Source organism: Spirosoma luteum DSM 19990, from assembly GCF_000374065.1.
GTDB classification, from domain to species: Bacteria; Bacteroidota; Bacteroidia; order Cytophagales; family Spirosomataceae; genus Spirosoma; species Spirosoma luteum.
Map to the genome: position 1 here is coordinate 1 of NZ_KB893245.1, position 115343 is coordinate 115343.

Below are 115343 nucleotides of genomic sequence, written 5' to 3' on the forward strand. Positions count from 1 at the left end.
GGTTCGGCTGTTCGCCGATTAAAGTGGCACGCGAGCTGGGTTCAGAACGTCGTGAGACAGTTCGGTCCCTATCTGTGGTGGGCGTGGGAATACTGACGGGATCTGTCCTTAGTACGAGAGGACCGGGATGGACTCACCGCTGGCGTACCGGTTGTTTGGCCGCAGGCACGGCCGGGTAGCTACGTGGGGATCAGATAAGCGCTGAAAGCATCTAAGTGCGAAACTGGCCTGAAGATGAGTGTTCCGGTATAAAGGGGTGTTGTAGACGACGACGTTGATAGGCGGCAGGTGGAAGCATAGAGATGTGTTGAGCCGAGCCGTACTAATGACCCCGGAAGCGTAAAGAATTTGCTTTTATGACCGCGTTGTGTTTGTGATATTAATTGGTTTATTGATTGGTCGAATCTCTCTCTGCGGGGCAAGAAACAACGACATTGACGGGTCAGGCAGCTAAGCCGGGCAGGTCAGAAGAGTCAATTGGTTGGTGCTTTGAAGGCGGGTGAACACCTCTCCCTTATCGAACAGAGCCGTTAAGCCCCGTACTGCCGATGGTACTGCTGTCACAGGTGGGAGAGTAGGAAGGTGCCACCTGACTGAAATTAAAAAGGCCAGTTCTTTCACAAGAACTGGCCTTTTTTCGTTTATAATTCCATGTAAAAGTGGGGTTGGCTAATCAGTAACCTGTTTACTTTGGGAGGAATTGGTCAAATTGCTTCCCAAAAATCGCTTATCATCTGTAACATCTCATCTACTGAATCCGCAATTAGTAGTAAAGCACGGTTTTCAATTTTTAAAAAGCCATCCGCTACCATACGGTCAAGTTGCTGAATCATGAGGTCATAATACCCGTTGGTATTAATGATACCTATTGGGCCATCATACAGTTTGAGTTGACGCCATGCCAGAATCTCAAATAGCTCGTCCAGTGTTCCATAGCCACCTGGTAATGCAATTACCCCTTTTGAAAGTTGAACCATTTTGAATTTCCGTTCATGCATGGTCTCAACAAAATGTAATTCTGTCAGTGTTTTATGAGCGACCTCAAGGTCAGCAAGAAAATTTGGAATAACGCCCGTCACCTCACCACCATTATTTAAAACGGCATTAGCCACGTTACCCATTAATCCAAAACCTCCACCTCCGTAGATAAGACGAATGTTATGGATAGCCATTTTTTTTCCAAGTTCAATAGCAACTTCGTTGTAAATCGGGTTTTTACCTACACTTGATCCGCAGTAAACTACAAGGCTATTCATGAATTGGTGAAAAGAGTATTGGGGATAATTGACTGGTGAAAATGTTGTTGTCAGGCTAATTGATGTGCTAACCCTTCAACATCAATACCACCAAATGAACTTGAACTCATGAGCAAAAACACTTGAAACGAATTTCGTTGCTGAAGTAAGTAATCCTGAAAAGCGGATGCATTGGTGAAAACAAGCATATCAGGCCGATTGAACGCTTTTGCAACATCAGTTAAATCGATTGAGTTGTTATTGCTTGAAGACTGTGCAGCCATGAGTACAACGGCTGTGTCAGCGGCATCCATTGTGTCTCTATACTGCGACAGAAATGAATTGTTCAAATTATCAGAAGAGTGCAATTCAAAAGCCGCTAACATTTTTTTATCCGGATACTTTTGTTTCGTAGCTTCCGTAGTTGCTTCAACTTTAGCGGGTGAATGGGCAAAATCTCGGTAAACAACCCTGTTATTATTTTCAGCAATTTTTTCCAGCCGTTTACTAACGTTCGTAAAGGTTGGGATAGCCTGGTAAAATTGTTCCTCTGTAATTCCTATGCGGTCGCATACAGTTAAGGCACCAGCAATGTTTTTTAGGTTGTGTTGACCAAATAGGTCTATGGGGATACGATTTTTTTGCTTTGTGACCAGATGGGTTTTACCATTGATCGTTTCACTCGGGTGTGGAAAGTAAGGAAGCTTAGTTATGTCAGCCCGTTCCTTCTGTCCAATTACATCGAGCATATCGTCGGACTCATCAAAAATAAGGATGCCCGCCTTTGGCATAGCTTCTGCCAATGATTCAAACTGATCGACGTAGTCTTCCCAGGTTGGATACAAATTAATATGGTCCCAGGCGATACCACTGATGAGCGCAATATGAGGCTGATAGTGCAGAAACTTAGGGCGTGAGTCGATGGGGGAGGATGCATACTCGTCACCCTCGATGATGATGAGTGGCGCCTGAGATGATAACCTAACAGTGGTATCGAAACCATGAACAGGTTCTCCAATCCAGTAGTCAAAAACCCGATTATGGTGCTTTAACACATGAAGGATTATGGCTGCAATCGTCGTTTTTCCATGACTACCAGCTATGACTACGCGCTGTTTTTGCTGACTTTGCTGGTAAATGTACTCAGGATAAGAATAGACTGGTAGCCCCAATTCTAACGATTTTATTAATTCAGGATTATCGCTTCGGGCGTGCATTCCTACGATAACAATATCGATACCTGTGGTAATTTTATCAGGAAACCAACCTGTTTGAGGAGGTAACAAACCGTATTGTTGTAGACGTGTCTTTGACGGTTCGTAGATTGTTTCATCGGAGCCGGTAACAGTATGACCTTGTTGTTGGAGCGCTAGTGCCAGATTGTGCATAGCACTGCCGCCGATAGAAATGAAGTGGATGGACTTTGGCATTCGATAACTAATCAGTGTAAAGAGACAAAAGTACGGCTTCTTTTTGGTTTGCCTGGTTAATCAGATAGGCCCATTAGCTCAAGATGTTTCGGAAGTGTTAATTTTCGTAACTCACCGAATCAAACCCTCCGTAATTTGGTTTATTAACGTGCGAATATACTTCACTTGGAAAGCCCGGCTTTCGGGATCAAATTCGCATCTGTCTTATTAAAATGGCACTTGTTCTGCTGGTATAGAACTACCTCACTTTACGCGTTTAACGAAGGGATGAAGACATACTATGACTTGATTGACCAGACTTTTGAGTTTCCAACTCGGGAGTTTAATGTTGAGAACAATGAATTAATGTTTAATAATGTTCCATTGATGGATATTGTTAAAGAGTACGGTACTCCGCTGAAACTGACTTATTTGCCGAAGATTACAGAGCATATAGAGCATGCTAAACTGCTGTTCAGAAATGCAATGAAGCGGTATAATTATAAGGGTAACTATACATACTGTTATTGTACGAAGTCATCTCACTTCAAGTTTGTGCTTGATGAAGTGCTCAGAAATAATGTGCATCTGGAAACTTCATCAGCCTATGATATTCAAATTCTGAGGGAACTTTACAAATCTGAAAAGATCAATAAAGGGACTTATATAATCTGTAATGGCTACAAACGACCTCTGTATACCCAATACATTAGTGAACTGATTAATGAAGGATTTACGAACTGCATACCGGTACTTGATAATCTGAAGGAAATTGAAGCGTACGAAAATTCAATAACTGCGGACACCGTCAATTTCGGTTTTCGTATTGCTACCGACGAAGAGCCAAACTTTGCCTTCTACACCTCGCGTCTGGGTATTCGATACAGCGATGTAAATGAGTTGTATCGGAGCAAAATTCAGCCGAATGAAAAGTTCAAGCTGAAAATGCTTCACTTTTTCATTAATACGGGTATCAAAGACAGTGCTTATTACTGGAGTGAGCTTAGCCGGTTCATGTATAAGTACTGCGAACTAGCTAAAATTTGCCCAGATCTGGACTCAATTGATATTGGTGGAGGAATGCCAATTCAAACGTCTTTCCAGTTTACGTATGATTACCAAGCCATGATTGATCAAATTGTGGAAAGTATTCAATGGATTTGTAATAAGAATAATGTTCCGGTACCTCATATTTTCACCGAATTTGGCTCCTTTACGGTTGGCGAAAGTGGGGCGGTGATTTATAAAGTAATCGACCAGAAATTACAGAATGACAAAGAGTTGTGGTATATGATTGATGGTTCATTCATCACACAACTTCCCGATTCATGGGGATTGGGCCAGAAATATATAATGCTCTCGGTAAATAATTGGGAGAATCCCTATCAGAAAGTCAACCTCGGAGGCTTAACCTGCGATTCGCACGATTTTTATAATACTGAAGCCCATAGTGCAGATTTGTATCTACCAATTTTTGATCAGGACGCTGAAGACCAATATATTGGTTTGTTTCATACGGGGGCTTATCAGGAATCGTTGGGTGGTTACGGTGGTATACAGCATTGCCTGATTCCTGCCCCACAGCACGTGATTGTCGATAAAGATGAAGAGGGGAACCTGCGCTCCCGACTATTTGCACCAGAGCAAAATAGCGAAGTGATGCTAAAAATTCTGGGATACGGTGGAGCCGAACCCGGTATGACAGAACTTGAAGCTACAGAAGCTGCTGAAGAACGCGAAGAGGAAGTTGAGTTGGTGCGGGAGGAAAATTAACACCTACCACTATGTTTTACGTATAGCTTTTGGCACTATTTTCGTTTAATAGTCTGACTACTAACGGTACAAATGGAAAATAGCTATATGAAAAAAATAATGGTTTTAGGTGTCGTATTAGCGACAATGTCTCTTGGATCCTGCGCCCGCAAGGCAAACTGTCCGGCCTATGGCAGCGTACAAAAACCTGTTTCTACTCAAGTCCGCGTGTAAACGGTAATAGCTGATTTGCAAATCACGGCTCGGTTTTAAAAACTGAGCCGTGATTTTTTATGAAGTGGCTAATACATACCGTGAGGCTTCCAATAGATTGGTTGCACAGCTATCGTACTCTGATGACTGTTCTTTATCGGGTGCAATAAGCACCGTCTGGACCCCTACCCTTTTCCCTGCCTGCATATCACGCAAAGCGTCACCAATCATCCAGGAAGCGTCTGGATTGATGTTATACTTCGCCATTGCCTTTTCCAGCAATAAGGAGCCTGGTTTGCGGGTGAGTGATTCCGAGTTGTATTTTGGGTGATGAGGGCTAAAATAAATATCATCGATAAGGCGGCCGCATTGATCCTGCAAATAATGATAGCAGATCATCACATCGTTTCGGGTGTAAAGTCCCTTTGCAATTCCTGCCTGATTCGTGATAACAATGAGCAGATAACCCGCATCCTTCAACATGCGTAAGGCTTCAGGTACGCCCTCAGGAATGATAAAATCATCGACCCGATAAACATAATCGGTTCGATCTTCATTTAACACACCATCCCGGTCAAGAAAGATGCACTTGTTCATACTCATGTGGCCAATGTATGGAAAGCAATAATGCAATTATTTGGCCAAATAATTGCATTATTGAGTCAAAAAATAGAAAACAAATTTCAAGCCGCTGCTGGTATTTTGAAAGTCAATCAGGACGTAAATCCACACTGTACACCACCTAAGCACCTAAATCCGTAAGACGTTGCTTCAATGATTGAATTTTAGCTTCTGCATCAGCCAGTTTCTGGCGTTCCCGCTCAATAACGTCAGGCTTTGCATTGGCTACAAACTTCTCATTCGATAGTTTTTTTAGTACTGAATCACGGAAACCATCATTGTAGTCCAAATCTTTACGGGTGTTGGTAATTTCCTGTTCTGTATCAATCTGACCGGCAATATTCACGAAAAATTCATCGCTCTTTATCAGGAAAGAGATGCTGGCTGAAGATTCTGTATCGGGCAAGTCGCTTACGTAGGCGATAGTTGAAACGTTAACCATCTTACGTATTAGTGACTCAAACGGCTGAAATCGGTCGGGCAATGTCGTTTTGATAGTGAGTGGTAAAGCCGTTTTTGGTGAAATCTGTTTAGTATTGCGAACATTTCGCACGTTGGAAATTATTTCAAAAAATTCCTCGAAAGAAGCTAGTATTTGCTGGTCAACTACTTCTGGCTTTGGGAATGGGGCAATGCAAATACTGGCACTGGATTCTCTCTCGCGAATATCCTGCCATATTTCTTCCGTAATGAACGGCATGAACGGATGCGCCAGACTCATGAGTTTCTCAAAGAAATTGATGGTAGCCTCAAACGTGGTTTGATCAATTGGCTGCTCGAAAGCTGGCTTAATTAGTTCAAGATACTGCGAACAGAAGTCGTCCCAAATAAGCTTGTAAATGGCTTGCAGGGCCTCCGAAATACGAAACTTGCTAAACAGGTCTTCGACATCGGTAAGCGTCTGGTTGAGTTTAGCATCAAACCAGCCGATGGACAACTCATTTTGAGTAACTCGTGGTAACGAAGAATCAACCGTCCAGCCCTTTACCAATCGGAATGCATTCCATACTTTATTACTAAAATTCCGACCCTGCTCCACCAGTTTCTCATCGAACATCAGGTCATTACCAGCTGCTGAACTGAACAACATGCCCGTTCGCACACCGTCGGCACCGTATTTTTCAATCAGGTCGAGTGGGTCGGGAGAATTACCGAGCGATTTCGACATTTTCCGACCTAGTTTATCCCGCACAATACCGGTCAGGTATACATTTTTGAACGGGGCTTCACCACGGTATTCGTAACCGGCGATAATCATTCGGGCTACCCAAAAAAACAGAATTTCGGGAGCTGTAACCAAATCATTAGTCGGATAATAATAATTGATATCGCCACTGTCGGGCTCTTTCAGCCCATTAAAAACCGACATGGGCCAGAGCCAGGCGGAGAACCAGGTATCCAGTACATCCTCATCCTGCGTCAGGTCGGCTTCGGTCATGGCAAACAGCAATTTTTCATGCTGTACTTTCTCCAAAGCCTCATGTTTATTTTTTGCCACGATGATTGTCCCATCCTGCATGTAAAACGCCGGAATGCGCTGTCCCCACCACAGCTGACGGCTAATGCACCAGTCGTGCGGATTTTCCATCCAGGAACGGTACATGTTCTTGAACTTAGCCGGGTGCAGCTGAACAGTGTCGTTCATGACGTTTTTGAACGCGGGCTTTGATAGTTCATCCATTTTCAGGAACCACTGCAACGATAGTTTCGGCTCGATTACCGCTCCTGTGCGTTCAGATGTGCCAACGTTTGATTTATACTCTTCCGTTTTAACCAGATTGCCCGACTCCTCCAACAGCTTAATGATTGTTTTACGGGCCACAAAACGATCCTGCCCAACCAGAATCTGCGCTTTTTCATTCAGGGTGCCGTCATCGTTTAGAATGTCCAGAACGGGCAAATTATGCGTAATACCCAACGCATAGTCATTCGGGTCGTGGGCTGGGGTAACCTTCAAACCACCCGTACCAAAATCCATTGTGACGTACTCATCCGTGATGATCGGAATTTCGCGGTTGATGAGCGGAATAATGGCTTTTCTGCCATGCAGGTGTTTGTATCGTTCATCGTTCGGATTCACGGCAATGGCTGCGTCGGCCATAATCGTCTCCGGTCGAACGGTGGCAATGGTAATATAGTCCGCTTCCTGCCCTTGGGCCCCAGCTATTTTGTAGTTGATATAAACCAGTTTTTGCTGAAGTTCTTTTGTAATGACCTCTTCATCCGAAACCGCCGTTCCACCCTGCGGGTCCCAATTAACCATACGAACGCCCCTGTAAATCTGCCCCTTATTATAGAGGTCAACAAATACGTCGATAACGGAGTCGTGCAGATCGGGTTCCATCGTGAAGCGGGTCCGGTCCCAATCGCAGGATGCACCCAGTTTACGAAGCTGCTGGAGAATGATACCGCCGTATTTGTGGGTCCATTCCCAGGCATACTCCAGAAATTCGTCGCGGGTCAAATCATGCTTATTGATGCCCCGTTCTTTCAGCATAGCAACCACTTTTGCTTCGGTGGCAATGCTGGCGTGGTCGGTGCCCGGTACCCAGCAGGCATTTTTGCCTTCCATACGCGCTTTCCGAACCAGTACATCCTGAATGGTATTGTTCAGCATGTGGCCCATGTGCAGCACGCCCGTCACGTTAGGGGGCGGGATAACAACTGTGTACGGTTCCCGATCGTCGGGAGTTGATTTAAAGAATTGGTTATCAAGCCAATACTGATACCATTTTTCTTCTATTTCCTGGGGGGCGTATGTCTTCGAAATCATATAGCTATTGATGCTCAACCAGACTGGACTTAAAAGGAAGGTTATCCCGTAAAATCCAGCGTTTGGGCTGCGAATAATGAGCAAAATTAACTAAATTGGGTAGGGTGAAAAAACGAAAGCCAGCGTTTGCCCGTTTTACTGCTACTCTTCGTCAATACTGCTATGGAATTTGGGAAAATACACAACCCTGACACCGTGAATTTTGCGTTGCCGCCCGGTTCACCGTTTAATGCTAAAATCTGGAATGCTGTTGAACACACGAGCGGCAATGTGAATGCAAGGCCGATGGTTTACATCGGCGGGCCGATATGGGCTAATAAAGACTATGTGGGTAAAGTGTATCCGTCGAATGCCAAGGAGCGTGATTTCCTGCATTACTACACCCGGCAATTCAATACAATCGAACTCAATCTGACGCACTATCAAATCCCCACTGCGGGGATGATTGAAAAGTGGAAAACGGAAGCCACCGAAAATTTCACGTACTGTCCTAAATTTCCGCAGATAATCAGCCATGAACGTCAATTAGTCGCTACGGAAGGGTTAACCGAAGATTTTGTCAATGCGGTGTTAAATCTGGAAGAGTTCCTTGGAATGACTTTCCTTCAGTTACCCCCAACATTCGGTCCCGATAAATGGCCGGTACTCGAAACCTATCTCAAAAGCTTACCGGACGAACTGGACGTGGCTGTCGAGTTTCGGCATGAGGATTGGTTTAGCAAAGAGAACCGCACCGGCGGACCGGTCTGGCAGCAAACGCTCGAACGGCTGTATCAAATGCGTCGGCATGTAGTTATCACCGACGTATCGAGCAGACGCGACGTGCTGCACATGGGCCTCAGTAGCCCGGTACTTACGTTGCGGTTCAATGCCAACGCCGGCCACCCAACCGATCATACCCGTACGGATGCCTGGATACAACGGCTCAAAATATGGTTTGACAAAGGCTTACAAACGGCTTATCTGTTCATTCACGGCGGTGGCGACAATGATACAGCACCCGAACTTATCCTGTACTGGGTTCGTGAATTGAATAAGCATTGCGGCCTAAATCTGCGCGAACCAGTCCTGCAGCCCAAAGTGGTGCAGGGGAGTTTGTTTTGAATTACAGATAGCACCCTTTACATTTGCCCCATGATTTTGCAACTCATTACATATCGGCATCACCATTCTGAGCGGTAACGCAGCAGAACGAGATGCATTTGTTTGTGAGTCCGGATAGACAATTCTGATTTCCACAATATACAAAGCCCGGTTCTGCTCAAGAGCCGGGCTTTTACTTTATGAAAACGGTCATTATAAAATACAACGCCGGCAATGTTCAGTCGGTTATGTACGCCCTGGAACGGTTGGGTGCCAGCTACCTGCTGACGGATGACGAAGCCGAAATACGTTCGGCTGACAAGGTTATCTTTCCGGGTGTGGGCGAAGCCAGCACGGCCATGGCTTACCTGCGGGAACGCGGACTGGATAAACTAATACCATCCCTGAAACAGCCTGTGCTGGGTACCTGCGTGGGTATGCAGCTCATGTGCCGGTATTCGGAAGAGAACAATACAACGTGTATGGGTATTTTTGATATTGATGTTCGGCGGTTTCCTGCTACGCCTGGCTTTAAAGTACCCCACACGGGCTGGAACAATATTCATTCGTTGCAGGGGCCGCTGACGGCAGGAATAACCGCAAATGCCTACGTTTACTTCGTCCATAGTTACGCGGCTGATGTTTGCCCGCAAACAACGGCTATTTGCGATTATATTCGTCCGTTTAGTGCAATGCTGCACCGCGATAATTTTTACGCAGCCCAGTTTCACACGGAAATAAGTGGAGATACCGGGCAACGCATTCTGGATAATTTCCTTAACCTACAACACGGACAAGCAAAATAACAGTCGCACAAGACGTCTACATCACTATGTACATTATTCCCGCAATTGACCTTATTGATGGCAAAGCCGTTCGACTGACTCAGGGTGATTACAACCAAAAGAAAGAATACAATGCCCGGCCGCTCGAAGTGGCCAAACAATTTGAAGGGGCTGGGTTGAAGCGACTTCACCTCGTTGACCTCGATGGCGCTAAAGAAAAACGGGTTATCAACTGGAAAGTGCTGGAACTGATAGCCTCCCAGACGAGCCTCAACGTCGACTTCGGAGGAGGAGTACAGTCCGATGAGGATTTACGCATTGTGTTCGAGTGCGGGGCCAAACAAGTTACAGGCGGCAGTATTGCCGTGAAGCAACCCGATGAGCTGGAGCGCTGGCTTTCGAAACATGGCCCGGAAAAAATAATTCTGGGAGCCGATGCAAAAAACGAGAAAATCGCGGTAAGTGGTTGGGAAGAAGGGACCGATGTCTGGATCTACGACTTTCTGGAGCAATGGGTCGATAAGGGAATCAAGTACGTTATCAGCACTGATGTAGCCAAAGATGGGTTACTACAGGGACCTTCGTTTGACCTGTACCGAAATATGCAAGACCGCTTTCCCGACTTGCAGATTATCGCTAGTGGTGGCGTAAGCAACATGGACGATATTGAAATCCTGGCTGATATGGGGGTTTTCGGTGTTATTGTGGGTAAGGCGATTTATGAAGGGCGTGTGACGTTGAGCGAATTACAGAAGATTAGTGGGATATAAAATGAACGCTAACGAAAACGTGACCAGAGTAGTCAGTCAACTGTAAGAAATTCCGGGTTGAAATAGTCTACATACCCATTTGCTATTTCCTTTTTCCATCAGCGGGCGAATTAATTCGCCCGCTGATGGAAAGGTCAATACCACTGTTTTAAAGAGACCTAAACGCATTTTTAACATCAATAACAATAATGCTCACAAAACGCATCATTCCCTGCCTTGATATTAAAGACGGCCGTACCGTAAAAGGCACTAATTTTGTCAACCTGCGCGACGCTGGCGATCCCGTTGCTCTGGCTGCTATCTATGCCGAGCAGGGTGCTGATGAACTGGTTTTTCTGGATATTACGGCTACCGTCGACGAACGAAAGACCTTGATTGAACTCGTGCGCAATGTGGCGCATACCATCAATATACCGTTCACGGTTGGGGGCGGCATTTCATCCGTTGCCGATGTATCGGCGTTGCTCAATGCGGGAGCCGACAAGATTTCAATTAACTCCTCCGCCGTTCGAAATCCCCAACTGGTAAACGAACTGGCACTGGAATTTGGTAGCCAATGCATTGTAGTGGCCATTGATACCCGGTACGTGAACGGTGAACACATTGTTCATACGTATGGTGGTCGTCGACCCACAGCGTTACGAACAATTGCCTGGGCTAAAGAAGTTGAGGACCGGGGGGCTGGTGAGATTCTGTTAACCTCCATGGATACAGATGGTACTAAAGCCGGTTTTGCCATTAAATTGACTGCTCAAATTTCAGGCTCGGCCAATATTCCCGTCATTGCATCGGGTGGAGCCGGGTTAATGGAACATTTTGTCGATGTGTTTACTACGGGTAAGGCTGATGCAGGGTTGGCTGCCAGTATTTTTCACTTCAAGGAAATCGACATTCCTGTTCTAAAGCGCTATTTGCAAGAGAATGGGGTCGAAATGCGGTTGTGACAGATAACTGGAGTAGACATTAAAACCGGAATCCTAACTCCATTGAAACAATACGGTTTTTGGATATCAACTCGCTGCTGCGAGATACGTTTATCAATCCTCGCTGGTAACTCATGCCGATGTTGACGGCATTGTTCTGATTGATTTTGTACTGAATACCCGTACCGAGTAACAGTTCAATATCAACAAATCCATATTGCCTGCTGGTTCCGTTCTCCGCAGTATAAAGGCCATTTCGAGCCTGGTCCAGTGCTTTCTCTGCCAACTTCACACTAAACAAACCACCCGTCTGTACGTACAGACGCAGATTGGGCGCGATGTTGTTGGCAAACAGTTTCACCGTAGCCGGAATTTGCAGGTACTGTAAATTGTACACCGATTCTTTTCCGGGCGTGCCCGGATTCCAGCGGGCCTGACCAAACGTGCCGGGCATCTGAAAACCTGAACGCTTTATGGTATACCAAAGGCCACTGCTAAAAGCATAGCGGTTTTTGAAGAAAAAGTAGTCCAGTGATGGACCCACACTCATTCGAACCCCTGGTCCATTGTTCTGGAAACCGGCATAAGCACCCTTTCCTTCGGCGGTGTTCAGATTGAGGGAGGGAGCAAACCGGATGCTCATTTCAATGAGGTGCGTTGGCCAGGCATAGTCAGGTCCGGAACCATAGCCATTATTCTCGGCCTCATCATTAGCTTGCCGGTCCTTTTTTCGTTTACGGCCTTTTCTATCATCGTCGTAGTCCCGCTTATTCTGGTCCTGACCGTCGTAGTTATCACCCAGAATTTTGCGAAATCGCTTTTCTGTTACGCTGGATTCTTTTGTCCGTAACCGGTATAATGCGTTCGAAGCCGTTTGTGCCCAACCGAGGCTACCTGCCCAGAGAACCAAAATCAACCCTAACCCTGCAACTTTTTTCATAATTTTGCACGTTTTCTATATTGAAAACTATCCCATTTCATGCACCTACGCGCAGCCCTGACGGGGATTTTTTGTCTGTTTATAGTAGCTTCGTGTCAGAAGAACGAAGATATAGCGTTTGTCCGGCTCGATAAGCAACTCTTTTCCAGCAAGTCGCCCGACAGTGTCCGGGCTTTATTGAATAAATATCCGGCCGTTGCTCAATTGTACTTTAACGCGAACGATGCCGGAAATGATACAGCCCTGGTTCATGAATTGACCAACCGGACTTCCAATCCAGCACTTATTGCCTTTAACCAGCAGATTCAGGACCAGTTTGGCGACATGGCCGACCTGCGTATGCAGCTAGCCGATGCTTTTGCCAACATCAGAAAAGACTTTCCTGACTTTAACTCTCCCAACGTCGTTACCGTTTCAACAGGCTTTATGGGGCCTGATCTGGTCGTTACGGATAGCCTTATTGTGATTGGGCTTGATTACTTCGCCGGTCCTAAAGCAAAATACCGCCCACCAGGTCAGGAATTTCCTGAATACATATTACGCCGTTATGCTAAGGAATACATCGTCCCGGCCATTGTTTTTGCTATTTCAGATAAATACAATGCCACTAACCGTACCGATCAAACAATGCTGGCCGATATGATTTACTACGGTAAAGGGTATGTGTTCACTAAAAGCATGTTGCCCGAGGTGCCAGATAGTTTAATCATTGGTTACTCAGATAAGCAATTGACCCAAACGTTTAATGCCCAAGACGTTGTTTGGGCACATTTTATTGATAATCAATTGTTGTATCAAACGAATCCGGCCGTAAAACAGCGATATTTGAACGAAAGACCGTTTACCGCCGAAATTGGTCAGGCTGCTCCCGGTGCTATTGGTCGCTGGCTGGGATGGCGAATTGTCGGGAAATATCATGATGAACACGCCGGTGTTAGCATGGCCGAGCTGATGCGAAACGCCGATGCCCGACAGATCTTTGAACAATCGGGCTACAAAGGACAAAAAGAATAATCGGCTTGTAACGGAGCAGGAGCGGCTAAAAGCATACATGCAACGAATGCTCTGACAAAAGACCGTTTATCAACTACCAGTAACTATGGCAAAACGAGGACGAAGTTTTGGTGAAGAAGCCAATCCGGAAGATAAAAAGAAACTAAGCAGCGAGGGAGTAAAAAAAGCCCTGAGTATATTCCGGTTCGTGAAACCGTACCGGACTCAATACATTATTGGGTTTTTGTTTCTGATTCTGTCGACGGGTACAACCATGAGTTTTGGCTTGCTCATTGGTCAGATTACGAGTGTTATTCAGGGTAATTCGGCTTTTACGCTTAATCAGGTGACGCTGTTTTTTGTCGGCGTCCTGATAGCTCAGGCCATCTTTTCGTTTTTCCGTATTTACTTTTTTTCTCAGGTAAGTGAGCGGGCCATGGCCGATGTACGCCGGGCAACCTACAGTAAAATTATCACCCTGCCCATTCCCTTTTTTGAACAACGGCGGGTTGGTGAATTGACCAGTCGTATCTCGTCCGATATTTCGCAGTTACAGGATGTACTGACGCTAACAGTAGCCGAACTGTTTCGGCAGGTAGGCACGCTCACGATTGGTACAGCTATCATTTTTTATGTATCCTGGAAGCTGACGCTGTTTATGCTGGCTACCTTTCCGATCATTATTGTGGCCGCTATGGTATTTGGTCGGTTTATTCGCAGCTTATCGAAAAAGGCGCAGGATTTACTGGCTCAGGCGAACATCATCGTTGAAGAAACACTCCAATCGGTCAATGTGGTGAAAGCATTCACCAACGAGAAACTGGAAATAAACCGCTATGGCTCGGCGCTGCAACTGGTTGTCGATACGGCGTTGCATGCCGCCAAATTCCGGGGAGTGTTCGTTTCGTTCATCATCTTCGCGCTCTTCGGTGGTATCATTGGCGTTGTCTGGTACGGCGGTTCACTGGTACTGTCTAATGAAATGCCTTTTGCCGATTTACTGACGTTTATTGTATACACCACATTCATTGGTGGCTCCGTGGCTGGAATGGGCGATTTGTACGCTCAGTTGCAGAAAACGATTGGCTCGTCGGAGCGGATTCTGGAAATTCTAGAAGAGCCTTCGGAAGTGAACGCTGCTGAGGAATTGCCACTCTTTGTACCCGTACAGGGAAATGTAGAATTTACGGATGTCCGATTCGCTTACCCATCCCGTCCGGATATAACCGTGCTAAAAGGCATTTCACTATCCGTAGCTGCCGGGCGTAAAATTGCGCTGGTCGGGCAGAGTGGAGCCGGTAAATCAACGATTGTTCAACTGCTAATGCGGTATTATCCGGTAGGTAGCGGAAACGTTACCGTTGATGGTCGTGATTTGGCCGGTTTTAATGTCACTGAGTTACGTAAGAATATTGCCGTTGTACCACAGGAGGTTATGCTTTTCGGCGGTACCATTATGGAAAATATCCAGTACGGTAAGGCCGGAGCTTCGGAAACCGAGATTCGGGAAGCAGCCCGCAAAGCAAATGCGCTCCAGTTTATCGACTCGTTTCCCGAAGGCCTGCAAACCATTGTGGGCGAACGGGGGGTTAAATTATCGGGCGGGCAACGGCAGCGAATTGCCATTGCCCGGGCCATCCTGAAAGACCCGGCTATTCTTATTCTTGATGAAGCAACGAGTTCGCTTGATGCCGAGTCGGAACGGTTGGTGCAGGAAGCACTGGATAAACTGATGCAAAACCGTACGACCATTATCATTGCCCACCGCCTGGCAACCATCCGCAAAGTAGACCGAATTTATGTCATAAACGAAGGGCAGATTGCCGAATCCGGCACCCACGACGAGCTTGCCTTGCAGGAAGACGGTATCTACGCCAATCTGGTAAAGCTACAATTCGAAACGACCGAAAACACATTGTAATTCGTTGTTAGAGAACAACCAATAAATAGGTATGGCTTCTGCATCTAAAACATTGAAAGAATTTAACCTGCGCCATACAAACGGGCGCGAGGAAGTACTTGATTTGTTTCTGAACGCGGGTCGGGCCCTGGCGCATAACGATGTTGAGAATGGTCTTGGCCCCGACCACGACCGGGTAACCATTTACCGCACACTACGAACATTTCTGGACAAAGGCTTACTGCACAAAGTCCTGGATGATGAAGGGGGGACAAAATATGCCCTTTGCCGGGAAACCTGTGCGGATGGCCACCATCACCACGACCATATCCATTTCAAGTGTGAAGCCTGTGGTCAAACCACCTGCCTGGACGAGGTAGGCATTCCACCCATTACCCTACCCAAAGGGTACGACCGTAAAGAAACGAATCTGCTGATTCAAGGCGTTTGCCAGGGGTGTAATCAATAATGGGTGAAAACCTTGTCATTCATAGATTATAATTTCCGGTTACTACTCTGGTAAACCGGTTGTATTATTATATGCCCGAAACAATTTTCCTCCAGCGTCAACAGCAATTTAGCTATGCTGAACAAATTGCTCAGCAAAAACATAACCGACTGGCCTTCTGGCGGCTTGTGTGGTTTATCGGTAGTGTACTGGGGGTTTGGCTGCTTATCCGGCTCGACCAGCAACTGGCCGCAGTTGTTGCTCTGTTAGCTGGCATAGTGGGCTTCCTGATTCTGTTAAAAAAACACCAGCAGGTAAAGCGGGAGCGGGATCTGAATCATTATCTGGCGTTTATTAATCAGGATGAAGCATCACGACTGAAACGGCAGTACCTGCGCCCCGACACGGGGGAACAATTCTCCAGTCCGACGCACAGCTACACGGGTGATCTGGACGTGTTTGGGAAACACTCGCTTTTTCGACTTTTGAATAGAACCCACACGTATCTGGGGCAGAATCGACTAGCTACGTGGCTCAAAGCACCTGCCAATCCAGATGCTATTCGTCTTCGCCAGGAAGCGGTGGCCGAGCTTGAGCCGGAGCTTAACTGGCGGCAGGAGTTTGAAGCACAGGCTTATCTGGAAGAAACGGTTAATCGCTCGCCAGATGCATTGGTCAAGTGGGCAACGGCCGAATCTGTGCCACTGCCCGGCTACTTAAATGTTATCCGATTTCTTTTTCCTGCCATTACACTGGGCCTATTCGTTTCCTGGCTACTGGGTTATTTGCCCGGTTCAGGCGTATTATTCGGGCTGGCCATTCATGGGTTGGTGCTCAGTCGATTATCGGCGCGGGCTGTTGAGGTTAGCGAGCAAACGGTAGACATCTCAACTGCGTTGAAAGCCTTTCGGGAATTGTTCCAGCAGGCAGAGAAAGTTGCGGGTACTAGTGCTCGGATAGCGGCTATTCGGCAGTCATTGACAGCTGATTCTCACGCTGCGTCAACTGCGATTGGGCAGCTTTTCCGGTTGACCGAAGGCTTGAATTATCGCCGAAACCCGTATTTCTATTTATTATTTGGCGTTGCTACTCTATGGGATGTTCACTACTTGTTGAGACTCGAAGCCTGGCGCAAGCACTACGGCGCTGACCTCAGCGTTTGGTTCGACGCATTGGGCGAACTGGAAGCACTCAATAGCCTGGCCGGGTTTTCCTACGCCCACCCAGCCTACACTACGCCCGATATTGTCGATGATACACTGACGCTGGATTTTAGTCAGGCCGCTCACCCGTTGCTGGCACCAGACCGCTCCATCGGAAATTCGCTGACGTTTGCTGGTAACGGGCAAACGATTTTGATAACCGGCTCTAATATGTCGGGAAAGAGCACTTTTTTGCGGACCGTTGGGGCCAATGTGGTGCTGGCACTGGCGGGAGCGGTTGTAAGTGCCGAACGGTTCTGGTGTTCACCCGTTCGTGTATTCACCAGTATGCGCACACAGGATTCGCTGGAAGAGAGCACCTCATCATTCTATGCCGAACTTAAACGGTTGCAAACCTTGATTGGGTTAACCAAGCAACAAAAGGCAATCCCGGTACTGTATTTTCTGGATGAAATTCTAAAAGGAACCAACTCCGCCGACCGGCATCGGGGAGCCGAAGCCCTCATTCGACAAATGCACCAGACCACCGCTTCCGGCTTTGTATCAACCCATGATTTAGAATTAGGTCAACTCACCGATGCTGATAGTTTCGTGCGGAATTTTCATTTCCAGTCCGACCTCAACAATGGAGAACTTGTATTCGATTACAAACTCCGCACGGGTATTTGCGAGAGTTTTAATGCCAGCCAACTGATGCAGGCCATCGGTATTGAAATGGGTGAAGTACAAAAATAAAACCTGCCTCCGGGCAAAATCCAGTTAGGATATACCCCAAAACGGGCTGGACCACCCACGTAACCTTCCGAAACAAATCCCTTCGGCCCTTTTGTTCTATCTTTGTATTCTTACATGAGCTGAAGGATTTTGCTCTTTCGCTCTTTCATTTTTCATCAAGTACGACAAGTTCATGACAACCGACCAGTTGACCGACTTGAGAGCCAGAGTAGAGGCCCTGAGGAGGTATCTTTGACTACGATACTAAAAAAGAACAGTTAGCTGAACTGGAACAACAAACATTCCAGCCCGAATTCTGGACCGATGCCGCCCGTGCCGAAGGTGTGATGAAGCAGGTCCGCAACCTGAAAGGCTGGACGTCCGGTTACGAAAAACTCAACGGTCAATTCGGAGACCTGGAAACGCTATTCGAGTTTTACGAAGGGGGAGAGGTAACCGAAGAAGAGGTTGATGAGGAGGGTGTAAAAGTCTCGGAAACACTCGACGATCTCGAACTCAAGAAAATGCTCGGTAATGAGGAAGATCAACTCAGCGCCGTGCTGGAAATAAACGCCGGTGCCGGTGGTACGGAAAGCCAGGACTGGGCCGATATGCTCTACCGCATGTATATGCGCTGGGCCGAAAAACACGGCTACAAGCTAAAGCAGGTCGACTATCAGGAGGGGGATACCGCTGGTATCAAATCAGCTACAATCGAAGTAGATGGCGCACTGGCCTACGGATTTCTGAAATCGGAGAATGGCGTCCATCGTCTGGTTCGTATCTCGCCCTTCGATTCCAACGCCCGTCGGCATACCTCTTTCGCTTCCGTGTTTGCGTACCCACTTGTTGATGATACCATTGAAATCGATGTCAATCCTGCCGATATTCGCTGGGATACGTTCCGGTCGGGTGGAGCGGGTGGCCAGAACGTAAACAAGGTAGAAACGGCCGTCCGGTTGCACCACGCGCCATCGGGATTGGTTATTGAGTGTCAGCAGGAGCGGAGTCAGTTGATGAACAAGGAAGTAGCCATGCGGCTGCTGAAATCAAAACTCTACGAAATCGAGGTGCAGAAACGTAATGCTGCCCGCGATGAGGTAGAAGCGGGTAAGCAAAAAATAGAATGGGGTTCCCAGATTCGTTCCTATGTTCTGGATGACCGACGGGTGAAGGACCACCGCACCGGCTACCAGACATCTAACACTGATGCCGTGCTGGACGGCGACATTGACCCATTTATCAAAGCGTTTTTGCTGGAGCAGGAATAAAGTCCGGTTTGAGTAGTTGTAAAGGTAAAAGCAATCCAGGGAAAAAAACCGGACGTACATAACAGCACAGCTACTCAAACTATTATGAAACTTATTTTTTTCATCATTCCGTTTCTATTTTCCTGTACGAAGTCCACAACCGAACAGAATATGGTTGTTAATCCTAACGCCAGCGCGTCGATGTATTCCTTCCTGTCGCTGGGAGACTCATACACCATTGGTGAAAGCGTATCGGCTGCCGACCGCTGGAGCGTTCAATTGGCCGGTATGCTTCGTAATCAGGGGCTGGACGTGGCAGACCCGGATATCATTGCCCGTACAGGGTGGACCACCGCCGAACTACAGGACGCTATAACTAGTAGTGGTAATCAAAAAAAATATGCCCTGGTTTCGTTGATGATTGGGGTCAACAATCAATACCGGGGCCAGAGTCAGGACCGCTACCGTACCGAGTTTAAATCGTTGCTCCAAACGGCCGTCAACTTCGCCAATGGTAAAGCCGACCATGTTTTTGTGCTGTCTACCCCCGATTGGGGACGTTCACCCTACGCATCGTCACAGAACAAAACGCAGATTGGTGAGCAGATTGACCAATTCAACGCCATCGCGAAGGATGAGTGCCAGAAAGCCGGTATCGCTTTTGTTGATATTACTCCGGCAACCCGGGCAGCCGCTGGCGACGATTCTCAGTTTGCCAGCGATGGTCTGCATTATTCGGGCAAGCAGATGCGAAAGTGGGCCGAAGCGGCCATCCCGACCGTAAAGGAAATCCTGAAAAAATAATATCCTACACTATAGATGCCCTGCGTCCGCTAAACTTTTGGCGGTAGAACTTCACCGTCCGGCTAATGATAGCTCCGCCAATTATAGAAGGCAAAATCCAGCTCATTGTATACGTCCATTCTGGAGCAGTAGCGGGCAGGACCCGCCCAACATTAGTTACCAGAGCGGCCGTAAACGTAGCAATGTATGAGCCGCCCATGCGGGTAAAGTGCTGAAAGAACCAATGCATCTTTTCCGTTGGCTTAGCCATCAGTTGAACATCCCGACCGGCAAATACAAGGGTTAGTACGCCGAAAAAAGTAAACACAATTGGCAGAAACGATGTGCCGTTTGTGGTTAATAGGTAAAGGCCAAACCCAATCATTGCCAAACTAACAAACAGCGTTACGAGTGTCAATGCCTTATCCGCTGTCGTTGGGCCGGATTTCTTTTGCTTCGTGGCCCGCCAGCCGGTTATGCACAGGTAAAAACTAAACACGGCAATGCCCGCCAGAAACAGGCGCATCATCTTGAAGGGTTGTAATGTGCATAATAGTAGTGCCGTCAGGGCAACGATAATCATGCAGTACACGTAAATCAGGCCGGTCCGTTTATGAAGCTGATTTCCTTTCTCAAAAAACATGGGAATCAGACCAGCTATCAGGGCTGTAAACCCAGCCGCAATGTGTGTAATCAGAAGGGATAAGATAAGCGTTTTCATGACCGTTTTGCGTTTGTCGTTCGTTGAAACAAACCTACGACAAGCACCTTACCAGGTCCAAAAAAGAGGGATAAACAGCAAGCTTAGGGACGTTTGGCAATGGAAAAAGAGGACAGGGACGAACGGTGGGCTGTTTTACAAGGCTTTCAACTCCACCACCAAACTTTCATTATATTGCCGCGAAACGGGCACCTGTACCAAACCATTGGCCAAATGTAATCGGTAACCCTGCGCATTACCCGTAACCCGCTCAACCCGATCGAGGTTGACCACATACGACCGGTGGCAGCGCACAATGCGCGGCCGATTAATCTGTCCTTCCAACCGGCTCAGGCTACTACGCAGAAGCGGTTTTACCAGCTGGTTATCTTTCTGATAAACGACCGTGCAGTAGTTATCGCTCGATTCAATATAGAGCAATTGAGCCGCGTCTAACGTTATAATATCCTTTTCATTATCCGAAACCAGCGTCAACGGAGTTTCTTCCCGTCTGGGAGTAGGTATAGAGATGGTTTCTGTACAATTCGCTGGCTCTGCCGGCGTTGGTGGATATACGGGAAAACCAGCCGCCGACTGACTGTACTTTCTCAGCTTACGTATATAATTGAACACAACGGCCCCCGTTGTGGGGAACAGCCCGAGAAGAAAGGTGACCAGTATCATTCCAAGCCAACTGGTGTAGTCTTTGTAGCCTTCCTGACTGAGCATCCACTCCAGATAAAGTCGGTTGCCAATCGCAATCAGCAAAATATTGCCCGTTATGAGCATAATTTGCCGACCTACGTTCCAGCGTTCATCAGCAAATTGCCGGGGGAATAATTGGGGCCAAACCGTAAAGTTGAATGCCGTAATGACAAACGTGACCAGGCCAAAACCGAGTATCTTCAGCGGCTTATCAGGTGTTTGCCAAAAACTCAGACCGAAGGGCTGAAAAACCAATAAGAATAAGCCAACGAACAGCCCAATTATAGCCGCCTGACGCATTTCCCGAGTGGGCGATTCAGTTGAGGGATAGGGCTGCCTGAATAACTCGGGTATACGCATAATACCTAAAATAACCGCCAGCTTGAAATTTGCTCAAAGAAGTTAGGCAGAATTGAGGGGTACGCCAAAACCATAAACAGAACGCCAAACAGCGCTCCGTAAAAGTGGGCATCGTGGTTAATATTACCTGCTCCCCGTCGGGACTCGTAGTAGGAGTAGCCCAAATACAATACGCCGAAAATAAAGCCGGGTATACAAAACGCGAAGTAAAGACAGATATCTGTCAATGGACGGAACAATATACCAGCAAAAATAATGGCTGATACACCCCCCGATGCGCCCAGTGAGTTGTAGCCGGGGTTGTTACGGTGTTTTAGAAAGGTCGGGATATCAGAAACCAGAATGGCTGCCAGATAGAAGCCAATTACATACAGAGGTGCCATTGGTCCAAATAACAAGCCGAATACCTGCTCAATGAATCCCCCGAAGAAGTACAGACTAATCATATTGAAAATCAAATGACCCCAGTCGGCGTGTAGAAAGCCTGAGGTTATCAGTCGGTAATACTGCCCCCGGTTTGCCACCTGATAGGGGTTCATGATCCAGCGGTTCATCAGGCTGTAATTATTCCAGGCCATAATACTGATGATGGCGGTGATAACAATAATGATAAGGGTAACGCTCATGTGATGTATACTATAGGATGAAGTTATATGATGTATGATCGATAAAATGGTTAACTGTGCGGTCTACATCATACTTCTTTAATCAGCTTTCCCGCTCAACTAATTGATGGGCAAATTGAATCAATAACTTTTTCCGGTCAGGGTCTGCATCAACCTGGTCGAAATTGGCAAAGCCCCGGTCAAAGTAACCCGTAATGCGGGATTCGGTAAGCTGACGAATACCCAGTTGGTCGTAAATAGCCGTAACGGCCTGCACCTTCTCGGCTTTATCGAATGTCGTTTTGGTTAACCAGTCAGTCAGTTCTTCTCTTACTGAACCCTGAGCCTGTTGAAGGGCCTCAATGAGGAGAAACGTTTTCTTGTTCGCAATAATATCGCCCCCCACCTGCTTGCCAAATTTGGCTGGGTCACCATACACATCCAATAAATCGTCTTTCAGCTGAAAACCAACCCCAATGTTCATTCCGCCTTCGTACAGATGTTGCCGGGTGGTTTCACCTGCACCCGCAATTAAGCCGCCCAGTTCAAGCGCGTAGCCCAGCAGAACCGACGTTTTAAGGCGAATCATATCGATGTATTCGCCTTCGGTAACGTCCCAGCGGGTCTCGAAATTCATATCCATCTGCTGGCCTTCGCACACCTCGGCAGCTGTCCGGCTGAACCGCTCCAGCGCCGGCTTTAATTTGTCGCCTTCAACAGATAACAACAGTTGGTAGGCATTAACCAGCATCACATCACCGGACAGAATAGCCACATTACCATTCCATTTTTCGTGAACTGTTGGCTGATTACGACGTAGTGGAGCCTGGTCCATGATATCGTCGTGCATGAGCGTGAAGTTATGAAATACCTCAACCGCCAGCGCCGGACGAACTGCTTTTTGCCAGTCATCCGTAAACAGGTAGGTAGCCATAAGCGTCATCAGGGGACGCATACGCTTACCGCCAAGACTCATAATATACCGAATAGGGTCGTAGAGTTCGGCAGGGGAGTGCCCATATTGAATAGACTGAAGTTCGTTTTGGAGGGCATCAACAAAAATAGCTGGACTCATTCGGCTAAGCATTACTGCCTGTTTTGGACCAAAAATACGGGAAAAGCCCCCAAAAGCCTAACGGCCAATCTGACGGCGATAACTGCGTTGACCGGGGGTAATCAGGATAAAAACCAGCCGACCGGCCAGGATAAAGTACCCATCATTTTTACCCGTATTGCCGCGCTGCTCCCCCGGTTGATTGGCAACAGTACCGAGTTCGGCCCGCCGGTCAGACAAAGACGTAGCCAGCGAATTAAAGTTGCTGCGGTCTGGGTATACCGAACTAACATCGTCCAGATAATCGCTCAATACGTGCGTATAGGTTCCTTCCAGATGAAACTGAAGCCGTTCGGAAGTGAGTAGCGGTAATCCCAGACCGTAGCGGATAATACCAGCCAAACGATTATAATGGATGCCTTCGGTCTGGAGCGGGGCCAGGCTGTACGTCTGGCCCTCATACAATGCTTTGGGTATTATGTACGTAATGCCAGCACCCGCCAGTGCATAGGGTATAACGGCCCGGTAGCGGTCATCAACCCGCCAGAAATCAACCTGTACACCTGCCCACACATCAGGATTCAGACTCCTGAACGACAGATTGTTGTAGTAATTCCGGGTATATTTTTGGTGCGCGTATAGGTAATAAAGCTGGGCTTCCACCCGATACGACAGTTGATAGGAAACCCGATAGGCTGCGGCCAGATTAACGGATGCTCCCAACTGCAGATGCCCAAGATTACCCAACTCGCTCAGGTCACCTGTGTAATGGGTTAGCCCAACTCCGCCATTAAGCAGCCAGGTTCCCGGTTTTTCACGCCAGATTTCAGATCGTTGCCCTGCTCCTGGAAATGGAATAACAACACCAACCAGGATGAGAAGGAGGACGCGAGAAAAATACAAAGGGGCTATTTGATATGGTGCAGCTCATGTGACGGTACCATATCATAATAGTAACGTAAGTCCCTCAATTACAACTCGCCAATATCTTCATTCCAGATTGCTGGTTTTTCGGTGATAAACTGATTCATCATCTCAACACACTCCGGTAAATCAAGATCAATTACTTCAACACCGTGTTCTTCCATAAATGCCCGTGCTCCGGGGAATGTACGGGATTCGCCGACAATGACTTTGGGGATTTTGAACTGCACAATGGTTCCGGCGCACATGTAGCAGGGCATCAGCGTTGAATAAATAACGGTATCCCGAAATGAACCAACGCGCCCTGCATTGTTCAGGCAGTCCATCTCGCCGTGTAAAATTGGGTTGTCTTCCTGCACCCGCTTATTGTGGCCAGATGCTACTAATTTGCCATGCTTAATCAGGGCAGAACCAATGGGAATACCCCCTTCACTCAAACTTTTTCGGGCCTGGTCAATGGCCTCCTGCATAAATTCATCCATAGTTAGTATAGTTTTTGGTTTGCAATATCTGGTTCATGGTGGTTGATGCAGGCAAAATCATCATTACAACTCACCGAAAGCCGAAGCCAATCACCGTAAGCCTGCTTCACAACAATTTCATCGTCTCGTAATCGCCAATGTGTTTCAGGTACAGGAAATGGATTAGTAATCCATTCACGTTCGTAACGAGTTTATGGGCTTCCGGCAGCGTGGCCACCACACTGGTGATGCGCTCATATTCGGATTGATTGCCCATGTTTTTGAGATGAAAGGCCATAATCTCATCGCGGGTCATTTCGCGCTCGATGAAGAAAAAATGCATGCCCTCATCGCTGGTGCCGGTACTTGGAAACCAGACGTGCGGGTTTAACTTCGTTAATTCATCTGCGGTGACTACCAGCCCAATTTCCTCCCCGATTTCACGGGCGGCTACATCAATAGGTGCATCACTGGCATCCACCATCCCGGCTGGGTGTTCGTAGGTTTGAGAGCCATCGGCAATACGACGTTGCTTTACCAAGACTACAAATTTCTCACGGGTGTCTTTATCAATCAGGCAAACCAGCATACTCGCTGCGTGGCCTTTTAAAAACAGCGCAGGAGGTATTTTGTCACCTTCGGGCGTGTCGGCATCGACTTCCAACATGGCAAACAGCACTTCGCCATTATGCCTGCGCCGAATGTAAAAATCTTTAATATCGTTAATTTTCAACCCATTGGCTTCGGCCTGACTTTTCCAATAACGAAATTTGTGAGCGTCCTCAAGCGCTTCCTGTTGCTTACTCATACGGTCAATGTCGTAGAAATAGAAAAACGTCATCAGATGGCAGTTGACCATCTGATGACGTAAAGGTACTTTGCAGAACGATTGTAAGGGCCTGCTTACTTCATTTTCAGTCTCACTAGGCCGTCAGTAATAACAATCGTATCTTCTTTCGCCTGCTTTTTATAGCCGTTCCCTTCGGGGTGAATGTCGGAATCGTAGCCCGAGGCTTTAGTGATGACTTTATCTTCCATTTTATTCATCAGTCGCCCCATGCCGCCAAAAACCGTTGCCGCAGCTTTCTCTTTCCAGTAACTACCTGCCAATTTTGTATTGAAGGTTGCTTCCAGGAATCCGTCAGCTCCCAGTTGAACCTCCACCGTTTCGCTCGCATTCGTTGACTTCCCAACGTGATATTCCATCCGGGGCTCGCGGGTTTCTTCAACGTACTTAATCGTGGCAACCCCTTTGTATTGGCCTGCCATATCCGTGTACCGCTTTCGGTTTTCTTTCGTATCAGGCTTGTCGGCATCCACAACCAGGTATGTGCCGGGCTCAACGATGTCCTGATTGGTATAGTTGCCCAGCCATATACGGAGCGATTTGTCGGGCTTGATGGTATTGGCCGTTATCCACCAGAACTGGCCAATACGTACCCGGCGGGGTTGGGTTGTAAATTCTTTCCCGTCAATCTGTGCTTTTAATGTGTTATCGTTCGCAATCTGCCCGAAGGCACTGGAAGCCGTTAGGAACAGCGTGACTAGTAGATGGCTTTTGTTCATGAGGATAAAGTGGGTTTGTTTCTGAGCAAAGAAACCAAATTTGCCCTGTGATACACCGCTAAATTGAGTATGCGGTAACAAAGCCACTGCATCCATTATTTCTGCGTCAAGCCCTGGGCATCGGGGCCAATGTAGCGTTCAAAGAATTCATAAATACGCAGTAGCCGGTCTATTCGCTGCCGAACATCACCAGACCGGCTCAGTTCGTGCGTGGCGCCGGGCATACGGACGTACTCAACCGGGCGGCCCAGAATCTTCAGGCTTTTGTACAGCATTTCGCTCTGCGACACACCCGTTCGGAGGTCATTTTCGCCGTGCTTGATGAGCAGGGGTGTATGAATATTTTCGACGAACGTATAGGGGGAGTTACTGTCCAGCACCTTTTTGGCTTCGGGCTGCCAGGGATAACCCCCAAAATAATTTGGTACTAACCGCCAGGCGTTGGCTTCACCCATAAACGTAGTCAGGTCATAAACGCCCCGTTGGGCAAAAGCGGCTTTGAAGCGGTTATCGTGCCCAACAATCCAGGCCGTAAGATACCCCGCATACGAACCGCCCGTAATCACCTGTCGGCTGGTATCGACCCAGGCTTCCCTAGCGGCATCGGTTGTTGCGGCCAGCACATCTTCCGTTGGACCGGTACCCCAATCCTTCATGTTTGCCCGCTGGAAATTGATGCCGTACCCACCAGACCCACGCGGATTGGTATAAACGATGCCATAGCCCTGGCTGCACATATACTGAAATTCATGCCACATGGATGGTTCGCCCGGGCCCCACATGGCCGTTGGGCCACCGTGCATATTAAGAAGCAGCGGGTATTTTTTCGACGCGTCGAAAAAGGCAGGTTTCATAATCCAGTAGTCAATCGTCTGTCCGATGGAGTTTTTGTAGGTTCGCTTTGTTGGAAAACTTAACTGACGTTGCGCTACCCAGTCATTATGATTACTCAGTTTAACCTGTGTTTTAGCGACACCATCGGCCCGATATAGCTCCGACGGGTTAGCTACTTCCGTTTTGGCAAAAATAAGCTGATTGCCCTGCACATCGAAATTGGTGATGCCGCTCTCTATGTCGGTTAACTGCGTAACTTGTTTTGTAGCCGGGTCAAGTCGATACAGCGGAATGCCACCGTTTGATGAGGCTGTAAAATAAACGACGTAATTCGTTGTCGCTTTTTTCCCTTTCGTAGCCGATGGAACGGTTGCCCAGGTGAAATTGCCAGCTGCCCGGTCAAATGTAATGGGGGTTATGTTCGATACGGTTGAGCCGTTTAGTGTCGCTACCGTAATCTGGGGATAATTGACGCCAGAGGAGGGACTAACGAAAAATATGAGCTGTTTGCCATCGGGTGATATCTCCGGTGAGCCATAACTTTTACCCGTTTCTCCCAGGACTATCGTTCGTTTTCCTGAACCGTCTGATGGAATAAATTGAATGGCATTGTCCTGTTCCCGGTCGGGGTGGGTAAGCGAATCGCGGTCGGTTACGGCCAGCAAGCCCTTACCATCGGGGAGCCAGGTCGCTGCGACAAAAGACCCGTACCCACGGGTAAGGGGTTTCGGGGTTGCGGGCGTTGCGGCACTCTCTGGCACATCGATACTGTACAGATGTGTAAACGAGGGGTCTGGTTCGGTAGTCGCTTCGCCCTGAAGGTTAAGCCGATTGATAACTTTGGCCTTTTTATCCGTAACATCTTTAGCCAGATACGCCCGAATTTCGGCCAGTGACCCATCTGGATTGGGTTTTGTTTTTTTGTCCGGTTTAATAAAATCATTGCCGGTAAAGCCTGGCTTCTCCAGCGACCAGGATGGCCCACCTTTTCCCGGATTCAGCAGGGAGTCCGTCATCATCTGCGCCATCGTTACGGGGCTGGAAAACGCAATCCGCTTCCCATCCGGAGACCAGAGCGGTCCAGAAGCACCGTATTCACTATTGGTCAGTTGCCAGGCTTCGCCCCCATCCAGCGGCATGATAAATACCTGATTTTTTCCTTTTACCGTTCGCACAAACGCAATGCGCTTCCCATCGGGTGACCAGGTTGGCTGCCGGGCCGATTCTGCGCCGTGCGTTAATGCCCGGGTGTCGCCGGGTTTTAGTCCTGTCAGGTAAATGTGGGTTTTGTACTCGTAATCATTGGGCTGGCTATCGCTTTTTTTGTCGGGGTTGGCAGCCTCAATCGTTGTGAGTGTGTACAGGGCGCGTTGCCCGTCGGGAGCCAGTTCAATACCACCGACCTGTTTGATTTTGGTCAGGTCGGTAACCGTAACTTTTGACTTTGTCTGGGCGCAAACAATCTGCGCCGTCAGGGCGATGAAGAGTAACGTATGTTTCAGCATGAAGTAGTCTGGTGATGTAGTAATATGGTCCGGGGTAGGCTGCTACGAAAGCAGCGGCAGGTAACGTTCACGAATGATTTTGGCGTGGTGGCGGGCATGGCCAACCAGTACAAAACCCAGCGCCAGCACGGAAATGTTCTGATGGAAACAAACGCCCGTTCGCAGTAGCATCTCATTATCGAAGCTATTGAAAAGCAGGATACTTGACTGCCGTACGGCGGCAAACTCGGCGTATAAGTCAGCTATTGTCCGGCGGGTGGCGTGGGCCGTTTGGCCAAACATCTCTTCATCGTAACCGGGCAGTTCTGTTTTATCATTCCGGGCGAAGCGTAATGCCCGATACCCCATAATGCGCTCGTTATCAATCACGTGCTGTAGGATATCCTTCACCATCCACTTGTTGGGCGCGTACCGAAGGTCACCAATGGCTTCGAGGGTCGACGCGGGAATGTATTGATCGAAGGTGGGCGTCTGCCGCAACGCATCCATGAGGAATACGTTATCGACCTGATTGATATATCGGTCGAAAAATTGCGGCATAACCGGAATTTCGGATTTGGTCATTTTTGTTTTGTTTGATGTTCGACATTTATGCTTTGTCGTTGCGCAAAGCGGTATTCAACTTAGCCTAAACCGCATCAACGACAAACCACAAACCTATTTCTTCACCCCCACCAACTCATTGACCAGTCGGTCGGCTTTGTAAATATACCGCATGGCAGCAATGATTCCGCCAGCGTGAACGGAGATGGTTCGATTCTTATCGGGAACAAAAATGAACTCTCCAGGCAAACTTTCCATGTTGCCATCGAACGCTAAACCAACTGCCTCCAGCTTTTTATTGATCATTGGACTGCCCGAATTGCCACCAATAATATCGTTGGAAGAAATGAAGCACATCGGCTCTTTCAACAAAGCCATCGGCGGGTTTTTCCAGCGGGCGGGCAGGCTCCAGGGAAATTTATCATTGAACGAGTAATTCCGATCGTATAAACCAGCGAAAGTCGTCTTGATGGGCGCTACCGTGCCATTGTAGGCGTACGATTTCACCACACCATCGTTGATTCGAAGCGAGAATGTAGCATCCGGGGGGACGGCTGTTCCGTATACATCATATAACATCCGGCCCAGCTGCCCGCGCAAAACTTCCTGTTTCTGGCTCAGTTGCCGGGCCTGACGGGCAGCGGTCAAGTAACGGGGGAAACCGATTTTGGCCAGTGCCAGCATGGGGTCGTTCGATGCACTGGCGGCATTAGGACGAGTGGTTAGCTCGCCTATGAAAGCAGGGTCGGTAAGCTTTGTATTTTTGACCAGATAAGCAGCCGCTTCTTTCGGTGTCCGGGATTTCCCATCCGGACCTGTTAACGCTGCTTTCACATAGGGGTCATCATTGCCAAGGGCCGCCTGGGCTTCAGTTAGATGAGCCGCCAGGTAGGCTTCCTCTAGCGCCCTGTTCTTTACCGTTGGCGGCACCATGAGCTCTTTAGCACGCTCGGCATCTTCAGGGCGGCTAGCCAGCAGCTCGCTGAACTGCGTGGCAACATTGGCGAAGGTCATCAACTCGCCCATTGTTCGTTCGCTGGGGGCGAGGTAATTGGCATCTTTGAAGATAGTTCGTAGCTGCGCCGTGTTGGCGGCAATCTCATCCCAGGCTTTAAGCTGGTCGGCAGGGAGGCTTTTGGCCTGGGCGGCTGCCTTGAACTGATTCTCGAAAACCGCCTTGCGGGCTATCAGACTGGCATCGCGCAAACCCTCCAGTTGACCGCCATAGGCTTTAAGGCTATTCTCGTAGCTAAAAATTTCATTCATCACGCTGTCGCTCTTGGCCGTAGCATTATAAGCCTGCAAGGCTGCGGAACGGTTTTTCAGGAGTTGAATGGTAGCGGGAGTTTGCAAATCTCGGTCAAATTCCAGTTCAGCTACAGTCTTTAGTCGTTCGGTATGGCCGGGATTCCCAATAACAAAAATGGGTTCTCCATCGCGAATGCCGTCAGGATTGAATTTAAAAAAGTGCGTTGTCTGCAAAGGCTTCCCATTGTCATAAACCCGAAAAAATGAGCAGTCGAGGGCATAGCGGGGGTAGGTAAAGTTATCGTAATCACCACCGAAAAAGCCAAGCTGTAGTTCAGGCATAAACACCAGTCGTACGTCGGTATAGCGTTTAAATCCGTATAGGGAATATCGGCCACCATTGTAAAAAACGATAGTTTGCAACTCCAGCCCTTTCCAGCCTTCCTTTTGACCATATTCCTGTTTTACAGCCGCAAAAGCCTGCTCACGGGCTTGCAGTTGGGCCTGTTCGGAGGTGCCACTGTTCATGGCATCCTGTACGCGCTTGGTAATATCCTCAATCTTTACCAACTGGTCGACGAACAGCCCATCAACTTTCCGCTCCTCGGTGGGCGTTTTGGCAAAAAAGCCCGTCGCGTTTAAGTCCTCCCCTTTGCGGGTGACACCAGTACCCGATTCGCGGGCGCAGTGATGGTTCGTCATCACAAGGCCATTAGCCGACACGAAGGAGGCCGAGCAATAATCGGCAAAACGCAGAGAAGCCAGCCGGGCCTCGTCGAACCACTTTTCGTCGGCGCTAAAATTGTATGTTTTCTGAAAATAGTCCTTCGGTGGATTGTCGAACGTCCACATCTTGCCCAAATCGAGCGGTCCTCCTTTGGTGGTATCGGATATTGATTGAGCGGGAGCGACCCCAACTTGTGATGCCAGAAAAGCCCCTATCAACAGGATGGCGTGAATTTTCGTAGGACGCATGAAACAGACAAGATTAGAATGGAACGAATCTAAAACGTGAAAATACGGCAAACGTTTTATCCGTGCGCCGATAGCCAGGAACTCTACTACTAGAAATATACTTTATCCATCAATTAGTACCTACTTACTTTTTTACCACCAGCACTTACGTAACTTAATATGAACGGTAAACCTCTACTGGTTGCATGGCTATTGTATTGCCTTTGTCATTCTGTATCTGCCCAACAAAGCCTTCCTAACAACACTATAAAACTGGGCAAAATGCACGGTGTCTTCTATGTTAACTGGGGCTACAATCGGGATTGGTACACGAAGAGCACGATTCACTTCCAAAATACAACGACGGATAATTATGATTTTACATTCATCGATGCGAAGGCGCATGACCGGCCTGATTTCCAGGATTTCTATAAAATTACCAGCCTGACAGTTCCACAGTACGACTTGAATATTGGCTATTTTTTTGATAATAAGTGGGACCTGGGTATCGAAGTCGCCTGGAATCACCTTAAATATATTGTTACCGACAATCAAGTCATCCACGTACAGGGCCAGGTGAGAGGGCACCAAATTGATAAAGACACACTGGTAACGCCCGCTTTCGTACATCTACAACATACCAACGGTAATAACTACTTGATGCTGAATCTGATAAAGCGTCAGAAGCTATGGTATTATAAGAAGTTACGGTTGAGTGCTATTGGCAAAGTAGGGGGTGGCCCACTTATTTCATACACTATATCCAGTATTCTGGGTAACGGTGATGAAGGTTATTTTCACTACCACGGCGTAGTAGCGGGAGTAAGTGCGGGATTGAAACTTGACCTGCTCACCTATTTTTTCCTGCAAACGGACCTACAGGGTGCCTGGGTCAATTATACCAATACTAAACTTGGTGCCGACCATCAGGGATTGGCAACCCATCATTTTTATTCGCTTCAATACAGCCTGGCCTTTGGATTCAATTATCCTATCGGAAAACTATAGGCAACCGGATTAACTTATCATGAATACCCCCTCACGCTATTTCGTTTTGTGCGGCAATCTCTTTACCCACTTTGTCATCTACCCGCACGAATGGACGTATAATGAGTCGCGTACTGCGCTGATAGGTGAATAGACGATACATCCAGTTCGTAAATACCGATAGTTTACTACGGAAGCCTACCAAAAACGAGATATGGACAAACAGCCAGGCCATCCAGGCAATAAATCCGCCGAGGTGAAAATTGCCGGGTAAATCGGCAACGGCCCTACTGCGCCCTACAATGGCCAGTGAGCCTTTATCGAAATAGTCGAAGGGCTTGGTTGGCTCGTTTTTCAGCATCCGGCTTAAGTTTTTGGCGAGGTGTTTGCCCTGCTGAATAGCGGGTTGCGCTACGCCAGGATGCCCTCTCGGATAATCCGGTAGTTTCATAAGAGCAATGTCGCCAATGGCAAAAATATTGGTTAAGCCCTGAATCTGATTGATAGGATCAACCAGGATGCGCCCTTTCTCCACGGCCTCTGCCGGAATACCATCAATGATTGCCCCAGTCACACCCGCACCCCAAACAAGCGTTTGCGTCCTTATTTGTTCGCCCCCTTTAAACGTCACGGTTTCACCATCGTACGATTCAACCATCGTGTTAAGCTTTATGATAACACCCAGGTCTTCGAGATAACGCTGCGCCCGCTTCCCGGACTCGTCCGACATGGGCGGTAAAACCTTGCCCAATCCTTCCACAACATAAATATTCATCCGGCTAAAATCCATACCGGGATAGTCATTCGGCAGCACATACTTGCGCATTTCTGCCAGTGATCCCGCCATCTCGACACCGGTTGGGCCAGCACCGGCAATGACGAAATTGAGTAAACTCTGTTGCTCCTCAGGGTCGGTAGTCATACTGGCCTGCTCGAAACACTGCAAAAACTGACTGCGTATATTAAGCGCTTCCGGAATCGTTTTAAGGGGAAAAGCGTACTTCTGAATCTGCTCGTTCCCAAAAAAGTTGGTTTTTGAACCCGTTGCTATTATTAGATAATCATAATGCAATTCCCCAATAACGGTGGAAACTATCTTTGTCTCAGGGTTAATCTTACTTACCCGCACCATGCGGTAGAAGAAATCCTTATACCCATCGAACATTTTCCGGAAAGGCTCGGCAATGGCATCGGGTTCCAGACCGGCCGTGCCAACCTGATATAGTAATGGCCAAAAACCATTGTAGTTTTGTTTGTCGAAAAGCACTACCTGCACATCCACACCGCGCAGTGCTTTTACCAGATTCATGCCACCAAATCCACCCCCAATGATAACGACGCGGGGTTTGGTAGTGTCGGGTATGTTGAGTGAAAGTTTATCGAATTGAAGCATAGTTATACGTGCCTCACGGGCACCGTTAATTCTCAGGTATAGTACCTACTAGTCAGTCGTTTTGTTCAAATTCTAACGTACGAAACAGGCAATGGTTTCGTGATTTCACCGTTTCGTTATAGGCTTTCTCTTTTAGTAACTGTTTTGGTCCTCTTCGCATTTTACCCGGATACTTATCGCTTACCCCATGCAGAAACTTGTACTGTTAGTACTTTCTTTCCTTTGTTCAATCAGTCTGGTCAGGGCGCAGGATGCACTAGCCAAAGTAACCCTCAGTGGCTACGTTCGGGAAGCGGGTAGTCTGGAAGCGTTGATTGGGGTAAACGTCTATCTGCCGGGTACAACAACCGGCACAACGACCAATACATACGGCTTCTATTCCCTAACGTTACCCGCTCAGGATAGTATTAAACTGGCGTATTCATTCGTCGGTTACGAAACGACAGCCCAATCCGTTTCGCTCCGGACTAACCAAACCCGGAATGTACTGCTCACGCCCGGTCGACTGCTGACAGAAGTTGATGTGAAGGCCGGAATCACTGTAGAGAAAGTCAGCGAGAGTGCCCGGATGAGTACCATTGATATTCCGGTTGCTCAGATTAAGAAGATACCCGCTTTTTTGGGGGAAAAAGACGTACTGAAAGTGCTGCAACTGATGCCGGGGGTGCAGAAAGGCTCTGAAGGGCAAACGGGAATTTATGTACGTGGTGGTGGACCCGACCAGAATCTGATTATTCTGGATGATGCCGTTGTGTACAATGCCAATCACCTGTTTGGTTTTTTCTCGGTCTTCAATGGTGATGCTATCAAGAGTGTGGAGTTGATTAAGGGTGGTTTCCCGGCCCGGTATGGTGGTCGGCTTTCCTCCGTCATTGACCTGAACATGAAAGACGGAAACCGGGAAAAACTCCATGGCGAAGGCGGCATCGGTCTGATTGCTTCCCGGCTTATGCTGGAGGGGCCACTAACCAAAAACAAAAAAGCATCTTTCCTGATTAGCGGTCGACGGACCTATCTGGATGTACTGGCCGCTCCCCTGATACGGGCACAGTCGGGCGGAACAACCACTGCCGGATATTATTTCTACGACCTGAACGCCAAAGCGAATTATGATTTTAGCCCCAAAGATAAATTATACCTCAGTGGCTATTTTGGCCGGGACCGGTTTTACGCGTCAGACAAAAGTCAGAATACGGAAACTGGCTTGAGTTGGGGCAACGCTACCGGAACGCTCCGCTGGAATCATCTATTCAATCAGAAACTATTTGCGAACCTGTCCCTGATTTTCAGCGACTATAAATTCCAGATTTCAGCCGTTGAGAAGAGTACGCAGGGCATTGATACCTATTCGCTTCAGTACAACTCCGGCATTCGGGATTTCTCACTGAAATATGACGTGGATTATTATCCATCGCCCCAGCATTCCGTTCGGGCAGGGGTTCAGAGCATCTACCACCGGTTTACGCCGAGTGCGGTGGTGTTGCAAAATGCGGGAATCAATCAGTCAATAAACAACGTCGATAACATCGATGTACTGGAGTCCGGTATATACGCCGAAGATACCTGGCGACCATCCAGCCGCCTGCGCGTCAATGCGGGGTTAAGGCTAAGTAACTTTCAGCATAAAGCGGTGAGTTATGTCCGGCCCGAACCCCGAATTTCTGCCGCCCTTACCCTAAAGCCCGACTTGTCCGTTAAAGCGTCGTACGCCATGATGAATCAATACGTTCACTTGCTGTCGAATACCGGTATTGGTCTTCCTACGGATTTATGGGTGCCCACTACCGACCAGGTGAAGCCGCAGCAATCCCAACAGGTAGCGATTGGTATTGCCAAAGACTTTACGACCGGGGGCGCACTCGCTAAGGGATTGACACTAACGGTAGAGGGCTATTATAAAACGATGAGTAATATCATCAACTACAAAGAGGGGGCCAGTTTTCTACTTATTAATGACCCAACGTCAGCCAATAGCGTGCGCTGGGAAGATAACGTAACGGCGGGCCGGGGCTGGAGCTATGGGGCGGAATTTTTCCTGCAAAAGAAAGTAGGGCGTTTTTCGGGCTGGGCGGGTTATACGTTATCCTGGACCCAATGGCAGTTTGCCGAGTTGAACGGTGGCCAACCCTACTACCCCCGCTACGACCGTCGGCACGACATGTCATTGGTGGGCATTTATGAACTGAACAAGCGCATTACGCTATCGGCTGTTTGGGTCTATGGCACGGGGAATGCCCTGACTATTCCATCCGGGCGTTATGATACATACCGGGCCAGCAATACGCTGGTGTACGGCGGAAGCCCCGGCATTGCGCAAACCTTTTTCCAAAATCCCCGCACGACGGATGATTATGGTACGCAAAAAAACAGTTTCCGGGCTGAAGCCTACCACCGCTTCGATTTTGGCATTCAGTTTCATAAGCAGAAAAAGCACCACGAACGAACTTGGGAGATTAGTTTTTATAACCTGTACAATCGTCGAAATCCATTTTTCTACCGACTTGAGTCCATAGCCGCTACAGCAACCGAGCCAACCCGTACCGCTCTGTTTCGCTATTCTGTATTTCCGATTGTACCAGCGTTCAGCTATAATTTTAAATTCTGATGCGTATACCCGTACGAATTGACCATACATTTTTTGCCCTGCTGGGAGTCATTTTCTTTTGGGGCTGCACTAATCTGCGGAACGAGATTTCTCCCGGCTTGCTGGGAATAGAGCCGCCAAAACTGGTTGTTACCTGTTTTCTCTCCCCACAGGATACTACACTGGCGGTGAAAGTGACCCGCTCGAGTACTGTAGTGGGGGATAGTATCAGCCTGTTGCAAACAAGTAATAACGTAAGGAATGCAAGCGTCACGCTCGCCCAGGGCGACCGATCCGTTACGCTGCGGTATGATAATCGCCCTGTCGACAGTACCAGCGTACAGGCTTACTACAGCATTAGCGCCCGGTTGTTCCCTATCATTGTGGGGCAAACGTATATACTTACGGTAGTAACGCCCGACGGCCAGCGCGCCAGTAGTACCTGTACAATTCCGGCTGCCGTTTCTCCAACGGCTATCACATTCGACTCACTTGATGATACCCAAAACCGCACGCAAGTGCGCCGGTACTTCGTGAAGAGTCAATGGCAGGACCCGGCAAATCAGGCCAACTACTATCAGGTTATCGGTATTTTTCGTTACACTACCCCTACGGTTACTAAAGAAGAAAAATACAACAGCCTTACGTTCGATGATGACAACCGGGGGCTATTTACGGATGCGGGGCTCGATGGCACTACGTTTGTTTCAGGGCGGGCGTTCGTGGCAACCTCATCCAGCAGTAGCCAGCAATCAAGTTTTTACAACCAATATAAAACCGCTGTTGTAACGGTTAATCTGATAAGCATTAACCAGGCTTATTATCGATTCCAGGAAGCCATTATCCGGCAACGCCGGTCTCGTAATAATCCCTTCGCCGAACCAGTCCTGATACCCAGTAATATAGCCGGTGGGCTCGGGTGCTTTGCTGGCTACAACAATGCCATTCTGACGAAAAGCCTGAAATGAAAACGGGTGAATAAGTGGCATATAATGCCACTTATTCACCCGTTTTCATTTCTTCTGCCGCGACTATCGAAACTACACGTTTTGTGGCGCGCTATGGATAATTTCAGTCTGCTTCCGTATCGACTCCATATGAATGATTTTGTAGATTTCTTCTACTAACTCAGGATATAGCCCCAGTTTCTGACCCATTTTGGTGCGGGTTTCCAGAATCTCTTTCCAGCGGTCGGGTTGAAACAGCGTTACGTTATTATCACGCTTGTATTCGGCCAGACGTTCTACTAGGGCCATTCGTGCGCCCAGCATTTCAACAAGTTGCCGGTCAACATTGTCAATGTTACGGCGGGACTGCTCCATAAACGTCTGAAACTCCCGGTTCGATGATTCAACCTGACGAATTTCCAGGTGGTCGAGCATCTCACCAAAGGCGGTAGGTGTTAGCTGCTGAGCTGCGTCGCTCCAGGCATTATCCGGGTCGATGTGCGATTCAACAATCAGCCCGTCATAGTTTAGATCCATCGCCATCTGCGACAGCTCGTTTAGGTAAGCACGCTTGCCCGCCATGTGACTTGGGTCGCCAATGATAGGTAATTGAGGGAAGATAGACTTCAACTCAATGGCCATCTGCCACATAGGCACGTTACGGTATTTGCTGGCTTCACCCGTAGCAAACCCACGGTGAATAGCCCCCAATTTGTTAATACCAGCACCTGCTATACGCTCAAAGGCACCCACCCACAGGGCCAGATCGGGGTTGACCGGGTTTTTGATCAGTACCGGTACATCTACACCACGCAGGGCATCGGCAATTTCCTGAACATTAAAGGGATTAACGGTTGTGCGGGCACCTATCCACAAAATATCCACACCATATTTCAAGGCCAGTTCGATATGCTCCGGCGTCGCTACTTCAACCGCAAAAGGCAAACCGGTTTCGGCCTTCGCGCGCTGAATCCAGGGCAAGGCTGCTTCGCCCATACCCTCAAAGCTACCGGGCCGTGTACGGGGTTTCCACACACCCGCCCGTATCACGTGCACGGCTCCCAGGTCTTTTAACTGCCGGGCAGTTTCTACTAACTGATCTTCCGTTTCGGCACTACAGGGGCCGGCAATGATCAGTGGTTTCCCGTTGGTGTCAATCCACGACCCAAGCGGCTCTACAGCTAATTCAACTTTCATATATTAGATACTTATTCTACGAGTAATCCTACTACTCTATGGGGAACTTTCAAGTTAAAATAATGGTATCTTTGCAGAGGGAATTGGCTGTTTTTCAAGCCGGTTCCCTATTTTATCTAAAACAGTTTTTAGTTTACTAAAAAGAGCTGTGGCGGTAAATTAATCGTCAGACCGAATTTTCGTTATATATTTCGGTCGTCTTTGCCGACACAAATTTACGCTATGCACATAGCACCGCCCAAACGGAGCACTGATATGTCGAACCGAAGTAATCTAATGCCGGAGGCAGTCCAAGGCTTTACTAACGTAAAACCCGTTTCATTTGAGGACACTTCCATTGCTTTTTCAAGTCAGTCGGACTTTAAACTCCGAAAAACCTACTGGTTATTTGCGTTGATGAATAAGGGATGGGTTGTAAAATTAGGTACTTTTTTCATAAAGATTGCCTTACGACTTCATCTTCCCATTAAATTGCTCATTAAGAATACGATTTTTGACCAATTCTGCGGGGGCGAAAGTATCCGTGATTGTGAAAAAACGATTCGGAGCCTGCACGATGTTCACGTCGGTACAATTCTGGACTACTCGGTAGAAGGAGAAGATACCGAAAAAAGCTTTGATGAAACGACGCTCGAAATTCTCCGCACAATAGAGCGTGCCAGTGAATCCAAAGATATTCCGTTCTCCGTTTTTAAAGTGACGGGTATTGCTTCTACGGAATTGCTGGAAGCCATACAGATTGGCGATTCATTGAATAAAGAGCAGAAGGCTGAATTTGATCGGGTTATGCATCGGGTTGACACGCTGTGTCGACGCGCCTATGAGCGGAACGTTCGTATTTTTATTGATGCCGAAGAAAGCTGGATTCAGGATACTATTGATACACTGGCGTATGAAATGATGGATCGCTACAACCATGAGCGACCTGTTGTGTATAATACCTACCAAATGTACCGTTGGGAAAGCTTTGCTCACCTCCAGCGCGACACAGCTGAAGCCCAGGCCAAAGGCTACTACTTAGGTGTAAAACTTGTTCGGGGTGCCTACCTGGAAAAGGAACGGCTGCGCGCGCACGAGGAAGAGTATCAGGACCCTATTCAGGCAACGAAAGAAGATACTGACCGCGACTTCAATATGGCCATTGAGTTCTGTTTGCAACATCGGGACATTATATCCATTTGCCTGGGTACGCACAATGAAGAAAGTTGTGAGTATTGTATGGAACATATGAAGGAGCTGGGTATTGAGCCAGGTGACTCGCATATTTACTTTGCTCAGCTATTGGGTATGAGTGACAATATATCCTACAATTTGGCTAATGCAGGCTACAATGTAGCCAAATACGTGCCCTATGGGCCGGTTGACACCGTGATGCCTTACTTATTTCGGCGAGCTGATGAGAATAAGTCCATTGCCGGACAGAGCAGCCGTGAGTTTAATTTGGTTAGTGATGAATTGAAGCGCCGGAAGAATTGTCGGTCAAAATGAGCGTTTATAAATAAAATCAGGTCGCGGTCGGTAAACAAACTCAACGTATAACTGGCAAATCCCCTTCACTGGCACAGCCGACCGGACAACCACCGGAACACCGGAACGGACCCTATAGTGTGCCGATTTTTTTACCATGATTCAGAAAAGTCCCTTTAAATTTTTCCTGCTAACCCTGGTCTTAATCGCACTTGACCAAAGTGTAAAACTGGCCGTTCATTTTTATATGGCTCCTGGCTTTGCAGGTCAGGTCAAAATCGTTGGTGACTGGCTCAAACTGCACTACGTATTAAATCCGGGTATGGCTTTTGGTATGCAACTGGGTCATGAATATGGGAAGTTGCTGCTGAGTGTGTTCCGGCTGTTTGCCATGGTTGGTATCGGTTACTATTTGGTAATGTTGGCCCACCGGGGCGCCCCTAATGGGCTGTTGTGGGCAATGGCGATGATTCTGGCTGGTGCTGTTGGCAATGTAATCGACAGCACGTTTTACGGAGTTTTTCTGAATAATGCCCCCTATGGGTCGCCAACCCCCTGGTTTCATGGGCAGGTAATCGATATGGTTTTTGTGGACGTTTGGGAAGGGTTTATTCCAGACTGGGTACCACTTTGGGGAGGTCAATATTATTCGACACCGATTTTCAACATTGCCGACTCCTGCATTTTTATTGGCGTTTGCCTTATTCTGTTTTTTCAGCGTCGTTTTTTTGGTGATCAGTCCGTTGAAGACAGCATGTTGCCCGTTTCTGGCTCAGACCCGGTAGAGGCATCTGTATTACCCGCTGCCGATTTTATTAGGGAAGAATCTCAGGATACAAATCAGTCTGATAATCAAACAGAAGCCCGGATACGTACAGATGAGGGACAAATCATTGTATCAGAGTCGGGCTTAACCGACGAAAAGAAGGCTACAGAATAAAGGCTGTTGAACTACAAATGAAGAGGGCCAATCTGTATCAGATTGGCCCTCTTCATTTGTACAATTTTGTTACTATTACTTGCTTCCGCCAGCCTGACCACTTGACAATAAGTTGAAAAACTGATCCATCTTCGGCGTAATGATAATCTCGGTCCGGCGGTTTTGTTGACGACCAGTAGACGTTGTATTATCATCTTTCGGTGCAAACTCCGACCGTCCACCAGCCGTTAGGCGACCAGGAGCAACGCCAAATTTGTTCTGCATTGTCCGCACAACCGACGTAGCACGCAGTGCACTCAAGTCCCAGTTATCTTTGATTGACGCAGTAGAGATGGGAACGGCATCTGTATGCCCTTCCACTAGAATATCTAGGTCTTTATGGTCATTTACTACCTTAGCCACTTTACTCAACACGTTCTCAGCGGCAGGGAGTACTTCATAGCTTCCCGATCTGAACAGCAGTTTATCTGACAGAGAAACGTAAACGACACCCTTCTTCACCTCAACCTGCACATCCTGGTCATTGATATCATCCAATGACCGTTTCAGGCTCATTACCAATGCCAGATTAATCGAGTCCTTACGCTGGATAGAAGCATTCAGGTTGTTCGTGTACTTAGTCTGCTCGTTCAATGTTTCCAGTGACTTCTTGATGCTCTCAGCACCTGACTTACTCACAATCGACAAATCCGACATCCTGTCGAGGAGATTCGTATTGGTTTTTTTGAGGTAATCAATCTGTGCCTGCAAATCAGAAGCCTGCTTAGACTTGCTTTGCAGGTCGGTATCTTTTGCCGTTAGCTGCGTACGAAGATCAGCCGTGCGCTGGTCGCAATCATTAAGTGAGGCAACGGCTTTATCACGGGCTTCCTGTAGGGTTTTAATTTCGGCCAGGCGCTTTTTACTATTGCAGGAAGCCAGCATAGTAACAGCGGCAATAACAATCAAAAATCGTTTCATACTGATTTGGGGAAAAATAACGTGTACTGAAAAAGTTAGGTTAACAAACGATATAGGCTACAAAACGTATTAAATCGCACTGCAAAATTAAGAGATTCTGGCAAACCGTTTTGCTAACGCCTTTCATATATAACGACTATAATAGTATTATTTCTTTATTTTTCTGAAAAAACTTCGAGTTTTTGCCAATATAAGGGATATAAAATGAGACCTTCACGCGTTAGTTTATAGCTGTTTTAACCTTACCAAGCTAACTCATCCGCGTTTTATGAATAAGATAATAGCTATGCTTTTGTTATCTATGAGCTTAAGTGCCCTGGCACAGCCCGCTAAAGAAATTATGTATGTTGGTACTTATTCCGTCCGGGGAAGTGAGGGGGTATATGTGTTTGAGTTTGACCGGAAAGAGGGTACTATGCATCAGATACAGTCCGTTTCAAATGCAAAAAGCCCTTCATTCCTGGCGGTCCACCCGTCGGGTAACTACTTGTATTCTGTTGATGAGGGAGCTGAAAAAGCGGGCGGTGTGAGTTCCTACACCGTCGATAAGAAGACAGGAAAGCTAACCTACCTGAACAGTCAGTCATCAATGGGGTCAGGCCCCTGTCATATAAGTGTGGATCATACCGGCAAGACAGCCTTCGTCTCTAACTATGGAGGTGGTAGCCTAACAGTACTGCCTATAAAAACCGATGGTACATTAGGTGTGGCAACGGATACAGTGCAGGATGCAGGCAGCGGGCCAAACGCACAGCGGCAGGAAAAACCGCACGTTCACTCGGCTACCCTGGCACCCGATAACCGGTTCGTCTACGTGGCTGACCTGGGGCTCGACCGGCTTAACATCTTTGCCGTTAATCCTAAGGCAAGTACGGTAAAACCGGCTTCTATCCCCTATGTTACGGTAAAACCCGGTTCGGGACCGCGCCATTTTACCTTTCATCCGAACGGTAAATATGCCTATCTGGTTGAGGAAATAACATCGGCAGTGGCCGTGTTTTCACGTGATGCCAAAACGGGGGCACTAACGTTGATAGAGGATAATGTGAAAACCTTACCCGCCGATTTTAACGCCCAGAATACGAGTGCCGATATTCATATCGACCCCGCGGGTAAGTTTCTTTATCAGTCGAATCGGGGATATAATGCGCTGACTATTTTTGCCATTGGGAATGATGGAAAACTAACCAAAGTAGGTGACCAGCCGACAGAAGGGAAAACACCCCGTAATTTTCTGATTGATCCTAAGGGTGAATTTATATTCGTAGCCAACCAGGAATCTGACAATATCACTATCTTCAGACGTGACCAGAAAACGGGAAAGCTAACTTTCAATGGCCAATCAGTAAAAGTACCTGCTGCCGTTTGTATCATCATGCCAAATCTGTAAATTTCAACTAGTCTCAACAACCCTAAATACGCATAGTTAATGAAATACTGCCTTGCCTTTTGTCTTGTAATCAGTGCGCTGGCCTTTGTTGCCCCCACAAAAACCATCAAGCTCTTTAATGGTAAAAACCTGAAGGGTTGGAAAATTTATGGCACTGAAAAGTGGTACGTCGAAAACGGTGAACTCATCTGCGAAAGTGGCCCTGATAAAAAGTATGGTTATTTAGCAACCGAAAAGTTCTATAAGGATTTCGACCTGACGGTGGAATTCAAGGAAGAAGCAAATGGTAATAGTGGCGTATTTTTCCGCTCGACTATTGAAGGAACCAAAGTAAACGGCTGGCAGGTGGAAGTTGCCCCGCCAAACCACGACACGGGCGGGGTTTATGAGTCGTACGGACGGGGCTGGCTCGTACAGATTCCCGATGAAAAAGAAACCATTTTAAAACCTACCGATTGGAATACGCTTCGTATTAAGGTAGAAGGAGATCACGTACAAACGTACCTCAATGGCACTGAAATGGTAGATATGCACGATGAGAAGATTGGTCAGGCTGATGGCTCCATTGCCCTGCAAATTCACGATGGGGGCGGCATTAAGGTTCGGTGGCGGAATTTTAAACTTCAAACACTCTAAACAAAAACGGGGCGAATCATAGTGATTCGCCCCGTTTTTGTTTAGAGTGAGTTCTTATTTTGCCAAATCAATATAGGACATGGTATGAATGCTATCCGCTTTAGTATTGACAAATCTCTTATTTGGGTTGTCATAGTCGGTTATGTACAGCCGGTTACCTTTTAGTAATACTTCGGCTGGCTGGTCGATTCGACCATCTTTACCATCCGTATCACCATTCTGGACTAAAGTGCTGACCTTGCCATCAGGAGCGACGGTCATAATTGCGTTCATCCGTGAATTACAGAGGTATATCATATCCGTTTTCCGGTCGATGATGAGTCCATCTACGCATAGTACTTTTTCACTGACGTTGACTACCTCTTTCGATGCCAGCTTACCGTCGGATGTGAGGGTTAATTTATAAAGTGTGCCATCCCCAAAAGAACCCGTATAGAAATTTCCTTTACTGTCGTAATCAAGTCCGTCCGCACCATTGTCGACGCCTGTTTCATTCACTTCCGTCGTGAATGTGGCTAAAACATGGGAGTCCATTGTTTTGGGTTTCAGTACGATTGGCCCTTTTTTTAATTCATCGAGCGTAAAGTGGAAAATGGCACTTCCCTTATCGTTATCGGGCATATCCCATTGGCTGTCAGTAACGTAAATCGTATTGCCTTTCCAGACAACGGCATTAGACAAACCAAATCCGGTTACTACTGGCTCCACGCCAGCCGCCTTACCGTTTTGCATGTTAATCCGCATGAGTCGGGACTTGTAGTTTTTATCGTTCTCGTACTGATTATCGGCGTAATAAAGATTACCATCAGGACCGAACGCTAAATCCATTGGGCAGGCGTGTTTCGTATCTGGATGTACAGGCAAACTGGTGAAAAACTGTACCGAATCTGGCGCGAACTTCACGATTACGCCAGGATAGCTGTTGTCCGCCAGATTCGGTACAGACAGGTAAACTGAGCCATCGGGGGCCAGTGCCAGCCCGTCGGGTGTGTTGTACCTGTCGGCTAACGTGTATAGTAGTTTGGGGTCACCAATAGTGGAAACAGACTCTTGAGTACTATCCAGATTACCAGTGTCAACACTTTTGGCGTTCTCTTTTTTTTGACAACCGGTAGCCAGGCCTACCCCAAGTAGAATGGGCATAATAAAGTGTTTCATGAGTTTACGTTGAGTGATTGTTTGGTCGTAACCGATTGTTCTTTTTTTTGTTACGAAACGCTCTGGTTTACTCTTTTAAGCTCTTTATCATGAAATCATTATCTTTTGCCGTATGCGTTTGGTTTTTTTCGGCTTTCCCCGTTTTTGGGCAGCTGACTAGGTCAGCAGGCTGGCAAACCCTCTTCAATGGGAAAGATTTTACCGGTTGGGAGACGTACCTGGACCGCCCTTATGCGAAAGATGACCAGCCAAAAGGAGCACCCTTGGGGTTGAATAACGACCCGAATCATGTCTTTTCAGTTGTTCAGGAAGATGGCAAGCCGGCCCTGCGTGTATCAGGCGAAACATTCGGGGGTATCAATACCCTGACTGATTTTGAAAACTATCATCTTCGGTTCGAATTCAAATGGGGTACTAAGAAGTGGCCACCCAGGCTCGACCGCCCCCGCGATAGCGGCTTGCTTTATCATAGTGTTGGCCCGCATGGAACGCCTATGCTTTGGATGGAATCGTTTGAGTTTCAGATTCAGGAAGGCGACACGGGCGATTATTGGGGGGTGATGAATGTAATAGCCGATATTACAGCGCAGAAAAATGAAAAAGGAAATTATGTGTATCGTCCCGATGCCACACCCGTAACATTTCAGGATAAAACCCCGATTGGACGGTGGTGCATTAAAAATCCAGACAGCGAAAAATCATCCGGTGAGTGGAATACCCTTGACCTCTACTGTCTGGGTGGGACCTGTGTCCATATGCTCAATGGTAAAGTCAATATGAAGATAACGGATACCCGTCACCTAATCGATGGAAAAGCGGTGCCCCTCACCAAAGGGAAAATTCAGATTCAGTCAGAAGGAGCAGAGGTATTCTATCGAAACATTCAGGTTGAGGGAATCAAGAGCTTGCCTTGAAATTATAATTCTTAAACTAGTCCCGCTACATCACTCTGTACAACAATACCTGGCCAAAGCTGGTGTTGGGAAAGAGCCAGTACATGGGTAACAAAGCACAGCTTCATGTCACGTTTGAAACTGGAATTATGCGGCAATAGGCCCGTAAAGCACGAAATTATGGGCAGGGTGATGGATTTGTTAAGGTGCTCAATCATTAAAACGGTACTCATTCAATATGACAAGCAGATTTTTTTTGGTACCTGCTTGCAAAGAAGAATGCTAAACCATACTTTTGTGCCACGATCAAGGAAAACGGCAGCGTTTTTCTGAAAGTTGGTTCGGTAGTTCAGTTGGTTAGAATACCTGCCTGTCACGCAGGGGGTCGCGGGTTCGAGTCCCGTCCGGACCGCCAACAGCCATAATAAGCCTCTAATTCACAGCGAGTTAGAGGCTTATGTGTTTTGTAGACTTTTCAATCGCCTGTTCTATCAGGAGACGAAAAACGGAAGTCAGTTCAGAAACACTGTTGTTACTCCTGATGCAGATACATTGGCTTGGCAAAACTGTTACTTCCAGTTCCACAGAACAATCACCCATGTTTCGCCAATAGTCGGGTCATGAAACTCATAAACTGGCTCAAACCCTACCCGTTTATGAGCGCGTAGAGAGCGGGTGTTGTTGGCCGAAATATCCGTTATGAGTAATTGAAAGCGGTTGCCATACACCTCGTAGTGATGCTGAAAAAGCTTATCGAACACCTGTTGACCCCGGTAGGCTTCGGCGACACAAACCTGCCCCATTACATACCAGGAATAATCGTAAATCGGTTTCTCCTGATAAGTTAGGGATTTAATCAGGGCAAAAAGAGGTAGCAGTTCAGGCACATCAGCTCCAAACTCAGGAAGCATGGTCAGCGCATAACCGACTACCGTATCGCCATCTTTGGCAATAACACTTGGTGCTGCCTGGTTCATTCGACTCAGCACCTGCGGGTCGTGCTCCACTGTTACAAAACCCTGCTCGACCTGAATGTGAGCTGGTACATTTTTACGAAGATTAGCCTGTTGTAATGTAAGGATACCAAGTACGTCGGCTTTGGATTGAACGGTAGTAATGGTGAGCATAACGTTAGGCAATAGTCTTCGCCAGCATGTTTTTTAGAAAGGCTGGATCTATTTCCGCCCCAATACCAGACGTTTTGGGTAATTCGATGTGATAGCCATTATATAGGATACCCCCTTGAACAGGATCATCGGCATGTTCAAAACAGCCATCCAAGTCGCAGAAGCGTACATTCTGGCGGGCTGCTGCGAAGTGGGCATTGGCCGTTAAGCCCAGCCGCGACTCCGACATGCAACCAATCATGCAGGGTACACCAGCGGCTTCGGCAATGGCGTTGATGGCTACCGCTTCAAAAATGCCCCCGCTTTTGGATAGTTTGATGTTAAAGTAATCGACCGCTTCCTCACGCACGAGCCGGAGGGCATCGGTAGCATCGAACAGGCTCTCGTCGGCCATGATGGGTACGGGTGAGTGCTGACGCAAGTGTCGCAAACCGGCTATGTCCCGACGTTTGACAGGTTGTTCACAATACTGAACATTGTCGTTGCCAATAGCTCGCAATACGGACAATGCCGTTACGACATCCCAACCCTGGTTGGCATCAGTGCGGATGGGCGTTTCGTGGCCGATAGCGGCTCGAATGGCTTTTACACGGGCAACATCATCCCGCAGGTTCGTACCCAATTTTACTTTTATTGCTTCGGCACCCTTCGTCTGGATCCGTAGGGCATCTTCGGCCATTCGTTCGGGCGTGTTGATATAAATCGTTTCGTCGGTGATGAGCGTATGGCTGGTACCACCCAGAAACTGGTAAAGGGGCATTCGGGCGGCTTTGGCGGCAATATCATACAAGGCCATGTCGAAGGCCGAGCGCGTTGTAGGATGTCCGGGCAAATAACGAATGAGGGTGTGCAGGCATTGTTCGATGGCGAGCGGGTTTTCTCCAATCAGCAGCTTGGCCATATCCTCCGCTGCGGCCATACCCGATGCCTGTGTTTCACCCACAATCATCCAGAACGGAGAACCTTCGCCCCATCCCGTAACTCCTTCATCGGTTTGAATCTCAATCAGTATATTCCGGGCATGCTCGATGCTGCCCAGTGAGATGGCAACCGGGGCTTTGAGCGGAATGTCGTAGCGGTAGAGTTTTACGGACGTAATTTTCATGGTTCTGGCAAGGCCATACGGAGATAATAAAAACCGGGAACGGGGATGATCAGAGGGTGGAACACGGCAGGGCTATGTGCCTTACACGATCACAGGCTATTTTTGCACCAGATTCTCATCGAGCAGGCTTGACAGCGTTTCCTGCGTTTGAAAGCCAATGAACCTATTTGCCACACTACCCTTCTTTATAAAAAGCAACGTTGGGATTTCGTCAACCTGATACGCCTGCATCAGTTCTTTACTGGCATCCGCATCAACTTTTACGATAGTCACCTTCCCTGCATACTTCGCTTCCAACTGCGCTATGATAGGCAGCATTTTCTGGCATGGGGCACACCAGGATGCGTAAAAATCGACTAGTACCAGTTGGTTTGAAGCTAGCACCTTCGTCAGCTCATTTGGCGTCATAGCCATAGCTTTAACCAAAGGTTTTGCGGGTACGCCTTCAACGGGCTTTTGCTGTCCCGACCATTTCAGGTAGCCGCCCTGAAGTTCGTAGACCTGAGAAAACCCATCTTTCCGCAACACCTCGGCTGCCTGTGCTGACCGCCCACCCGATAGGCAATACACAAACACGGGTTGGGTTTTGTCAAGGCGCGTTAGGCTATCGCGGAAAGCAACGTTCCGATAATCAATATTTTGGGCGTTGGGCAGATGCCCTCCGCCAAACTCGCCCGGAGTCCGGACATCGAGCAGTTGGGGATTGGCCGTTTGCCGGAGTTGCTGGTCAAATGCGTCGGCTGGTAATACCTGCGCTGATACGGCTGAGAGGCAGACGAATAGGGCAAGGGATAAAATGAATGTTTTCATGATTGGATCAGTTTGGAAACTGGCTTTTATCCAGTCCTGGAATAATGCGGAGCGCGTTTTTGTAGTATACTTTTTTTAGTACCTCGTCGGGTAACCCCATACCATACATCCGCCAAAATGCGTGGTATTTTTTATGGTAAGGAAAATACTCATCATCGGTTTCTAGCACGCGGAAGTAAGTTGCGTATTCGGCAGGGACCCAACTGTCTTTACCAAATAGAATCCGGTCCTGGTATTTCTCAAAGAACTTTCGGCCAGCTCTGGGCTGACGGCCCAATTCCGCAATCACCGCCCCAATCTCGACGTTCATGTTTGGAAAAACCTGCATCAGGCTGTCCAGCTTGCTAAGGTCGTTTGGGTACCAGCCCATGTGAGCGGCAATAAATGTTGTTTTAGGATGCTTCCGGAATACGTTGTGCTGCTCGGCAATGAGTTTATCCCAGGGGACGGGGTCGGTAGGAGAGCGCTTGCGGCCACCGTGTAGTTTGAGTTCGAGCCATCGTTCGTTATAGCGATCCATTGGGTCCCAAAAGGGCTTGGGGTCAGCGGTGTGAATCAGGACGGGTATGCCTAGTTCACCACACTTTGCCCAAATTGGGTCAAGGCGCGGGTCGTCCACCTGAACGCGATTGCCCTTATCATCTTTAACACTGAAGCCCAGACTCTTGTAAATTTTCAGCCCTTTAGCGCCTTTCTTTACATCGTCTTCGAGCGTTTTTACGGCTTCTGCTGTCCAGCCTTTATCGTTCACACTGGAGAAATTGATATTCGTGAACAAAGCCAGACGCTTTGGGTCAGTCTTCTGAATATTAGTCAGCGCGTTATCGAAAAAGGCGGTCGCATCACTTGTATTACTGCTAAAGCCACGACCGCTCAGGTTAACCATCAGCCCCATATTCATCGAGTCCATGTCGGTGAGGAGCTTGCTCAAATCGCCTTTATCCATCTGATATTGGTGGTTATGCACATCGATGAACGGGTATTTGGATCGTGTCAGTTTATGCTCCGGCACTTTCAGCGTAGACACGGGGTCGTATTCCTCAAAGCCCAGGGGCATGTCGACGGGTTTGTTGGCGGGTGCCGATTGACCGCAGGCTACCAAACCGGGTAGTATCAGGACAAAAGCGTAAATCAGATGCTTCACAGGTGGTTTTTTTTATGCTAATGGAGGAAGCATCTTCGCTAACAGCGGTTTAGTTATACACAGCACTGGGCACTCAACGAAGATGCTTCCTTCGTTGGCTCACTAAAAGTCAACGGTAAATAAGGGCTACGCAGTGCGCGGCAATGCCTTCACCCCGGCCTACAAACCCAATATGTTCGGAGGTAGTGGCTTTGATAGAGATATCTTCTTCGGGAATGTTCATAACTCCGGCCAGGCAGGTTTTCATGGCTGGTATATGCGGGTTGAGTTTGGGTTCCTGCAACACTACCGTTACATCTACGTTCGAAACCTCATAGCTGGCTTCCCGAACCATTCGTAGCACCTCGGCCAGCAGAATTTTACTATCCACCCCTTTCCAGCGTGGGTCTTTATCGGAAAAATGGTAACCAATGTTCCGCATATTGGCCGCTCCCAGCAGCGCATCGCACAACACATGGCAAACTACATCGGCATCCGAATGGCCTATCGGGCCGAACTCGCATGGAATCTGAATGCCTCCCAGCCAGAACGGACGACCCGCTTCGAGCCGATGCACATCATAACCCTGCCCTACGCGAATTTTCATAAATCAAAACCGTTTTGGCGGAGGTACGCTTTTGTCAGACTAAGGAATTCTGTTGCTTTTTCAACGTCCTCCTGGGCGTCTTCCAGCGAACTATCAAAGTCAATCTCATAATCGCCACCCTGCCGAAGGTTAACCAATTCAGTAATCGTATCACTGTATATGCGCTCAAAAAGACCCGTTAAGATAAACTGCCTTCTGAATTCGGTATGAGCTCCCGTATGTGTTTTGAGAATCGGTCCATCCGTTGAATGCAAAAGTGTCAGCAGACAATCAAACAAGGCGTAATAAGCACGGTTACAGGTCCCATCGGGATAATTGGCTTCCAACAGAATACGCGATTCTGCCAAATCGTTTTCAGCCTTTAGTAAGTAACTTATAAAACGGTTCTTATCACTCATACCATTGTTCCTTCCTGCTGTACAGCTTGATAGAAAGGTGTATACCCTAAAAGGTATTTCTCCATAGCTACCGGAAATATGGATACTTCCACGGCATATTTTAATGATAAAGGGCCAATAACCGGAGCCATTCGTCTCACTTCTTTCCCAGCCTTCACGTCATCCCGCAACACCACCAGATAATCAACATCCGATTCGGCGTGAAAATCGCCCCTGGCGTAGGAGCCATACAGAACCACCTGTTCCAACCGCTCTCCGTAAAGCTCGGTTAGCACCTGTTTCACGTCCCGCGATAGGGTTTGTAGCTGGCTGTTTGTGAGGGGTTTAGGGTCGTAGGTGATGTTCATATTGGCTGTTGTTTTGTTATACCACTGTATCAACCAACGGCCCGCCGGTAATACAACGTCGAGCAGTTGTCCTTACGGAGTATCTGCCGGGCCATTGTCTGCACATCATCCGCCGTTACGGCCTGAATCAGTTCCGCTTCCTTATTCACCAGGTCCGGGTCACCCGCATTGGCTGCAAAGGCAAGGTTCATGGCGCGGTTCAGTAACTCGACTTCAGAAAAGGCGAGTGTGGCTTCGGCCTGATTTTTTACTTTGGCCAGTTCCTCTTCCGGTACCGGCTGGTCGATAAACTCCTGCAGGAGGGCTTCTACAGCGGCATCGGCTTCTTCGAGCGATACGCCTTCATTTAGTTTACCCTGTACCACTAGCAGGCCCGGCTCAATGGAAGCCGTAATGTAGGCGTTAATGCTACTGAACAACGGGTTATCCCGTAGTAATTGCTGATATAATCGGGACGATTTACTCCGGCCCAGCATATCGCCCAGCAGGTCGGCAGCCGGGAAACCAGCATCAAAACGACCCGGCATATGGTACGCTTTGTACAACCCGTTTAACGGAACGTTAGCCGACATTTCCAGCTTTCTGGCCTCGGTTTGCACCGGTTCCAGCGGAAGTTGGCGAGCATATGCATCACCCGCCGGTATAAGCGCAAACCATTTGTCACACAGCTGTTTTACCTGCTCCACTGTCACATTTCCGGCAACGACCAGAATGGCATTATTGGGCAGATAGTACTTGAAAAAGAACGCCTTCACATCATCGAGCGTAGCTTCCTCGATGTGACTTATATCTTTCCCGATGGTTGCCCAGCGGTAGGGGTGCTGTTGGTAAGCCAATGGGCGAAGCTTGAGCCAAATGTCGCCGTAAGGCTGGTTTAGGTAACGCTGCTTAAACTCCTCAATTACTACTTTCTGCTGCACATCGAGCACCTGCGGATCGAAGGAGAGACTAAGCATCCGGTCTGATTCGAGCCAGAAAGCGGTTTCCAGATTAGCCGCGGGGAGGGTGATGTAATAATTAGTGATATCGGGGCTGGTAAACGCGTTGTTCTCGCCCCCTACTTTCTGCAAAGGCTCGTCGTAGCTCGGAATGTTTTTTGAGCCACCAAACATCAAATGCTCGAACAAATGGGCAAAACCTGTTTGGGCCGGGTCTTCGTCTCGGGAGCCAACATTGTATAAAATATTAACGGCCGCAATGGGCGTAGACGCGTCCTCATGAACAAACACCTGTAGCCCATTGTCTAAAACAAATTTCTCGTAATGAATCATGAATAAAACTTTTGCGTAAAGCCCTCGTTAGATAATACGCCACAAACAAAAGTACAGTTCCGACGGTATAGAATCAAACGACGAAATCTGGTCATCTGCTTTGTTCATTCTGACACGTATCTTCCCGGCTTTACTCGGGCTTTTTTTGCCCCTGCTAGCTCCGGCGCAGGTAATGAATGACCCGGCTTCGCAGAAACTGGTTCTAACAATCCTCGACAATATCTATAACCTGGAATTTTCGGAAGCCGATGGTCTGATCAAACAACTTCAGGTACGCTATCCGCACCACCCCGTCGGTCCGGTTCTGCGGGCAACGCAGATTGAATTACAGCATATCCCCCTGTCGGATAATAAAGCCGCTTCGGCGCAATTCGCGCAGGCCGTTGACCAGGGGATGCAACTGGCCAGGCGTATGCTCGATAAAAATGAGAAGGACCCGGAAGCAGTTTTTTTCATGCTGACTTGCCACAGTTACCTTGCTTCGTTGTATAACAACCAGGGCGAATCGCTGAAAGCAGTTGGAGAGTCGAAAAAGGCGTATGATTTTATACGGGATGGCTTTAAGCTGGTTGATAAAAACTCCGATTTTTACTTTACCACGGGGCTTTACAATTACTACGTCGAACGTTATCCAATTGAGCACCCGATTGTGAAGCCAATCATGTTTTTTTTCGCGGATGGCAACATGGCTAAGGGATTACAGCAGATGGACGTAGCCGCCCAGCGCGGCTTATTTATGCGAACGGTGGCCAACTACTACCTCGCTCACATCCAGCTTAAGTACGAGAGTAATCCTGCCAAAGCGGTTGCCTACTCCAACTATTTGATTGATAAATTTCCGGCTAATCCACTCTTTACCATGATTTATGCGGAAGCTCTGCTGCTTTCAGGTCGTTACAGTGAAGCCCGCCCTTACGTGCAGCGGCTCAAACAGATGCCCGGCAAGCTGGTGCCGTTAGCTGTCAGCACGTTTTCCGGCCTGCTGGCAGAGATGGCCGACAAAAAAGATAAAGAAGCTGCCGAATTTTACGAAGCGGCCCTCCGGTTACCCGTTAACGTAACCTATACAAAGGAATACCAGGCCTTTGCTTACGCGGGTCTGGCGCGTATTGCCTCCCGCGCCAGGGACCGGAAGAAAGCCGATATGTATTACAAAAAAGTACTAGCTATTGCTCAGTACAAATCGTTGATACGGGAAGCGCGGGCCTATTGACCCTTAGCTGAGTCCCTTCTTGTACGAGTTATGTAAGACTCTTCACATTACGCTAACATTGACGGCTTCACGCCAGCCGGTTAGGTAATGTATTAGCTAAGAGTTTGCTTGCTGATCTGCGCTGCAAGTACAGCCAGCGACTGCCACAAAAATTCACCTTATTCAATCCCGTATAATCCTAAGAAATGTTGCTATTTTGCAAAAAACTAGCAGTGTTTTAAGTTTCCTTTAAGTTTAGGAAACGGACTCTGTTGTTGGAATAAATGAAAGAGTTTTGCGTCTAGTAACAAACCCCCACTGATATGGTATTTTTTTACTCATTCCCTCCTCCGTTTATAAGAAAATGGAGCCTGATGTTCTGCTTGTTGCTAGCTATCAATTCGCTGGCCATTGCAGAAAAAAATCGTTCACTGGCTGATATAACCGTGAACGGACGCGTTATCGATGCGGCAACAAATGAAGGACTTGCCGGAGCCAGTGTTGTATTGAAAGGTACCCAACGAGGTACAACGACTGATTCTAATGGTGAGTACAAAATCGTAGTACCGGATGGTAATGCAGTGCTGGTTGTCGGGTTTATCGGCTTCGTCTCGCAAGAGGTAGTTGTTGGTAACCGCAGTACCGTTAATGTATCCCTTGCCGCGTCGGCTTCCGATCTGGCGCAGGTGGTGGTGGTAGGATACGGCAGCACGGCCAAGAAAGACATTACCGGTGCCGTTGCATCCATCAAAAGTTCGGAGTTCAACCGGGGCGTTATCAACTCACCGGAGCAGCTTATCCAGGGTAAAGTTGCCGGGGTGAACGTAACCTCGGCCAGTGGTGAACCGGGTGCCCAGCAGCGGATTACGGTGCGCGGTCCCGGTGGCGTTCGCACGGGGAGTACGCCGTTGTTTGTCCTTGACGGGCTGGCCCTCGACAACTCCAGCACGGGCGGTTCAACCAATCCGCTCACCTTCCTGAATCCGCAGGACATTGAAAGCATCGACGTACTGAAAGATGCGTCGGCAACGGCTATCTACGGTTCGCGCGGGGCCAATGGCGTCATTCTAATAACGACGAAACGGGGTAAATCGGGGGCGTCAACGCTTAATGCCTCGGCCAGTATCGGCATCTCCAACCTGAGTCGGCCCCTGGGGTTGTTCTCTGCCGACGAATACCGCAAGCAGGTAGTAGCCCTGGGTGGGGTGCTGGACGACAAGGGAGCCAATACCGACTGGCAAAAGGAAATTACCCGCGTGGCCTACACCAAAAACTACAACCTGGCGTTTGGCGGAGGAAGTGCCAAAACAACGTATTACGGTTCGGTAGGCGTGCAGAATCAGGAAGGTATCCTCAGAAATAGTAACCTCAACCGCTACACGGGCCGCATCAACGTGTCGCAGAAATTGCTCGAAGACCGGCTCACGCTGGATGTTAACCTGAACGCAGCCTACACGGATAACCAACGCCCACCCATCGACAATTCGTCGGGCGGCTCGGCGCCGGGCAGTCCGGGCAGCCTGGTGGGTGGTGCCCTCGCGGCTAATCCGACCTACCCGGCCTACGATGCCGACGGTACGCCGTTCAAATACCAGAGTGGCAACCCGCTTACGACGCTGGCTCTCCAGAAAGACGTAACGTCCACGACCCGGATTATTGCTAACATCAGTCCTTCGTTTAAAATCATCGACGGGCTGGTTTATAAACTGAACCTCGGTGCCGATTATTCGACGGCTACGCAGGATTTACAGTCGCTGGCGAGTGCGGTGCCGCAGCAGGACGGCCGGTTTGAAACGGTGTCTTCCGTTAATCGCAACACGCTGGTGGAGAATTACCTGACCTACACGCTGAATCAGACCAACCATGACCTGACAGCATTGGTGGGGCATTCGTACCAGAAGTTCTTCATTCAGGGTCGGGACTTCAGCATCAACAAGTTTCCTATTTCGCCCATCGAACCGATTTTTAACCCCGGTCTGGGACAGGATTTGTCGCTGGCCAATAACAAGCCTACTGGTTTTGCCATCCAGAATGAACTCCAGTCATTTTTTGGCCGCGTCAACTACCAGTATCACGATAAATACCTCGCTACGGCAACTGTCCGGGCCGACGGCTCGAGCAAGTTTGGGTCCAACAATAAGTACGGCGTGTTCCCGTCGTTCTCACTCGGCTGGCGAATTTCGGAAGAAGCGTTCCTGAAAAGTGGTCCCTTCACCGACCTGAAACTCCGCGCGGGCTACGGGCGCACCGGCAATCAGGAAATTCCGGCGAAAATTACGCAGGCTCTGTTTACCTCGCAGGTTGGCCCCACCACCAGCTACCCGCTCGATAACGGCACTACCTTTCCCGCCGGTACATCGTATACCCGACTGGCCAACCCCGATATTCAGTGGGAAGTCTCGAACCAGACCAATATCGGCCTTGATTTTGGGCTGTTTAAGGGCGCATTCTCTGGCTCGGTCGATTACTTCCGCAAAGTGTCGAACAACATTCTGCTCGAAGTTATCCCGGCCGACCCCGTGCAGCCCGCCAGCACATTCTGGACCAACGTGCCAGACATGACTATTACCAACCAGGGTGTTGAACTGACGCTGAATTACCGGTACGCCAGCCTTAGTGGCTTCCGCTTTGATATTGGTGGTAACATGACATTCATCGACAATATCGTTCGTAACTCACCGTATTCGGTTATTCAGTCGGGATCGGCCTCCGGGTCGGGGCTTACGTCGGCTACCATCAACGGTTACATCAATGGGCAACCCATCGGTACGTTCTTCCTGAAAGAATTTACGGGTTTTGATGAGAAAGGTATCAGCACCTACCGCGATACGGACGGCGACGGCATCGTGACGGATAAAGACCGGGTTGCGGCTGGGTCGGCCCTGCCCACCAAGCAGTTTAACATCAACACCAGTACGTCCTGGAAAGGCTTCGATCTGTCGCTGAACTTCAATGGCGTGTCTGGTAATAAGATTTACGATAACACGGCCAACGCCAATTTCTACAAACTGAGGCTCTCGAAGGGATTGAACACCACGGTCGAAGCCATTCAGTACCCGAATGAATCGGTCAATAACTCAGCCCCTGTGTCGAGTCGCTACCTGAAAAACGGTTCCTTTTTTAGGCTCAACAATGCCACGCTGGGCTACAGCCTAAGCCCCAAACTGATTGGTATGGGTCGCTGGATTCAGGGCATCCGGTTGTCGGCAACGGGACAAAACCTGTTCGTGATTACGAAATACGATGGTTTTGACCCTGAAGTCAACACCGACCGCACCGTGAACGGCATTTCGTCGTACGGCATCGACTACCTAAGCTATCCCAAGCCCCGCACGTTTGTGCTGGGATTAAATCTGACATTTTAATGAAAAAGAAACTAACTTCCACGCTGGCTCTGGCTGGCTTACTGTTCATCAGCAGTTGCACTAATTTAGCCGAAAAAGTCCTGGACGAAGCGTCGGTATCGGGTCTGTCGGATCGGCAGGCGGCCGATGGTATCCTGACTCCGGTATATGCCCGACTACCGGATTTGTATAACCACACGACGTATTTTGCCTTGCAGGAAATTTCGACCGATGAGGCTATTCTGCCGTATCGGGGGGGGACCGATTGGGGTGATAACGGCATTTACCTGTCGCTGCATCAGCACACCACCACCAGCACCGACCCGAACGTTCGGAGTGCCTGGTTGCTGGCCTTACAGGGCATTTCGCGGAGTATAACCGCGCTAAATACGCTACCCACACTCAATGACCCAACTACGAAACCGTACATTGCCGAAGCGCGGGGGATGCGGGCGTTTTACAACATGATGCTGCTGGATATGTTCGGGCTGGCATTCGTGAAGGAAGACGTAAACGCCACATCCATCATTCTGCGGGGCAACGACGCCGTTGAGTATATCAAAAAAGAATTGCTGGCTATTGAACCGGACTTAACCAACGTTACCGATCCCGGCCGGTTGAGTAAAAACGCGGTTTATGGTCTGCTGGCGCGACTGTATTTGAATGCTGCCGTGTACCGCGACCGATACGCTACGGCGCTTACCTTCAAGCCTGAAGATATGGATAAGGTAGTCGAATATACCGATAAGATTATCAACTCCGGACAGTACCAGCTGGCTCCCGAATACTTCTCGCTCTTTGATTCGGACAACCACACTAATAAAGAAATCGTGTTTGCCGTTGACCAGCGGGCCGAACTGAACGGGCACAACCGCCTGGCTTATTTTTCGCTCTCCGGCGACCAGTTTCCGCTACCCGCTTTCCCAGCCGCCAACGGTACCGACGGACCAGCCATCACACCTGATTTCTACCGCTCATGGGTAGATGCCAACGTCACCAAAGACCCATCGGCAGACCCGCGGTTTTACAAACAGAACCTGTCCATTTACTCCAATCCGGGCGATTCGTGCGTGTCGGCCAGTGATTTCAATATCAACCGGGGTATTTTGCGCGGGCAGCAATATGGCCTGTTGCGGGTGAACGGCGCGTTTGTGAAATGTGCCAACGGCAATTACAAGGTGGGCAAACTCTTTAACGTGACCCGCAACCGACCCACGCTGGCGGTTAATTTTACAGAACAGATCGACTACACCGTGCCGGGTAGCGATTACAACACGGGCTACCGGGTAGAAAAGTACGAGTTCAGCAAAAAATCGACCAGCGGGCGTAACCTCGGCGAGGCCGACATCGTAATTTTCCGGGCAGCCGATGCGTATTTGATGCGTGCCGAAGCCAAACTCCGCAAGGGGGGTGACGCTGCTGCTGCCCTCGCCGACGTGAACACTGTTCGGGCCAGCCGTACCGCCCGAAAGCCCGCTCCAATTGCCCTGACGACGATGAACCTGGACTTGCTCCTGCGTGAGCGCGGGTTTGAGTTTTACTGGGAAAGCCAGCGCCGGACGGACCTGATTCGTTTCGGTAAATACGAAGGTACCTGGACTGAAAAAACCAATGCTGACCCCAAAAAGCGGCTCTTCCCCATCCCCCAAACTGCCATTGACGGGGCCTCTAATTTACCGGGGTATCTGGTGCAGAATGACGGGTACTAAGCCTCCGAAAGAGGGCCCTTCTGAAATCGGTTTTTTGGCTGACTACAATGCATTGCAATAATCGGTCAGGAAAACTGATTTCAGAAGATACCTCAAACCACTAGCAAAATGGAAAAGCTCCCCCCTAACCGAAGGTCTTTTTTTAAAACAATGCTGGCCGGTGTACCCCTTGCGGCTGGCGCCGAAAGACTAGGGTTACCTGCGTCTGTAATGGGGCCAACTGGCGAAAAAGCCGACCATCTCCGCCTGAGCTGCAACCTTTATTCATTTAACGAGCCCCTAACAACTGGGCAAATGACACTGGAGGAGGTCATCACATTTTGCGCTGAAATTGGCTTTGATGCCGTTGATCCAACGGGTTATTATTTTCCGAAATACCCGGTAGTGCCAGACGATAATTACGTGTATCAGATTAAACGAAAGGCGTTTCGGCTGGGCCTCGACATAAGCGGAACGGGCGTCCGCAACGATTTCACGTTGCCCGATGCCGCCCGTCGAAAAGCGGAAGTTGAGTTGGTGACGAAATGGACGGACCTAGCCGCCAAACTTGGAGCACCCGTTATTCGAATTTTTGCCGGTACAGGTAAAGAACTGACGGTGGGCTATAATCGGGAAGAAGTTACGGGTTGGGCAGTCGAAGCTATTCGGGAATGTACGGACTATGCCGCCAAACGAGGAGTAATGATTGTGCTACAGAACCACGCTGATTTTATCCAAACGGCCGATCATATCCTCGATATATTGCAACGGGTCAACTCCGAGTGGCTGGCCGTTAATCTGGATATTGGCAGTTTCCGGATTGGGGACCCCTACCAGCAGATTGCCCGTGTAGCTCCGTACGCAGCCACCTGGCAAATAAAAGAAAACATGTTCGTTGATGGCAAAGAAGTAGAAACCGACCTGAACAGGATTATGCAGATTGTGCGCGAATCTGGTTATCGGGGCTATCTGCCCATTGAAACACTTGGCAAGGGAGACCCCCGCCAGAAAGTACCGGCCTTTTACGAAAAAGTAAAAAAGGCGTTGACGGTCACTCAATAATCCACATCCAGGTTTAGCACCTTCCGCAACTCATGAAGGGCGGGGTTTTTCTGGGCCAGGAAATTGTACTTATCCTGCGAACTGTAAATCATCTTCTTGACTTCCTGTTGCGTTACAGTATGCTCTAGTTGGATCTGGCTGTTCTGGAGTTCATTTCGCATATAGCCCAGTAATTCGGGTTTCAATTCAGTCAGGTAGCCCACCTGAAGTGTATTGTCAAGGTTGATATGGATAATTGCCCCCTCCAGCACCAGTTCCCGGTTGAGCACCAGTTGCTCCGTAGCGGAATCATTCTGCTGTTGCCGGATTTTAGCAAATGAGACCCATATATCCTGTAACTGCTCTAAATCGAATGGCTTGTCAGGGCGCGCTGGAGCGACTACCGCCGGAGTATCATCTGCCTGAGTAGTTTGCTTCACGGCCCCCGTTGTCAACGGTACCGTTGAACGCAGTTTGCTGGTGGCCGGGCGTTGCAGTGGGGTAATTTTCGGTTTAGCGGTAGCGGCTGGTTCCTGCGTCGTAATAGCACCTGGCGAAGCCATTATGTCTTTCACACTGGCGGCATCTGAATAGCCATTCTCCGTTACAGGCAACGCTTCTGCGGAGGCTTCTGCCAATACAGGGGCAGTGGCTACGTAGCCGTTGACCGGTTCACTCGTAATTGGATGACTTTCTGTTAGTTGGGGGCCAGGATCAGGCTGGGGAGAGCTGGGCTTCGGATTGCCGTTTTTTTTTTCGGGACTGACCAATTCGACAGCACCAGACTCTTTACCGTGAGCACCATTCAGCGGAAGGTCGGGCAAGGTTTCCCAGTTGAGCAGATTCCGCAGATTAGCCAGTTTCATCAGCCACAGTTCCGTGTGTAGTCGTTGGTCTTTGGCCTGCTTGTAATTCATGTCGCACTGCCCGCCCAGACTGAGTGCCGATAGCAAAAAGGACATCGGTGCCCGCGCCGACTGGTCAAGGTATTGTCGACGAACGTTTTCAGTTACCTGGAGTAACTGAACCGTGGCCGCATCCTTACAAACCAGTAAATCGCGAAAGTGCCGACACAGACCCACCACAAACTGGTGCCCATCGAAACCCTTGCGCAGAATTTCATCAACCGTCAGGAGGCTTTGAGGTAGGCTGCCAGACAGCAGTAAATCGGTCAATTTAAAATAGTAATCATAATCCAGAATGTGTAGGTTATCCAGCACTTCCTTGTACCGAATAACCCGGTCGGCGGCAAAGGTCACATTCAGGTCGAACATGGACAGGGCGTCGCGCAGACCGCCATCAGCTTTCTGGGCAATGAGGTCGAGGGCTTCGGGTTCGGCGGTAATGCCTTCCTTCTCCGAAATAGTTGCCAAATGACTGGCAATGTGCCCTGGCTGAATCCGGTTAAAATCGAAAATCTGACACCGCGACAGAATGGTTGGCAGAATCTTGTGCTTCTCCGTCGTGGCCAGAATAAAAATGGCGTAGGCCGGTGGTTCTTCCAGCGTTTTTAAAAACGCGTTGAAAGCCGCCGACGAAAGCATGTGTACCTCGTCAATAATATAAATCTTGTATTTCCCTGACTGTGGCGGATAGCGTACCTGGTCAATCAGGTTCCGGATATCCTCAACCGAATTGTTGGAAGCGGCATCCAGTTCGTGAATATTAAAGGATGCGTTCTGATTGAAGCTCACGCATGACTCGCAGGTATCGCAGGCTTCTCCTTCGGCATTCAGGTTTTGGCAGTTGATGGTTTTGGCCAGGATGCGGGCACAAGTGGTCTTGCCAACTCCGCGAGGCCCGCAGAATAGAAACGCCGATGCTAAGTGATTGGTCTTGATGGCATTCTTGAGCGTAGTTGTAATGTGCTCCTGCCCCACCACCGTATCGAAGGTAGCCGGGCGGTACTTGCGGGCCGAAACCACAAAATTTTCCATACCGCAAGTTAGCACGGGCGGGTCGGATTTCAAATGGATTTGATGGAGTGGCCAGAGCAAAGAACGTATGTGGGAAGGAGCATTCGTTTACCTAAATCTCGCGACCACAGTGCGGACACATACGCTTCGACGGGTCTTTTCTGGTGCGTACCTGCTCCGTGAAACCGGATACCAGAATACCCGTTGGTAAGGCAAATAGACCGATGCCGACAATGGCTGAAATGCCTCCCAATAGCTTACCGAGGGGCGTAATGGGGAGGATGTCGCCGTAGCCGACAGTGGTCATTGCGCTTACTCCCCACCACATAGTGGCCGGAATGCTGGTGAATTTGTCGGGTTGAACCGGGTGCTCAACGAAATACATCACGCTGGATAGGATGATGAGCATAAATACTACAAAGGAGAGACTTAGGACGAGTTCCTCCTTTTTTTCTTCTACCACGCGCTGAATCATTCGGAACGCCTGGGAGTAACGGGATATGCGGAATAATCGAAAAATACGAAAGAGCCGCAAAATTCGTACTACACCTAGGTCAGTAGCGAACAATGAGAAATAAAATGGGAAAATAGCCAGGAAGTCAATGATAGCCGAGGCCGAAACGATGTAGCGCAGCCTTCCTAAAATAGGGTGATGGTATTTTTCATTCTCCACGCACACCCATACCCGCATCAGGTATTCGATAGAGAAAAAAAGGACGGAGAAAAGCTCGAAGTCAACAAATAGCTGTGCGTACCGCTGATTGTATTCAGGCACGGTGTGAAGCACAATGGCAATGGCATTCAGGGTAATAATTGTAATGAGTACCAGATTGAAAACCAGGCTTATACCCCGGCGTTTACCGGCGGACGTTTCGAGTACACGGTAAAGAAGCTTACGTAGATGGAGCATGGCAGATTGGAGTCGTAAGGCGATGGTGCAAGCTACTCACCAAAACCTAAATTTGTCTCACCTATACTGCCTGATTAAGGTAGAGAAACTGATTCATCGTTTGGCCGAATGCGTCGGTAATACCGTATGGTTAGCCCGGCAATAACTAAGGCAATGAGGACCATGGCACCGGCAAAGAAGCCAATAATGGGTGCATTGACGAAAAGTAAAGCACGGCCCGCTAAATACGTTCCGCCAATGTCGCACAGGTTAACCAGAGCCATGTAGGTAGTAAACTGAGAGCCCTCTACTCCTTTTCGGCAAATACTCATCAGTACTGGCATGGCTGCGGCACTCACGGCCGGGTCCAGAAAATATAGCGCAACCAGTCCGTTTTGCGCAACCGAGTGTTGGACCCAAAAGCCCGAACCTATATTGAATCCAAGCAGGTAAACAACAGTACATCCCAGAACAAGGATCAACAGCCGCTGCGCTCCAAACCGATCAGCTAAATAGCCCCCCGCTAGTGCAACCACCGTTGCCAGTAACATGCCGTATGTTCCCGTCAGCACTGACACATCCGTATCCTGCCAGCCAAGTGCATTGATCAGATGGTAGTTGTAAGCCCGTATAAACAGAGAATTGCTGGTATAGGCCAGTAGAATGGCTCCAAAAAGCAATAGGCTTCGTCGGGTAAACAGGCCACGAAACAGCTCGGTAAACAGCCAACGGAAATCCGGTACGGGTTCAGGCGATTGGTTCTCTTTTACAGAAACAAGCTGCCTATGGGGTAGTGACCGCCGGGAGAAGGTGGGCCATAAATTATCGCCGGGCATCTCCCGGATAAAGCCAGTTAACAGAACTCCTGTCAGCAGGAAGCCCATTTGCGCCAGTGCAGCTTCGTGAAATCCGTACCGACGCAGGATAGTAGCAAATACGGCCGCTCCAATGCCAGTACCAACCAGGTAACCTGCCCGCATGAACGCATTTACGCGTCCGCGTTCTCCGGCCGGTATGACCGTAATGGCCATCGCGTCTACACTGGCATCCTGAATGGCGGCAAACAGACTCCGCAGGCAAAATAACCAGGCCAGTGTACTTATTTGGGCAATGGGATTCTTAACCAACAATAGCATCGCAGAGGCTAGTAACGTCATTAACTGCGAGCCTACCACCCACGGCTTACGTCGGCCCATGGGTGAACCCTGAAAGCGGTCAATAAGGGGCCCCCAGATAAATTGAAAAGCCCAGGGTAAACCGATAATGGCTATAAACGACCCGACTACATCTGGTCCAACACCTTCGGCGGTGAAGTAGTTGGCTAATGCTGTCAGATAAAACCCGGACGGAATACCCTGCATGACATACAGGTAGAAGAAAACGCCATACCGTAAAGGGCGGCTTTGGGTCAGCGTAAGTGGATTATAGGAGGAGGGGAAAACCACAGACACGCTTTTTATCGTTTATAGTCTATTGCGGAAAAGTACGTAGTACAAAATGATTAGGAAATATGTTTCGAGCGATTACGAACATATCCCTAAAAAAAACCGTTATCCTATTGCACAAACCGGATAAACTCTCTAAAATTGTCCGCGTTTAGCGCAAAACCAATGGCAAAGCTCGTTTACATACCGACTTTCTTCCATACTACGCCATTTCGGTTTAGGTCCGAAAGGACTACATCTATTTGTTTGCCTATGTGGTAAACTATTTCCGCCTTTTCTCTCGTTTTATCTTCTCACAACAAATCAGCTCGGATTACGCTGTCTCCGTTTTTGCGGCTTCACAACCGCCCGAATAAACGACAATGATCACCCCAGAAATAATTAACGACCAATACATCATTCAGGTCGCCAATGAAAACCACCTTCGGCTGGCCGAAACGATCTGCCACGAAATGGAAGAAAGCGCCAAAGCCAGAGGAACCGGCATTGCCAAGCGTTCACCCATTTATGTGATGGAAAAGATGGTTGAAGGCAAAGCCATTATCGCAACGGCCATTACCGGCGAATGGGTTGGTTTCTGTTACGTCGAAACGTGGGACCACGGTAAATTCGTAGCAAACTCCGGCCTGATTGTGCATCCCGATTACCGCAAGAGTGGTATTGCCACGCACATCAAAGCGAAAGCGTTCGAGTTGTCCCGGAAGATGTTTCCCACAGCCCGGATTATTGGTATTACCACGAGTCTGGCCGTTATGAAAATCAACTCGGATTTGGGCTACCAGCCGGTCACACTTAGTGAGTTACCCGGCGATGAGTCTTTCTGGAAAGGTTGCCAGACCTGTGCAAACTTCGATATTCTGACTCGCACGGAGCGCAAGCACTGCCTTTGTACCGGTATGCTTTATGATCCTGAGGATCATAAGCAGCAAACGAAGGAAGAAAAGTGGAATTTTCTGAAGGAATCAAAATTATACGAACGCTGGATGCGGATAAAAAAACGAATCCTGCTACGGATAAGTCTGGCGGATCGCTCGCGTTCACGTCGAATGGAACAGGAAATGGAAACGGTGTAAGCGTTTTGTTTTCGTAGACCGAAGGCTTTCTGCATTTTCGCCATTGAAAAGGCCCGCTTCGTTACGTAACGAAGCGGGCCTTTTCAATGGCGAAAAATTTAAATAACTCTTGGGAGCGACTCAAAAACCCAAACCAGTTGTAAAACCACGAACAACAGGATTACCCGGCAATAGGATGCCTGTAGATAACGATCCATTTATTGGGTTAACGGAATGAATTCGGGTCGAGTCATTGGTTCGGAGCAGGGTATAGGCGTGTCGTATTGGGTCTGGAGGGGATTGATTCAGTGTCTGTTCCACCTTGTCAATTTCACCGTCAACGGGATTTAGTAGAAATGTGTGCCCGGTAGCCATTGTAAGCCGGATACGGTCTACTGTCGGCGTGAACCTAAAGTCGGTAACCGGTTCTGACAGTTGATTACCTAACGGAGATTTACTAATAGCGGAAGCTATACCACTGGCAGTATTTAGCGTATAAAGCCTGCTGGAACTGCTCAGAGCGTACAACTGCCCCGTTGAAGGACGGAAATCGAGACCATTGATCTGCTCGCCTGCCTGTAAACCCGTAACAGGCTTCGCTACAGGCAGCGGGTTCAGTGGATTAAAAATAAGCAGATTATTATTGCTATCAATAGCGTAAGCAACGGGCTCTGTAGGAGCCGCCAGCCCAATGATGGCCCCCGGTAGGTTACCTAACTTACGAAGCCGGCCCGTTGCGAGGTTGATTTGCTGAAGCTCAGAAGAACCGTTAAACGTTACGGCTACCAGGCCGTTGCCATCGGGTGTAATATCAAAGCCAACTGCACCGGCAATGTCCAGTCCTAGAGCACCAACGTCGGTAAGGTTGCTTTTGCTCTGTTGCGTTTGTGTATAGAGCCTGTCCGTAGCTGGATCAATGTTATACAGTACTGATGTCAGTACGCCCGCCCGGTTATTCGTATAAGCCAGTTCTGAAACCATAATGCCTATATGGCTGCTACTGGTGCTATTTTTAGTAGTTACTAAGCCCGTTTCCGGATTCAGCCAGAAATCCTGTCCATCGGTACTGATTAGCCGAATGCGGTCGAAGGCCGGGTTGAAATCAATGCCCACAACACTACCTGTAAGGCCGGGTGAGAAAGGGTTGGTGGTTAGTGGACGCGCTTCGGCCGTGTTGGGATTTATTATAAACAGGCGACTCTTGTTGCTCACTCCATAAAGCTGCCCCGTAGCAGGCCGGAAATCAATGGACATGATCCGTTCTCCAACCTCCACGTTCGTGCCGACTATACGCATCGGTATTATCGGCTCATGGACACCGCCCAGGGTTACCCGCATTAACTGATTGACATCGTTCAGCGCGTAAATAGGGGACTCAGGTAGTAGATCAGGGTTTGGTGCCAGCCGGTCGTCACAAGCATTCATTATCAGTAGTAAGCTGATAACCAGCACGCTGATAATGGTATGAAGACTTTTTCTGTAAAAAACGAGCATAGCAAATGTTCCTTGATAGATTAAACTATAGTTACGCTCTTTATACGCGTAGCCACGTTTAATGGATTTAAGGCATTAAAAATAATAATTTACGGTGAACAATTGCGTAAGGCTAAACTATTTACCAATTTTTCTTCACGCTGATATAGCTGCCAATGTTATCAGGCATTAACTCACCCCGGTCAAAGGCTACTGTAGTTGTCAACCAAGATCCTGACCATTTATTAATAGGCCATTGAGCGGTTAAAAGGGTGGATAACTGATGGATTACCGTCGGGTAGGGCTGTTTATACGAACCGAAATTACGGCTGTATGATAAACGGGTAGTTAACGTAGGGCCGTGTCGAACGGTGCTGATGGTACCCAGATACCAGGCTACCACCCGATTATTGGGAAAGAAACCATTGGCACCAAAATCATTCCCTACTGCCGGAGCCAGGTCAGAACGCGGCATGATGAACGGCGTACCAATCGTGCGCCCCCGATACGACCACCCCTGGCTATACTGGCTGTTATTGAAATAATTGTCATTGCCCTGATACCGGGCCGTTTGATTGAAGATTGGGCCACTTTGATTGGTGGTGCTCAGCCATTCGAGTACAACCCGTTCAAACCGGAAGCGGGATTTTATGGGGGAGTTGTTCTGAAGACGTACCCCCGTTAAGCCATCCGGTATATTTTGCAGGGCCAGCCCCGAAGCATCCTCGTACATGTGCTGGTGATAGAGCAGCCAGTTATGCCGTTTTCCCAGCCATTCCATTGCTACATCGTAGTTGCCAACGTGATTACCGACACGATTGGTACCATCAAACGTTGTAAACCGGTCATTTTCCAAGGCATCCGGATAGCGGCCGGTTAGCAGGGATAAATAGTCCTGAAAAGAGGTCGGCAAACTACCATCTACAGCCAAATCTGGCCGACCAAGCAGGTAATCGGCTCTGCCACCCCACTGCACCTGATGGTTTAAGCCAGCGTAAAAACGAAATCGCCAATTGGGTTTTCCAATCCGCCCGTATAGGTACTTCTGGTGAAGATAGCTTCCCTGTATATAGGAGTTGGCAAACCAGCCATGGGCGTACCCCAACCGAAAAGACAACAGTTTTTTGGTAAAGCCAATCGGTACGTAATCGGGTGTTTGCAATGCTATTTTTGGAAACGGCATGGCGTTTCCCGACCAGGCAACAAAACCGGCTGTCAGCAGGGTGTCCCCCAGCCCGGCTACTTCGCGCCGGTTGCCACCGTAGAGTTCCAGAACGCCAAAACGAATTTTTACGTAAGCATCCGGCACTAATAGGGCCGGGTTGTCAGGAGTAGGCATTGGGCCAATATTGGCGACCGTATATAATCCAAAGCCCCAGTCGAAACGTGATTTTCGTTTCGGCATTGAATCGGATCGATTCTGGTAAGCGCGCTGTATTCCTGCTCGTATCGTTCCGAAAGAACCCTGCAACGGAATGGTATTATACTGATTGACCCGTAGCCAGAAAGGGTTTTGCGGGGCTGAGGTTGCTAACCCACCTATTTCGAGGGAGTAATGAATCAGTTTGGTTGGTGGAACTGATTGAGCCCAGCCGGCCGCTACGGAGAAGACAACGAGACTTAGGATAAGGAAATGTTTCCACATAAGCCTGACAGGATATAGCGTAGATAATTATTTGTAAACATACAACGTGCTGATTGATTAAAGAGACTAACTAAAATGTAAGTATCTGAAAACATCTTACCTCGTTTTGGGATTAACAACTGGAAATGTGTTGTACGAATGGAGATACCTTTTACTACGCTTAACAATAATGTCCAAATGCCCTTGCTTGGCATTGGTGTTTACGCCCCAAAACAGACCAACGAGGTACAGCAGGCCGTAGAATGGGCACTCGAATCAGGTTGTCGATTGATAGATACCGCTTCTGCCTATGGCAACGAGCGTGAAGTAGGCGATGCTATTCGGGAGAGCGGCCTCTCCCGGAGTGATGTTTTTATTACAACTAAAGTCTGGAACGATGATCAGGGCTACACCCGAACCCTGCGGGCATTCAACCGAAGCTTGGAACGCCTGCGTCTGGATGTGGTGGACCTGTACTTAATTCACTGGCCCATTAAAGAACATCGACACGAAACCTGGCGGGCGCTCGAAAAGATTTATATGGATGGCCGCGCCCGAGCCATAGGAATTTCAAACCACTATCCGGGCCATCTGGATGAATTGTTGACCGAAGCGGTTATTACACCCGCCGTTAATCAGATAGAATTTAGCCCCTACTGTTTTCTTCCCCAAGTCCTGGATTATTGTCATCAGAAAAAGATTCAGCCGGAGGGCTACGCTCCTCTGGTGCGGGGGCAAAAAGCGGATGATCCAAAGCTGGTTGCATTAGCTCATAAATACGAAAAATCGACGTATCAACTTTTGATCCGGTGGTCGTTGCAACATGGAGTAGTCACTATACCAAAATCAGTAAAGCGCGAACGGATACAGGAAAATTTTGATGTATTGACTTTCACGATTACAGATGAGGACATGGCCTTGATGGATACCTTCTATGACAATACCCGCATTGCCGATGATCCGCGAACTATTGAATAAACATTTTTACAACTTAATGGCTACTACTGGTTCATGTACAGCGCACTTAACCGGTAGGTGTTCTTCAATTAGTTCAGCCAGCATCCGTATACCCCTTTCTTCACTTCGGCGATGCCCGGCGGCAATAACGGCCATACCCGTGTCGTCAACTGCCTGCTGACCTGCTTTACGATAGGCCCCCGTCAAATAAAGATGCGCCCCTTTCTCGTCGGCCTCCCGAACGAGCGCATCAGTCATGGCCCCTACCACTGCCACGCGGTAACTGTCTGGTTGCCAACCGCCAGAGCCATACCCCGCTTCGGCTCGGTCGTACCCATCAAAAATTGTTTTAATTCTGTCGAGTAAGAGGTCAAACTCCTGGGGGTTGATATCGATAAGCATACCAATAGGTCGGGGAGGCAGGGTTTTGCCAGAACCATCGGCCGACTTCTTATAGCCAATGGGCTGTAGATTGCCAGTAGCCCCTAACTGATCGGCCAAACGGCGGTTATATCCCATTGTTAGCGCTTCGTCGAAGGGTAGATGATGGGAAAGGATACCTAAATCGGGGGGCAAGCTGGGGAGATCAATTTTCCAGGGGCGATGCAGCCAAAGGGCATCAATCTGCGTTTCGTTTACCCAGTCATACAATTGGGGAAATGGCTCCAGGGCTAACCCAACCCGCTTTACAGGTCGTTTTGATGGATAGTAAATACCGCCTTGCTCTGTTTCGGGAAATTTTTCAACTGATAGCTCCTTCTGCAGAAAATCCGCCAGGCCGTTTATAAAGAAAGTGGACGTATGCATATTTTTTAAACCACTCACCTACTGGATAGTTTACCATAATAAGTGCTGCTTTTAGGTTAACAGCGCTTGTTTTAGGGCCAATGTACCCTTTTTTATAAACCGGTTGCTCAAAAAAGGTGGATTTATACGACGTTAACCAGTAAGTTTGTGCGCTAAATGAACGCGCGCCGGCGGTTCCAAAATGCCCATGAAGTTCCTCGCTTAAGAAACCTCCTAAGGTTTTATGTTTTTCCTCAAGTGTCCACAAACTCCTGGTTTGTCTGGCATACTACTTTTCTCCTTTCTACATACGAGCCAGTAGCCATCGGTTACTGTACATTTATAGCATAAAATGACCAGATTTTTTCGGTTATTCCTGACTGCTTTGCGCGGTTCAGAATCCAATTTTACTTCGGGCAGTATCAACCGGGCTATTTTTCTGTTATCCGTTCCAATGATTCTGGAAATGGTTATGGAGTCATTGTTCGCCGTTGTGGATGTCTTTTTTGTGGCAAAAATTAGCACCGAAGCCATCGCTACGGTTGGGCTTACGGAGTCTGTATTAACCCTGGTCTATTCCATCGCCATTGGGTTGAGTACGGCGGCTACTGTACTTGTAGCCCGTCGCATAGGTGAGCAAAATCAGCAGGGAGCCGCCAGGGTAGCAGGACAGGTGATTCTTGTCTCGGTTGTTCTTGCTGTTGTCATGGGCATACCGGGATTTTTATTTGCCGATACTATTCTGCGATTTATGGGGGGTAATGAGCAACTGATTGCCAACGGGGTGGGGTTTACCCGGATGATTTTCATCAGTTCGCCGGCCATCATACTACTGTATACGCTCAGCGGCTGTCTGCGTGGTGCGGGTGATGCTTCTATGGCCATGCGGTCGTTATGGCTGGCTAACGGGGTCAACATCCTGCTCTGTCCAGTATTTATTTTCGGCTTGGGGCCCTTCCCCGAAATGGGTGTGCTGGGTTCGGCGGTAGCTACAACAACGGGTCGAACAATTGGTGTTATTTATCAATTGATTGCCCTGTCGCGCCGGAAAGGAACGATTCAGTTGCTACAAACAGACATGGTACCCGATGTTGGTATTATCCGGAATCTGCTTGGTCTGGCCGTTGGGGGTGCCAGTCAGTTTTTGGTCGGCTCCGCCAGCTGGATTTTCCTGACCCGACTGCTCGCCACGTTTGGTAGCGATGTAGTAGCCGGATACACGATTGCTATTCGGATTATCGTGTTTACCATTTTACCATCGTGGGGTATGGCTAATGCTGCCGCAACGCTGGTGGGTCAGAATTTAGGCGCTGGCCATCCCGACCGGGCCGAAACGTCGGCCTGGCGGGCTGCCTTCTGCAACATGATTTTTCTGGCGACTGTTGGCATTGGCTTTTTTCTGGGAGCTACGCAGATTGTTGGTCTGTTCGACAACAATCCGCGCGTTGTTGATGTGGCAGTGCAGGGCTTACGAATATTTTGTCTGGGCTATCTTTTCATGGCCTATGGTATGGTGCTTAGTCAATCGCTCAACGGAGCGGGCGACACCCGAACGCCAACAATCATCAATATTATATGCTTTTGGGTGGTAGAAATACCACTTGCTTACACGTTGGCACATGTTTTCCATTGGGGGCCTCCCGGCGTATTCTGGTCCGTAGCAACGAGCGAAATCTTGATGGCGATACTATCTATTCTTGCGTTCCGTCGGGGCCGCTGGAAAACCGTTCAGGTATGAGACAAACAGGCTGAAGCTACGCTTCCCGTACCGAAACTTTTACCCCCAGCCCCTCGTTATTTATCTCATGGGGTGTTGATTACCGTTTGCAATAAATTGAAATCCAACACTTCCTTATCCCTGAATCTATTTATGATCGATAACACTAAGCCACCCGAAACAGCCGTACTCGTTGCCCTGATTACGCAGAAGCAAACCGCCGACCAGACGAAGGAATATCTGGACGAACTGGCGTTTCTGGCCGAAACATCGGGGGTGACGACTGTTCAGGCGTTTACGCAAAAAATGGACCGGCCTGATACGCGCACATTTGTGGGCAAAGGCAAACTGGAAGAAATACAGACGTTTATTCTTGATAATCCCGTTGACTCCGTCATTTTTGATGATGACCTGACACCTGCGCAGGTGCGGAACCTTGAAGATAGCTTTAAGGATGTCAAAGTGCTGGACCGAAGCCTGCTTATCCTGAATATTTTTTCGATGCGGGCGCAAACGGCCCAATCGCGTGTGCAGGTTGAGTTAGCGCAATACCAATACATGTACCCCCGACTGACCCGGATGTGGAGTCACTTGACCAGCCAGAAAGGGGGGGTAGGTATGCGCGGACCTGGTGAGAAAGAACTCGAAACTGACCGGCGGATCGTGAAAGACCGGATTTCGTTTCTGAAGGAAAAACTCGCCAAAATCGACAAGCAAAGCCAGACCCGCCGGAAAGAACGGGACCGCCTGGTACGCGTCGCCCTTGTGGGGTATACCAACGTAGGCAAATCGACACTGATGCGGACGATGGCTAAAACCGACGTTTTTGCCGAAAATAAACTCTTCGCCACGGTCGATTCAACAGTGCGAAAGGTAACGCTGGGTAATATCCCCTTCCTGCTGACAGATACCGTCGGGTTCATTCGAAAGTTACCAACGATGTTGATCGAGTCGTTTAAATCTACCCTTGACGAAGTACGGGAAGCTGATATTCTGGTTCACGTGGTAGATGTATCGCATCCTAACTTTGAGGAGCAGATTGAAGTCGTCAACTCAACACTGGCCGATATCAAAGCCGCCGATAAGCCGATGGTGCTGGTATTCAACAAGATGGACCGATTTGTTCCGAAAGAAGAATGGACAGATCAGACTAATTCAAGTGATGATGAGGATTTCGCCGACATGCAGGAGGATGTGATTGTTCCGGTAGCTGTACGAAAGCAAACCGCGTTGGCTTATTTGAAGAAGACTTATCTTACCAAAAAAGCTGACTATGTGACCTTTATCTCTGCCGAAACCGGCGAGAATGTCAGTGAACTGCGGGAGTTGCTATATGATCTGGTGAAAGAGAGACATTACCAGATTTATCCAAACTGGGTTCACGTCCCCCTTTCTGAATCGGCAGAGTACGGCGATGGTTTGGCGAGTTAGCAGATTTTCGGCAATTTTGTATTCTGGAGCGAGCGGCCATTAGTGACCGCTCCTTTTTTGGTCCCGTAGTTCAACGGATAGAATAAGCGTTTCCTAAACGCTTGATATGGGTTCGATTCCCGTCGGGACTACATGTAAATAAGGTTAAATATCTGTAAATAAGATAGTTAACCTTATTTTTTATTGCTTTGTTGACTGCTTTGTTGACGGATTAGTATAATTTCACCTGAAATTGTCTTGAAAGTATTCGTCAAAACTTTTTGGTGTCCGTCCTTTAGATATATCATACGCTCGTTCTAATATCAGAGCTTTTCTCATTTTTGGGGTTGGTTTACCCCGATAATGCTTCTTAGCATATCGCTTATACACTTGATCATAAACACCATCTAATTTGAGTTCTGGGCCGAACGTCTTATCTATCCATCGGTAATGTTTGGAATGAGTTTGACTTTCATACAAAGTACCTGTATGGGCTTTACGAGATGCAAAGTATTTGTCGGTCAGGTACAATGTCCGGCAACGTTCGCCAGTTAGCGGACAGACAAAGTACCAGACCTTTCCCTTACCTAAGTTACTTGGTATCTGCACCAAATCGACCCGGTAGTTTATTTGCTCAGTCTTGTTGAATGTATAGTGCAACTCAATATAACCGCCTTCTCCAAACAGGTTAACTGCTATATCAACTGTACCCGTTGTCTCTCCTCTACGGGTCCAATTTATCGAACCAGAACAACGGGCTTGATTAATCATAAAACCAAGCCTTTTTAGGTCGGCCAAAGTCAATTTCTTTAGTTCATCATATTTATAGGAAAAATCTGAAATTCTGCCCATAATAAAAGTATAGAAAATAGTTTATTGATATACAAATTAGGTGCAAATTGAAATAGTATTTAAAGATTAGTAATTATTTGCTATCAATTTGTATTTCTTCATTTAATATTTTTCTGAATCTGATTAGAAAATACAGCAGATTCAGTATTAATATAATTGAGGAAATACTCGCTAATTTTAGTACTAATATATCTTCGAGTTTAAATGATGTTAGAAGCAAGGGAAGTAGAACTCCCGAAATAATAGTCAAAAGTAAAATAGTCAGAGAGAAATCTAAGTAATTCGGTAAACCAAGTGTATTATAATAAGTTAATTTATATAATCTAGGAATGATATATCCGTCAAATTCGCTTCCTATTTCTCCAAGAAGAACTCTGTCAAATTGTTTTTCGCCATATTTCTTTGGATTTATTTTCTTACAAAGTTGAAGTATTGCTTCTTTGTCATTATGGCTAATAGCTGCGAACTTAAAACAGTCTGCATATTCTGCCCATTTATAATCTAGATGCGTCCAAAGCACATTAGCACAATTAGTGACTGTCCATTTTTCTAGTATTTCTAATGGATAGATATAATTATGATCGTAGCTATCATATAACTCAGACTGCCAATGATTTCGACTGCCTTCAAGTAAGCTTTTTATTCCAAGATATAGACCTGCTCCACAAATTTGAGTTTCCTGAAAATATGCCTGTTTTAATTCTTCAATGTTTTCCTCATATTCATAATACTGTAACTTGATAACAAAGTAATCTAATTTCTTATACTTGTTATCAAGTTTCATCTTCATTACGCTGTTCCAGAACTCGTGTGAGTTTTTTAGTGTAAGTGCTATTCTTCTGAAATCCGTCAACTTATTTGAAAGCTCTGTTATTTCCTTAAGTCTTTCAAGTCTTTCTTGTCTAATCTGAATAACTTTTGAAACAATAAAGGTTATAAGTATAGCAGAAAAAATTGCAGAAAACTGAATTATGTTATTAAGGAGTTGATTAGCTTCTTCCCTCTTGTTTAGGGGATGGGTTTCAAACAATTTCCATAGAATAGAGAACGCTATTATCAATATAAAAACTATTCTTTTATCGCTTGTCTTCCAGAATCGATTAAATGAATTTGAAAATTGTTGAACCATGTTATAAACTTCAACGATTTGTGTATTGATAATTAAAAATATGGCCCTATTCTTAAACCTACATTCTTAGAGAAGATGAGGTTTTAATCTTCTCTATCTGCTTTGGCAACTAGCCCTTTTAAACTATCAACGTGCCAAAATTGAACGCCGTTGCTTTCAAACTCGGCAAAGTGAGCCTTACCACAATCTATCTTCAGTTTTTCAATTTCCCGTAGTAATTGCGTGTCCAATGTTGATTTGGTTTCAGCTACGAAGTAGATACGCTGGCTACCTTCAAACAATACAGCCCAATCGGGTACGTAGTTGCCTATTGGTGTGGGAATTTTAAAACCCCTCGGTAGTTTGAAATAGAATTTTACGTTTTCGTCGGCTTCACATTCGCGGGCAAATCTGGTTTCAACGTCACTATCAATGGGTACATAGTTGAATAGTGTTTTCTGCTCTCTGCTAACTTTGAATAAATTGCTGAGGTATGTTTCTATCTCTTCATCCTGAAACAGTTGCATAGCGTATTCCTGACCCTGTATTTGCTCATACTTAATGCCGTTGACCATTAGTCGGTTTAGTGTTCGCTGAATACAGGATACCACGTTATCCAAGAATTGCTGAGGATTGTTTGTAATCTCAGCCAACCGCTCTGAACCTTTCAGTATTTCAAAGATGGTTTGTCTTGTTAGGTCAACTTTACCCTGAATGTAAGCGTAAACGTCTGGTACGGGCTGAGCATTAGGCCGAATCTTTTCCTGCTTACGACCCATCAACTGAGTAGTCAAACCCCGTCCCTCTTCCATGCTTACTAAAGCCGTTTCAGAAACGATCTGAGGTCTAACCGTTGGCGGCATTTTGCGTACCTCTTCAATAGCTCGTTTGGTTAGTTCGCTAGTGTCGTATGAAACCCGGTAACGGGTCCGGTTCTTGATCTTATCCCATAACTCAAAAAATTCCGGGTAGTTGTCCGGTATCAGTTGTTTGCTGAGTTTGATTTGGGCCTTTTCGTTGGCATTTCTGATCTTGCCTTTGAATGATTCGCCTGTATCCTCCTCAATCTCTTTTTGTAGGGTATTAGCAAAATCCTGGTACGTTTCGTTTGCGATGACGGTCAAAACGTTAATAGTCTTATCCTGAACCCTTGCGCCCTCACTGTCAACACAGAGCCGCAAACCCCTGCCTATTTCCTGCCGTTTTTTGAGTTCAGACCGACTTTCGTTCAGGGTACAAATCTGAAACACGTTCGGGTTATCCCATCCTTCCCGTAAGGCACTATGCGAAAAGATAAAGCGTAACGGCTCCTCACTACTTAACAGCCGTTCTTTATCCTTCATTATCAGGTTATATGTATCATCGTCGGCTTTAGTGGCTCCGTTCGTGTCCTTTGCCCGGCCTTTATCAGTTGAAAAGTACCCGTTATGTACGTCGGACACGTTGAACGGAATAACGCCCTGGTTAATTGGCCGGGCCGCTATCTCCATATAGAGTTCTTCAAACCAGTTGGCAAACTTACCAGGTAAGATGTTACCCCCGGTATCGTAGCCCCGGTAGTTGGCTACCCGGTCAATGAAGAACAGAGACAGTACTTTAATGCCCTTTTTGGATAACCGGCGTTCTTTCTCAAAATGTCGTTCGATGGTCCGCTTTACCATGAACTTTAGTACATCGTCGTTTAGTCCCCCTTGCGATTGGCCAACGTTAAGAACCAACCCGTTTGAAAACTCTAAACAATCCTCAGCAGCATTGATGCTATTGATTATAAAGCCATCCTGATACATAGCCCGGCCATTGGATAGGGCGAACAGATCAGAGCCAACCTCAGCCGCTACGGTCTTTGGTTTTGCGCCTGTAGCATCGTTAACGTAGATTGTTAGTTTGGCCTTAATATTCCGCTTTGCGGCCTGTATGCTGTCCAACTGGATAAAGGCCGAATTATAATCCCGCTCAGCCTGTATGCCATCTATTTCAATCTGTTTAACTAAGCCCAACTCATACGCCTTTACGGGCGAAAGTCGGTAAATCAGATTATAATAATTCTTGTGCGTGGCCGAATACCGTAGGGTTTTCATTGGGTTTAAATCGGCAATCGCTTTAACCCGAACCGCTGTTTCCATGTTTTGCGGTTCGTCAATAATCACAATAGGGTTAGTACTGGTAACATATTCGATTGGCCGAATACCCGTTTCCCGCAACTGATTGATAACATTATCGTCGCGAGTGAAGCTGTCGATATTTAGAACCAGAATTTGCAGACTGTTGGCCGTTGCAAAACTCCGCAAGGCTGACAGTTTTTTGCTGTCATAAACGGAGTAATCTAAAGCCGGGTTATTGTACAGGTTTTGAAAATGCTGTTGAGTAATGGTCAGGTTCTTTAGTGTTCCTTCCCGTATGGCCACACTCGGAACTACAATAACAAACTTTTTGAAGCCATACCGCTGGTTAAGTTCATAGATGGTCCGTAAGTAGGTGTAGGTCTTGCCCGTTCCGGTTTCCATTTCAACTGTAAAGTGTCGACCATACCAATCGTTACCGTTTGCTAACTGGTTGCTGTCCTGAACAGCTTTGAGGTTGATTTGCAGTTGATCGTCGGTTAAAATCAGGTTGTTGGCTACTCCGTTTTGAGTAAGGATTAAGCCGCTTCCAAAGTCAGAAAACGTCACTTCAAAGTCGCTTTGGTGTAAAGGTTGGCCCTGAAACAGACTGACAACGGAATTGATAGCCGTTCGCTGGTACTGCTGATTGCTGTCAAACTGTAATCTCATAAGACTACTATATCAGTATAGATTTGAATTTGTAAGGCATGATATTTGTTGTTTCTGAACAAAAGTAGGACAGTGTATAGTAATACCATACCGGGTAGTTAGAATCCCTCCCCTCAATGCTTCTGATTACTTTGTACTTTTGCCTAAAACTGGTAAGTTTTAATGCTCGAAGCACTTAAAGACATCGCATTTAGGTTTCAGATCGACCCAACCGCTACTGTTGGACACGCGGCCCGTATATCCTCTGTTATCAGTGTATTACAGGCTTTTAACCAATCTTATCTGAGTTTCCTAGAAGTTGAATTTTTCAAAAACGAAGCTTTTGAAAAAGCTTACCAGACAAATCCCAAAGTTTTAGATTCACTTAAAGCTGACCTTGAATTGCTGATTGTTGATCTGAAATTCGGTAGCTTTGAAGCAGCCGCAGCCCCCAACCTACTTGATGCAACATTATTTAATGAATCCGTAAACGGTTGGAAAAAGAAGACATTTCAAGACTATAAAGAAGACGTTTTGTATGCCAACTACTTTGATATAGCTTATGTACGTCGAACGGTTGACCGTTTTACGGATGAAGAAAGGTCTAAAATCTACAAACCGCTTTTTGCCGTAGTTGGTCCTGATCGACCTTATCGGGTAAACATTCTTGACAAGCAAGGGAAAACTCGTAAAGTGCTATCTCAGCCTAAAGGATATACAGATTTCTATGTTCCTAAGTTGGAACGTATTTCTCCCCCAGAAGATGAACTCCATACAGTTCAGTTCGTAGCTCAGGTACGTAAAAGCGATGATTATGAAAACTATCCACTTAATAAACGTAACATTAAACAAGTGTTGTTCGCTGAACGGTTAGAACACAATACATATCCATTCAAACCAAAGGTTATTGTGTTTGAGGATACAACCTACATTCTGTCTGAGCCGTTAGTTTGTGAGGTTAATTATGACGATGAAAGCTATATCATCCGTAACGAACGGTTAGACCTTACCGTTTGGGGGGACAGCCGGGATGAAGCCGAAACAGCTTTTTCGTTTGCTTTCGATTCACTATACCAAAACTTTGCTGAGGAGTCGGATGAACTTCTTTCCGACGATGCAAAAAGCCTTAAATCTGATTTGTCTTCGTTAGTAAAGATTAAGAAATGAAGCCCCGAAAAACCAAAGATTTACAGCAAGTCCTGGAAAAGAAAGGCTTTATGCTGAACCCGGCCAAAGATCACCATCAATTCTATTCGTTGTTCATTGACGGTAAAAAGCAGGTTGTTTATACCTACCTCAGTCACGGCGGGAAAGAATACGGCAAAACCCTAATGGGTTCAGTGAAAAAGCAGTTGAAATTTACCGACATCCAAAAGGCCGAAGATTTCTTTGATTGCCCTATGTCGGCAGAAAAATACGTTGAAATGCTACGGGAAGACGGCCATATCAAATAACAGCAAATTCAATCCCGGCTTCCCGCAATTGTAAGCGGGTGTTGCTCAGTAGTTCGTTATCCTGGTTGAATAGTTTATCTAACGTAATAAGACGCTGAGGTTGCCGGGCGGTTAGGGCTTCAATCAGTTCGCGGCTAATGCCCTCTAAAGCCATGTATGTAGTGCCGTTGTTGACCCGGTACACTGGAACCCCGGCCAACTCTTCCCGCTCGACTGGAACCGTAAGTGAATACCCGGCCTTGAGGAGTAATTCAGTAAACAGGGCTTCGGTCTGGTAATCGTCCGTTAGGGGATGCTGAAAAACGCCTAACTGTTCCAGAATATCAGCCGGGTTTGATAGGTCCGAACGCCAAACTTTAAAATGAGTTTGGGTTAACTTATAAGCCCGAAACCCTAACGGCTCCGATTCTTGAAATTGCAGTTGTCCGTTCTTCTTTTGGGTTTGCTTCTCAATTACTTTACGGATTCTTGCCCGGCTTATATCCGCAATGGTTCTATACCCGGCTTTATAGGCTTCGGTATCAGAATCAAGTAGTTCAGGTAGTTGAACATTTATAAAACGTCTATTGCTTTTATTATCTTCATTAAGTTGTTCTACTGCTTGTGCTGTAGAACCTGAACCCGCAAAAAAATCAAGAATTATATCTTTATCATCAGTAGCGTATGCTATAAGAGATTTTACAAGTTCAACAGGTTTAGGATTATTAAATAATTTTTGAGAACCGGTAAAAAGTCTTTTAATGTCGTAAGAGCCTAAACGACCATCCAATACTATAACGCTTCTCAATGTATCTTCAAAATCACTTAGGTATTTCTTTATTTTGATGATTCTGTTCTCATCTTCTCCATAAAGGATAATACCAGCAGCATCCATATCTTCGTAAGTAGTTTTAGGGAATCTATAACCATTGGCTGGTTTCCTCATCGGCCGCTTTGTATAAGGGTGGAAAATGTCAAAATCATAGCCTCCTGGTTTAGGATTATGTACACTTTCCGAACCTGTATAGACTCCGTCTTTGTCTACAAGTTTGTAACGACTTATACTATAAAATACGCTTTCATTATCCGAAATTAACTCACGTATTCTCTTCTCAATCTCCTTTACAGGAAGGTCTTGACTTTTGCATTTAGTATAAAAATCCTCCAATACTGTCTTTGCATCTGAAACGTTACTTTTCCAAGATTCAGGAAGTAAATTCTTCTGTTTAGCATAAACTAATATGTATTCATGCTCAATATTTATTAATGTTGGATTGTTATCTGTTACGTTCTTCCAAATAATTTGACCGACAAAGTTTTCAACTCCGAAGATTTCATCCAACATTATTTTCAAGTTGACTTGTTCATTATCATCAATCGAAACGAAAATTACTCCGTCATTCCGTAGCAAATTCCTGGATAGATATAGGCGTGGGAACATCATTGAAAGCCAAACGCTGTGGAACTGTCCGCTTTCCTTAGTGTTCTTTCTCCATAAATCTTGCTTATTCAAAAAGCCCTCTTCGTCAGTAATACCAGTACGTTTTTTGTAAATGTCCTGACGTTCGCTGTAATCATCGGGGTAAACAAAGCTATCGTTCCCTGTATTATATGGCGGGTCGATATAGATCATTTTTACCTTGCCGTAATAGCTTTTCTGCAGAACGCGTAGGACTTCTAAGTTTTCTCCCTCAATAAAGACGTTTTCCGACGTATCGAAATTGATACTATTAGCTCGGTCAGGTGTAAGCGTAGCAGTCGTTTGTTTTTGTATTTCGCGGTGAGCGTCGTACTTCCCGGCCCACGTCAGGCCGTAGTGTTCCTGAGCTGGCGGGGAAACCTGTTCGCCTAAAATAGTTTTTAGGGCATCGAAATCAATTTTATCTTCTCGGAAAACTTCGGGGAAAAGTTGCCGTAGCTGGCTGAGTTTGTCTTGGGCAATGTTGAGCGAAAGACCGTCCATAAAGAAATTTTAAGGCAAAATGGGCCGCAAGATACACCGTACAAACCTAAATCTTTAGAGAAGAAAGGTAAAAGCCGGGCTGTTTCTACCTGCCATAAGCCGCAATTGGCTTACCCTCAGTCCTATCTAATACCTCTCGAATTGCCGTGATATTGCCCCCAACAGCCTTACAGAGTAATATAACGGCAATAGCGGCAAAAAGGCTGTCTTTTGTTTCTGTAGAAAACGTTTCCTGCTCAACTGTACCGTCTGGGTTAGTCAGATCGACTGTAACGGCTATACTCTGGGCTTTGCCGTATTTCTGTAACAGATCGGATACAGGACGGCGGGGCCGTCCGTTGAAATTTCCTGTCTGTCCTGGCTTGAACTGCGTTGCTTTGTTGCCTGATTCCCCTTTCTCAAATGGCATCGGTATTCCTGTTTTATTCCTGTTAAAAGCGCACTTCCTGACCGTCTGGTAATTTGTAAACTACTACGTTTGCGGTTTGCGGCTTTTGATTATTTAGAGTGGGCTGGTATCGCATATGTAATTGCAGAATCTTCCAAATCGCGTCTAAAGCGTCATACAGTTCTATTTCAGTGTAAACTGTTTCAACCGGTCCTTCCTTCGTGTGCCGTATCGTTCGGCGTTGCTTGACCTTTTTCAATACGTGTAAATTTTCCTGAGCGTCGGGCGTGTTGAGGTCAATACGAACGGATTTGGTCAGCGGGTCCACTACCAAAAAATTAGCAAACGTACCTCTTCCTATAAGACTAAGCCGGTAAGCTGCTTCCTGGGGTGTCATTATCGATTCGGCCAATCGTTGCTCAATAGCGGCCGCAATGTTAAGTTTTGTTAAGTTCTGTCGGCCAATGATACGGGCGTTCGCGTGAGCGTAACCTGCTACCCTGGCTGCTTTGGTTGCATTCAGGCAATCACAAAACACCTCAACAAACTTGCGTTGACGGGCGGTTAAGGGCTGATTAGCTGGTGTCATTTCTGTTATTGTTTACCGTAAGCAGAATCCATAATAGCCCTGTAAGCGGCCGTATTTCCTTTAATGGCTTTTGCTATAATGGCCAATGTTATTAGGTCTTCTATACTCAATGTCATTCGTTCTCCTGTTAGCTGATTGTCAGCCTTAGTTGTTATGCCCAAACACTGACGTACCATTTTGGCCTTACCCCGACTTCCCTTAGGCCGTCCATTGGGATTGCCGCTTTCACCTTTCTGGAAGCGGGTTTCTATCCCGTCTAAATAAATATCGTCTCGCATAGTCTGTAACGAATAGCCTGTTAATAGCCTGTTATTGATTCGATAGCCGGAAAGGTTGGCCGGTTTTGGGATTCACTAAGTCAAGCTGATTTATCAAATCTTGTAAAACCGGGTTACGCTGGTTCATCCGTTGCAAGGTTTGCTCAGTAAGCGTTAGCGGCAAGGGTGTAACGGTTCGGATACTGTTTACACTTACGGCCGGACTGCTAAGGGACTGAACCGGAACAGCCACCGGGTTGTAATCCCAAAACAGTGGATAACCGGAATCAGTCAACGCCCAACCCGCTAATGGGTCACGATTACGAATCAGGTAATCAGCTAAATCATATCCTTTCTTCCGGTCGGCATCGGTAGCCCGTTTCTCCAACACGTCCGAAACTGTAAGCCGCTGACCAACAACGGGCCGTAGTTCCTCAACCTTTTGGCTCCACTTATCAAAACCGTTTAAGTCAGGAAACAGCGTAACAGATCGTCCTGCTACGGGTAGTAGCTTTTCTGTTGATAGATTGCTCAAACTACCACAAGCTAACCAAATGTATTTTGGTAGATAAACCGTTGCAAGAATGGCTGTCTTTTCGCTTTCAACAATGGCCACCGGGCGGTTATCGGGCTGGTTCCTCAACTGATGCAACCCAAACAAACATTGGCTTAACTCAAACTCAGCTAACCGGCCCTGTTTAGTTAAAACACTATGCACCCAATGAATGTGACTGAAAGGCTGTTTAACCCGCTTCAACGTTAGCGAATTATACAGCATAATCTTACCCGTCCTGATATTGCCGCTCTTATCGACCTGCCAAAATACGGTTGCCCCTGGCCAGTGTTTTGACGTACCGATATAGAACCGGCTAATTAGGTCGTTTGTAATCTCGGTATCGAATAATCCGTATAGGCCGTTGATAAATTCGTTTTGGTCGTACTGATTCAGACTTTGCCGGAACAGGCTGAACGGAATATACGACGGTTGCGGAACCGGGCGGGCGGGTTTAGGCGACTGGTAAACCGTTTGGGTTCTCGTGCCTGTTGCATCGTTTACCCATAGTTTGTTATCCTCAAAATATTGGCGGGGCGTGTAGTGGTAGCCGCAATCAGATTCCCGATTACAGCGGCCTACATGGTCCGGTAATAGTTCGCCCGTTTCCGCATCCAGATACCGACTCAGTTGCTTCGGCTTTTCGCAAGCCGGGCAAGTGTAACGGGTATTCATTCCTTTGTAGGGTTGCAGGGTATAGCGGTGCTGGTTCATTGTATGTTTAGAAAGCCCCCGTTTCCATTTGGAAACCGGAAACGGGGAAACCTAACCTCATGCGTTTAGCCATTTCCAAATAGTCCCTTTCCTTTTTGCATCGCCCAATACCTCAGCCGCTATCTCAGCATAGTTTTTACCCTGGCTGTACAATTGCCGGGCCTTTTCTAGCTGTTCAGATTTTGTTGAAAACTTGTTAGTATCCTGGCTTTTCTTTGGCTTAGGTAGCTGATTGTAAAGCCGCAAAACATGGCGTTTCAACATTTCTACAATTTGCAGAGCGTTATCAAAGTCCAAATCTGAACAGATCAATACGTCGGTAATTTCCCCTGTATCAAAGGCTCTGAGCGTGGTAAATAGCATAGTAATACGAAAGGCAATTAGACCCAACCGATTGACGGAACCGTCTAAATCTTCGCTGACAAACTCGCGTATTTCGTCTTTCCAGTGTTGAAATAGTCGAATAAACCGGCCTTCCTGATCGGGCGTTAACTGAATGGTTAGCGGCTCCGCAAGGTTTATCAAGTGGTCGTATATTTCGGCAAGTTGTTCGCCTATCTTCCCAAAATGAGCCGGGTAAGCACTCTTACACGAATCGAATACGTTTTTAAAATTCGGGTTCGGTGTCAGGTTGTAGAACAGGAACCTACTGAATAAACCGTTCTCAGCGGTTGGCATCAGATTTAGTAGTTGGTCGAACGTACTGCTAAGGACAACCGACATTTCTGGATTTTCAATCTCACAGTATTCTTTGCCGGTTCTTCGGTAGTAGGTTATTGATTCGTGGTGAAACGCTTTTCGTAGTCCGTCGCTGTAATTGCCATAATCCTGCTTTACAGAATCGGCCAACGTGTCGCCCTCAGTCTCAAAAATGATTCCTCGGCCCTCATTATTATTAAGTAGTTCAAAGGCTCCAGTCCGGCTGTTATTGGCCGGAATGAAAAGGACCGTTAACGGCGGTTCAGCGGGTTCGGTTGGCTCTTCAACCAGACCTTTTTTATCGGCTTGAAATGCCTTCAGATCTTTCCTGTACCGGGCAAGGTCTGCTTTGTACTCAGTCAGTACTTGCTGATACTGTTCTTTTTTTCGTCGGTGTACAACAGCCCCCAACAAGTACGAAAGGCTTAAAGCTCCTTTGCCGGAGCCATACCGGGCTAAGACATAGCAGTACAGATTAGTACTGTAATACCGGGTATCATAGAAACCTCGGACGTTGGGTAACAAACCACTAACGACGCCCAATGCACCCACCAAGAAAACTTCTTTCTCGATACGGTCAGTAAGGATTGAACAACCATTTTTTAGTGTGTCGGGTAAATTGTTAAAAATAGCCTGGGTAAAGTATTCGGTTTCCGGCGTTTCCGTTTCTGTTTGGAAACTACCTTTCGGCGGAACGTCTGAACCTTCGGGCGGTCGGGGTTCTGCTTCCTGTTGTAAATCTTCAATAGGAATAACCGTTTCGGGCTGGCTGGCTGTCCATGTATTAAAGTCGAACACGGGGCCAATATCGGGGGTACCTTTCAGCGTCGTATATTTGCGCTGTGAAGCATCGTTTGTCATAGCCTTGCTTTGATTAGAGGTTCTTTCAGAAACCGGGCTTGTGGGGATAAGCCCGGTTTTGCTTTAGGTACGGTCGGGTCTAAGCCCGTTGGTACTTTACAGAGTTGATCTCAGTCAAAGCGGCTTCAACATCTTCGGGGCGGTATAGCACACGACGGCCTACCCGATAGCCGCGAATAATTCCGCGTCGGGTGTAATCATCCAGCGTAGGTAGACTAATGTTTAACTTCTTGGCCGTCTTCTGACGGGTAGATAAGTTCTCAGCGTTGACTGCTGAGGTCGGCGGAGTAGACGGGCGGGCCGTAAAGAATTGCTCCAGTTCTTGCCGGAACAGTTGCCGAACTTCGGGAATTGATAGTTGGGTGAAAACAACGTTTTCCATTTGCTCAACGTTTTTTTGTGATTTCGTTGAGACAAATATTTGCTCTTTTTCAGGCTATGGGGGTACTTTACGGAGTACTCTATATTTTGCTTATTGCTTGTTAAGCCTTTCCATTTTAGCCGTTTCTATCTCATTATCAATCATTTTAACGGCTTCGTTTAATTGCGCTTTTTTGAAGCGTAGTTTAACTATTTCCAAGTCCTCTATCAAACCTTTATCCTGTTTGAAGTTAGGAACCTGCTTGAATTTCTGATATAAGTCAGAGTTGTTAACGGTAGTAAGTTCTTTACCAGTCAGCAAGTGAGCAACTTTAGCCGCTTGCGAAACGTCCATGTTCTTTCTTGGTTCGAGTCCGAAGAGTTTGAGCGTATAGTAAATGAGTAAGACCGTCTGAGAGTTGTTCAGACCGCTAAGTATACCGCTACTGTCGGTTGCCTTCGCTTCAGGTTCTACCGGTATAAAGTCAAGTAGTCGGTTAGCTATTGAGTTATGCGCCCGTTCGATAGCTTGTTGATGCGTACATTGGCCCGGCGGATGCTGGCAGTTCTTGATATGCTCAGTTAGTACATATTTTAAACCCTCCGCTATGCGAGATAAGAAAGTGTACGCCTGTTCTTTGCTTAACTCCTTAACCTGATCGTCTATCAGGTTATAGTCACTTTTTGAAGTGTATCCCCTGGAAAGAGTCCGTATGGTTTTCGTAATAATGGGATCGTATGCGGGCGGTAATGGATTGTTCATAATTGAGTTAGGTAAGGTTCCTGTATTACTGAGGTATTTCCTTACCTCTTCTAAATATCTCAGATATTGCACAATTTGGCATTGCTCCAACCGAACCAGGGCGAAAGTTAAGCTACTGAAACCGTTGAAAATATCAAACGGCTTACCTGAAACCAAGTTTCTAAATTCTTCAACGCCTACTCTTTCGTGAGTTGATATTCCTTTAAGGCCTGACACTGCATCTATATTTAAATCAGGCCTTTCATACGTTTGCCTAATTCGCTCAATCTCTCGTGCTAGCACTTCTTGTGGGTAGATAGCGAACCTAAGTTGATTGTTTATTTGTCTTGCCAGATAGTTGTAAGATTTTTTGTAGTATGAGCTGTCCTCATTATAAAAATAGGTTTCGTTCAGATTGTCAACTACGTGAATATTCCATACTTCCTTTTCTTGCCCATTTTTTGGTAACGTTGAAGCCCTAAACTCTTCGGGTGCATCCTCATACGGAACGTAACTATAAGGACCAGAACCTTCACCGAAGTATTTATAGCCATGATACACTCGTTCAACAAAGTTGGGTATCGCGTCAAGTTCTTTTTGCAGAGCGACATATTTTCTTGCTCGGAATTGATTGAAAATCTGTTCTTTTTCGGAGGAGTATCTTTCGCCCTTCTCTCGGCAACCACTACACCCACAGTATATCGAGAATAGTACCTTCCTGTCTGCTTTGGTTACACATAGGTAGTAGTTGCGGAACAAGTTGAAACTCTTATCAAATACCTCAATTTGTTCTTCAAAACTCTGTTTTGATAGTACCTCTTGTTTGAATGACTCAATATCAAAGTCTTTGATCACTTCGGGCCAAAGATTTGATATTTCTTTCGACTCAGTTAGTTCTGTCATATGACTACTAAGCGGCATTAAGGCTTAATTCCTCTCGCTGTTCCCAGTGTGTTTTAAGTAGCTTGGCGTGTTGCTTAGAATCTACTTTAATGTAGCTGAGAAAGGCTCTTTCAGTTCGGTGGCCTGTTATTGCCCGAATCGTGATGGTTGGAACGCCCTGCAAATAAAGATTGGTAGCGAAACTACGCCGTTGAGTGTGGGTACTGACCAATTCCCATTTCTCGAAGACCTCAGAAACCCGCTCATTACCGCGTTTTCGGTTAATGATAACCGGGCTGTTCAATTCTGCGGCCTTAGCGATCTCTTTCAAGTACTCGTTTGCTTTTTGGTTACTAAGCACTCTGGGTAATTGCCCTTTGTACTTTTCAATGATTGATTCAACGACGGGGTGAAGAGGTATGTACACATCATCATAGACCTTCTGAGTACGAATCTTGATATAGCTATTGCCTTCTTCTTTTACAAAGTGTTCAGAACGTAGTTCCGCTAAATCGGAGTACCGTAAACCAACCCAACAACCTACGACGAACATATCACGTACCCTTTCCAGACGTGAGTTTTTGGTTAAGTCGAGTTCATATAGTCGGCTGATCTCTTCTTCGGTTAAATAGATACTGTCCGTATCATCAACTAAGGTTCGGAATGATTTTTTCTTGAAGGTGAGGTTTTGGTGTAGGTCTTTCTCAGCGGCATCATTCAAAACAACCTTTAATGTCTTGATGTATTTACCCACTGAGTTATTAAAGAGACTACAATCAGTAATCAGGTAGTTTGTAAAGTCATGATAGAAGTCTAAATCTATAGTATCAAAATCAACCCGCTTCTTACGGGCTTTCGCATAGTTGTTGAGGTGGTTAAGCGTTGTCTGCTTTACTTTCAGTGTATTCAGCTTCTGTACGCTCCTGTTGGTTTCGATATGCTTGGTGAAGAACCCAAGCAACGAAATAGCTTCGTTTTTCTCTTTTGGAAACAGAATGGATAAGAGCCTTTCCCGTACCTGTTCAACAGTCGGTCGTTTAATCCCACTTTCAACCAGGCTATCAACGGAGTCCTTGCCAGCCCGTTCGATCTCGTCAAACCGGTCGTTGAAAGCTCTGTAATAGGGGAATTGCTTGGTTTCTCTCACTCGCTGGCTATTTGGATTCCAGTAAAGCGGATGAACTTTCTTTTCGGTTGGGTAGACCAACCGTTGATTATGGAAACGAACAATAAGATGTACTTTTGTTTCCTCGTCTGCGTCGGGGTCACGCAGAACAAATGATGTGGTTGCCATACCTATATTGATTTGAGGTATAACAAATATAATATATGTTGACGGATTTGTTGACGGTATTTTCTTACTTACCTTTGTTTTACTTTGCCTACTTTCCTTGTATTTTTTGCGTAACTACCTGATAGATAGTATTAATGAAGATAGATGGTATAAGGAAAGGAAAAAAGGTGTTAGTCCCGTCGGGACTACTAAAATCCCACTTACGCGTTGTAGGCGGGATTTTTTGTGTTTAGAGTACAAGCTGATAACGGGCCGCTTTATCCCACAACCATTATTTGGTTATCTTAATGTATTGAGCCAATCAAACGCTTTTAAGGATGCTAAAAAATAAATTTTGATAAAAATAGTGACCTTGTGGTAACGATATCGTATTCTCGTGCTACATAGTAGAAACGACTGGAGTACCTACTTGACTCAGTTAAAAGAGAAAGTGGTTCTTTCGGTTGTTTTTATCCGTATGCTATAGTACAAACACTGTACAATCTTTACCAAAATTGACTTATACGTTAGATTTAACCAAACGTATTTTCTACCCGTTTGGACAACAGCTATGCAGAAACAATGCCTTAAGAACGAGCTGATTAAATAGGTAACGACTAATACGGAACCTTGCATTTCTAACGCCTGAATTGTTTTTTTTTATATGCACTGGAAATTTTCACAGGTTGGCAAGGTTTTGGCAACTATTAATTTGAAATAATTACGACAACTACAAACGCAATGATTAATCCTGTTTTCAGCCAAACGGAGCTATTAAAAGAGTATGTAAAGACGCTTGCTACATCTAAGTGTGTGTTACCCGGAGTTAGTCCCCGACAATGGGGAAAAGAGTTCAGCAAGTCTGAACTGGATTCTATTTATTCATGCCTGAAGTTTTTAATCAAGACGGCCAATCCCACTGTGGGGCAGGTTTTGGTTGATGATTTTCGTGAAATAGGAAAGCCGAGCATGTATCTGCATTGGTTTGTATTCCGGCACTGGCAGGAAATTATTCAGCTGCTGGTGACACACCCAACCTTGTCCAGTCGGCATCAATTGTCAGTACATTAAGTTATAAGTCGTCATTACGTTGTATCAAAAAAGGATTATTATTTGATTATTTATACTGTTTGGCCCAAGGAATAGAATACAGGAAGCAGCATCACCTTTAGGTGATGTCTAGATCGTTTGCACCCTACAGCTCATCTCTGCTCCATTACTAGCAGAACAGAGATGAGCTGTAGGGTACCCCTTTTTAAGGGTGCAATAGGCAGACCTGCTCTTTTCCTGATAGCAGCTTGCCGAGCTACCTATATGGTTAGCTTTCCGCTTATACCGTTGCGGTTATGATTGAATAGCCCTTCGGTGCGATAGAACCGTAGTTCAACGTGACTTTTCAGGTTCCAACCAGAAGAACAGCAGATTATCCTCCTACGGCAATACTAGCCAAAAAATCAGGAGCGCAAGCAGTTATCCGGCCCGCATTCACCTCCTTCGGCTTCTCATACCTTCTACTTTATTAATGTACGGTTAGCGTTAAAACTGTATCCTCTAATTACACAATCCATTCATCGATTTTTATACATTTGTATTCTTTATATCGTTCTACATAAAAGCATAATCCGCTCTACGCATATGAATAGAAGAGATGCCCTAATGCGGGTAGCCACAATAGCCGGGGCAGGCATGGCATTACCAGGCGTAATGTCGGCCGCGCTAGCCGATAAACTAGAAAACTCCGCTGCCCAGCGAGCCCTAACAGGTAAACCACTTTTCTTTACGGCCGATCAGGATGTTACGGTTGCCGAACTAGCCGATACGATCATTCCCACAACGAATACGCCCGGTGCTAAAGCGGCTAAGGTGAACGAAGTGATTGATATTATCCTGAAAGATTGCTATAAAGAAGAGGATCAGCAACGTTTTCTGAACGGCCTCGTTCAGACGAATAAACTCAGTCAGGATGCTTATGGGAAAGCATTTGTGGCGCTTGATCCGGCACAGCGAATCGAAATTATGAAGAAGCTGGAGGCCGATGATAAGCAGCTCCGATCCCAGATGACAACGGCTAAAGCGGTGGCTAAAGTAGAAAATTCCCAGGCTGACCTACAGATGCCCGATGCCAAAAAACGCTATACGCCTTTCTTCTCTATGTTGAAAGACTTGACGCTAACGGGCTATTTTACGTCCGAAATCGGCGCTACGCAGGCATTGGAATACGTTGCCGTTCCGGGTCGTTATGATGGATGTGTTCCGCTAAAACCCGGCCAAAAAGCGTGGGCCATTTAAAGTTAGTATCAGGAGCGAGGAGTGAGCATACTCCGCCGACAAGAAAGCGGTTACCTGCTCACCCATCGCTCCTCATTCCTTAAAAAACATGAATCTTACTATAGACGCAAAGAAAGATATGACCTACGATGCTATCGTCGTTGGGTCGGGTATTTCGGGTGGCTGGGCCGCTAAGGAACTTACCCAAAAAGGTTTGAGAGTACTAATGCTGGAGCGGGGGCGCGATGTGAAACACATTGAAGGGTATCCCACAGCAACCAATAACCCCTGGGAGTTTCCGCACCGGGGTCGGATTACCACGATGGCGGCCGAAGAGTATTGGGCCAACATGCGTACTGGATATACTGCCAATGAAGAGTGGCGGCATTTCTTTGAGAACGACAAAGAACACCCGTATCTGGAAAAACGAAAAGTTGACTGGATTCGCGGATACCACGTGGGTGGACGCTCATTGATGTGGGGACGGCAAAGCTACCGCTTGAACAAAGAAGATTTTATGGCGAATGCCAAAGAAGGCATTGGTGTCGACTGGCCCATTCGTTACGAAGACCTTGCTCCCTGGTATACGTACGTTGAAACCTTCGCCGGTATTTCGGGCAGCAAGGATGGATTAGATGTGCTGCCTGATGGTAATTATCTGCCACCTATGCAGATGAACTGCCTGGAGAAGGAAGCAAAAAAACGGATTGAGAAGGCATTCCCCGCCCGCACAATCACAATGGGCCGTACGGCTCACCTAACTCAGCCCAAACAAATGCACTACGATCTGGGTCGGGCCGCTTGCCAGTTCAGGAATCAGTGTATGCGAGGCTGTCCATACGGTGCTTATTTCAGCACCCAGTCGGCCACGATGCCAGCGGCTGTTAAAACAGGCCGTTTAACGTTGCGCCCTGACTCAATTGTATCGGAAGTACTGTTCGATGAGAAAAAGAGTAAGGCTACCGGTGTTCGGGTCATTGATCAGAATACCAAAGAGGTTCGGGAGTATTTTGCCAAAATTATCTTCCTGAATGCGTCGGCATTTGCCAGTACCTCTATCCTGATGAATTCCAAGTCAAGCCGGTTCCCCAATGGAATGGGGAATGAATCGGATCAACTGGGTCGTAATATAATGGACCACCACCTGGCTGTTGGTGCTGCCGGAACCTTCGAGGGAATGGATGATCAGTACTATTACGGTCGTCGGGCCAATGGCGTATATGTGCCTCGCTACCGTAACTGGGCAGGCGACAAACGCGACTACGTGCGTGGATTCGGCTATCAGGGCGGTGCTGCCCGTGGCGGCTGGAACCGGGGTAATGGACAGGAAGGATTTGGTGCCGATTTCAAAGAAAGCCTGACTACTCCTGGCCCCTGGACGATGAGTTTGGGTGGATTTGGCGAAATGATTGCCAATCCAGATAACCGGATGACCCTCTCGCCCGACAAAAAGGATAAGTGGGGTTTGCCATTAATTGTGTTCGATGCCGCCTATGGAGAAAACGAACGCAAAATGCGAATCGACATGATGAACGATGCCGCTGAGATGCTCGAAGCAGCTGGATTAAAGAACGTGACGGCTTACAATGATGAGTCGAAACATCCGGGTATTGGTATTCACGAAATGGGAACCGCCCGCATGGGAAAAGACCCCAAAACGTCAGTGTTGAATGCACACAATCAGCTTCATAGTGTTAAGAATGTTTTCAATACAGATGGAGCCGCCATGACGTCGGCCTCCTGCGTGAATCCATCGCTTACATACATGGCCCTTACAGCCAGAGCAGCTGATTTCGCGGTCAAAGAAATGAAGAAAGGTAATCTGTAATAATTGATAATCAGCCTGGAACGGACTGGTAGCTTAGCGTTGCCAGTCCGTTTTTATTTATGAAAAAATAAACACTCTTTACTTAGTTGAGTTATTAAGTAGATTAAACAATTGAAACAAAAACTCAACCATGAAAAAAGTAATGATTATGGGCTGTATGCTGGTAGCTGGCATAGCTCTTAGTGCAAATGCACAGACGACGAATACAACCACGAACACGGGGTCGACGGGTACAACGGGTACGTACTCAAATGGACAGACAGGAGCGGGTACTGGGATGAACACGGGAGTCAATCAACCTGCAACAGGTGCCAACAAAGCAACTGTACCGACGAATACAAACACGTATCAGAATCAGCCACCGGTAGTTAACGGTACCGGAAATACTACCACTGGCACAGGTGCTGGTACAATGAACAATGCAGGTGTCAATGATCCGATGAGAAACACAGGCACTACGGGTACAACGACTAATTCAACATACGGCACAGGAACGGGATCAATGACAAACGGGTCTACAACCCCATCCACAACGGTGAACCCTATGAATACCACAGACCGGGTAAACAATGGCACAACTGGTAATGGAAGCCGTAGGGTAAAAAGCCGGAAATCGGATTCGGGAACGATGAAAAACGATACATCAAATCCCCGTAAAAATTAAACGAATCGTGTAAGGTTAGTGAAGCGGGTCGATAACTTTGTAAGTTATCGACCCGCTTTTTTATGTCAGAAGAGATTCCTCTGGTTGCAATGAGTACGCTGACCGTCCGTAGAAGCGGCTGCCTGGTACTGGATGATATATCATTTCAATTGAACAAAGGCGAATGCTGGATGGTAGTTGGCGCTACGGGTAGTGGCAAAACCACCTTTCTACAGGCCCTGGCTGGCCAGTTTTCCGCCGGGCCCGGTGCCTTATACCGCCGGGTTGCTACCGAGTTTGTTTCGTTCAAAGAAGAATCGAGTCAGTTTTCCTATAGTGGGTATTTCTACCAGCAACGGTACCAGGCCACTATGGCCGATAACCCCGAGGGGACCGACGCCGGGTACAAATCGATTCCCACCCTGCGCGATTTTCTACAATTGACGGATACCCCGGAAAATCAGTCACTCATTGAGCGATTGGGACTGACGCCATTGCTGAATCGTTCATTTCTCAAATTATCAAATGGGCAGACCCGCAAGGCTCGTATTGGAAAAGCACTTTTACGCCATCCCAGTGTACTCTTATTAGACAATCCCTTCGTTGGTCTGGATGCTACTTTCAGGGCTGAGCTGACCACCTGGCTCGGCGAACTAACCAATCAGGGAGTAACACTTGTGCTGGTTAAGGAACCGGATGATATCCCACCTTTTATAACCCATGTTGCAGTACTTGAAAAAGGTCGTATCAAATGGGCAGGAGCTAAAGAACAGTATCAGGCAGCGGCTGTCGGTGAATCCAAAGCCGTGTTGCCTCTGTTGCAAACATCTCCGCAACCAGCCGATTTTCTGGAAGCGTTTTGCCTGCGGAATGTAACCGTACGTTACGGAGACACGGTTATACTTAATGCGGTTAACTGGGTAGTTCGGGCCGGTGAGCGATGGGCGTTGATAGGACCTAATGGGGCTGGGAAATCGGTATTATTGAGTTTACTTTATGGTGACCACCCTCAGGCTTACGCCAATGATGTCAGCGTATTTGATCATCGGCGTGGTAAATCGGGTGAGAGCATTTGGGATGTTAAGCGCAGAATAGGCTTCATTTCGCCCGAATTACACCTTTATTTTCCCCCGTCTTTGTCGGTTCGGCAGGTAGCACTCACTGGCCTGACGGACACGCTCACACCGCCGAACCGCATAACGGCCGAAACGGAAAGCGACTTACATAATTTGCTGGCTTACTTTGGGTTGGCCCAATTCGCAGAGCGATCATTTGGTACATTATCGGCAGGCGAACAGCGATTGATCTTATTTGTCCGGGCTATACTAAAAAATCCCCCTGTATTACTGTTGGATGAACCCTTCCAGGCTATCGACGCTGCCCATGTTCAGCTAGCCCGTAACCTGCTGGATAGTTTTACGGATAAAACCATCCTGTTCGTGACGCATAACCGGCTAGAATTGCCAGACACTATAAGTCAACTGTTTGCCATTCAGGTAGATACATCCATTAGGTAGAGGTTCGTACGCTTTAGTTGAAATTGTACACAGAATAGATGAATCTGACGGTCTACTGCTGCCAGTGACCTGCCATTGTTGGCATGGTTTGTGATGAATGGCGATGCTTTCCTAGGGAAGGACCCATTTCGTTAATTTTTTGCGAAATACAGGAAGATACGTCAATAAAGGAGCCGATAAGTAGATGTTATTCGATAGATAGGGGACTTGGCATGGAATTCGACCTACTGCGCCATAAGCAACCTGTATTAATGAGGAAACAACTACAAGGCAAATTTACTGGCCTGTTTGTGTGGGTATTGATGAGGTTCATGACGGTCACAAACGTAGTTGCTGGTTCTAACTCCGTTTCCGATACGTGCCAGCACCCCGAACCGCCCATAATTACGGGGTCGGCCAGGGCTATTTGCCGCAATGAACTGGTAACCCTAACTGCATCGGGCTGTGCCGGTACGGTTATCTGGTCTAACGGGGATACCGGAAATGTGCTAACGGAAAAACCGCAGCTGACGACAAAATATACGGCTATCTGCCGTGCAAAACAAGGTTGCATCAGCTGCTTTGCCGAAGTATGGAAGGTAACTGTCAGTACACCAGCCGCCCCCCTGGTAACACCTTCTTCAAGACTTGTTTGCCCGTATGAAAACGTTACCCTAACCGCGTCGAACTGCGCCGGCACTGTTCACTGGCTAAGTCCTGACGGAGACGATAAAATCAGTGGACTCATCTGGCAGGGCAGACTCCGGCAAACCACCACGTTTCAGGCTACATGCGAGCAGAACAGCTGTATTAGTAATCCGTCAGTAATTGTATCGATACAAGTCGCTGTACCTGCAACGCCTATAATTGCGGCTGATAAACGTGAACTATGTGTGGGGCAGTCGGTGCAGCTCACCGCGTCGGGGTGCATTGGTTCCGTTTTATGGACGGACGGCGGCAAAGGAGCAGTTCGTATAGTAATGCCTGATCGAACAACAACTTTTCGGGCTATCTGCCAGATGGGTTCCTGCAAGAGTGATTCTTCCGCCCAACTGACCGTTTTAGTCCGGAAAGCGGAATCACAGCCCGGTTTGTTAACCACAGTAACCAATGGTTGCCCCTTTCAAACAGCCGATTTGTCCAGGGCGATTCCTGAAGGCAGTAATGCCCGCTCCTACGCATTCCGGACAGAGCCTTTATTAAACAGTACCATCGTTGAGTCGCCAGGGGCTGTTCTGGCTGGTACGTATTATATTTTTGGCCGGAATCAGGACGGATGTTACACCACGCCTGCATCTGTAAGCGTAACCATTACGCCTTGCCTCAATGCTATCCCACCCTGCCTGAGTAATCCGGCTACGGTTGCTATTACGCTCGATTCGTTCGACTGGTCAAAAGGGGACGTTAGGTTGATTGCACAACTGAGGGGTGCTACCAGTCAACCTGCCTGGCAAAGTGATGGGGGAGGAGTATTTACGAACACCGGGCTACAGGCTCATTACTGGCTATCAGAAACAGACCGGCAGCAGAGGTCAATTACTTTTACGCTATCCGTTCCTGACCCCGATGGCGGTGGCCCCTGTGCCGGTGCTTCGGCGCAACGGATTATTGTGGCGCCATCTCCGGAAATTGTTGGATTGAGCATGAATATTGCAGAGCCTACCTGGGTGGCTGAAGGAACCAGTCATTTTGTTGACCTTACCTATCAGCTAACGGCAGTCAACATGGGTACGCATCAACTAACCAACATAAAAATAGGTGATGATTTAACTGCTGCCTTTTCAGGTACTGGGGCACTAATTAAAACAGTAACCATTCGGTCAGATAACAGTCTAAAGATTAGTGAGACTTACACCGGACGCGGAACCGATACAACCCTTATTGACGGAGGTAACCTGCCAGTTGGAGGTCAGGCGCAGGCCTGGATTACGGTTCGGCTGGATGTGAGTCAGGCCAGCATGCTGACGTTCAGCAACAAAGCTATCATTCAGGCGATAGATGCAACCGGAAGGCTATGCCTCGATCGTTCGACTAGCGGAACAAATGCGGATCCAGACAACAACGGGAATCCTGGTGATAATGACGAACCCACCAGTGTAACCTTACAATCATCACGGCTGGAAGCAAACGAGACCGTTTTTGTTCCGGAGGGATTTTCGCCGAATGGCGATGGTGTAAACGACCTTTTTGTTATTCAGCATGTGCCGGTTGGTGTACGAGTACAACTGGGAATTTATAACCGTTGGGGTAATCTGGTTTATCAGCATGAAGACTATAAAAATGATTGGGATGGGAGGGCAAATCAAGGCATCAGAACGCCTGATACTGGTCAAACCCTACCCGATGGGACATATTATTATCAGGTAAGGCTGAGCGATGGACGGGAATTTGTTCGGTTCCTAACGCTGGCACGATGAAAATTCAGCAATGATTACAGGTCAAATTCGTTTGCCGAATAAGGGGAAACAGTTGGCCGTGTCGGGCAAGAAAGACACACTAATGGGGAAAAATTGGATAACGTCAATTTTATGGGTACTGCTCTGTTTGAGCGGATTTGCTGGCTGGGCGCAAACGGATTCCCTGTTGCAACAAGCCGACCGTTTACTGAATTACAAAGCGTATGGCCGGGCAATAGAAGCGTATTCTCAAATCCTCGGCGAAGAGGGTACTTCATTGACACCTGCTCAAAAAGCGACGGCTCAAAGCCGGATTGCCTACGCCTATCAGCAGGTTGGCGACGGTGTGAAAGCCGAGCGGTACTACCGGGAAGCTATCGCTACCAACCCTGACGAAAATTCACAGCAGGCATTACAATTTGCGAAAATACTGGCAGGTAACGGCAAATTCGATGAAGCAGAAAAACAGTATCAACACTACCTGCAACTGAAAGCCAAACAGCCCACCCGTGAGCCGTTGACTCCGCCCGTTGGCGCTGCCAGGCCGGGCATCCAGAAAGAGGCCACAAGGTATCGACTGGAATACCTGGCCCTAAATACAGCGGCCGAGGAGTTTAGCCCGGCGTATTATCAGGATGGACTTGTATATGTAGCCGGGAAAAAGGGTGGCTCATCCATCGAAACATCGGGCAGTGGGGGTGGCTCGGGTTATCTGGACCTTTTTTACATTCCTAATCGGAATAACCTGAAAGTAGCCAGTATTATCAATGCTGATGGCAGTATCAGTAAACCATCAAACGAACAAAGCAAAACCGCTTACTCCCTGGGACGCGATAATTACAGCCGATCAACTGCCAATGACTCACCAACGGCACCAAATTTTACGGAAGGAGTCAATATTTCTCAGGGATTAGGCTATAGTGCCACCCCCATCAATGTGTCACAGCGATTTAATAAAACGCTTAATACAAAATACCACGAAGGACCGGCTACGTTTTCGCACGACGGTACACAGGTTATTTTTACCCGTAATAATTATAACAATGGGAAGGTCAGTCAGAGTACAGAAGGGGTAAACAAACTCAAACTCTATACAGCTATTCAGGAAAACGGTGAGTGGTCGAATATTGTCGAATTACCCTTCAACAGTGATGAGTACTCGGTTGGGCACCCCGCATTAAACCACACAGATGATTTGCTGTACTTTTCATCGGATATGCCGGGTGGATACGGCGGCACGGATCTATACGTCAGCCGTTTTCAGAATGGGCAATGGAGTCGCCCGGTTAATCTGGGCGGCACAATCAATACGAAGGGAAATGAACTGTTCCCCTTCGTGGATGATGCCGGGAACCTGTATTTCTCGGGAGATGGGGATAAAGGCCTGGGTGGGCTGGATATATTTTTTGCCCGGGTGACGGACGGAGTAACGGTGCAGTCCGTTGAGCACCTCGACGCGCCGATTAACTCACCACAAGACGATTTTGGCCTTATTACCGATGCCAGTCAGCGGAGAGGGTACTTCAGCAGTAACCGGCGTGACGGCAGTGATGATATATACCGGTTTGTGCGGGAGAGTTCGCTTTACGGATGCCGAAACCTGGCTATTCGCATCTATGATACGACTACCGAACAGCCTTTGGACAGTGTTAATGTGCTCATCAAAGCGCGGGGCGATGGTAGCCCGGATCGAACGCTAACCAGTGATCAGAACGGATTTGTGAACATTTGTCTGGAAGGGGATAATTCCTTTACCTTTCAGGCCAGCCGGGACGGGTATATCAATAGTACGGTTGGCTTCACCACGCGTTCTGTTACAGATAACCAGCCTAGTCGGCTTGAGATTGGGTTGATAAAACCTACTGTTGTGGTTGATACGATTGCCGAAACGAGTATGCCGACGGCACTGGTTCATTCTCGTGTGGGGGGGGTAGTGGTGGGCGGAGTCGATCAACGCCCCATTGCTGGCGTGGTTGTCCGGCTCCGGAATGAATGCGATAAAACGCACCAGGAATACGTCACAAAGGCAGACGGCCGGTATGTATTCGACATAATAGAGGGATGCGATTATACGCTGGTAGCCTCAAAAGATGCCTTTGGTACGAATACGAATAAAATTAAGCGGCTCGCGAAAAAAACGACCCCAAAAGAACTCTCGGCAGACTTACGAATGCTCAGCGTGGGCGATGTGGTTACCATCGACAATATCTATTACGACCTCGACCAGTCCAGTCTGCGGTCCGATGCCTCCCGGGAACTGGATAAAGTAGTAGCAACCATGCGTAAATACCCAGGGCTGGTGATCGAAATACGGTCGCATACTGATAGCCGGGGCGATGCAGAACACAACCGGATTTTATCCGCCCAAAGAGCCAGATCGGTTGCCGATTATCTGGTATCGAAAGGCATCAACCGCCGACGTATGGCAACGCTTGGCATGGGTGAATCACAACTAGTCAATAACTGTACCGATGGTGTTATCTGTACGGATGCAGAACACCAGCGTAACCGCCGGACGGAATTTAAAGTCGTGTCGATAAAGTAAGCAGTAAGTATGATGAGTAATTTGTACTTGTTTTTTCTTACTTTCAATCACGCTTACTTTTTCATTTATCTGTTGTGCTCGCTTTCCCTTCCTGCAAAATAAACATTGGTCTGCGTATCATTGAAAAGCGGCCTGATGGCTTTCACAATTTACAATCCTGCTTTTACCCGGTTGCCTGGGGCGATGTACTGGAAGTAATTCCGTCTCGTGAGTTCCGCTTCAGTTGCAGTGGTTTATCCATTCCGGGAAACAGCCAGGGTAACCTTTGCGTCCGGGCGTACGAGTTGTTAAAAGCCGATTTTGAGCTACCACCGGTACAAATTCACTTGCACAAAATTGTCCCTATTGGAGCTGGCCTGGGTGGAGGGTCGGCCGATGCCGCATTCACCCTAAAATTGGTAAACGAACAATTCGAATTAGCCCTGGATAGCGAATCGCTGGAAGATTACGCCAGACAGTTAGGGAGTGACTGCGCTTTTTTCGTTCAGAACCGCCCGCTGTACTGCCTGGAGAAAGGCGATGTATTTTCTTCTGTCCAGGTCGATCTGACAGGCTATTATATACTACTCGTTTACCCTAATCTGGCCATCTCCACTGCCGAAGCCTATGCTGGCGTTCGCCCTCGTGTGCCAGATGTATCGTTATTCGACCAGCTACAAATGCCCATCGATGCGTGGCGGGAAAACATACACAATGATTTTGAAAATAGCCTTTTCCCGACACATCCAGTCCTTCCCCAAATTAAGCAGCAACTCTACGATGCGGGAGCCGTTTATGCCAGTATGAGTGGTTCTGGCTCAACGGTGTACGGAATTTTCAATGCCCCTGTCGTTGTCCCAAACCAATTTGTTAACTACCGCGTTTGGAAAGGTAGACTGTAAAATCGGGATCGAAAGAGCATATATGAGCAACTTCATGACCAAACGGCGGGAGCCGTTCCACTTCATGGTGTGGCTGGGCATTGCCAGCAGTCTGATGCTCTTTACTATGTTGCTGGTCACGTATGTTGTTCGGCGTACCGGATCAGGCTGGACGGATGAGAAACTGCCTTTAGTGTTCTTGATCAGCACGGTTGTTATTATGCTGAGTAGCCTAACACTCCGGAATGCAACGCTAGCCTTCCGGCATGAACGCTTCGAAAATTATCGGACCAATTTAGCCACGACGCTTGGCCTGGGTGTTCTTTTCATGCTCTTACAAAGCTGGGGGTGGCGTCAGATGATTCTGGCCGGTGTAGCAATGAAGGATAACCCGTCGAGTGCGTTTGTTTATATTATATCGGGTATTCACCTGCTCCATATATTGATCGGTATTATTTTTCTGGGCATTGTGCTTGCCGAAGCCCTACGTCGCCGACCTTACGTTGACTCCTTTGTGTACAGCGTGAACCCGCCGAATCGCTTAAAACTTAAGCTAATCAGTCTGTATTGGCACTTCGTTGATATCCTTTGGATTGGTTTATTTCTTTTTCTGCTGGTACATCACGGTATCAACCTGTCTATATCAATGTGACCAGGGAACCTACCTCGTTTTGGAACAGAAAAAATTGATTATTGGGTGAGCAGCAAGTTAAAGAAACTTGTGGATTACCTCGTCCAAGAGTCAACTACGCCCAGAAAGATTGAGCCCCTTAAACGCACTCACCGCTTTATAGCGTTATTTGTGTAAAAAAACCGAAAAATTACGGATCTGAATTTCATGAAAAGAAACATTTTATGGGTTGGCTTATGGATAGCAAGCCTGCCTTTATTTGCTCAAAATTTACCAGTACCACCATCGCCCGGCTCGAAATATGACCCTCTTGCCTTATTTCATCCTTTATTTAACATGCAGCCCGGCAATGACTACCGAACGGGTAGTGGCGCACCTGGTCCCCGGTACTGGCAAAATCGTTCTGATTACCAGATTAACGTGACCCTCGACGAGCAACAGAATACTATTACCGGCGAAGTGATTATTACCTACAAGAACAATTCGCCAGAAGTCTTGCCTTATCTGTGGCTTCAACTGGACCAGAATGCATTTAGCGACACATCGAGAGCGGCAAAAACAACGCCCGTTGCGGGTGGACGATTCGGGAATCTGGGCTTTGCTGGTGGGTTAACCATTGCCAGTGTTCAGGTTGAACAGGATAAAGGTAAGTTTAACGCGATTCCCTTCGAAATAGCGGACACCCGATTGCAGGTGCGCCTGGCTACCCCCGTAAAGCCCGGTGGCGACGTAGTAAAAATTAAAGTAGCCTATTCATTTAAAATTCCGGAATACGGTTCTGACCGTATGGGACAACTCCAGCGGAGAGATGGCATCATCTACGAAATTGCCCAGTGGTATCCACGCATGTGCGTTTACGATGATATTGAAGGCTGGAATGTGTTGCCTTACCTGGGTGCAGGTGAGTTTTACCTGGACTACGGAGACTATGAATACAGTGTCACGGTTCCCTGGAATCATATTGTTGTGGGTTCGGGAGAGTTACTGAATCCCGCAGATGTGCTAACCGCGGACCAGATAAAACGTCTGGAGCAAGCTAACAACAGCGATAAGACGATTATTATACGGGGTAAAGATGAAGTGACCAATGCAGGCACACGTCCGAAAAAATCCGGTACCCTGACCTGGAAATTCCGTTGCCAGAATACCCGCGATGTCGCCTGGGCTTCATCCAAAGGCTTCGTGTGGGATGCCGCCAGAATGAACTTGCCCAGTGGCAAACGAGCACTTGCTCAGTCCGTGTACCCGGCCGAAAGCGCTACGAATGATTCCTGGAACCGCTCGACGGAATACGTGAAAGGAGCTATTGAGTTCTACTCAAAATACCTGTATGAGTACAGCTACCCGGTAGCAACCAATGTAGCCGGTATTGTGGGGGGAATGGAGTACCCAGGTATCATTTTCTGCGACCATAAAGACAAGAAGGATGCACTATGGGGCGTGACTGACCATGAATTTGGCCATAACTGGTTCCCTATGATTGTGGGAAACAACGAGCGCAAGTTCCCGTGGATGGATGAGGGGTTTAACACGTTCATCAACACCTTGTCGACGGCTAACTTCAACAATGGTGAGTACGAACGGTCGCGGGGAACGATGCAGGAAATAGCCCCGGCTCTGTTCTCGCCGGAAGAGCCTATTATGACCATTCCGGATGTGCAGCCGCCCAGAGCATTGGGAATTCTGGCTTATTACAAACCCGGTATGGGCCTTAAACTCCTGCGGGAGGTAATTCTTGGCCCCAAACGTTTCGACTTTGCCTTTAAGAGCTATGTAGATCGCTGGGCGTTTAAACACCCGACCCCTTATGATTTCTTCCGAAGCATAGAAGATGGCGCTGGTGAAGATTTAGGCTGGTTTTGGCGGGGGTATTTCTACGAAACCTGGAAACTGGATCAGGGTATTGGGGGGGTGAAATACGTGGATGGAGCAGCGGACAAAGGTTCGCTTATTACTATCGAAAACCTCGATCGAATGGCAATGCCCGTCACGGTTGAGGTAATGGAAACCAACGGCAGAAAAGCGCGTGTAAATCTGCCGGTCGAAATCTGGCAGCGGGGTGGCTCCTGGACATTCAGGTATAACTCCACTTCGCCCCTGAAAACGGTGGTTATTGATCCCGATCAGAAACTGCCGGACGTAAACAGTAAAAATAACCTGTGGCGGGGTGATGCCCAGTAAAATGTAGTAAGCTGAAAGTGGGGGATTTATGAGTGGCGAGGGCCCTCGCCACTCATAAATCCCCCACTTATTTTATACTTCTACCAGCATGGCACCAAAGGAGTAGCCACCCCCAAATACGGTGACAACGATGCGCTCGCCTTTCTTAAACGTATCCCACTGTTCTGACAGGGCGATACCACACCCGGCGCAACCCGTGTTTCCGTATCGCTGAATGTTGGAAATAAGTTTCTCTTCCGGCAGCCCAAGCGTATTCATCACGTTGCGTGAAATTCTCAAATTGGCCTGATGGGGTAAAATATAATCCACATCCGCGAGCGTTAGATTACACTTTTCGATTACCTGTAGGCTCGCTTTAGGCATGTACTGACAGGCATTGATAAACACATCTCGGCCGTGTGGCATCGTAACACCGCCATCAGCCGGTTTCATCATTACGCCGGTCGTTGCCTTAGGCGTATGAGCGGCCCCACCCGTCATAAGGGCTTTAATGGTGAAGTCCCCTTCACTTTGCCGTTCCTTTGTAATCAGTAAGGCCGCGGCTCCGTCCCCCCACAAATGCCCCGAAATAGTATCCTGTTCATTGTAGTAGAGCGTATTGTGTTCCGATACAATGACTATGGCTCTAATGGCTTTATTGAGCGCAAAATACCCTTCCACTACCTCAATTGCGTTCAGCAGTGAGGAGCAGGCTGTTGATATAGAAACAACCGGGATATCGGCAATACCCAGAAAATGCTGGGCTTCGTGCGCTAAAGAAACAATGGTATCGTAAGGAGTGTACGTACCGCCAACAATTAAGTCAACCGTTGATAAGTCCGTTTTTTCCATGAGCCGTTTCACAACCTCAACGGTCATCGTATTTGTGTTCTCTCCCGGAGCGGCTTTACGTCGCTCCACAATTCCGGTACGTTCAACAATCCAGTCGCTGGACAGGCCATTGAGCTGTGTAAAATGGTCATTGCCAACTACCTCCGTTGGTAGGTAATGGCTTACTGCATGTATGTACATCAGTCGCTGATAGTAGAGCTAACACATAAATAGCTCGATTAAAGGGTTAAAGTTAAATCCTTCCGTGAAAACGTGGTATTCCACATTAGAACAATACTATAAACTAGTAGATGTTTCTTGTTTTAGTACTAATGTAACTCCTCATTCGGCTTCGCGAAGGATCTGTTCGTAGAAATTAATCAACTTATTGGCCTCACTTGTCCAGTTATAAAATTGCTCGACTGCTTGTCGGCCCCGTTGGCCCATAGAGCGTGCTTCGCCAACATGCTCGATTAAATAGATAAGCTTCTCTGCCACCTGAGCCGGTTCATAAGGCGACACACAGAACCCACAATTATGTTGTTCGACAACTGCCCGATAAAGTGGAAAGTTCGATGTGATAACCGGCAAACCCAGTGCCATATATTCGAATAACTTAGTTGGGTACGAATCTTCGTAGTCACCAACGGGTTTGAGCAGGGCTAACCCTGCCGTTGCACCGGTTGCGTAAGGGAACGCAATTCGCTGGTCTGTATAATCGTAAAAGTGGAGATTTTTCCGAACGGTACTAAAGCCGGGAAGGTCGATCAAATCAGCTTCTGTAAATAACCGTTTACCAAATAAGTACATCGTAAACGCTGGATAGAGAGCCTTGATTTGTTCCAGTGCGCAAACAAGGGTATCAAAGGCCCGCTCGAAACTTAGCCAGCCTATGTAGAAAAATGAGGGTTGATCTGTATTGGGTTGGTAAGGCTTCCGAAAAGATTCTACAAAGCTCAGCAACGGATAATTATAGATTACGCAGAAGGGCTTGTTTAATGAAAGATAAGTGGTCAGGTAGCTATGTTCAGTAAAAATCAGGTAGAAATGACGCCGGGCAAGCCGATCAAATAGCTGGAAGGCTTTGGTCAGTAGAAAACCGTTGTTGAGTGTTTTGAGGTGCATTTTTTTGTGCAAGTTCTCCTGCACCTCATAAATGATTTGTGCACCAAAAATGTGGAATACATAAGCGAAAGGTAAAAATTCGGGTACGTATACATGCACCACTTTCGGGCGTAACCACAGGCACCGTAGTACAATGAACGGGCAGGTTAATAACGTTCGCCAAATCACCCGCCGGAAGTAAGGCAAGCTAATGAAGTGAATGGCGGGCGCAATGGCCGGATTGCTGTGGGGAATGGCACAAAAAACGTCATAGAGCTCGGTCAACGTCTGGCATTGCTTTAATACCACGCGGGGGTCTTGGGGCTGGTGTGCGGTACTAATGTGCAATACACGCGCTTTTTTCATAGAAACACAGCCGTCAGCGCTGCAAAAGTGAGCAAAAAGTGACTAATGAATCACTTGATGACCCCAAAGCTACGCAGTTCTGCGTCAATCTTTTGATTCCATCGTTCCTGAACTGCCTGATTGAGGCTATGATTTGTCTCGTTATCGTACTGGGTTTGCATCCGGTTCATCTCCCGAAACGACTCGATAAACTGGTACTGAGTAATACTATTATAATCTTCCAGTGTGAGGCTATCGGGGTTAATTTTTCGTTTAAATCGTTCAACAATAATCTTGACGATATCGAAGTGGCGTTGTTCGTGATTCAGGGCGTAAGCATTGCGGGCATCAGGCTGCCCCCAGGAGGAGGTTTTGAGCATATAGGCTTTTGCCGTCAGGTTCAGTTGAATAACACCATTCTTTACACTGCTTTTCCCCTCATAGGCAAAGCTGGTAAATACTTCGGCCGCGTAGTGGCTACCCCGGCGCGGTTTGGCCTGGAAGTCAGCCCAGATTAGTTTACGGGCCGGGTTGTAATGAACGGTATCGTCATTAGTGATTCGGGTATCATCAATGAATGTAACATTCAGGCTCTTGGCCAACTTTTCGTTTTTCCCGCTTTCGCGGTTCATGTAATCGTTCAAATTACGCAGTGAAGCAACCAATGACTGACGAATGACTTGTTCAACCACTGCCATCTGGCCCAGCGGACGAGTGTAACTGGCACTCCCCTGATATTCAGTTAATGGACTGCTCGTTTCATCGCTAACGTGATTTTTGCCGAGTAACACAAATGACACCATGAAGGTGAATTGACCATTTATACGGTTGCCACTTGCAGTTTCCCGAACCTGGCATTTGTTGATTCGCATAGCAACGGGTCGTAGTTCCTGGTTTTGTTTCAGCCCCTGATTGATAAAATAGCGAAAGCTGTTGGCTGCTCCTCCTTCCAGGTCAACGGGTTGGGGGGATTTACCAGGCAGTAGTGCTAACCGGGCTACCGGACCCGATTCTTGCCGCTGGTCCAACACGGTAGCAATGTAAAACTCTTTGGGAGTGAATGGTAAGGACTCAGAACGAAGCCGAATGGAGGTGCCTGGCTGCTGAAAAGAGAGAAATGGCAGACCCGCTAAAAGGGAAAAGAAGAGAATACAAAGACGCATTAAGCCAACAACCCTATGGTTCGATCATATACGTTTAATAACGAAACAGTCAGATTAATCGTACGAAACGTCAGGGTTTCTGTCGGACTGGCGAGCCGTGCTTCTGGTCCATAGGCCCCCTTCGTTTTTGCGCAAAAACTCAATGTCGCTGGTCTGAGAATCAAAACACCACCGGCTTGTTCTCCATGTATTCTTTCGATGTAAGAGTTTTTTCGGTTTACGGGCTTTACGCTACTATAAATCCCAAAAATTAGCCCTCCGTTTCATATCTTAACAATAGAACCGGAGGGCTATAAATCAATAGTTCAGCAGACTACTCAATTATCATAGCCTTGCCGCTAACGATGTCATTTTCAACGGTTTTGAATTTAACATCCCGTTTTACAGAACCATCGGGATACTGCACGTTGACACGGGCGTTCCGGTCCAGTTTAGCTACGCGAAGCGGGGCCTGGCGCTGAACGGGCATGGGCGGTACTCCGGCTCCCATGGCGTCGTTTTCAGCCATACGGCGGGCGTACTCTTCAGGACCGGTGGCCAGGTGATCATCATCAAAGTCTTCTACGTTTGTATGTAACTTTGGTTGTGGCTGTGGCCGTCGCTGTACCGGGGCCTGCCGAATTTCGGGTGCCGATTCCTCCTGTGCGGGAATGTCGGCTTTGGTCAGGAAACTGATGGTATCGAAGTTAACCTTAATCAGGAAGCGTTTGAACAGTTCCACCGATTCAAACTTATAGACCAGCAACGGGTCCTTCTGCTCAAAAACGGCGTTTTGCACCGACTGCTTCAGATCGTCCATTTCGCGGAGGTGTTCTTTCCACTCCTGATCGATCACCGACAGGGTAACTGCCTTCTCCATTTCCGTAACGATATCCCGCGCCCCTGAGTTGACCGCCTTTTGCAGATCCGTTACGACAGTTAACTCATGGATACCATCGGAGAAGGGGACCACGATATTTTTAATCTGGTGACCCTGCTCATTCAGTACCTGCGTTAAAATAGGCAGAGCCTTGTCGGCAATGGCGTGGTTTTTTGCCTGGTAGTTTGCTTCTGCTTCTTCATACAACCGCTGTGTCTGCTCAGGGCGCTTCAGCCGACCGAACTCTTCTGTCGGCAATGACGCCGAAAGACCAAGCGTTGTTAAAAGCTGAAGTTTCACCTCTTCGTAGTTTCCCTCTGCGTTATTGACGGCTTCCTCAACCACATCATACATGGTGTTGGCAATATCAAGCGGCAGACGGTCCCCAAACAGCGCGTTTCGACGGCGTTTGTAGATGGCCTCACGCTGGTAGTTCATCACGTCATCGTACTCAAGCAACCGCTTTCGAATGCCGAAGTTATTTTCTTCTACCTTCTTCTGAGCCCGTTCAATCGACTTGGTAATCATGGAGTGCTGAATTACCTCGCCCTCTTCCAGCCCCATACGGTCCATCACTTTGGCAATCCGTTCCGAACCAAACAAACGCATCAGGCTGTCTTCGAGTGATACAAAGAACTGCGTGGTACCCGGATCGCCCTGACGACCGGAACGACCCCGCAACTGCCGGTCGACCCGACGGGATTCATGCCGCTCGGTGCCAATAATAGCAAGACCACCGGCCGCTTTCGATTCGGGTGTTAACTTAATGTCGGTACCCCGCCCGGCCATGTTCGTCGCAATGGTAACCGTACCCGGGAAACCGGCTGAAGCCACAATCTCGGCTTCCCGCTGGTGATACTTGGCGTTCAGAACCTGGTGCTGAATTTTGCGCATCGTCAGCATCCGGCTCAGCAACTCAGAGTTTTCTACCGACGTTGTACCCACCAGCACAGGACGGCCTTTTTCCACCAGGCTGGTAATCTCATCGGCTACGGCGTTGTATTTTTCGCGCACCGAACGATATACTTTGTCTTCTTCATCAGCGCGGCTGATGGGTCGGTTGGTTGGAATGACAACCACATCCATTTTATAAATCTGCCAGAACTCGGACGCTTCTGTTTCGGCCGTACCCGTCATACCCGCCCGTTTGTGGTACATCCGGAAATAATTCTGGAGGGTAACCGTAGCGTACGTTTGAGTAGCATCTTCGACCTTCACATTCTCTTTTGCCTCAACGGCCTGGTGCAACCCATCCGACCACCGACGTCCTTCCATAATCCGGCCCGTTTGCTCATCGACGATTTTCACCTTACCGTCCATGATCACATATTCGGTATCCTTCTCAAAGAGACAGTAGGCTTTCAATAATTGGTTGACCGTGTTTATCCGTTGCGTTTTGACCGCATAGTCGCGAATAATTCCTTCTTTGTTAATTATTTTATCCTGTTCAGACGTTTCCGGGTCTTTATCAATCGCATTGAGGTCAATGGACAAGTCGGGCAGAATAAAGAAGTTAGGGTCTTCGCCGGAGCCAGTTATGTAATCAATTCCTTTCTCCGTCAGGTCAATGCTGTTGTGCCGTTCATCAATCGTAAAATACAGGGGAGCATCGGCTTCCGGCATCAACTTCTGGTTTTCGGCCAGATAAATCGACTCCGTCCGCTGAAGCAGGGCTTTATTTCCTGTTTCACTCAGGTACTTAATCAGCGGTTTGTGCTTAGGCAAACCCCGATAAGCCCGGAAAAGCGACAATCCTCCTTCTTTTTCATCGCCAGCAGCCACCTTTCGCTTGGCATCGTTCAGGAAATCATACACCAATTTACGCTGGACTTCCACCAGACGCGATACCCGGGGCTTTAACTCAATATACTCCTGCTCATCGCCACGGGGAACCGGACCGCTGATAATTAACGGAGTACGGGCATCATCAATCAGCACAGAATCGACTTCATCCACCATTGCGTAATGATGTTTACGCTGCACCAGTTCGCCCGTTTCGCGGGCCATGTTATCGCGCAGATAATCGAACCCGAATTCGTTATTGGTACCGTACGTAATATCGGCCAGGTACGCCAACTTACGCTGCTCTGAATTAGGCTGGTGTTTATCAATGCAGTCAACCCGCATACCATGAAACTCGAATAGTGGGGCCATCCATTCGGAGTCACGCTTGGCCAGATAATCATTGACCGTTACAATATGCACACCCCGTCCAGCCAAACCGTTCAAAAATGCCGGGAAGGTAGCAACTAGGGTTTTACCCTCTCCAGTAGCCATCTCGGCAATCTTTCCTTCGTGGAGTACGACACCGCCAATGATCTGTACATCATAATGCACCATATCCCACTTGATGGGTGATCCGGCAGCATCCCACTGATTAGCCCAGTGGGCTTTTTCGCCATCGATGACCACGTTTTTCTTGCGGCTGGAAATCTCTAGGTCAAAGTCCGTAGCGGTTACAGTTAGCTGCTCATTTTCGGTAAAGCGCCGGGCCGTTTCCTTCACAACGGCGAAGGCACGTGGCAGAATATTAAGCAGAACGCGTTCCAATTCAATATTTCGGTCCGCTTCGAGCTTATCAATTTTATTAAAAAGTCGCTCCTTTTCATTAACGTCCCCATCGGGATCACTGGCCAATTCGTTCAGCTCGGTTAGCTGATTATCAATATCAGCTAATTCAGTAGCAATGTGGGCTTTTAGGTCGGCTGATATCTGACGCAGTGCATCGTTCGAGAGGTCTTTTAACTGGGCAAATTCGGTGTTCACCTTTTCGACATAGGGAATCAGGTCCTTCAGATCCCTCTGTGATTTAGTGCCGAAAAGTTTAGCTATTAGATTAATCATATTTCTGAAGTCATTAGCCGGTTTATACCAGCTATCTACCTGTTTTTTGCTTACAAATTTAGTGCATTACCCCGGTACTACAACGTAGGCCCTGAGCTGATGGGTACTCCCTTGCTAAATGAGGACAAACTTTTAAAAAGAATCTATTACTTTTGCAGTTCAATTTTTGGCCCAATTGCCAGCGTTCATGTGTATTAAGGACAAATTGTCACGTTCTATTCGTTCTTTCCGATCCTATCCAGTTGTTCTCCTGCTATTAATACTGACAGGGTCATATCAGGTATCGGCTCAGGCACCCCGATCAAGGGTCGATCAATTGAGTGACGAGGACGTAGAGAATTTTTACCGCCGGGCCGAAGCCAGCGGCTTAAACGAAATGCAGATTGAGCAGGCGGCTATGTCGCAGGGATATACGCTCGATGATATTGCCAAGATGCGAAAACGAATAACTAATATTCGTACAAAAACGTCCCGCCCCTCTAGCCAGACATCTATAAATAATACAACCGGGCGGGTGTTGCCTCCTGATCTCTCTCGCCGGGCGGACTCCCTACCCAGTATTGCAGCGAAAGATACAAGCCGTAGATTACGCGTATTCGGGGCTTCTTTGTTTGAAAACGCGAACCTTTCGTTTGAACCTAATCTCCGGATTGCAACGCCCCGCAATTATATAGTGGGACCGGATGACGAGATCAGGATTGAAATTTCTGGTGCCTCAACGGGTGAGTTTCAATTGAAAGTAAGCCCGGATGGTACGGTGAAACTCCCCGACCTGGCTCCTGTTTTTGTGAGTGGCTTGACATTCGATCAGGCAGAACAACGTATTATTTCCCGATTGCGGCAGGGGGGATATCAGGGGTTGAGTACAAGTGGCGGTAATACTACTGCCAGTGCCAGTCTGACAAATATTCGCAGTATTCGGGTTACGCTGGTCGGAGAAGTCGTTCGGCCGGGTACCTACACCATTTCCTCCCTGGGATCGGCTTTCAATGCGCTCTACCTGGCAGGCGGCCCCAATCCAGAAACGGGTTCATTCCGGAAAATCAATGTAATACGGGGGAACCGGGTCGTTCGTACCATTGACTTATACGATTTCATCCTCCGTGCCGATCAGCGCGACAACATTCGGTTACAGGATCAGGATGTTATCCAGGTAGCTGATTATGTAGCGCATGTTGAGATGACCGGGCAGGTACGTCGCCCAGCCATATTTGAAGTACTGCCGGGAGAAACGCTGAAAACAGTGCTAGGCTTTGCGGGCGGCTTTGCCGACGAAGCATATCGGGCTAGCATCACCCTTCGGCGAAACACCAGTCGGGAAAGACAGATAGTTACCATAACCGAGGAGCAGATCGCAAATTTTGTACCACAGCGGGGCGACAGGTATGAAGTGGGTAAGATCCTGGAACGGTATGAGAACCGGATTCAGGTAGCCGGTGCTGTCATGCGTCCCGGCGATTACTCGCTTGAACCCGGTTTGGAAACGGTAAAGCAACTGGTTGCGCGGGCGGAGGGGTTACGCAAGGATGCCTTCACAAATCGGGCCTCCATTACGCGTGAACGCCCAGACATGGATCGGGAAAACCTGTCGTTTGATCTGGGTAAACTGATGCGGGGTGAGATCGCTGATATTCCGCTGATGCGGCAGGACAGCCTGACTGTGTTATCCATCCGGGACCTTCGGGAGAACTATTATATAACGATTGAGGGAGCCGTCAACCGGCCTGATACTATTCCGTTTATTACCAATATGAGCGTAGCGGATTTGGTCGCTCAGGCGGGTGGTTTTCGGGAGGGAGCCAAACCAAACCTGATCGAGGTAGCCCGGCGCATTCGGCAGGACTCTGGCGGTATTAATACGACGCGGGTAGAAATGTATCGGTTTGCCGTTAACCGGGATCTGCAAATTTCTGAATCTGGAGCTGGTAGCGTATTCCGACTTCAGCCATTTGATATCGTATACGTTCGAACGTCCGTTAATTACGAATCACAGCAACAGATATATGTATACGGTGAAGTTATGCAGCCAGGGAATTATGCTATAATCAGCCGCGAAGAACGTATAAGTGATCTTATCAAACGGGCGGGTGGATTAAAACCAAGCGCGTACATGGCAGGGGCTCAGTTCAGGCGTAAGGGCATATTAATTGGCAACGATCTTCGTAATCTGCTTACTGATTCAAGTATGGAATCGAATTTATTGGTACAAAATGGTGATACGCTTTTTGTGCCACGCCGGTCTGAAACAGTTAGTATTGAAGGAGCTGTACTGAATCCTTCTTCGGTTAGCTACAAAGCGGATTATGATTTTGAAGACTACATCGGCGAAGGTGGTGGATTTACGGACAACGCCCGTTCCGGTAAGGCCTACGTTATTTATCCAAACGGCCGTAAGGCACGCACAAAGCCCTTCTTGTCGCGCAACTCCCTGTTTAAAACATCACGTCCCGAAATTGAACCTGGGTCAACAATCGTGGTTCCTTTCAAGCCTCAGGACAATAACAAAATAAGTGCAGCAGAACGGCTGGGTATTCTTTCTTTATTAGCAACAGTATCTATTGCACTTGTTAATATTCTTCGCTAAACATCTATTTGTCAGATAAGTATGGATGATGCGAAAACAATAAAGAGACTGGGTATAGAAGACGAAGAGATTGAAATTCGATTGACTGACATTGTTCAGTTCTTCAAGAAAAGCCAACGGCACATATTTTTAGGTGTGCTGATTGGGCTGTTGATTGGTGGTCTGTATGCCTTTTCAAAACAGAGTATGTACACAGCTCAGGTGACGGTAATGCCTGAAGTGCAATCGAAAGGAGCAGGAAGTCTGGGTAGCCTTGGATCGCTTGCTGGCTTGGCTGGTATCAGTTTAGATAACTTGGGTGGACAAGATGCTATTCGTCCTGATTTGTACCCAAATGTTCTACAAAGCGTTCCCTTTGCCTTGGATCTTTTGGAACAACCAGTTTATTCCCAAAAACTACAGACTAAAGTTAAGCTGTATGAATTTACAAGACAAGTGTCTGCTACGGATCTATTTGGTAGCATAAGCAGTTTGTTTTCCAGTAAAAATGTGGAAATAAGTCAGGATAAGAAGTCAGATCCGAAAAACTTTAGCAAGGCCATTCAAGTAACGAAAGAACAGGATGAATTGATAAAAGGAGTTCAAGAAAGTGTTTCGGCTACTTACGATAAGAAAACGGGAATAATAACGATTGTAGCTATTGAGCCCGATCCTGTTGTGGCTGCTACAGTTGCTCGTCTGTCACTAGAGTATCTAACCAACTATATAACTACGTATCGTACTGAAAAAGCACGTAAACAGGTTGATTTTCTAGTACAACAAGTGAGTGAAGCTAAAGCTAAGTACCAGGCTGCAGAATACGCACTTTCTGCGTACCGGGACCGAAACAGAAACTTATTTCTGGAATCGGCTAAAATAGGTGAACAACGGCTTCAGGCTGACTATCTACTGACGCAATCAGTAAACAACGAACTGTCAAAGCAGTTGGAACAAGCTAAGATTAAAGTGCAGGAAGAAACCCCCATTTTTAAGACACTAGAACCTCCTATAGTTCCGTTGCGAAAGAGTGGACCTAAAAGGATGCTCATTATACTTGGGTTTGGTGTTGCAGGTGCTTTTTTTAGTATGGTAATAGTATTGGTACGACTCATATCACGCCAGCATCCCAATCCTGCTGCATGAAAAGAGCATTAATTTGTGGAGTTTCTGGTCAGGATGGAGCCTATCTTGCCAAATTACTGCTCGAGAAAGGGTATGATGTATATGGCGGTTCGCGTGATGCTCAGATGTCCTCTTTTGGCAATTTAAGCCGGTTAAGCATTCGGAAAGATGTGGAAGTTGTTTCACTAAGTATTAGTGATTTCAGAAGCGTACTTCAGACAATACTGAAAATTAAGCCAGATGAAGTGTATAACCTTGCCGGACAAAGCTCAGTGGGGTTATCATTCGAACAACCTGTTGAAACACTGGAAAGTATTAGCGTTGGTACGCTCAATTTACTGGAAGCAATTCGGTTTAGTAATCTGCCCATAAAGTTTTATAGCGCAGGCTCTAGTGAATGCTTTGGTGACACTGGTAGTGTGGCTGCCGATGAAATGACGCCCTTCCGCCCCCGGAGTCCGTATGGGGTAGCTAAAGCAGCCGCTTTCTGGCAGGTAGCCAACTACCGTGAAGCGTATCAGCTACACGCCAGCACAGGCATTCTGTTTAACCACGAATCACCCTTACGGCCTGAGCGGTTTGTTACTCAAAAAATAGTCTCGGCTGCCTGCCGTATCGCTGCCGGGAGTAATGAGATGTTAACTCTAGGAAATATTGACATTGCCCGCGATTGGGGCTGGGCACCCGATTACGTAGAAGCAATGTGGTTAATGCTTCAGCAAGAACAGGCCAGTGATTACGTAATTGCTACGGGGCAGACGAACAAACTCCGCGATTTTATCCAAGTTGTATTTCAGACAGTTGGGTTGAATTGGGAAGAACATACCAACGTCGATTCATCGTTTTTTCGGCCGACTGACATAGCCGTAGGTTATGCTAATCCTGCCAAAGCGTTTAACTTACTAAGTTGGCAGGCTCATTATAAAATGGAGGAAGTTGGAGAGATGATGGTAAAAAGTTTTTTGAAAACCAAATCAAGGTAATGATCAAACAGTATTCTCCAGACACGGTAGTAGCGAAACCTATTTGGCCAAAAAGAATTTTTTGGCGAATAGCAGAGAAATTCAAGTTAGAAAGAGTAGTCAATCTGTTTATTAATAAAGACAGCTATCTTGTTGATCAGGGCTGGTTTTTGAGCATTAGAACGGGAAAATCAGTTGGGGGGCAAGGACA

General features: G+C 47.4%; 94 protein-coding genes, 2 tRNA genes and 2 rRNA genes (1 of these 98 running past the window's edge). 47 read left to right on the top strand and 51 right to left on the bottom strand.

Annotated features, from left to right (window positions below; genetic code table 11):
- Window positions 1–347, top strand: a 23S ribosomal RNA gene (locus tag B156_RS0100005); the annotation flags it as partial.
- 133 nt (window positions 348–480) lie between these two features.
- A 5S ribosomal RNA gene (rrf, locus tag B156_RS0100010) occupies window positions 481–591 on the top strand.
- A 113-nt stretch (window positions 592–704) separates the two neighbouring features.
- Here the strand turns inward: rrf and B156_RS0100015 are convergent.
- Together B156_RS0100015 and B156_RS0100020 are read right to left on the bottom strand one after the other, a co-directional pair.
- On the bottom strand, window positions 705–1256 hold the full coding sequence (locus B156_RS0100015; protein ID WP_018617541.1) for an LOG family protein: 552 nt from the start codon (window positions 1254–1256) through the stop codon (window positions 705–707).
- Between the two features lie 50 nt (window positions 1257–1306).
- Entirely contained in the window at window positions 1307–2665 is a 1359-nt protein-coding gene (locus B156_RS0100020) for a UDP-N-acetylmuramate--L-alanine ligase (RefSeq protein ID WP_018617542.1), read from the bottom strand.
- Window positions 2666–2932: 267 nt separating this feature from the next.
- Between B156_RS0100020 and B156_RS0100025 the strand changes: the two genes are divergently transcribed.
- On the top strand, window positions 2933–4417 hold the full coding sequence (locus tag B156_RS0100025; RefSeq protein WP_018617543.1) for a type III PLP-dependent enzyme domain-containing protein: 1485 nt from the start codon (window positions 2933–2935) through the stop codon (window positions 4415–4417).
- A 270-nt stretch (window positions 4418–4687) separates the two neighbouring features.
- On the opposite strand, the gene B156_RS0100030 is transcribed toward B156_RS0100025, so the two are convergent.
- Both B156_RS0100030 and B156_RS0100035 read right to left on the bottom strand, forming a co-directional pair.
- Entirely contained in the window at window positions 4688–5206 is a 519-nt protein-coding gene (locus B156_RS0100030) for a D-glycero-alpha-D-manno-heptose-1,7-bisphosphate 7-phosphatase (RefSeq protein ID WP_026260483.1), read from the bottom strand.
- 145 nt (window positions 5207–5351) lie between these two features.
- Window positions 5352–8003 (bottom strand): valine--tRNA ligase, encoded by a 2652-nt coding sequence (locus B156_RS0100035; protein ID WP_018617545.1) that lies wholly within the window; start codon window positions 8001–8003, stop codon window positions 5352–5354.
- A 162-nt stretch (window positions 8004–8165) separates the two neighbouring features.
- Between B156_RS0100035 and B156_RS0100040 the strand changes: the two genes are divergently transcribed.
- The 4 genes from B156_RS0100040 to hisF all read left to right on the top strand — a co-directional run bounded on the left by B156_RS0100040 (window position 8166) and on the right by hisF (window position 11585).
- On the top strand, window positions 8166–9107 hold the full coding sequence (locus B156_RS0100040; protein ID WP_026260484.1) for a DUF72 domain-containing protein: 942 nt from the start codon (window positions 8166–8168) through the stop codon (window positions 9105–9107).
- A 179-nt stretch (window positions 9108–9286) separates the two neighbouring features.
- On the top strand, window positions 9287–9892 hold the full coding sequence (hisH, locus tag B156_RS0100045; protein WP_018617547.1) for an imidazole glycerol phosphate synthase subunit HisH: 606 nt from the start codon (window positions 9287–9289) through the stop codon (window positions 9890–9892).
- 26 nt (window positions 9893–9918) lie between these two features.
- Complete coding sequence (hisA, locus tag B156_RS0100050; RefSeq protein WP_018617548.1) at window positions 9919–10641, top strand: 1-(5-phosphoribosyl)-5-[(5-phosphoribosylamino)methylideneamino]imidazole-4-carboxamide isomerase; 723 nt, start codon at window positions 9919–9921, stop codon at window positions 10639–10641.
- Window positions 10642–10829: 188 nt separating this feature from the next.
- Window positions 10830–11585: an imidazole glycerol phosphate synthase subunit HisF gene (gene hisF, locus B156_RS0100055; RefSeq protein WP_018617549.1), complete on the top strand. Its 756-nt coding sequence runs from the start codon at window positions 10830–10832 to the stop codon at window positions 11583–11585.
- A gap of 19 nt (window positions 11586–11604) precedes the next feature.
- Here hisF and B156_RS0100060 read toward each other — a convergent pair whose 3' ends face one another.
- Window positions 11605–12504 (bottom strand): outer membrane beta-barrel protein, encoded by a 900-nt coding sequence (locus B156_RS0100060; RefSeq protein WP_018617550.1) that lies wholly within the window; start codon window positions 12502–12504, stop codon window positions 11605–11607.
- A 39-nt stretch (window positions 12505–12543) separates the two neighbouring features.
- Between B156_RS0100060 and gldB the strand changes: the two genes are divergently transcribed.
- The 6 genes from gldB to B156_RS0100090 all read left to right on the top strand — a co-directional run bounded on the left by gldB (window position 12544) and on the right by B156_RS0100090 (window position 19776).
- Window positions 12544–13518 carry a gliding motility lipoprotein GldB gene (gldB, locus tag B156_RS0100065; RefSeq protein WP_018617551.1) on the top strand — a complete coding sequence of 325 codons (975 nt, stop codon included), beginning with the start codon at window positions 12544–12546 and terminating at the stop codon, window positions 13516–13518.
- 85 nt (window positions 13519–13603) lie between these two features.
- The gene (locus B156_RS0100070) at window positions 13604–15418 is read left to right on the top strand and encodes an ABC transporter ATP-binding protein (RefSeq protein ID WP_018617552.1); all 1815 of its coding nucleotides are present in this window, start codon (window positions 13604–13606) and stop codon (window positions 15416–15418) included.
- A 31-nt stretch (window positions 15419–15449) separates the two neighbouring features.
- The gene (locus B156_RS0100075; protein ID WP_018617553.1) at window positions 15450–15866 is read left to right on the top strand and encodes a Fur family transcriptional regulator; all 417 of its coding nucleotides are present in this window, start codon (window positions 15450–15452) and stop codon (window positions 15864–15866) included.
- A gap of 71 nt (window positions 15867–15937) precedes the next feature.
- Window positions 15938–17743 carry a MutS-related protein gene (locus tag B156_RS0100080; RefSeq protein ID WP_018617554.1) on the top strand — a complete coding sequence of 602 codons (1806 nt, stop codon included), beginning with the start codon at window positions 15938–15940 and terminating at the stop codon, window positions 17741–17743.
- Window positions 17744–17915: 172 nt separating this feature from the next.
- A protein-coding gene (prfB, locus tag B156_RS0100085) for a peptide chain release factor 2 (RefSeq protein ID WP_157626878.1) occupies window positions 17916–18993 on the top strand; the annotation gives its coding sequence in 2 pieces (ribosomal slippage) (window positions 17916–17975 and window positions 17977–18993; 1077 coding nt in all).
- 84 nt (window positions 18994–19077) lie between these two features.
- Window positions 19078–19776: an SGNH/GDSL hydrolase family protein gene (locus tag B156_RS0100090; RefSeq protein ID WP_018617556.1), complete on the top strand. Its 699-nt coding sequence runs from the start codon at window positions 19078–19080 to the stop codon at window positions 19774–19776.
- A gap of 4 nt (window positions 19777–19780) precedes the next feature.
- Here the strand turns inward: B156_RS0100090 and B156_RS0100095 are convergent, their stop codons facing one another.
- From B156_RS0100095 to B156_RS0100145, 11 genes are all read right to left on the bottom strand, one after another.
- Entirely contained in the window at window positions 19781–20476 is a 696-nt protein-coding gene (locus B156_RS0100095; RefSeq protein WP_018617557.1) for a DUF2306 domain-containing protein, read from the bottom strand.
- A 135-nt stretch (window positions 20477–20611) separates the two neighbouring features.
- Entirely contained in the window at window positions 20612–21520 is a 909-nt protein-coding gene (locus tag B156_RS0100100) for a LytR/AlgR family response regulator transcription factor (protein WP_026260485.1), read from the bottom strand.
- A 5-nt stretch (window positions 21521–21525) separates the two neighbouring features.
- Window positions 21526–22146, bottom strand: coding sequence for a rhomboid family intramembrane serine protease (locus tag B156_RS0100105; RefSeq protein WP_018617559.1), 621 nt, complete (start codon window positions 22144–22146; stop codon window positions 21526–21528).
- Between the two features lie 82 nt (window positions 22147–22228).
- The gene (locus B156_RS0100110) at window positions 22229–23200 is read right to left on the bottom strand and encodes a polyprenyl synthetase family protein (RefSeq protein WP_018617560.1); all 972 of its coding nucleotides are present in this window, start codon (window positions 23198–23200) and stop codon (window positions 22229–22231) included.
- Between the two features lie 57 nt (window positions 23201–23257).
- The gene (locus tag B156_RS0100115; RefSeq protein WP_018617561.1) at window positions 23258–24082 is read right to left on the bottom strand and encodes a hypothetical protein; all 825 of its coding nucleotides are present in this window, start codon (window positions 24080–24082) and stop codon (window positions 23258–23260) included.
- 68 nt (window positions 24083–24150) lie between these two features.
- Complete coding sequence (locus tag B156_RS0100120) at window positions 24151–24585, bottom strand: nucleoside deaminase (protein ID WP_018617562.1); 435 nt, start codon at window positions 24583–24585, stop codon at window positions 24151–24153.
- A 106-nt stretch (window positions 24586–24691) separates the two neighbouring features.
- Window positions 24692–25372: an NUDIX hydrolase gene (locus B156_RS0100125; protein WP_026260486.1), complete on the bottom strand. Its 681-nt coding sequence runs from the start codon at window positions 25370–25372 to the stop codon at window positions 24692–24694.
- Window positions 25373–25467: 95 nt separating this feature from the next.
- Window positions 25468–26130 carry a hypothetical protein gene (locus B156_RS0100130; RefSeq protein WP_026260487.1) on the bottom strand — a complete coding sequence of 221 codons (663 nt, stop codon included), beginning with the start codon at window positions 26128–26130 and terminating at the stop codon, window positions 25468–25470.
- Between the two features lie 95 nt (window positions 26131–26225).
- Window positions 26226–28469 (bottom strand): S9 family peptidase, encoded by a 2244-nt coding sequence (locus tag B156_RS0100135; RefSeq protein WP_018617565.1) that lies wholly within the window; start codon window positions 28467–28469, stop codon window positions 26226–26228.
- 42 nt (window positions 28470–28511) lie between these two features.
- Entirely contained in the window at window positions 28512–29033 is a 522-nt protein-coding gene (locus B156_RS0100140; RefSeq protein ID WP_018617566.1) for a DinB family protein, read from the bottom strand.
- Window positions 29034–29126: 93 nt separating this feature from the next.
- Window positions 29127–31235, bottom strand: a complete 2109-nt coding sequence (locus B156_RS0100145) for a S46 family peptidase (protein WP_018617567.1) — start codon at window positions 31233–31235, stop codon at window positions 29127–29129.
- Window positions 31236–31496: 261 nt separating this feature from the next.
- On the opposite strand from B156_RS0100145, the gene B156_RS0100150 reads away from it, so the two are divergent.
- Window positions 31497–32222 carry a hypothetical protein gene (locus tag B156_RS0100150; protein ID WP_018617568.1) on the top strand — a complete coding sequence of 242 codons (726 nt, stop codon included), beginning with the start codon at window positions 31497–31499 and terminating at the stop codon, window positions 32220–32222.
- A gap of 31 nt (window positions 32223–32253) precedes the next feature.
- On the opposite strand, the gene B156_RS0100155 is transcribed toward B156_RS0100150, so the two are convergent.
- A complete protein-coding gene (locus B156_RS0100155) occupies window positions 32254–33594 on the bottom strand; it encodes an NAD(P)/FAD-dependent oxidoreductase (protein WP_018617569.1) in 1341 nt (446 codons plus the stop codon).
- A 187-nt stretch (window positions 33595–33781) separates the two neighbouring features.
- Between B156_RS0100155 and B156_RS0100160 the strand changes: the two genes are divergently transcribed.
- Together B156_RS0100160 and B156_RS0100165 are read left to right on the top strand one after the other, a co-directional pair.
- The gene (locus B156_RS0100160) at window positions 33782–36199 is read left to right on the top strand and encodes a TonB-dependent receptor (RefSeq protein WP_018617570.1); all 2418 of its coding nucleotides are present in this window, start codon (window positions 33782–33784) and stop codon (window positions 36197–36199) included.
- A complete protein-coding gene (locus B156_RS0100165) occupies window positions 36199–37146 on the top strand; it encodes a DUF4249 domain-containing protein (RefSeq protein WP_018617571.1) in 948 nt (315 codons plus the stop codon). The genes B156_RS0100160 and B156_RS0100165 overlap by 1 nt, the downstream gene beginning before the upstream one ends.
- 72 nt (window positions 37147–37218) lie before the next feature.
- Here B156_RS0100165 and B156_RS0100170 read toward each other — a convergent pair whose 3' ends face one another.
- Window positions 37219–38322 (bottom strand): chorismate mutase, encoded by a 1104-nt coding sequence (locus B156_RS0100170; protein ID WP_018617572.1) that lies wholly within the window; start codon window positions 38320–38322, stop codon window positions 37219–37221.
- A gap of 276 nt (window positions 38323–38598) precedes the next feature.
- Between B156_RS0100170 and B156_RS0100175 the strand changes: the two genes are divergently transcribed.
- Window positions 38599–39810 (top strand): proline dehydrogenase family protein, encoded by a 1212-nt coding sequence (locus B156_RS0100175; RefSeq protein ID WP_018617573.1) that lies wholly within the window; start codon window positions 38599–38601, stop codon window positions 39808–39810.
- Window positions 39811–39946: 136 nt separating this feature from the next.
- Window positions 39947–40729 (top strand): lipoprotein signal peptidase, encoded by a 783-nt coding sequence (locus B156_RS0100180; protein ID WP_018617574.1) that lies wholly within the window; start codon window positions 39947–39949, stop codon window positions 40727–40729.
- 75 nt (window positions 40730–40804) lie between these two features.
- Here B156_RS0100180 and B156_RS0100185 read toward each other — a convergent pair whose 3' ends face one another.
- Entirely contained in the window at window positions 40805–41689 is an 885-nt protein-coding gene (locus B156_RS0100185; protein WP_018617575.1) for an OmpA/MotB family protein, read from the bottom strand.
- Window positions 41690–41957: 268 nt separating this feature from the next.
- Between B156_RS0100185 and B156_RS0100190 the strand changes: the two genes are divergently transcribed.
- Both B156_RS0100190 and B156_RS0100195 read left to right on the top strand, forming a co-directional pair.
- The gene (locus B156_RS0100190; protein ID WP_026260489.1) at window positions 41958–43079 is read left to right on the top strand and encodes a lactonase family protein; all 1122 of its coding nucleotides are present in this window, start codon (window positions 41958–41960) and stop codon (window positions 43077–43079) included.
- Between the two features lie 39 nt (window positions 43080–43118).
- Complete coding sequence (locus B156_RS0100195) at window positions 43119–43715, top strand: 3-keto-disaccharide hydrolase (protein ID WP_018617577.1); 597 nt, start codon at window positions 43119–43121, stop codon at window positions 43713–43715.
- A 54-nt stretch (window positions 43716–43769) separates the two neighbouring features.
- Here the strand turns inward: B156_RS0100195 and B156_RS0100200 are convergent, their stop codons facing one another.
- Window positions 43770–44873, bottom strand: coding sequence for an SMP-30/gluconolactonase/LRE family protein (locus tag B156_RS0100200; RefSeq protein WP_018617578.1), 1104 nt, complete (start codon window positions 44871–44873; stop codon window positions 43770–43772).
- Between the two features lie 89 nt (window positions 44874–44962).
- Between B156_RS0100200 and B156_RS0100205 the strand changes: the two genes are divergently transcribed.
- Both B156_RS0100205 and B156_RS0100210 read left to right on the top strand, forming a co-directional pair.
- Entirely contained in the window at window positions 44963–45787 is an 825-nt protein-coding gene (locus B156_RS0100205; protein ID WP_018617579.1) for a 3-keto-disaccharide hydrolase, read from the top strand.
- A gap of 317 nt (window positions 45788–46104) precedes the next feature.
- Window positions 46105–46181: transfer RNA gene (locus tag B156_RS0100210), tRNA-Asp, on the top strand.
- A gap of 154 nt (window positions 46182–46335) precedes the next feature.
- On the opposite strand, the gene B156_RS0100215 is transcribed toward B156_RS0100210, so the two are convergent.
- From B156_RS0100215 to B156_RS0100250, 8 genes are all read right to left on the bottom strand, one after another.
- A complete protein-coding gene (locus B156_RS0100215; RefSeq protein WP_018617580.1) occupies window positions 46336–46893 on the bottom strand; it encodes a GNAT family N-acetyltransferase in 558 nt (185 codons plus the stop codon).
- Window positions 46894–46897: 4 nt separating this feature from the next.
- Window positions 46898–47998: a mandelate racemase/muconate lactonizing enzyme family protein gene (locus B156_RS0100220; protein WP_018617581.1), complete on the bottom strand. Its 1101-nt coding sequence runs from the start codon at window positions 47996–47998 to the stop codon at window positions 46898–46900.
- Window positions 47999–48094: 96 nt separating this feature from the next.
- Entirely contained in the window at window positions 48095–48808 is a 714-nt protein-coding gene (trxA, locus tag B156_RS0100225) for a thioredoxin (RefSeq protein ID WP_018617582.1), read from the bottom strand.
- A gap of 7 nt (window positions 48809–48815) precedes the next feature.
- Window positions 48816–49952 (bottom strand): amidohydrolase family protein, encoded by a 1137-nt coding sequence (locus tag B156_RS0100230; RefSeq protein ID WP_018617583.1) that lies wholly within the window; start codon window positions 49950–49952, stop codon window positions 48816–48818.
- 109 nt (window positions 49953–50061) lie between these two features.
- Window positions 50062–50538 carry a 2-C-methyl-D-erythritol 2,4-cyclodiphosphate synthase gene (gene ispF, locus B156_RS0100235; RefSeq protein WP_018617584.1) on the bottom strand — a complete coding sequence of 159 codons (477 nt, stop codon included), beginning with the start codon at window positions 50536–50538 and terminating at the stop codon, window positions 50062–50064.
- The gene (locus B156_RS0100240; protein WP_018617585.1) at window positions 50535–50936 is read right to left on the bottom strand and encodes a HEPN domain-containing protein; all 402 of its coding nucleotides are present in this window, start codon (window positions 50934–50936) and stop codon (window positions 50535–50537) included. The genes ispF and B156_RS0100240 overlap by 4 nt, the downstream gene beginning before the upstream one ends.
- Window positions 50933–51283, bottom strand: a complete 351-nt coding sequence (locus B156_RS0100245) for a nucleotidyltransferase domain-containing protein (protein WP_018617586.1) — start codon at window positions 51281–51283, stop codon at window positions 50933–50935. Before B156_RS0100245 ends, B156_RS0100240 begins: the two co-directional genes overlap by 4 nt.
- Window positions 51284–51312: 29 nt before the next feature.
- Entirely contained in the window at window positions 51313–52554 is a 1242-nt protein-coding gene (locus B156_RS0100250) for a M16 family metallopeptidase (RefSeq protein WP_018617587.1), read from the bottom strand.
- A 100-nt stretch (window positions 52555–52654) separates the two neighbouring features.
- On the opposite strand from B156_RS0100250, the gene B156_RS0100255 reads away from it, so the two are divergent.
- From B156_RS0100255 to B156_RS0100270, 4 genes are all read left to right on the top strand, one after another.
- Complete coding sequence (locus B156_RS0100255; RefSeq protein ID WP_018617588.1) at window positions 52655–53767, top strand: tetratricopeptide repeat protein; 1113 nt, start codon at window positions 52655–52657, stop codon at window positions 53765–53767.
- 353 nt (window positions 53768–54120) lie between these two features.
- Window positions 54121–57111: a SusC/RagA family TonB-linked outer membrane protein gene (locus B156_RS0100260; protein ID WP_018617589.1), complete on the top strand. Its 2991-nt coding sequence runs from the start codon at window positions 54121–54123 to the stop codon at window positions 57109–57111.
- On the top strand, window positions 57111–58799 hold the full coding sequence (locus B156_RS0100265; RefSeq protein WP_018617590.1) for a RagB/SusD family nutrient uptake outer membrane protein: 1689 nt from the start codon (window positions 57111–57113) through the stop codon (window positions 58797–58799). The genes B156_RS0100260 and B156_RS0100265 overlap by 1 nt, the downstream gene beginning before the upstream one ends.
- Before the next feature lie 108 nt (window positions 58800–58907).
- Window positions 58908–59840, top strand: a complete 933-nt coding sequence (locus B156_RS0100270; RefSeq protein ID WP_026260491.1) for a sugar phosphate isomerase/epimerase family protein — start codon at window positions 58908–58910, stop codon at window positions 59838–59840.
- Here the strand turns inward: B156_RS0100270 and B156_RS0100275 are convergent.
- The 3 genes from B156_RS0100275 to B156_RS0100285 all read right to left on the bottom strand — a co-directional run bounded on the left by B156_RS0100275 (window position 59834) and on the right by B156_RS0100285 (window position 64075).
- The gene (locus B156_RS0100275) at window positions 59834–61756 is read right to left on the bottom strand and encodes a DNA polymerase III subunit gamma/tau (protein WP_018617592.1); all 1923 of its coding nucleotides are present in this window, start codon (window positions 61754–61756) and stop codon (window positions 59834–59836) included. The genes B156_RS0100270 and B156_RS0100275 overlap by 7 nt on opposite strands.
- Window positions 61757–61847: 91 nt before the next feature.
- A complete protein-coding gene (locus B156_RS0100280) occupies window positions 61848–62645 on the bottom strand; it encodes an ion transporter (protein ID WP_018617593.1) in 798 nt (265 codons plus the stop codon).
- 74 nt (window positions 62646–62719) lie between these two features.
- Window positions 62720–64075, bottom strand: coding sequence for an MFS transporter (locus B156_RS0100285; RefSeq protein WP_245563653.1), 1356 nt, complete (start codon window positions 64073–64075; stop codon window positions 62720–62722).
- A gap of 356 nt (window positions 64076–64431) precedes the next feature.
- Here B156_RS0100285 and B156_RS0100290 point away from each other — a divergent pair, with 356 nt between their 5' ends.
- Complete coding sequence (locus tag B156_RS0100290; RefSeq protein WP_018617595.1) at window positions 64432–65142, top strand: GNAT family N-acetyltransferase; 711 nt, start codon at window positions 64432–64434, stop codon at window positions 65140–65142.
- A 120-nt stretch (window positions 65143–65262) separates the two neighbouring features.
- On the opposite strand, the gene B156_RS0100295 is transcribed toward B156_RS0100290, so the two are convergent.
- Complete coding sequence (locus B156_RS0100295) at window positions 65263–66615, bottom strand: DUF4394 domain-containing protein (RefSeq protein ID WP_018617596.1); 1353 nt, start codon at window positions 66613–66615, stop codon at window positions 65263–65265.
- A gap of 121 nt (window positions 66616–66736) precedes the next feature.
- Window positions 66737–68239, bottom strand: coding sequence for a capsule assembly Wzi family protein (locus B156_RS0100300; RefSeq protein ID WP_018617597.1), 1503 nt, complete (start codon window positions 68237–68239; stop codon window positions 66737–66739).
- A gap of 177 nt (window positions 68240–68416) precedes the next feature.
- Here B156_RS0100300 and B156_RS0100305 point away from each other — a divergent pair, with 177 nt between their 5' ends.
- A complete protein-coding gene (locus B156_RS0100305) occupies window positions 68417–69196 on the top strand; it encodes an aldo/keto reductase (protein ID WP_018617598.1) in 780 nt (259 codons plus the stop codon).
- 6 nt (window positions 69197–69202) lie between these two features.
- Here the strand turns inward: B156_RS0100305 and B156_RS0100310 are convergent, their stop codons facing one another.
- The gene (locus tag B156_RS0100310; protein WP_018617599.1) at window positions 69203–69982 is read right to left on the bottom strand and encodes a Nif3-like dinuclear metal center hexameric protein; all 780 of its coding nucleotides are present in this window, start codon (window positions 69980–69982) and stop codon (window positions 69203–69205) included.
- Window positions 69918–70229, bottom strand: coding sequence for a hypothetical protein (locus B156_RS31715; RefSeq protein ID WP_169518239.1), 312 nt, complete (start codon window positions 70227–70229; stop codon window positions 69918–69920). Before B156_RS31715 ends, B156_RS0100310 begins: the two co-directional genes overlap by 65 nt.
- 84 nt (window positions 70230–70313) lie before the next feature.
- On the opposite strand from B156_RS31715, the gene B156_RS0100315 reads away from it, so the two are divergent.
- From B156_RS0100315 to B156_RS0100325, 3 genes are all read left to right on the top strand, one after another.
- Complete coding sequence (locus B156_RS0100315) at window positions 70314–71699, top strand: MATE family efflux transporter (protein ID WP_018617600.1); 1386 nt, start codon at window positions 70314–70316, stop codon at window positions 71697–71699.
- 132 nt (window positions 71700–71831) lie between these two features.
- Window positions 71832–73109: a GTPase HflX gene (gene hflX / locus B156_RS0100320; RefSeq protein WP_018617601.1), complete on the top strand. Its 1278-nt coding sequence runs from the start codon at window positions 71832–71834 to the stop codon at window positions 73107–73109.
- A gap of 59 nt (window positions 73110–73168) precedes the next feature.
- Window positions 73169–73240: transfer RNA gene (locus tag B156_RS0100325), tRNA-Arg, on the top strand.
- Between the two features lie 91 nt (window positions 73241–73331).
- Here B156_RS0100325 and B156_RS0100330 read toward each other — a convergent pair.
- The 3 genes from B156_RS0100330 to B156_RS0100340 form a co-directional block, all read right to left on the bottom strand.
- Window positions 73332–73940, bottom strand: a complete 609-nt coding sequence (locus B156_RS0100330; RefSeq protein WP_018617602.1) for a hypothetical protein — start codon at window positions 73938–73940, stop codon at window positions 73332–73334.
- Window positions 73941–74013: 73 nt separating this feature from the next.
- Entirely contained in the window at window positions 74014–75069 is a 1056-nt protein-coding gene (locus tag B156_RS0100335) for a hypothetical protein (RefSeq protein WP_018617603.1), read from the bottom strand.
- Between the two features lie 83 nt (window positions 75070–75152).
- Window positions 75153–77819 carry a restriction endonuclease gene (locus tag B156_RS0100340; protein WP_018617604.1) on the bottom strand — a complete coding sequence of 889 codons (2667 nt, stop codon included), beginning with the start codon at window positions 77817–77819 and terminating at the stop codon, window positions 75153–75155.
- A gap of 162 nt (window positions 77820–77981) precedes the next feature.
- Between B156_RS0100340 and B156_RS0100345 the strand changes: the two genes are divergently transcribed.
- Both B156_RS0100345 and B156_RS0100350 read left to right on the top strand, forming a co-directional pair.
- The gene (locus tag B156_RS0100345) at window positions 77982–78965 is read left to right on the top strand and encodes a hypothetical protein (protein WP_018617605.1); all 984 of its coding nucleotides are present in this window, start codon (window positions 77982–77984) and stop codon (window positions 78963–78965) included.
- Complete coding sequence (locus B156_RS0100350) at window positions 78962–79252, top strand: hypothetical protein (RefSeq protein ID WP_018617606.1); 291 nt, start codon at window positions 78962–78964, stop codon at window positions 79250–79252. The genes B156_RS0100345 and B156_RS0100350 overlap by 4 nt, the downstream gene beginning before the upstream one ends.
- On the opposite strand, the gene B156_RS28675 is transcribed toward B156_RS0100350, so the two are convergent.
- The 9 genes from B156_RS28675 to B156_RS0100395 form a co-directional block, all read right to left on the bottom strand.
- Window positions 79245–81194 carry a site-specific DNA-methyltransferase gene (locus B156_RS28675; RefSeq protein ID WP_018617607.1) on the bottom strand — a complete coding sequence of 650 codons (1950 nt, stop codon included), beginning with the start codon at window positions 81192–81194 and terminating at the stop codon, window positions 79245–79247. The genes B156_RS0100350 and B156_RS28675 overlap by 8 nt on opposite strands.
- A gap of 85 nt (window positions 81195–81279) precedes the next feature.
- Entirely contained in the window at window positions 81280–81603 is a 324-nt protein-coding gene (locus B156_RS0100360) for a DUF5681 domain-containing protein (protein WP_018617608.1), read from the bottom strand.
- 22 nt (window positions 81604–81625) lie between these two features.
- A complete protein-coding gene (locus B156_RS30180) occupies window positions 81626–82171 on the bottom strand; it encodes a terminase small subunit (RefSeq protein WP_018617609.1) in 546 nt (181 codons plus the stop codon).
- 5 nt (window positions 82172–82176) lie between these two features.
- Complete coding sequence (locus tag B156_RS0100370) at window positions 82177–82449, bottom strand: DUF5681 domain-containing protein (RefSeq protein WP_018617610.1); 273 nt, start codon at window positions 82447–82449, stop codon at window positions 82177–82179.
- A gap of 31 nt (window positions 82450–82480) precedes the next feature.
- Window positions 82481–83695, bottom strand: coding sequence for a DUF6371 domain-containing protein (locus B156_RS0100375; protein ID WP_018617612.1), 1215 nt, complete (start codon window positions 83693–83695; stop codon window positions 82481–82483).
- 57 nt (window positions 83696–83752) lie between these two features.
- On the bottom strand, window positions 83753–85255 hold the full coding sequence (locus B156_RS0100380) for a DUF3987 domain-containing protein (RefSeq protein ID WP_018617614.1): 1503 nt from the start codon (window positions 85253–85255) through the stop codon (window positions 83753–83755).
- A gap of 79 nt (window positions 85256–85334) precedes the next feature.
- Entirely contained in the window at window positions 85335–85637 is a 303-nt protein-coding gene (locus B156_RS0100385; protein WP_018617615.1) for a helix-turn-helix domain-containing protein, read from the bottom strand.
- 90 nt (window positions 85638–85727) lie between these two features.
- Window positions 85728–87260, bottom strand: a complete 1533-nt coding sequence (locus B156_RS0100390) for a hypothetical protein (protein WP_157626880.1) — start codon at window positions 87258–87260, stop codon at window positions 85728–85730.
- Window positions 87261–87267: 7 nt separating this feature from the next.
- Window positions 87268–88533: a site-specific integrase gene (locus B156_RS0100395; RefSeq protein WP_018617617.1), complete on the bottom strand. Its 1266-nt coding sequence runs from the start codon at window positions 88531–88533 to the stop codon at window positions 87268–87270.
- A 720-nt stretch (window positions 88534–89253) separates the two neighbouring features.
- Between B156_RS0100395 and B156_RS0100400 the strand changes: the two genes are divergently transcribed.
- From B156_RS0100400 to B156_RS0100445, 10 genes are all read left to right on the top strand, one after another.
- On the top strand, window positions 89254–89583 hold the full coding sequence (locus B156_RS0100400) for a hypothetical protein (protein WP_018617618.1): 330 nt from the start codon (window positions 89254–89256) through the stop codon (window positions 89581–89583).
- A 585-nt stretch (window positions 89584–90168) separates the two neighbouring features.
- Entirely contained in the window at window positions 90169–90801 is a 633-nt protein-coding gene (locus B156_RS0100405; protein WP_018617619.1) for a gluconate 2-dehydrogenase subunit 3 family protein, read from the top strand.
- Between the two features lie 88 nt (window positions 90802–90889).
- A complete protein-coding gene (locus tag B156_RS0100410) occupies window positions 90890–92608 on the top strand; it encodes a GMC oxidoreductase (RefSeq protein ID WP_026260493.1) in 1719 nt (572 codons plus the stop codon).
- Between the two features lie 130 nt (window positions 92609–92738).
- Window positions 92739–93272 carry a hypothetical protein gene (locus B156_RS0100415; protein ID WP_018617623.1) on the top strand — a complete coding sequence of 178 codons (534 nt, stop codon included), beginning with the start codon at window positions 92739–92741 and terminating at the stop codon, window positions 93270–93272.
- Window positions 93273–93334: 62 nt separating this feature from the next.
- Window positions 93335–94768 (top strand): ATP-binding cassette domain-containing protein, encoded by a 1434-nt coding sequence (locus tag B156_RS0100420; RefSeq protein WP_018617625.1) that lies wholly within the window; start codon window positions 93335–93337, stop codon window positions 94766–94768.
- Between the two features lie 251 nt (window positions 94769–95019).
- Window positions 95020–97164, top strand: a complete 2145-nt coding sequence (locus B156_RS0100425; RefSeq protein ID WP_018617626.1) for a T9SS type B sorting domain-containing protein — start codon at window positions 95020–95022, stop codon at window positions 97162–97164.
- An 82-nt stretch (window positions 97165–97246) separates the two neighbouring features.
- Window positions 97247–99688 (top strand): OmpA family protein, encoded by a 2442-nt coding sequence (locus tag B156_RS0100430; protein WP_026260494.1) that lies wholly within the window; start codon window positions 97247–97249, stop codon window positions 99686–99688.
- A gap of 74 nt (window positions 99689–99762) precedes the next feature.
- Window positions 99763–100569, top strand: coding sequence for a 4-(cytidine 5'-diphospho)-2-C-methyl-D-erythritol kinase (ispE, locus tag B156_RS0100435; protein WP_018617628.1), 807 nt, complete (start codon window positions 99763–99765; stop codon window positions 100567–100569).
- A 22-nt stretch (window positions 100570–100591) separates the two neighbouring features.
- Entirely contained in the window at window positions 100592–101200 is a 609-nt protein-coding gene (locus B156_RS0100440; RefSeq protein WP_018617629.1) for a cytochrome c oxidase subunit 3, read from the top strand.
- A 315-nt stretch (window positions 101201–101515) separates the two neighbouring features.
- Entirely contained in the window at window positions 101516–103360 is a 1845-nt protein-coding gene (locus tag B156_RS0100445) for a M1 family aminopeptidase (protein ID WP_018617630.1), read from the top strand.
- Window positions 103361–103432: 72 nt separating this feature from the next.
- Here the strand turns inward: B156_RS0100445 and B156_RS0100450 are convergent, their stop codons facing one another.
- From B156_RS0100450 to secA, 4 genes are all read right to left on the bottom strand, one after another.
- A complete protein-coding gene (locus tag B156_RS0100450; protein WP_018617631.1) occupies window positions 103433–104371 on the bottom strand; it encodes a 3-oxoacyl-ACP synthase III family protein in 939 nt (312 codons plus the stop codon).
- A gap of 141 nt (window positions 104372–104512) precedes the next feature.
- Window positions 104513–105640 carry a glycosyltransferase gene (locus B156_RS0100455; protein ID WP_040584895.1) on the bottom strand — a complete coding sequence of 376 codons (1128 nt, stop codon included), beginning with the start codon at window positions 105638–105640 and terminating at the stop codon, window positions 104513–104515.
- Between the two features lie 50 nt (window positions 105641–105690).
- Window positions 105691–106782 carry a hypothetical protein gene (locus B156_RS0100460; RefSeq protein ID WP_018617633.1) on the bottom strand — a complete coding sequence of 364 codons (1092 nt, stop codon included), beginning with the start codon at window positions 106780–106782 and terminating at the stop codon, window positions 105691–105693.
- 313 nt (window positions 106783–107095) lie between these two features.
- Window positions 107096–110485, bottom strand: coding sequence for a preprotein translocase subunit SecA (gene secA, locus B156_RS0100465; RefSeq protein WP_018617634.1), 3390 nt, complete (start codon window positions 110483–110485; stop codon window positions 107096–107098).
- Window positions 110486–110672: 187 nt separating this feature from the next.
- On the opposite strand from secA, the gene B156_RS0100470 reads away from it, so the two are divergent.
- The 4 genes in view from B156_RS0100470 to B156_RS0100485 are tightly spaced (at most 21 nt apart) and all read left to right on the top strand, a layout consistent with a single transcriptional unit that may run on beyond the window.
- Window positions 110673–113069 (top strand): SLBB domain-containing protein, encoded by a 2397-nt coding sequence (locus tag B156_RS0100470; protein ID WP_026260496.1) that lies wholly within the window; start codon window positions 110673–110675, stop codon window positions 113067–113069.
- Window positions 113070–113090: 21 nt separating this feature from the next.
- The gene (locus B156_RS0100475; protein ID WP_018617636.1) at window positions 113091–114191 is read left to right on the top strand and encodes a GumC domain-containing protein; all 1101 of its coding nucleotides are present in this window, start codon (window positions 113091–113093) and stop codon (window positions 114189–114191) included.
- Complete coding sequence (locus B156_RS0100480) at window positions 114188–115153, top strand: GDP-mannose 4,6-dehydratase (protein ID WP_018617637.1); 966 nt, start codon at window positions 114188–114190, stop codon at window positions 115151–115153. Before B156_RS0100475 ends, B156_RS0100480 begins: the two co-directional genes overlap by 4 nt.
- Window positions 115153–115343, top strand: the 5' end (the start) of a protein-coding gene (locus B156_RS0100485) for a class I SAM-dependent methyltransferase (protein WP_018617638.1). 544 nt of this gene lie beyond the right edge of the window; only the first 191 of its 735 coding nucleotides appear in the window; its start codon is at window positions 115153–115155; the stop codon falls past the right edge of the window. The genes B156_RS0100480 and B156_RS0100485 overlap by 1 nt, the downstream gene beginning before the upstream one ends.

Bases quoted from the DNA above. Each gene is read 5' to 3' on its own strand.
- B156_RS0100300 (WP_018617597.1), bottom strand. From the start codon at position 68,239: ATGTGGAAACATTTCCTTATCCTAAGTCTCGTTGTCTTCTCCGTAGCG.
- B156_RS0100455 (WP_040584895.1), bottom strand. From the start codon at position 105,640: ATGAAAAAAGCGCGTGTATTGCACATTAGTACCGCACACCAGCCCCAA.
- B156_RS0100265 (WP_018617590.1), top strand. From the start codon at position 57,111: ATGAAAAAGAAACTAACTTCCACGCTGGCTCTGGCTGGCTTACTGTTC.
- B156_RS0100125 (WP_026260486.1), bottom strand. From the start codon at position 25,372: ATGAGTAAGCAACAGGAAGCGCTTGAGGACGCTCACAAATTTCGTTAT.
- B156_RS0100480 (WP_018617637.1), top strand. From the start codon at position 114,188: ATGAAAAGAGCATTAATTTGTGGAGTTTCTGGTCAGGATGGAGCCTAT.
- B156_RS0100305 (WP_018617598.1), top strand. From the start codon at position 68,417: ATGCCCTTGCTTGGCATTGGTGTTTACGCCCCAAAACAGACCAACGAG.
- B156_RS0100110 (WP_018617560.1), bottom strand. From the start codon at position 23,200: ATGAGTCCAGCTATTTTTGTTGATGCCCTCCAAAACGAACTTCAGTCT.
- B156_RS0100245 (WP_018617586.1), bottom strand. From the start codon at position 51,283: ATGAACATCACCTACGACCCTAAACCCCTCACAAACAGCCAGCTACAA.
- ispF (WP_018617584.1), bottom strand. From the start codon at position 50,538: ATGAAAATTCGCGTAGGGCAGGGTTATGATGTGCATCGGCTCGAAGCG.
- B156_RS0100280 (WP_018617593.1), bottom strand. From the start codon at position 62,645: ATGCTCCATCTACGTAAGCTTCTTTACCGTGTACTCGAAACGTCCGCC.
- B156_RS0100190 (WP_026260489.1), top strand. From the start codon at position 41,958: ATGAATAAGATAATAGCTATGCTTTTGTTATCTATGAGCTTAAGTGCC.
- B156_RS0100475 (WP_018617636.1), top strand. From the start codon at position 113,091: ATGGATGATGCGAAAACAATAAAGAGACTGGGTATAGAAGACGAAGAG.
- B156_RS0100425 (WP_018617626.1), top strand. From the start codon at position 95,020: ATGAGGAAACAACTACAAGGCAAATTTACTGGCCTGTTTGTGTGGGTA.
- B156_RS0100390 (WP_157626880.1), bottom strand. From the start codon at position 87,260: ATGACAGAACTAACTGAGTCGAAAGAAATATCAAATCTTTGGCCCGAA.
- B156_RS0100030 (WP_026260483.1), bottom strand. From the start codon at position 5,206: ATGAACAAGTGCATCTTTCTTGACCGGGATGGTGTGTTAAATGAAGAT.
- B156_RS0100295 (WP_018617596.1), bottom strand. From the start codon at position 66,615: ATGCTCGTTTTTTACAGAAAAAGTCTTCATACCATTATCAGCGTGCTG.
- B156_RS0100025 (WP_018617543.1), top strand. From the start codon at position 2,933: ATGAAGACATACTATGACTTGATTGACCAGACTTTTGAGTTTCCAACT.
- B156_RS0100380 (WP_018617614.1), bottom strand. From the start codon at position 85,255: ATGACAAACGATGCTTCACAGCGCAAATATACGACGCTGAAAGGTACC.
- B156_RS0100195 (WP_018617577.1), top strand. From the start codon at position 43,119: ATGAAATACTGCCTTGCCTTTTGTCTTGTAATCAGTGCGCTGGCCTTT.
- B156_RS0100215 (WP_018617580.1), bottom strand. From the start codon at position 46,893: ATGCTCACCATTACTACCGTTCAATCCAAAGCCGACGTACTTGGTATC.
- B156_RS0100140 (WP_018617566.1), bottom strand. From the start codon at position 29,033: ATGACCAAATCCGAAATTCCGGTTATGCCGCAATTTTTCGACCGATAT.
- B156_RS0100335 (WP_018617603.1), bottom strand. From the start codon at position 75,069: ATGGTTCAACAATTTTCAAATTCATTTAATCGATTCTGGAAGACAAGC.
- B156_RS0100015 (WP_018617541.1), bottom strand. From the start codon at position 1,256: ATGAATAGCCTTGTAGTTTACTGCGGATCAAGTGTAGGTAAAAACCCG.
- B156_RS0100095 (WP_018617557.1), bottom strand. From the start codon at position 20,476: ATGAAAACGCTTATCTTATCCCTTCTGATTACACACATTGCGGCTGGG.
- B156_RS0100205 (WP_018617579.1), top strand. From the start codon at position 44,963: ATGAAATCATTATCTTTTGCCGTATGCGTTTGGTTTTTTTCGGCTTTC.
- B156_RS0100340 (WP_018617604.1), bottom strand. From the start codon at position 77,819: ATGAGATTACAGTTTGACAGCAATCAGCAGTACCAGCGAACGGCTATC.
- B156_RS0100180 (WP_018617574.1), top strand. From the start codon at position 39,947: ATGATTCAGAAAAGTCCCTTTAAATTTTTCCTGCTAACCCTGGTCTTA.
- B156_RS0100395 (WP_018617617.1), bottom strand. From the start codon at position 88,533: ATGGCAACCACATCATTTGTTCTGCGTGACCCCGACGCAGACGAGGAA.
- B156_RS0100445 (WP_018617630.1), top strand. From the start codon at position 101,516: ATGCAGCCCGGCAATGACTACCGAACGGGTAGTGGCGCACCTGGTCCC.
- B156_RS0100155 (WP_018617569.1), bottom strand. From the start codon at position 33,594: ATGCTTCAATTCGATAAACTTTCACTCAACATACCCGACACTACCAAA.
- B156_RS0100020 (WP_018617542.1), bottom strand. From the start codon at position 2,665: ATGCCAAAGTCCATCCACTTCATTTCTATCGGCGGCAGTGCTATGCAC.
- B156_RS0100415 (WP_018617623.1), top strand. From the start codon at position 92,739: ATGAAAAAAGTAATGATTATGGGCTGTATGCTGGTAGCTGGCATAGCT.
- hisF (WP_018617549.1), top strand. From the start codon at position 10,830: ATGCTCACAAAACGCATCATTCCCTGCCTTGATATTAAAGACGGCCGT.
- B156_RS0100385 (WP_018617615.1), bottom strand. From the start codon at position 85,637: ATGGAAAACGTTGTTTTCACCCAACTATCAATTCCCGAAGTTCGGCAA.
- B156_RS0100130 (WP_026260487.1), bottom strand. From the start codon at position 26,130: ATGAACAAAAGCCATCTACTAGTCACGCTGTTCCTAACGGCTTCCAGT.
- B156_RS0100120 (WP_018617562.1), bottom strand. From the start codon at position 24,585: ATGGATGAATTTATGCAGGAGGCCATTGACCAGGCCCGAAAAAGTTTG.
- B156_RS0100275 (WP_018617592.1), bottom strand. From the start codon at position 61,756: ATGGAAAATTTTGTGGTTTCGGCCCGCAAGTACCGCCCGGCTACCTTC.
- B156_RS30180 (WP_018617609.1), bottom strand. From the start codon at position 82,171: ATGACACCAGCTAATCAGCCCTTAACCGCCCGTCAACGCAAGTTTGTT.
- B156_RS0100075 (WP_018617553.1), top strand. From the start codon at position 15,450: ATGGCTTCTGCATCTAAAACATTGAAAGAATTTAACCTGCGCCATACA.
- B156_RS0100070 (WP_018617552.1), top strand. From the start codon at position 13,604: ATGGCAAAACGAGGACGAAGTTTTGGTGAAGAAGCCAATCCGGAAGAT.
- B156_RS0100040 (WP_026260484.1), top strand. From the start codon at position 8,166: ATGGAATTTGGGAAAATACACAACCCTGACACCGTGAATTTTGCGTTG.
- B156_RS0100460 (WP_018617633.1), bottom strand. From the start codon at position 106,782: ATGCGTCTTTGTATTCTCTTCTTTTCCCTTTTAGCGGGTCTGCCATTT.
- secA (WP_018617634.1), bottom strand. From the start codon at position 110,485: ATGATTAATCTAATAGCTAAACTTTTCGGCACTAAATCACAGAGGGAT.
- B156_RS0100270 (WP_026260491.1), top strand. From the start codon at position 58,908: ATGGAAAAGCTCCCCCCTAACCGAAGGTCTTTTTTTAAAACAATGCTG.
- B156_RS0100350 (WP_018617606.1), top strand. From the start codon at position 78,962: ATGAAGCCCCGAAAAACCAAAGATTTACAGCAAGTCCTGGAAAAGAAA.
- B156_RS0100175 (WP_018617573.1), top strand. From the start codon at position 38,599: ATGCCGGAGGCAGTCCAAGGCTTTACTAACGTAAAACCCGTTTCATTT.
- B156_RS0100100 (WP_026260485.1), bottom strand. From the start codon at position 21,520: ATGCGTATACCCGAGTTATTCAGGCAGCCCTATCCCTCAACTGAATCG.
- B156_RS0100330 (WP_018617602.1), bottom strand. From the start codon at position 73,940: ATGGGCAGAATTTCAGATTTTTCCTATAAATATGATGAACTAAAGAAA.
- hisH (WP_018617547.1), top strand. From the start codon at position 9,287: ATGAAAACGGTCATTATAAAATACAACGCCGGCAATGTTCAGTCGGTT.
- B156_RS0100145 (WP_018617567.1), bottom strand. From the start codon at position 31,235: ATGCGTCCTACGAAAATTCACGCCATCCTGTTGATAGGGGCTTTTCTG.
- B156_RS0100430 (WP_026260494.1), top strand. From the start codon at position 97,247: ATGGGGAAAAATTGGATAACGTCAATTTTATGGGTACTGCTCTGTTTG.
- B156_RS0100220 (WP_018617581.1), bottom strand. From the start codon at position 47,998: ATGAAAATTACGTCCGTAAAACTCTACCGCTACGACATTCCGCTCAAA.
- B156_RS0100410 (WP_026260493.1), top strand. From the start codon at position 90,890: ATGAATCTTACTATAGACGCAAAGAAAGATATGACCTACGATGCTATC.
- gldB (WP_018617551.1), top strand. From the start codon at position 12,544: ATGCACCTACGCGCAGCCCTGACGGGGATTTTTTGTCTGTTTATAGTA.
- B156_RS0100105 (WP_018617559.1), bottom strand. From the start codon at position 22,146: ATGAGCGTTACCCTTATCATTATTGTTATCACCGCCATCATCAGTATT.
- B156_RS0100240 (WP_018617585.1), bottom strand. From the start codon at position 50,936: ATGAGTGATAAGAACCGTTTTATAAGTTACTTACTAAAGGCTGAAAAC.
- B156_RS0100185 (WP_018617575.1), bottom strand. From the start codon at position 41,689: ATGAAACGATTTTTGATTGTTATTGCCGCTGTTACTATGCTGGCTTCC.
- B156_RS0100165 (WP_018617571.1), top strand. From the start codon at position 36,199: ATGCGTATACCCGTACGAATTGACCATACATTTTTTGCCCTGCTGGGA.
- B156_RS0100440 (WP_018617629.1), top strand. From the start codon at position 100,592: ATGAGCAACTTCATGACCAAACGGCGGGAGCCGTTCCACTTCATGGTG.
- B156_RS0100310 (WP_018617599.1), bottom strand. From the start codon at position 69,982: ATGCATACGTCCACTTTCTTTATAAACGGCCTGGCGGATTTTCTGCAG.
- trxA (WP_018617582.1), bottom strand. From the start codon at position 48,808: ATGAAAACATTCATTTTATCCCTTGCCCTATTCGTCTGCCTCTCAGCC.
- B156_RS0100370 (WP_018617610.1), bottom strand. From the start codon at position 82,449: ATGCGAGACGATATTTATTTAGACGGGATAGAAACCCGCTTCCAGAAA.
- B156_RS0100200 (WP_018617578.1), bottom strand. From the start codon at position 44,873: ATGAAACACTTTATTATGCCCATTCTACTTGGGGTAGGCCTGGCTACC.
- B156_RS0100375 (WP_018617612.1), bottom strand. From the start codon at position 83,695: ATGAACCAGCACCGCTATACCCTGCAACCCTACAAAGGAATGAATACC.
- hflX (WP_018617601.1), top strand. From the start codon at position 71,832: ATGATCGATAACACTAAGCCACCCGAAACAGCCGTACTCGTTGCCCTG.
- B156_RS0100250 (WP_018617587.1), bottom strand. From the start codon at position 52,554: ATGATTCATTACGAGAAATTTGTTTTAGACAATGGGCTACAGGTGTTT.
- B156_RS0100290 (WP_018617595.1), top strand. From the start codon at position 64,432: ATGATCACCCCAGAAATAATTAACGACCAATACATCATTCAGGTCGCC.
- hisA (WP_018617548.1), top strand. From the start codon at position 9,919: ATGTACATTATTCCCGCAATTGACCTTATTGATGGCAAAGCCGTTCGA.
- B156_RS28675 (WP_018617607.1), bottom strand. From the start codon at position 81,194: ATGGACGGTCTTTCGCTCAACATTGCCCAAGACAAACTCAGCCAGCTA.
- B156_RS0100315 (WP_018617600.1), top strand. From the start codon at position 70,314: ATGACCAGATTTTTTCGGTTATTCCTGACTGCTTTGCGCGGTTCAGAA.
- B156_RS0100420 (WP_018617625.1), top strand. From the start codon at position 93,335: ATGTCAGAAGAGATTCCTCTGGTTGCAATGAGTACGCTGACCGTCCGT.
- B156_RS0100345 (WP_018617605.1), top strand. From the start codon at position 77,982: ATGCTCGAAGCACTTAAAGACATCGCATTTAGGTTTCAGATCGACCCA.
- B156_RS0100150 (WP_018617568.1), top strand. From the start codon at position 31,497: ATGCACGGTGTCTTCTATGTTAACTGGGGCTACAATCGGGATTGGTAC.
- B156_RS0100400 (WP_018617618.1), top strand. From the start codon at position 89,254: ATGATTAATCCTGTTTTCAGCCAAACGGAGCTATTAAAAGAGTATGTA.
- B156_RS0100170 (WP_018617572.1), bottom strand. From the start codon at position 38,322: ATGAAAGTTGAATTAGCTGTAGAGCCGCTTGGGTCGTGGATTGACACC.
- B156_RS0100090 (WP_018617556.1), top strand. From the start codon at position 19,078: ATGAAACTTATTTTTTTCATCATTCCGTTTCTATTTTCCTGTACGAAG.
- B156_RS0100060 (WP_018617550.1), bottom strand. From the start codon at position 12,504: ATGAAAAAAGTTGCAGGGTTAGGGTTGATTTTGGTTCTCTGGGCAGGT.
- B156_RS0100080 (WP_018617554.1), top strand. From the start codon at position 15,938: ATGCCCGAAACAATTTTCCTCCAGCGTCAACAGCAATTTAGCTATGCT.
- B156_RS0100470 (WP_026260496.1), top strand. From the start codon at position 110,673: ATGTGTATTAAGGACAAATTGTCACGTTCTATTCGTTCTTTCCGATCC.
- B156_RS0100260 (WP_018617589.1), top strand. From the start codon at position 54,121: ATGTTCTGCTTGTTGCTAGCTATCAATTCGCTGGCCATTGCAGAAAAA.
- B156_RS0100450 (WP_018617631.1), bottom strand. From the start codon at position 104,371: ATGTACATACATGCAGTAAGCCATTACCTACCAACGGAGGTAGTTGGC.
- B156_RS0100160 (WP_018617570.1), top strand. From the start codon at position 33,782: ATGCAGAAACTTGTACTGTTAGTACTTTCTTTCCTTTGTTCAATCAGT.
- B156_RS0100035 (WP_018617545.1), bottom strand. From the start codon at position 8,003: ATGATTTCGAAGACATACGCCCCCCAGGAAATAGAAGAAAAATGGTAT.
- B156_RS0100405 (WP_018617619.1), top strand. From the start codon at position 90,169: ATGCGGGTAGCCACAATAGCCGGGGCAGGCATGGCATTACCAGGCGTA.
- B156_RS0100135 (WP_018617565.1), bottom strand. From the start codon at position 28,469: ATGCTGAAACATACGTTACTCTTCATCGCCCTGACGGCGCAGATTGTT.
- B156_RS0100360 (WP_018617608.1), bottom strand. From the start codon at position 81,603: ATGCCATTTGAGAAAGGGGAATCAGGCAACAAAGCAACGCAGTTCAAG.